At 60.1% G+C, this 114,904-nt stretch carries 105 protein-coding genes, 1 tRNA gene and 1 pseudogene (2 of these 107 only partly in view); 22 read left to right on the forward strand and 85 right to left on the reverse strand.

Features of this window, described 5'->3' with window-relative positions:
* From HDE75_RS22165 to HDE75_RS22190, 6 genes are all read right to left on the reverse strand, one after another.
* Window positions 1-714: the 5' portion of a DUF4424 family protein gene (locus HDE75_RS22165; protein WP_183680568.1), read on the reverse strand. It extends 303 nt beyond the left edge of the window; 714 of the gene's 1,017 nt are visible here — the first part of the coding sequence; it begins with the start codon at window positions 712-714; the stop codon falls past the left edge of the window.
* Window positions 651-3,482, reverse strand: a complete 2,832-nt coding sequence (locus tag HDE75_RS22170; protein WP_183680570.1) for an ATP-binding protein — start codon at window positions 3,480-3,482, stop codon at window positions 651-653. The genes HDE75_RS22165 and HDE75_RS22170 overlap by 64 nt, the downstream gene beginning before the upstream one ends.
* A gap of 8 nt (window positions 3,483-3,490) precedes the next feature.
* Window positions 3,491-4,210, reverse strand: coding sequence for a hypothetical protein (locus HDE75_RS22175; protein WP_183680572.1), 720 nt, complete (start codon window positions 4,208-4,210; stop codon window positions 3,491-3,493).
* Window positions 4,203-5,573, reverse strand: a complete 1,371-nt coding sequence (locus HDE75_RS22180; protein WP_183680813.1) for a hypothetical protein — start codon at window positions 5,571-5,573, stop codon at window positions 4,203-4,205. The genes HDE75_RS22175 and HDE75_RS22180 overlap by 8 nt, the downstream gene beginning before the upstream one ends.
* Window positions 5,574-5,797: 224 nt before the next feature.
* On the reverse strand, window positions 5,798-6,559 hold the full coding sequence (locus HDE75_RS22185; RefSeq protein ID WP_183680574.1) for a DUF3108 domain-containing protein: 762 nt from the start codon (window positions 6,557-6,559) through the stop codon (window positions 5,798-5,800).
* Window positions 6,556-7,695 (reverse strand): DUF3108 domain-containing protein, encoded by a 1,140-nt coding sequence (locus HDE75_RS22190; RefSeq protein WP_183680576.1) that lies wholly within the window; start codon window positions 7,693-7,695, stop codon window positions 6,556-6,558. Before HDE75_RS22190 ends, HDE75_RS22185 begins: the two co-directional genes overlap by 4 nt.
* Before the next feature lie 163 nt (window positions 7,696-7,858).
* On the opposite strand from HDE75_RS22190, the gene HDE75_RS22195 reads away from it, so the two are divergent.
* On the forward strand, window positions 7,859-8,596 hold the full coding sequence (locus HDE75_RS22195; RefSeq protein WP_183680578.1) for a PhaM family polyhydroxyalkanoate granule multifunctional regulatory protein: 738 nt from the start codon (window positions 7,859-7,861) through the stop codon (window positions 8,594-8,596).
* 45 nt (window positions 8,597-8,641) lie between these two features.
* Here the strand turns inward: HDE75_RS22195 and HDE75_RS22200 are convergent, their stop codons facing one another.
* The 11 genes from HDE75_RS22200 to pdxR form a co-directional block, all read right to left on the reverse strand.
* Window positions 8,642-8,857, reverse strand: a complete 216-nt coding sequence (locus HDE75_RS22200) for a hypothetical protein (protein ID WP_183680580.1) — start codon at window positions 8,855-8,857, stop codon at window positions 8,642-8,644.
* Window positions 8,858-8,921: 64 nt separating this feature from the next.
* On the reverse strand, window positions 8,922-10,652 hold the full coding sequence (locus HDE75_RS22205) for a tetratricopeptide repeat-containing response regulator (RefSeq protein ID WP_183680582.1): 1,731 nt from the start codon (window positions 10,650-10,652) through the stop codon (window positions 8,922-8,924).
* A gap of 13 nt (window positions 10,653-10,665) precedes the next feature.
* Window positions 10,666-11,394 carry a sensor histidine kinase gene (locus HDE75_RS22210; RefSeq protein ID WP_311735151.1) on the reverse strand — a complete coding sequence of 243 codons (729 nt, stop codon included), beginning with the start codon at window positions 11,392-11,394 and terminating at the stop codon, window positions 10,666-10,668.
* Between the two features lie 185 nt (window positions 11,395-11,579).
* Window positions 11,580-13,400 (reverse strand): family 2A encapsulin nanocompartment cargo protein cysteine desulfurase, encoded by a 1,821-nt coding sequence (locus HDE75_RS22215; RefSeq protein ID WP_183680584.1) that lies wholly within the window; start codon window positions 13,398-13,400, stop codon window positions 11,580-11,582.
* Window positions 13,375-14,304: a family 2A encapsulin nanocompartment shell protein gene (locus HDE75_RS22220; RefSeq protein WP_183680586.1), complete on the reverse strand. Its 930-nt coding sequence runs from the start codon at window positions 14,302-14,304 to the stop codon at window positions 13,375-13,377. The genes HDE75_RS22215 and HDE75_RS22220 overlap by 26 nt, the downstream gene beginning before the upstream one ends.
* 250 nt (window positions 14,305-14,554) lie before the next feature.
* Window positions 14,555-14,779 (reverse strand): helix-turn-helix domain-containing protein, encoded by a 225-nt coding sequence (locus tag HDE75_RS22225; RefSeq protein ID WP_260174260.1) that lies wholly within the window; start codon window positions 14,777-14,779, stop codon window positions 14,555-14,557.
* Between the two features lie 7 nt (window positions 14,780-14,786).
* On the reverse strand, window positions 14,787-15,782 hold the full coding sequence (gene epsC, locus HDE75_RS22230) for a serine O-acetyltransferase EpsC (protein ID WP_183680591.1): 996 nt from the start codon (window positions 15,780-15,782) through the stop codon (window positions 14,787-14,789).
* A gap of 39 nt (window positions 15,783-15,821) precedes the next feature.
* Window positions 15,822-16,331, reverse strand: coding sequence for a rhodanese-like domain-containing protein (locus HDE75_RS22235; RefSeq protein ID WP_183680593.1), 510 nt, complete (start codon window positions 16,329-16,331; stop codon window positions 15,822-15,824).
* Window positions 16,332-16,441: 110 nt separating this feature from the next.
* Entirely contained in the window at window positions 16,442-18,082 is a 1,641-nt protein-coding gene (mnmC1, locus tag HDE75_RS22240; protein WP_183680595.1) for an FAD-dependent 5-carboxymethylaminomethyl-2-thiouridine(34) oxidoreductase MnmC1, read from the reverse strand.
* Entirely contained in the window at window positions 18,082-18,645 is a 564-nt protein-coding gene (locus HDE75_RS22245) for a DNA-3-methyladenine glycosylase I (protein WP_183680597.1), read from the reverse strand. Before HDE75_RS22245 ends, mnmC1 begins: the two co-directional genes overlap by 1 nt.
* A gap of 37 nt (window positions 18,646-18,682) precedes the next feature.
* The gene (gene pdxR, locus HDE75_RS22250; protein WP_183680599.1) at window positions 18,683-20,167 is read right to left on the reverse strand and encodes a MocR-like pyridoxine biosynthesis transcription factor PdxR; all 1,485 of its coding nucleotides are present in this window, start codon (window positions 20,165-20,167) and stop codon (window positions 18,683-18,685) included.
* 107 nt (window positions 20,168-20,274) lie between these two features.
* Here pdxR and HDE75_RS22255 point away from each other — a divergent pair, with 107 nt between their 5' ends.
* Both HDE75_RS22255 and HDE75_RS22260 read left to right on the forward strand, forming a co-directional pair.
* On the forward strand, window positions 20,275-20,736 hold the full coding sequence (locus HDE75_RS22255; RefSeq protein ID WP_183680601.1) for an OsmC family protein: 462 nt from the start codon (window positions 20,275-20,277) through the stop codon (window positions 20,734-20,736).
* Window positions 20,737-21,390: an FMN-binding negative transcriptional regulator gene (locus HDE75_RS22260; RefSeq protein ID WP_183680603.1), complete on the forward strand. Its 654-nt coding sequence runs from the start codon at window positions 20,737-20,739 to the stop codon at window positions 21,388-21,390.
* Between the two features lie 73 nt (window positions 21,391-21,463).
* On the opposite strand, the gene HDE75_RS22265 is transcribed toward HDE75_RS22260, so the two are convergent.
* On the reverse strand, window positions 21,464-22,021 hold the full coding sequence (locus tag HDE75_RS22265) for a winged helix-turn-helix transcriptional regulator (RefSeq protein WP_183680605.1): 558 nt from the start codon (window positions 22,019-22,021) through the stop codon (window positions 21,464-21,466).
* Between HDE75_RS22265 and HDE75_RS22270 the strand changes: the two genes are divergently transcribed.
* Window positions 22,020-22,523: a Csu type fimbrial protein gene (locus HDE75_RS22270; RefSeq protein ID WP_183680607.1), complete on the forward strand. Its 504-nt coding sequence runs from the start codon at window positions 22,020-22,022 to the stop codon at window positions 22,521-22,523. The two genes, HDE75_RS22265 and HDE75_RS22270, sit on opposite strands and share 2 nt — an antisense overlap.
* On the opposite strand, the gene HDE75_RS22275 is transcribed toward HDE75_RS22270, so the two are convergent.
* The 4 genes from HDE75_RS22275 to HDE75_RS22290 all read right to left on the reverse strand — a co-directional run bounded on the left by HDE75_RS22275 (window position 22,520) and on the right by HDE75_RS22290 (window position 27,245).
* Window positions 22,520-23,518 carry a Csu type fimbrial protein gene (locus HDE75_RS22275; protein ID WP_183680609.1) on the reverse strand — a complete coding sequence of 333 codons (999 nt, stop codon included), beginning with the start codon at window positions 23,516-23,518 and terminating at the stop codon, window positions 22,520-22,522. The genes HDE75_RS22270 and HDE75_RS22275 overlap by 4 nt on opposite strands.
* Window positions 23,518-25,899 (reverse strand): fimbria/pilus outer membrane usher protein, encoded by a 2,382-nt coding sequence (locus HDE75_RS22280; protein ID WP_183680612.1) that lies wholly within the window; start codon window positions 25,897-25,899, stop codon window positions 23,518-23,520. Before HDE75_RS22280 ends, HDE75_RS22275 begins: the two co-directional genes overlap by 1 nt.
* Window positions 25,900-25,962: 63 nt before the next feature.
* Window positions 25,963-26,652, reverse strand: coding sequence for a fimbrial biogenesis chaperone (locus HDE75_RS22285; RefSeq protein ID WP_183680818.1), 690 nt, complete (start codon window positions 26,650-26,652; stop codon window positions 25,963-25,965).
* A 65-nt stretch (window positions 26,653-26,717) separates the two neighbouring features.
* Window positions 26,718-27,245, reverse strand: coding sequence for a Csu type fimbrial protein (locus HDE75_RS22290; RefSeq protein ID WP_183680614.1), 528 nt, complete (start codon window positions 27,243-27,245; stop codon window positions 26,718-26,720).
* A gap of 357 nt (window positions 27,246-27,602) precedes the next feature.
* Here HDE75_RS22290 and HDE75_RS22295 point away from each other — a divergent pair, with 357 nt between their 5' ends.
* A complete protein-coding gene (locus tag HDE75_RS22295) occupies window positions 27,603-28,394 on the forward strand; it encodes a response regulator transcription factor (protein ID WP_183680622.1) in 792 nt (263 codons plus the stop codon).
* Window positions 28,395-28,408: 14 nt separating this feature from the next.
* On the opposite strand, the gene HDE75_RS22300 is transcribed toward HDE75_RS22295, so the two are convergent.
* The 3 genes from HDE75_RS22300 to HDE75_RS22310 form a co-directional block, all read right to left on the reverse strand.
* Complete coding sequence (locus HDE75_RS22300) at window positions 28,409-30,967, reverse strand: TonB-dependent receptor (protein WP_183680624.1); 2,559 nt, start codon at window positions 30,965-30,967, stop codon at window positions 28,409-28,411.
* 334 nt (window positions 30,968-31,301) lie between these two features.
* Window positions 31,302-31,904: a nicotinamide riboside transporter PnuC gene (gene pnuC, locus HDE75_RS22305; RefSeq protein ID WP_183680626.1), complete on the reverse strand. Its 603-nt coding sequence runs from the start codon at window positions 31,902-31,904 to the stop codon at window positions 31,302-31,304.
* Window positions 31,905-32,003: 99 nt separating this feature from the next.
* Complete coding sequence (locus HDE75_RS22310) at window positions 32,004-32,870, reverse strand: pirin family protein (protein ID WP_183680628.1); 867 nt, start codon at window positions 32,868-32,870, stop codon at window positions 32,004-32,006.
* Window positions 32,871-32,989: 119 nt separating this feature from the next.
* Between HDE75_RS22310 and HDE75_RS22315 the strand changes: the two genes are divergently transcribed.
* Window positions 32,990-33,895, forward strand: coding sequence for a LysR family transcriptional regulator (locus tag HDE75_RS22315; protein WP_183680630.1), 906 nt, complete (start codon window positions 32,990-32,992; stop codon window positions 33,893-33,895).
* Between the two features lie 4 nt (window positions 33,896-33,899).
* On the opposite strand, the gene HDE75_RS22320 is transcribed toward HDE75_RS22315, so the two are convergent.
* The 3 genes from HDE75_RS22320 to HDE75_RS22330 all read right to left on the reverse strand — a co-directional run bounded on the left by HDE75_RS22320 (window position 33,900) and on the right by HDE75_RS22330 (window position 36,098).
* Window positions 33,900-34,070 carry a hypothetical protein gene (locus HDE75_RS22320; protein ID WP_183680632.1) on the reverse strand — a complete coding sequence of 57 codons (171 nt, stop codon included), beginning with the start codon at window positions 34,068-34,070 and terminating at the stop codon, window positions 33,900-33,902.
* Between the two features lie 256 nt (window positions 34,071-34,326).
* The gene (gene bla / locus HDE75_RS22325; protein ID WP_183680634.1) at window positions 34,327-35,292 is read right to left on the reverse strand and encodes a subclass B3 metallo-beta-lactamase; all 966 of its coding nucleotides are present in this window, start codon (window positions 35,290-35,292) and stop codon (window positions 34,327-34,329) included.
* Between the two features lie 62 nt (window positions 35,293-35,354).
* On the reverse strand, window positions 35,355-36,098 hold the full coding sequence (locus tag HDE75_RS22330) for an SDR family oxidoreductase (protein WP_183680636.1): 744 nt from the start codon (window positions 36,096-36,098) through the stop codon (window positions 35,355-35,357).
* A gap of 109 nt (window positions 36,099-36,207) precedes the next feature.
* Between HDE75_RS22330 and HDE75_RS22335 the strand changes: the two genes are divergently transcribed.
* Both HDE75_RS22335 and HDE75_RS22340 read left to right on the forward strand, forming a co-directional pair.
* The gene (locus tag HDE75_RS22335) at window positions 36,208-37,047 is read left to right on the forward strand and encodes a LysR family transcriptional regulator (RefSeq protein ID WP_183680638.1); all 840 of its coding nucleotides are present in this window, start codon (window positions 36,208-36,210) and stop codon (window positions 37,045-37,047) included.
* Between the two features lie 44 nt (window positions 37,048-37,091).
* Window positions 37,092-37,910, forward strand: a complete 819-nt coding sequence (locus HDE75_RS22340; protein WP_183680640.1) for a metallophosphoesterase family protein — start codon at window positions 37,092-37,094, stop codon at window positions 37,908-37,910.
* Here the strand turns inward: HDE75_RS22340 and HDE75_RS22345 are convergent.
* From HDE75_RS22345 to HDE75_RS22360, 4 genes are all read right to left on the reverse strand, one after another.
* A complete protein-coding gene (locus HDE75_RS22345) occupies window positions 37,893-38,570 on the reverse strand; it encodes a type 1 glutamine amidotransferase domain-containing protein (RefSeq protein WP_183680642.1) in 678 nt (225 codons plus the stop codon). The genes HDE75_RS22340 and HDE75_RS22345 overlap by 18 nt on opposite strands.
* Before the next feature lie 22 nt (window positions 38,571-38,592).
* The gene (locus tag HDE75_RS22350) at window positions 38,593-39,750 is read right to left on the reverse strand and encodes an iron-containing alcohol dehydrogenase (protein ID WP_183680644.1); all 1,158 of its coding nucleotides are present in this window, start codon (window positions 39,748-39,750) and stop codon (window positions 38,593-38,595) included.
* An 88-nt stretch (window positions 39,751-39,838) separates the two neighbouring features.
* Entirely contained in the window at window positions 39,839-40,465 is a 627-nt protein-coding gene (locus tag HDE75_RS22355; RefSeq protein WP_183680646.1) for a TetR/AcrR family transcriptional regulator, read from the reverse strand.
* Between the two features lie 32 nt (window positions 40,466-40,497).
* Window positions 40,498-41,037, reverse strand: coding sequence for a dihydrofolate reductase family protein (locus tag HDE75_RS22360; protein WP_183680649.1), 540 nt, complete (start codon window positions 41,035-41,037; stop codon window positions 40,498-40,500).
* Between the two features lie 47 nt (window positions 41,038-41,084).
* On the opposite strand from HDE75_RS22360, the gene HDE75_RS22365 reads away from it, so the two are divergent.
* A complete protein-coding gene (locus HDE75_RS22365) occupies window positions 41,085-41,666 on the forward strand; it encodes a TetR/AcrR family transcriptional regulator (protein WP_183680651.1) in 582 nt (193 codons plus the stop codon).
* 3 nt (window positions 41,667-41,669) lie between these two features.
* On the opposite strand, the gene HDE75_RS22370 is transcribed toward HDE75_RS22365, so the two are convergent.
* The 23 genes from HDE75_RS22370 to HDE75_RS22480 form a co-directional block, all read right to left on the reverse strand.
* On the reverse strand, window positions 41,670-43,148 hold the full coding sequence (locus tag HDE75_RS22370; protein WP_183680653.1) for a serine hydrolase domain-containing protein: 1,479 nt from the start codon (window positions 43,146-43,148) through the stop codon (window positions 41,670-41,672).
* Window positions 43,149-43,320: 172 nt separating this feature from the next.
* The gene (locus HDE75_RS22375; protein WP_183680655.1) at window positions 43,321-44,100 is read right to left on the reverse strand and encodes an enoyl-CoA hydratase; all 780 of its coding nucleotides are present in this window, start codon (window positions 44,098-44,100) and stop codon (window positions 43,321-43,323) included.
* A 72-nt stretch (window positions 44,101-44,172) separates the two neighbouring features.
* Window positions 44,173-45,369 (reverse strand): acetyl-CoA C-acyltransferase, encoded by a 1,197-nt coding sequence (locus HDE75_RS22380; protein ID WP_183680657.1) that lies wholly within the window; start codon window positions 45,367-45,369, stop codon window positions 44,173-44,175.
* 13 nt (window positions 45,370-45,382) lie between these two features.
* Window positions 45,383-47,782, reverse strand: coding sequence for a 3-hydroxyacyl-CoA dehydrogenase/enoyl-CoA hydratase family protein (locus HDE75_RS22385; protein ID WP_183680659.1), 2,400 nt, complete (start codon window positions 47,780-47,782; stop codon window positions 45,383-45,385).
* Between the two features lie 14 nt (window positions 47,783-47,796).
* Entirely contained in the window at window positions 47,797-49,587 is a 1,791-nt protein-coding gene (locus HDE75_RS22390) for an acyl-CoA dehydrogenase C-terminal domain-containing protein (protein ID WP_183680661.1), read from the reverse strand.
* 62 nt (window positions 49,588-49,649) lie between these two features.
* The gene (locus HDE75_RS22395) at window positions 49,650-50,258 is read right to left on the reverse strand and encodes a TetR/AcrR family transcriptional regulator (RefSeq protein ID WP_183680819.1); all 609 of its coding nucleotides are present in this window, start codon (window positions 50,256-50,258) and stop codon (window positions 49,650-49,652) included.
* Window positions 50,259-50,486: 228 nt separating this feature from the next.
* Window positions 50,487-50,876 carry an RNA-binding S4 domain-containing protein gene (locus tag HDE75_RS22400; protein ID WP_183680662.1) on the reverse strand — a complete coding sequence of 130 codons (390 nt, stop codon included), beginning with the start codon at window positions 50,874-50,876 and terminating at the stop codon, window positions 50,487-50,489.
* Window positions 50,873-52,036 carry a cardiolipin synthase ClsB gene (gene clsB / locus HDE75_RS22405; RefSeq protein WP_183680664.1) on the reverse strand — a complete coding sequence of 388 codons (1,164 nt, stop codon included), beginning with the start codon at window positions 52,034-52,036 and terminating at the stop codon, window positions 50,873-50,875. Before clsB ends, HDE75_RS22400 begins: the two co-directional genes overlap by 4 nt.
* A 9-nt stretch (window positions 52,037-52,045) precedes the next feature.
* Window positions 52,046-52,861: an endonuclease/exonuclease/phosphatase family protein gene (locus tag HDE75_RS22410; RefSeq protein WP_183680666.1), complete on the reverse strand. Its 816-nt coding sequence runs from the start codon at window positions 52,859-52,861 to the stop codon at window positions 52,046-52,048.
* A gap of 83 nt (window positions 52,862-52,944) precedes the next feature.
* Entirely contained in the window at window positions 52,945-53,220 is a 276-nt protein-coding gene (locus tag HDE75_RS22415; protein ID WP_183680668.1) for a hypothetical protein, read from the reverse strand.
* A gap of 37 nt (window positions 53,221-53,257) precedes the next feature.
* The gene (nudB, locus tag HDE75_RS22420; protein ID WP_183680670.1) at window positions 53,258-53,722 is read right to left on the reverse strand and encodes a dihydroneopterin triphosphate diphosphatase; all 465 of its coding nucleotides are present in this window, start codon (window positions 53,720-53,722) and stop codon (window positions 53,258-53,260) included.
* A gap of 63 nt (window positions 53,723-53,785) precedes the next feature.
* Entirely contained in the window at window positions 53,786-55,591 is a 1,806-nt protein-coding gene (aspS, locus tag HDE75_RS22425; RefSeq protein WP_183680672.1) for an aspartate--tRNA ligase, read from the reverse strand.
* A gap of 63 nt (window positions 55,592-55,654) precedes the next feature.
* Window positions 55,655-56,281: a DUF502 domain-containing protein gene (locus HDE75_RS22430; RefSeq protein WP_183680674.1), complete on the reverse strand. Its 627-nt coding sequence runs from the start codon at window positions 56,279-56,281 to the stop codon at window positions 55,655-55,657.
* Between the two features lie 54 nt (window positions 56,282-56,335).
* Window positions 56,336-56,638: an FmdB family zinc ribbon protein gene (locus HDE75_RS22435; RefSeq protein ID WP_183680676.1), complete on the reverse strand. Its 303-nt coding sequence runs from the start codon at window positions 56,636-56,638 to the stop codon at window positions 56,336-56,338.
* A gap of 80 nt (window positions 56,639-56,718) precedes the next feature.
* On the reverse strand, window positions 56,719-57,324 hold the full coding sequence (locus HDE75_RS22440) for a methyltransferase (RefSeq protein ID WP_183680678.1): 606 nt from the start codon (window positions 57,322-57,324) through the stop codon (window positions 56,719-56,721).
* A gap of 17 nt (window positions 57,325-57,341) precedes the next feature.
* Window positions 57,342-58,913, reverse strand: coding sequence for a ubiquinone biosynthesis regulatory protein kinase UbiB (gene ubiB, locus HDE75_RS22445; protein WP_183680680.1), 1,572 nt, complete (start codon window positions 58,911-58,913; stop codon window positions 57,342-57,344).
* The gene (locus tag HDE75_RS22450) at window positions 58,910-59,542 is read right to left on the reverse strand and encodes a ubiquinone biosynthesis accessory factor UbiJ (RefSeq protein WP_260174262.1); all 633 of its coding nucleotides are present in this window, start codon (window positions 59,540-59,542) and stop codon (window positions 58,910-58,912) included. The genes ubiB and HDE75_RS22450 overlap by 4 nt, the downstream gene beginning before the upstream one ends.
* A gap of 147 nt (window positions 59,543-59,689) precedes the next feature.
* Window positions 59,690-60,661 (reverse strand): Tim44 domain-containing protein, encoded by a 972-nt coding sequence (locus HDE75_RS22455; RefSeq protein WP_183680682.1) that lies wholly within the window; start codon window positions 60,659-60,661, stop codon window positions 59,690-59,692.
* Between the two features lie 25 nt (window positions 60,662-60,686).
* A complete protein-coding gene (ubiE, locus tag HDE75_RS22460; RefSeq protein ID WP_034753359.1) occupies window positions 60,687-61,421 on the reverse strand; it encodes a bifunctional demethylmenaquinone methyltransferase/2-methoxy-6-polyprenyl-1,4-benzoquinol methylase UbiE in 735 nt (244 codons plus the stop codon).
* A gap of 150 nt (window positions 61,422-61,571) precedes the next feature.
* Window positions 61,572-62,018, reverse strand: coding sequence for a gamma-butyrobetaine hydroxylase family protein (locus HDE75_RS22465; protein ID WP_183680684.1), 447 nt, complete (start codon window positions 62,016-62,018; stop codon window positions 61,572-61,574).
* A gap of 8 nt (window positions 62,019-62,026) precedes the next feature.
* A complete protein-coding gene (locus tag HDE75_RS22470) occupies window positions 62,027-62,470 on the reverse strand; it encodes an HIT family protein (RefSeq protein ID WP_311735153.1) in 444 nt (147 codons plus the stop codon).
* 5 nt (window positions 62,471-62,475) lie between these two features.
* Complete coding sequence (locus tag HDE75_RS22475) at window positions 62,476-66,507, reverse strand: DUF3683 domain-containing protein (protein ID WP_183680687.1); 4,032 nt, start codon at window positions 66,505-66,507, stop codon at window positions 62,476-62,478.
* Window positions 66,508-66,762: 255 nt separating this feature from the next.
* Window positions 66,763-67,254, reverse strand: a complete 492-nt coding sequence (locus tag HDE75_RS22480) for a YqaA family protein (RefSeq protein WP_183680689.1) — start codon at window positions 67,252-67,254, stop codon at window positions 66,763-66,765.
* Window positions 67,255-67,454: 200 nt separating this feature from the next.
* On the opposite strand from HDE75_RS22480, the gene ilvA reads away from it, so the two are divergent.
* From ilvA to rapZ, 5 genes are all read left to right on the forward strand, one after another.
* The gene (ilvA, locus tag HDE75_RS22485; RefSeq protein WP_183680691.1) at window positions 67,455-68,990 is read left to right on the forward strand and encodes a threonine ammonia-lyase, biosynthetic; all 1,536 of its coding nucleotides are present in this window, start codon (window positions 67,455-67,457) and stop codon (window positions 68,988-68,990) included.
* A gap of 133 nt (window positions 68,991-69,123) precedes the next feature.
* Entirely contained in the window at window positions 69,124-69,966 is an 843-nt protein-coding gene (gene queF / locus HDE75_RS22490) for an NADPH-dependent 7-cyano-7-deazaguanine reductase QueF (RefSeq protein ID WP_183680693.1), read from the forward strand.
* A gap of 345 nt (window positions 69,967-70,311) precedes the next feature.
* Entirely contained in the window at window positions 70,312-70,794 is a 483-nt protein-coding gene (locus tag HDE75_RS22495) for a PTS sugar transporter subunit IIA (protein ID WP_183680695.1), read from the forward strand.
* A gap of 36 nt (window positions 70,795-70,830) precedes the next feature.
* Window positions 70,831-71,766 carry an HPr(Ser) kinase/phosphatase gene (gene hprK / locus HDE75_RS22500; protein ID WP_183680697.1) on the forward strand — a complete coding sequence of 312 codons (936 nt, stop codon included), beginning with the start codon at window positions 70,831-70,833 and terminating at the stop codon, window positions 71,764-71,766.
* 427 nt (window positions 71,767-72,193) lie between these two features.
* Window positions 72,194-73,057, forward strand: coding sequence for an RNase adapter RapZ (gene rapZ, locus HDE75_RS22505; protein WP_183680698.1), 864 nt, complete (start codon window positions 72,194-72,196; stop codon window positions 73,055-73,057).
* Between the two features lie 76 nt (window positions 73,058-73,133).
* Here the strand turns inward: rapZ and hpf are convergent, their stop codons facing one another.
* The 7 genes from hpf to HDE75_RS22540 all read right to left on the reverse strand — a co-directional run bounded on the left by hpf (window position 73,134) and on the right by HDE75_RS22540 (window position 78,633).
* Window positions 73,134-73,493: a ribosome hibernation-promoting factor, HPF/YfiA family gene (gene hpf / locus HDE75_RS22510; RefSeq protein WP_183680700.1), complete on the reverse strand. Its 360-nt coding sequence runs from the start codon at window positions 73,491-73,493 to the stop codon at window positions 73,134-73,136.
* 69 nt (window positions 73,494-73,562) lie between these two features.
* Window positions 73,563-75,041, reverse strand: a complete 1,479-nt coding sequence (locus HDE75_RS22515) for an RNA polymerase factor sigma-54 (protein WP_183680702.1) — start codon at window positions 75,039-75,041, stop codon at window positions 73,563-73,565.
* A 4-nt stretch (window positions 75,042-75,045) separates the two neighbouring features.
* A complete protein-coding gene (lptB, locus tag HDE75_RS22520; RefSeq protein ID WP_183680704.1) occupies window positions 75,046-75,801 on the reverse strand; it encodes an LPS export ABC transporter ATP-binding protein in 756 nt (251 codons plus the stop codon).
* The gene (gene lptA / locus HDE75_RS22525; RefSeq protein ID WP_183680706.1) at window positions 75,801-76,406 is read right to left on the reverse strand and encodes a lipopolysaccharide transport periplasmic protein LptA; all 606 of its coding nucleotides are present in this window, start codon (window positions 76,404-76,406) and stop codon (window positions 75,801-75,803) included. Before lptA ends, lptB begins: the two co-directional genes overlap by 1 nt.
* A 26-nt stretch (window positions 76,407-76,432) precedes the next feature.
* Window positions 76,433-77,044, reverse strand: coding sequence for an LPS export ABC transporter periplasmic protein LptC (gene lptC / locus HDE75_RS22530; RefSeq protein WP_260174263.1), 612 nt, complete (start codon window positions 77,042-77,044; stop codon window positions 76,433-76,435).
* Between the two features lie 45 nt (window positions 77,045-77,089).
* Complete coding sequence (locus tag HDE75_RS22535; protein WP_183680708.1) at window positions 77,090-77,623, reverse strand: KdsC family phosphatase; 534 nt, start codon at window positions 77,621-77,623, stop codon at window positions 77,090-77,092.
* Entirely contained in the window at window positions 77,623-78,633 is a 1,011-nt protein-coding gene (locus HDE75_RS22540) for a KpsF/GutQ family sugar-phosphate isomerase (protein ID WP_183680711.1), read from the reverse strand. The genes HDE75_RS22535 and HDE75_RS22540 overlap by 1 nt, the downstream gene beginning before the upstream one ends.
* 109 nt (window positions 78,634-78,742) lie before the next feature.
* On the opposite strand from HDE75_RS22540, the gene HDE75_RS22545 reads away from it, so the two are divergent.
* A complete protein-coding gene (locus HDE75_RS22545; RefSeq protein WP_183680713.1) occupies window positions 78,743-80,722 on the forward strand; it encodes a monovalent cation:proton antiporter family protein in 1,980 nt (659 codons plus the stop codon).
* 5 nt (window positions 80,723-80,727) lie between these two features.
* Here the strand turns inward: HDE75_RS22545 and HDE75_RS22550 are convergent, their stop codons facing one another.
* The 11 genes from HDE75_RS22550 to HDE75_RS22600 form a co-directional block, all read right to left on the reverse strand.
* Complete coding sequence (locus tag HDE75_RS22550; RefSeq protein WP_260174272.1) at window positions 80,728-81,816, reverse strand: GGDEF domain-containing protein; 1,089 nt, start codon at window positions 81,814-81,816, stop codon at window positions 80,728-80,730.
* A gap of 162 nt (window positions 81,817-81,978) precedes the next feature.
* Window positions 81,979-82,830, reverse strand: coding sequence for an MOSC domain-containing protein (locus HDE75_RS22555; RefSeq protein ID WP_183680716.1), 852 nt, complete (start codon window positions 82,828-82,830; stop codon window positions 81,979-81,981).
* A gap of 121 nt (window positions 82,831-82,951) precedes the next feature.
* Window positions 82,952-84,046 (reverse strand): type II asparaginase, encoded by a 1,095-nt coding sequence (locus tag HDE75_RS22560; protein WP_183680718.1) that lies wholly within the window; start codon window positions 84,044-84,046, stop codon window positions 82,952-82,954.
* 236 nt (window positions 84,047-84,282) lie between these two features.
* Window positions 84,283-85,374 (reverse strand): redox-regulated ATPase YchF, encoded by a 1,092-nt coding sequence (gene ychF, locus HDE75_RS22565; protein WP_183680720.1) that lies wholly within the window; start codon window positions 85,372-85,374, stop codon window positions 84,283-84,285.
* Window positions 85,375-85,586: 212 nt separating this feature from the next.
* Window positions 85,587-86,171: an aminoacyl-tRNA hydrolase gene (pth, locus tag HDE75_RS22570; protein WP_183680722.1), complete on the reverse strand. Its 585-nt coding sequence runs from the start codon at window positions 86,169-86,171 to the stop codon at window positions 85,587-85,589.
* A gap of 125 nt (window positions 86,172-86,296) precedes the next feature.
* On the reverse strand, window positions 86,297-86,902 hold the full coding sequence (locus tag HDE75_RS22575; RefSeq protein ID WP_183680724.1) for a 50S ribosomal protein L25/general stress protein Ctc: 606 nt from the start codon (window positions 86,900-86,902) through the stop codon (window positions 86,297-86,299).
* A gap of 164 nt (window positions 86,903-87,066) precedes the next feature.
* Window positions 87,067-88,017 carry a ribose-phosphate pyrophosphokinase gene (locus HDE75_RS22580; RefSeq protein ID WP_183680727.1) on the reverse strand — a complete coding sequence of 317 codons (951 nt, stop codon included), beginning with the start codon at window positions 88,015-88,017 and terminating at the stop codon, window positions 87,067-87,069.
* Window positions 88,018-88,168: 151 nt separating this feature from the next.
* A tRNA-Gln gene (locus HDE75_RS22585) sits at window positions 88,169-88,245 on the reverse strand.
* A 78-nt stretch (window positions 88,246-88,323) separates the two neighbouring features.
* Window positions 88,324-89,220 (reverse strand): 4-(cytidine 5'-diphospho)-2-C-methyl-D-erythritol kinase, encoded by an 897-nt coding sequence (ispE, locus tag HDE75_RS22590; RefSeq protein WP_183680729.1) that lies wholly within the window; start codon window positions 89,218-89,220, stop codon window positions 88,324-88,326.
* On the reverse strand, window positions 89,217-89,855 hold the full coding sequence (locus tag HDE75_RS22595) for an outer membrane lipoprotein LolB (protein WP_183680731.1): 639 nt from the start codon (window positions 89,853-89,855) through the stop codon (window positions 89,217-89,219). Before HDE75_RS22595 ends, ispE begins: the two co-directional genes overlap by 4 nt.
* A 93-nt stretch (window positions 89,856-89,948) precedes the next feature.
* Window positions 89,949-91,688 (reverse strand): tetratricopeptide repeat protein, encoded by a 1,740-nt coding sequence (locus tag HDE75_RS22600; protein ID WP_260174265.1) that lies wholly within the window; start codon window positions 91,686-91,688, stop codon window positions 89,949-89,951.
* Window positions 91,689-91,918: 230 nt separating this feature from the next.
* Between HDE75_RS22600 and mutM the strand changes: the two genes are divergently transcribed.
* From mutM to HDE75_RS22625, 5 genes are read left to right on the forward strand one after another with little or no spacing between them, the layout of a single operon-like run.
* Window positions 91,919-92,755, forward strand: a complete 837-nt coding sequence (gene mutM, locus HDE75_RS22605) for a bifunctional DNA-formamidopyrimidine glycosylase/DNA-(apurinic or apyrimidinic site) lyase (RefSeq protein WP_183680735.1) — start codon at window positions 91,919-91,921, stop codon at window positions 92,753-92,755.
* 20 nt (window positions 92,756-92,775) lie between these two features.
* Window positions 92,776-94,677, forward strand: a complete 1,902-nt coding sequence (locus tag HDE75_RS22610) for a dynamin family protein (protein WP_183680737.1) — start codon at window positions 92,776-92,778, stop codon at window positions 94,675-94,677.
* Window positions 94,678-94,704: 27 nt separating this feature from the next.
* The gene (gene mutY, locus HDE75_RS22615) at window positions 94,705-95,868 is read left to right on the forward strand and encodes an A/G-specific adenine glycosylase (protein WP_183680739.1); all 1,164 of its coding nucleotides are present in this window, start codon (window positions 94,705-94,707) and stop codon (window positions 95,866-95,868) included.
* Entirely contained in the window at window positions 95,868-97,634 is a 1,767-nt protein-coding gene (locus tag HDE75_RS22620; RefSeq protein ID WP_183680741.1) for a sensor histidine kinase, read from the forward strand. The genes mutY and HDE75_RS22620 overlap by 1 nt, the downstream gene beginning before the upstream one ends.
* Window positions 97,624-98,241, forward strand: a complete 618-nt coding sequence (locus tag HDE75_RS22625) for a response regulator transcription factor (protein WP_183680743.1) — start codon at window positions 97,624-97,626, stop codon at window positions 98,239-98,241. The genes HDE75_RS22620 and HDE75_RS22625 overlap by 11 nt, the downstream gene beginning before the upstream one ends.
* Window positions 98,242-98,244: 3 nt before the next feature.
* Here HDE75_RS22625 and HDE75_RS22630 read toward each other — a convergent pair whose 3' ends face one another.
* The 7 genes and pseudogenes from HDE75_RS22630 to pilM form a co-directional block, all read right to left on the reverse strand.
* Window positions 98,245-99,381 carry a deoxyguanosinetriphosphate triphosphohydrolase gene (locus HDE75_RS22630; RefSeq protein ID WP_183680745.1) on the reverse strand — a complete coding sequence of 379 codons (1,137 nt, stop codon included), beginning with the start codon at window positions 99,379-99,381 and terminating at the stop codon, window positions 98,245-98,247.
* Complete coding sequence (gene aroKB / locus HDE75_RS22635) at window positions 99,382-101,001, reverse strand: bifunctional shikimate kinase/3-dehydroquinate synthase AroKB (RefSeq protein ID WP_183680825.1); 1,620 nt, start codon at window positions 100,999-101,001, stop codon at window positions 99,382-99,384. It lies immediately after the preceding gene.
* A gap of 98 nt (window positions 101,002-101,099) precedes the next feature.
* Window positions 101,100-103,355, reverse strand: a complete 2,256-nt coding sequence (locus HDE75_RS22640; protein ID WP_183680747.1) for an Ig-like domain-containing protein — start codon at window positions 103,353-103,355, stop codon at window positions 101,100-101,102.
* A gap of 60 nt (window positions 103,356-103,415) precedes the next feature.
* Window positions 103,416-104,741, reverse strand: a pseudogene (locus tag HDE75_RS22645) (type IV pilus secretin PilQ); the annotation flags it as partial.
* A gap of 92 nt (window positions 104,742-104,833) precedes the next feature.
* On the reverse strand, window positions 104,834-105,862 hold the full coding sequence (locus tag HDE75_RS22650; protein WP_183680750.1) for a pilus assembly protein PilP: 1,029 nt from the start codon (window positions 105,860-105,862) through the stop codon (window positions 104,834-104,836).
* Between the two features lie 19 nt (window positions 105,863-105,881).
* A complete protein-coding gene (locus tag HDE75_RS22655) occupies window positions 105,882-106,454 on the reverse strand; it encodes a PilN domain-containing protein (RefSeq protein ID WP_183680752.1) in 573 nt (190 codons plus the stop codon).
* Entirely contained in the window at window positions 106,451-107,059 is a 609-nt protein-coding gene (gene pilM, locus HDE75_RS22660) for a type IV pilus biogenesis protein PilM (protein ID WP_183680754.1), read from the reverse strand. The genes HDE75_RS22655 and pilM overlap by 4 nt, the downstream gene beginning before the upstream one ends.
* A 351-nt stretch (window positions 107,060-107,410) precedes the next feature.
* Between pilM and HDE75_RS22665 the strand changes: the two genes are divergently transcribed.
* Window positions 107,411-109,756: a penicillin-binding protein 1A gene (locus HDE75_RS22665; protein ID WP_183680756.1), complete on the forward strand. Its 2,346-nt coding sequence runs from the start codon at window positions 107,411-107,413 to the stop codon at window positions 109,754-109,756.
* Between the two features lie 190 nt (window positions 109,757-109,946).
* Here HDE75_RS22665 and cyaY read toward each other — a convergent pair whose 3' ends face one another.
* Window positions 109,947-110,276, reverse strand: a complete 330-nt coding sequence (cyaY, locus tag HDE75_RS22670) for an iron donor protein CyaY (protein WP_183680758.1) — start codon at window positions 110,274-110,276, stop codon at window positions 109,947-109,949.
* A gap of 40 nt (window positions 110,277-110,316) precedes the next feature.
* Here cyaY and lptM point away from each other — a divergent pair, with 40 nt between their 5' ends.
* Complete coding sequence (gene lptM, locus HDE75_RS26610; RefSeq protein ID WP_300760036.1) at window positions 110,317-110,493, forward strand: LPS translocon maturation chaperone LptM; 177 nt, start codon at window positions 110,317-110,319, stop codon at window positions 110,491-110,493.
* On the opposite strand, the gene HDE75_RS22680 is transcribed toward lptM, so the two are convergent.
* From HDE75_RS22680 to HDE75_RS22695, 4 genes are all read right to left on the reverse strand, one after another.
* Entirely contained in the window at window positions 110,490-111,149 is a 660-nt protein-coding gene (locus tag HDE75_RS22680; RefSeq protein WP_183680760.1) for a protein-methionine-sulfoxide reductase heme-binding subunit MsrQ, read from the reverse strand. The genes lptM and HDE75_RS22680 overlap by 4 nt on opposite strands.
* An 8-nt stretch (window positions 111,150-111,157) precedes the next feature.
* Window positions 111,158-112,135, reverse strand: coding sequence for a protein-methionine-sulfoxide reductase catalytic subunit MsrP (msrP, locus tag HDE75_RS22685; RefSeq protein WP_183680763.1), 978 nt, complete (start codon window positions 112,133-112,135; stop codon window positions 111,158-111,160).
* Window positions 112,136-112,335: 200 nt separating this feature from the next.
* Window positions 112,336-113,487 (reverse strand): c-type cytochrome biogenesis protein CcsB, encoded by a 1,152-nt coding sequence (ccsB, locus tag HDE75_RS22690; RefSeq protein WP_183680764.1) that lies wholly within the window; start codon window positions 113,485-113,487, stop codon window positions 112,336-112,338.
* Window positions 113,488-113,542: 55 nt separating this feature from the next.
* Window positions 113,543-114,904 carry the 3' portion of a cytochrome c biogenesis protein ResB gene (locus tag HDE75_RS22695; RefSeq protein ID WP_183680766.1) on the reverse strand. Its footprint extends 753 nt past the window's final position, so 1,362 of the gene's 2,115 nt are visible here — the last part of the coding sequence; its start codon lies beyond the right edge, outside the window — the gene reads right to left on this strand; its stop codon occupies window positions 113,543-113,545.

Below are 114,904 nucleotides of genomic sequence, written 5' to 3' on the forward strand. Positions count from 1 at the left end.
GGTTTTCTGGAAGCCCTGATCGGTGCAGTATTTCTTTTCAAACTCTTTGTCATCGCCCAGGTAAGTAGCGGCGCTACCAGCCGCGACAAACGGCGCATATTGGTGGCGCACCCATACGACTTTACCGGCGGGGAATTTCTGCTGCCACAGGTAAATGACTTTCACCGTCCAGGCTGGCACCCATTCTTCGTCGTAGAGCTGGCCCAGCAGGCCCTCCTTGATCATGGCCGCGCGCTGGGACTCGCTCAAGGGCGCGATCTTTTTATCGAATGGCGTGTGCGAGGGGAAGTAGGCAATTTGCGGGTCCGTCAAGCCCAGTGCACGCAAACGCGCCGTCACATCCTTGCCATCGACCTCGACGGAGAACTGCTGCGGCTGGCCATAATACGTGGGTGAGCCGTGGTAGCCGGCCGCGTATTCGGGCAAGGGGAAGAAGATGGTTTCTTCCACATCCTTGCCTGACTCGTTCAGGAACTCGTAGTCCACCTTGATCAAATCGGCGCTCACGCTGAGCACTTCCTTTTTCATGGCCACGGCGTCCGTCTTGCCAAACACGATGCCGCCCGCGCTTTGGGCGGCGATACCGTCGTTGGCCAAGGCTGGCGCGGCAAACAGCAACGCCAGTGTGGCCACCAAGGTGCGCACGCCCATCAGGCGGCCTTGCCCGATGCCGGCTCCTGGCGGCGCTGCAAGACGAAAATCGGCTGCGCCCATTGCGTATCCTTTTTCTTCTTGCTGGTGATCAGGGTCAGCTCCGACGGGTCATACACATCCGTATTGTGCGTCAGCGGCGTGGTCATCAGATACTGCGCTTCCGTATTTTTCAGGAACTCGCCCACCAGCTGGATGTTGCGGATGTCGAGGTGGGCAAACGGTTCGTCGATAAAGACAAAGCCGCCGGAACCATCTTCCGACTTCAGCAAACCGATCAGCAGCACCAAGGATTTCATGACTTGCTGGCCGCCCGATGCCTCGCCATCGTTCATGCCGATCACGCCCTTGCCATCGAACTTGAAGCGCACGTGCAAGCCTGCCTGCGACAGCTGCACATCGTCGTTTTCCAGGCGTACGGGGTCGGCATGCACTTCGATACCGGCCAGTTCGCCCAGCTCCTTGATGTTCTTGCTGTAAGTCTTGATGGTGTAGCGCAAGCGCTCCATATAAGCGCCACGGGCATTGCCGGTCGCTTCGATGGCGCGGTTGTTCTGGTAGCGGCGCTCATCGGTTTCCGACTGGCGGCCATGCAATTGGTCCGACAGGCGGTGATGCTGGTCGATCACGGTGGCGTCCAGCTCCCAGTCGTCGCGCGCCAGGCTGCTTTGCAGGCTGGCCACGCGCAGGTCGACTTGGTGCGAGTTTTGATGCTCGGCCACCAGCGCGGCGCGGCGCGACGGCCGGCGCCAGCTTTTCGGCAAGTGGCGCCAGGTGCGGCGCAAGGCCAGCAAGGCGCGTGCGTGTTCGGCGCGCTGCTCGATCTGCTTCTTGTAGCCCAGGCGCGAACCGGCTTCCGCTTCCGACAGGGCCAGGCGCGCGTTTTGCCACACGGTATCGGCACGCGTGCGCACCACGGTGGCGTTCTTGGTGAGATTTTGCAACTCACCCAGGCGGCTGCCCACCTCCAGGCGCTCTTCTTTCAAGGGCTTGGAATTGCGCAGCGCTTCGGCGAATTCTTCCTGGCGTGCGCTCAGTTCCTTGGCTGCGTCGACGCCGGCGATACGCGCCTTCAAGGCGCCCACTTCGGCTGCCAGTTTCGAAATCGCCAGGGTCAAGGTATCTTCCTGCGCTTCCAGGCCAGGCAGGGAGCGCAGCAGCGCTTCCAGGCGGCCGGTGCGGCCAGCCTGGCCAAACCGATAGCGCGAGGCTTCCACGAACAGCGAGCGCCCGCCGCGGCGTTCGCGGTGATACGCCTCGGGCGTAATCCACTCTTCATGGTTGCCCAGCTTGAAACCGGCTTCCACGGAATCGACGCGGGCGATGCGCGACAATTGTTCGATCAGCCAGCTAGGCACGGGCGCGGAAAATTTGACGACCGCCAGCAGGCTTTCGTCTTTCGCCGTCGGCGCCGTGACCAGCTCGGGCACGATGAAGTGGCGATAGCGTTCTTTCTCGGCCAGACGATAGGCGGCGGCCGCATCCTTGGCCTTGTCCAGCAAGACGACCGAAGCGTAACCACCGAGTACGCCTTCGACGGCGCCCTGCCAGCGGCTGTCCGTCACTTCGACGATATCGGACAGCATGGCGTGGGCGATGCCCGCGTCGCGCAGCGCACGGCGCATGCCGCGCACATTGTCCGGTTCCGGCATGGCCGTCTTGCCCTGCAGCGCGGCGATGGTCGCCTGCTCGCCGGCGATACGCGCCGACAAGGCATCGCGCTGCTGGCGTTGACGCAGCAAGTCCGCTTCCTTCTGTTCCAGCTGGGCCGCCACTTCGGCGATATCGCTGCCGGAGTCCGCCGCCAGCTTTTGCAGGCGTTCTTTTTGTTCCAGCAGGCTGTCGAGCGGCTTCAGTTTCGCATTGATCAGGGACAAACGGCTTTGCAGGCCGATCGATTCCTGTTCCAGCAGGGTTTCATTCATTTGCGCATCCGACAGCGCCTTCGCTTGCGCGGCCAGCGCATTGCGCTTTTCCGTCAGCTGCTGGTCGGCCTGGGCCATCGGCTTGCGCGTTTCACGCAACTGGCGGCTGGCGGTGGCGGCTTTTTCGCGCGCCTCGTGGTACTGCAAGCTGGGCAGCACTTCTTCGAGCAGGTTACGGCGCTCCTTGTGCAAGCCTTCCCATTGATGGTAATTGGCCACGCGCAGGCGCAAGCCTTCCAGATTGGTTTTCGACGCTTCCAGTTCCGTTTCGAAACGTTTCAGCTCTTCTTCCGTATCGCGCTGGTGGCGCTTGGCTTCATCGTAGGCGTCCAGCACTTCCTTGTCGCCAAACACCTGGAACACCAGGTCGAGCAGCTGGCGCGGCGCGTATTCGCACAATTTGTCCGTCTCGCCCTGCTCCAGCGCCAGCACTTTCGACATGGCCGGCGACAGACCGGCATTGGCCAGGCGCTTGCGGTAGTTTTCCACGCCCAGCCAGTCGTTGGCATCAGTGATGTCTTCGATCTGCACATTGCCCGGACGCATCAGATACTGGCGCTTCCAGTCGCCGCCATTCTTCTGGATCTGGCAAAACAAGGTCACTTCATCATCGCTGAAGAAGCCGGAGCTGCGGAACGGACGGTTCGACAGCTGCTTGCCCATATTCTTGTTGTCGACCACGGCGCGCAGCCAGGCCGTCTGCTGGCCCGAATGGCGCGCATAGTGCTTGTACGTGCGGCCCATCGAGCAGTCGAGGCCGAACAGGGTGCGCAGCGCGTCGAGCAAGGTGGTCTTGCCTGAACCGTTCTGGCCCGCGATGGTAATGATCTTCGCGTCGAGCGGAATATTCTTGATGCGCTGCCAGTAATCCCAGTGCACCAGTTCAAGTGATTTGATATGAAACATGGGCGCTTTCAGTGAGGGATGTCGGACGAGGTGTCATCGTCGGTATCGACGGCGAGGTCGGCGTCCGCGTCGAGCAGCGGATCGCCGACTGCCACCAGGCGGGCCGGCGCGCGCTTGAACACGTCGGCCAGCGCGCCATTGATGATGCGTTCCTTGAGCACGTCGGTATCCATCATCAGGTCCAGCAGCGGGCCTTCGAGCAGCACGTCGCCGCGCCGTTCGATAAAGCCCAGCTTGGCCAGCGTGCCCAGGTTCATGTCCATGCGCGTCTTCTTGCCCAGCTTGTCGCCGAAGTCCGACAGCAGCGCCTTGTAGGAAATGCCGATCGAGGTATCTTCCGCGCGCGGCAGCGGCTTTTCGGTGCCGAACATATCGTTCTGGTCATCGTCTGCATGCTGGTGCGTTTCCTGGCGTTCGCGCTTGGGCAGGATGATCTGCGCCCACAGCACCACCAGCAAGGCCACGCCATCGCGGGCCAGGCCAAAATTATTGTTTTGCCAGACATCGCGCGCGCCGAAAATCTTCGGTTCGATGGTGCGCGTCAGGGCCAGGGTCACATGGTCGGCGTAGACGTTGTCGAGCAGTTTCAGGCCGCAGGCGAGCAGGCGCGCATCGACTTCGGCGCGGAACAACTCGTCGGACAGCACGCGCTTGACCAGCTTCTCGTCGCGGCGCAGGGTTTGATGCGTGAGCAGGCGCGCAATCAGGATTTGGGAATCGTCATTCATCGGCTGGGCCGCTATCTAAATCAAGTGAAACATTCAGTGAAAGCGAGGCGATCGACATGGCTGCCACATGGGGGTCGGCCAGTTGGACCATCTCGTCGGTCGGTGTAAAGGTGATCGGCAAACGGGCCAGTTCGGCCGTCGCGCCCTGCAAGCTCGCTTCGGATACATCGCCCAAGAGCGGCAGCATCGAGGCGCGGTACGAGGCCACGGCAAAGCTGGCTGGCAGCAGCGAATCCTGCACCGGCACCGACTTCGGTCCCTCTTCGCCGATGCTGGGGAAATTGCCCAGGCTGGCGAAGTTCGACAGGCGTTCGAGCAAATCGTCGAGTTCGAGCTGCATGGCCGGGCCATCGCTGATGGTGGTCGGCGCATCTTCGCCGCTGGGCAAGCCCGTATTGGCCACGCCGGCCGCGCGCTCGGCCAACAATTCTGTTTCCGCCACGTCGATCATTTCGGCTGGTGTCGAGAACAGCGGCACCACCGGCTGGTCGATGGCGCCTTCGGCCAGGCTCGCCAGGTCTTCATGCAACAGCAGCCAGCGCTTGATATCGGTAGTCGACAAGCCCGACTGGCCCAGGTGCACGCGCTGGCGTTCGATCTGGTTCAGCGCGCGCGAGAACATGCCTTGCATATTAAGCAATTTACTTTGCGCGCGGCCGATCGCTTGCGCTGCCTTGTGGGTGGCGCCATCCGCGTTTTCATCCGACGTAATCGCCAGCAAGATTTCGGACCCTTTCTCTACCCAGTCGCACGCCATATTCCACTTCGCCTGCGCCGTGCGCAAGCGGAATTCGGAACCGGAAGCGATGGCGTCGGAAAATTCTTCCGTCAAATCCACCAGGCGCCCCAGCAAGTGCTGCAATTGCTCCACCGACACGCCGCCCACGGCTTGCGCGCCGGCCACCTGCGACAGCAAAAAGCCCATTTCAGCTTCATCTTCCGTCTGGCCCAGGCCCAGCAAGCTGTCGATGGCAGACAAGACATTGCGCGCCATCGGCGTCACGCGGTACACGCCCTGCTGTGCATCCCAGGCCAGCAACTGGTTGGAACGCAAGCGCAGCAAGACCGTTTCCAGGCTTTCTGGCAACAGATACGCGAGTTTCTGGTTGATGTCGGCGCGCGTGTAAGCGGACGTGGCAACGTCGGCCGCCAGCTCGCGCAACACCAGCAAGCGCACCAGCACGCCGTCGAAACCGCCATGAAACAGGGCCGTAAACACTTGCAGCAGCGGCTGCGCCCGTTTCAAATGGAATACCTGCTCGATTTCATCAGCTGAAATATTCGGCTGGAAATGCGCCTGCAAAGAATCGTGATGCTCTTGCTCTGTCTGATTTGCATCCGCAGCCACGGCTGCACTTGCCATTATATCAATCATTCTATTCCGGATGAGTGTTCAGCGGGCGGCGCAGCGGGCGAAAGCGGCGCTGCGGGGCGGGGGCGTCAGTATATCAGTTCTGACATGCAATTCGACGCATGGGAGGGGCTAGCGCGGACAAGACGCAACGCCGTAGACATACAGCCTCACGCAGAGAGAACTCAATCTGTGGCCAGAACTGCCGAGTCTGACCTCAGATTGATAGCAAGCACTTACTTTTTAACGATCTTTTGCAAGGTCTGCTCGACATAATCGCCATCGACGTCGGCAAACGTCACTTTCACGGGGTACCATTCCAGCGATGGCGCCAGCCACAGGTCTACCTGCTGGCCCTGCTTGTTCGGCGGCGGCGCCTTGATTAGATGCAAAGCCGTGACGTCGCCCTGGCCGGTAGCCACGGTTTCTTCCTTGATCACCTTGAAAGTCCATGGCTCGGCGTCGCGGCGGCCAGCCACAAAGAAGGTCCATTCGGAACCGGGCACGAATTTTTCCGGTGCGGCGCGGGCCACGCTGACCAGTTGCCAGACGGTGCTGTTGCGGTCTTGCTCGCCGCCCTTGAGCGGGTAGCTGTCATCGCCTTCGCTAAAGACGATGGTCTTGCTGTCGCGCTTGAAGGTGGTGGTCGCCGCATCCTGACGGAAACGCTTTTCCACGAATTGCGACGGCGCCAGGCCAAAATCATCGACCGCGCCATCGCTGCGCTGTTCCAGGATCTTGCCAAACAGGGCCACCTTGGTTTCCGCCAGCAGTGAATACTTGCCATCGCCGGCACGCCAGGCGCTGACCGACTCGCCTGCCAGGGCAATGCCGCGCTGCTTGGCCTTGATCGTGTAGCTCAGGTCGGCCGATGGCGCCAGCTTGAAGGCGCGCTTGATCACGGGGTGGTCGACTGGTGCATCCGCCATGGCGGGCGCCATGGTCGCAGCCAGCAAACCGGCTGCCAGCAAATGTTTAAAAGGGGTCAAAGGTTTCATTTATTTTCCTGTTGCATAGTTGTCGAGGGCGCAGCGACGGTAATTTTGGAGACGGTTTGCGTGGTCAGCGCGCCGCTCGCTTCAGTATTGCGTATTTGTACCGGATACCATTGCAAGGACGGCGCCAGCCAGATATCGAGCTGCGACGAATACGAACCCGGTTTCGGTGGCCGGCTCAGATGCCAGGTCACCAGGCGGCCCATCTTCGTTTCAATCTCTTCCTCACCTACCAGCTTGAAGCGGAACACGGTTGCATCAGCCTCTTCGCCGACCAGGATATCGATATTGCCGGCCAGCTGATTGACGTCGCCGCGGCCGATGGCGGCCAGCTGGAACGGCACGCTGGCCTTGTCCTGGGCCCCTGGCAGCCAGGGCACGGAAGCGGTGCTGGCCGAAAACGTGATGGTTTTCTGTGCTGCATTGAAATGCGTGGCCGTCTGCGAACGGCCCTTGCGTTTTTCCGTCGCCGTGACGGGCACGATACCGCTGTCGTCAATGATACCTGTACTGGTCAACACCAGCAGATTGATGCGTGTAATGAGCATGCTCAAGCCCACTTCCAGCTTCAATTGGTAGTTGTCCCCCTTATTTTGCCATGACATGGCTGCCACGCCTGTCCATTTGGTGCCATCGGCGTCACGCCGGTCCACCTGCATGTCAAATTCGGCCGACGCGGGCACGTTGATCTTGTAGTGCAGCGGCGCAGCCGGTGGTGGTAGTGCCGGCGCGGGCGCCGGCTCAGGCGCAGCCGCCGCTTGTGGCGGCGCTGCCGGAATGACCGCTGCAGCTGGCGGCGCCACGGGGCCTTCGGGCACATCGCTGGGCGGCGCCGTCAATTCAGCCGCCACGCTCGATGGCAGCGGTACTTCCAGCGGCGGCGGTGGTGGTGGCGGCCTTCGCTCGGCTTGCGGCTTGCGCCTCGGCGGCGGCGGCGGCGGTGCAGGCGCGACGGGCAAGGGCTTGGGTGGTGCGGCGATCAATTCCATGTCCACCACACGCGTAACGTCCTGCGCTGGACGTGTCATGCCAGCGTGCGAATTGAGCCAGTCGAGCGCCAGCACGTGCAGCAGCACGATCACGACGATAAAAACAACGGTGCGGCGGCGCGGCGGCGAAAAGAAAGGGGCGGGCGTCATGGCTGCTAGTGTAACGCCTCTTGCACTAATTCTGCCGCAGAGCGCCACGCTACAGATCAGCTTTTATGTAAGAAAATGTAGATGAAAAATGTACGCCAGATTGTGTCAGTTGCAAGCTGATATCTGCTAGGCTAAGGGTATAAACCTACCAGGAGACTACCGCATGGACTACCCGCAAATGCCCCAGATGCCCGGTGCAGCAGTTGTGAGCGATACACTCGACTTCGTCAAAAACTTGTGGGGCAGCATGAGCGTGCCTGGCATGGGGGTGCCCGGCATCACCGCGCCCACCCTGTCGGTGGAGGAACTGGACAAGAAAATCAATGACTTGAAGGCGGTCGAAGCCTGGCTGAACTTGAATACCAGCATGCTGCGCGGCAGTATTCAGGCGCTGGAAGTGCAGCGCGGCACCATCGCCACCTTGAAATCGATGGGCGCTTCGCTGGCGGCAGCCATGAGCCAGCCTGACGCCAGCGAAAAGTCGCTGTTTGAATCGGCGCCCTACGCATCCGCCTTCTTCCAGCAGCCTGCGCCACCGGCGAGCGCCCCTGCAGCGGCGCCTGTACCAGCGCCAGCGCCCGAAGCAGCCCCGGCAGCTAGCGAGGCCAGCAGCCATGCAGCGGCCCAGCTGGCTAATCCAAATGCTTGGTGGAATTTATTGCAGGATCAATTCAAACAGGCCGTCTCGACCGCCATGTCGCCCGAAACACCCAGTAGTGCGGCGGGTTCGGGAGATAACGCCAAAGCACCGGCCAGCAAACGGGCCAAACCGGCAGAGTCAGGTACGGGCGCGAACATAGGAAGAAGCGCAGGGAAAAGCACCGTCAAGGCCAAGGCACCAGCCCGCAAGGCAACCGTGAAGCGCGCTGCGGCCAAGCCTGCGGCGACAAGCAAAAAGTAAATAGCAAACAGCTAGTCAGCAGGCAGTGCTGCCGTCAGCACATGGTCAGGCGATGCGGTGAATGCGGATCGCCTCGATCAAATTGTCTGCCTGGCGTTTGACGTCACCGATGGTGATCAGGCCTTCGTCGGCCAGCGCCTTGGCATGCTCGTACGAGCTCTGGAATGTTTCCAGCGTGTCACCCTTGGCGGCTACCGGGCGTACCCAGGCGATGCTGCCGACTTTCATTTTTTTGTAGACTTCATTGACCACATCACGCATATTTTCATCCTTATTGTTATAAAGCAACTCCAGCGCGGGCAAGCCGACGCTGGCCCCTAGTTTATCATCCGACACGGCCACGCACAGGTTTTGCGGATTTTTCCGCCACAGCCACGGCTTTTTCAAGCACCACGGCCTCCCCTTCTGGCGCGGGCGGCGGAGTCAGTTGCAACAGTTGCTCCATCAATTGGGCGAAACGTTGCTGTCCCGGTGCAATTTTGTCTACATATAACAACACTTCCATCGCCTCTTCGGAAAGCGCCTGCTGGTAGCCCCGCTGCTGCAAAAAGGACACGATGATTTGCGCCGAGTTGAACAGGATGCGCAGATTATTCGGCAGTTTTTCACGCGCCGCGCGCATCCATTCGACCGCCTCGTTGAGCTTATCGGTTTTCCATAGCAGCACACCCTTGTTCATCAGATCCGACGCTTCCTTGCGTGCCGCATTGATCAGGCTAGCGCCCTCATCACCCATCTTCGCCTTGTCGAAGATCTTTTGTACTTCATCCTGCACCACCTGGTTGTCATGGTTATTTTTGACCACATAGCACAGCAGGCCGGCCGGCGCATCCTTGACGCCGACGGCAAACAGCAAGGTGGCCAGCTCCATGCAGATGCTTTTTTCGGGCCGCACGGGGTCCTCGGCCAGCATCGCTTCAAGTTCATCACCGCACTTGCGCGCGCGCCGGTAGTCCCCGGTTTCGTGATGCACCATGCCTTCCGTGATCTTGGCCCGCAAGCCGATCTGCTCGGGCGGAAATTCGCGCTGCGCCAGCAACAGCCATTGCAGCGCTTCCTTGGCGACGTTTTTCATGCCGCAGACGCGCGCCAGGCCCAGATAGGCATCGGGCGTCTTCATGACAGAAAACTCGCCGATGGACACGCATTTGCGGAAGGCCTTTTCCGCCATCGGAACATTACCGATCTTCAGCGCCGCCAGTCCCAGGTTGCGCTGGCGCGGCACGGAATTGGGCGACAACCGGGCGGCTTTTTCCAGCACGCCGCAGGCTTCTTCATGCTGTCCCATCAACTGGTAGGCGACCGCCATCTGGTCGTAGGCGTCGATGTAATACTTGTTTTCAACGATCACGCCCTGGAAGATCTGCCGCGCCGCCTCATGTTCGCCGTTGTTCATGCGGATCTTGCCCAGACCCGCCTTGGCCCAGCTGTAATCACGCTCGGCCAACACTTTTTCATACACGGCACGGGCCTTTTCCGGCTCGCCGCTTTTCAGCAGCAAACTGGCCTTCATGCGCAGCAATTCCAGCTCGTGCAGCTTGTTCAATTCGATCTGCGCGTCGCACAGCCTGGCCGCCCGCAGATAATCCTTTTCCAGGCAAGCCTGGTCGATTTCGCGGAACACCTGCTTCTTGTGCCACACGCGGTTCAAACGCGTCAGCAGCACGCCTTCCGTGATCGGCTTGATCAAATAAGCATCGGGCTGGTGTTCGGCCGCGCCCATCACCGATTCCACGCTTTTTTCGGCCGACACCATCAGCCACACGCTGGACGGCGCCGTCAGGTTGCGCACGCGCGTCTCTTCCAGCACTTGCTGGCCGTTCTTGCCCTCGCCCAGATTGTAATCGCACAGCACCACGTCGTAGCGCGTCTTGGCCAGCAGCTTCATGGCTTCGCCGCCGCTGGCCGCCTGGTCGATATGGCGCGCACCCAGGTTGCGCAGCGATTCACGCAGCAGGATGCGGATGCCGATGAAGTCGTCGACCAGCAGATAATGCTTGTCGGCCCAATCAGTGGACCCGGCCTCGATGGCGCTGCCCTTGTTTTCCGTCGTCATGGTGATAGCTCGCTCAGGGCAAACGCAGGATGAAGCAACCGCCGCCCAGGGCGCCGCCATTGGCCAGCGCGATGCTGCCGCTCTGGCCCCGGTACTTATGCATCTTGGCGACCTCGCTGGAAAAATACAGGCCCAGCCCGGTGCTATTGGTAGAAAAATCCACGCCTGCCTGCATGCCGTTCATGGCGGCGCTGCCTGCCTCGATCAGCGCCTGCGAATAGCCTTCGCCATTGTCTTCCACGCGCAATTCGAGCACCGCGTCCACCTCCCGCGCAGACAGGCGTATCGTGTCTTTGGTATAGCGGATGGCGTTGTTGATGGCGTGCGCCAGCACGCCGATCACCAAATCTTCATCGAGCGTCCAGATCAGCTCAAGAGGGAAATCGGTTTCCAGCCGTATGCCCTTGGAGGCGAGCAGGATTTTTTCCTGGTCCACCACCTGCTCGACCACTTGCGCCACCAGTTGCGGCTGCACATCGAAGGGGTAGCCGGGCTTGCCTACTTCCTTGTACAGGGCCAGTAGCTGGATCAGGTTATCGTTGAGGCGCTTGGTCTGGTACAGCATCTGCGCCATCTGCAGGTAGGCCGGAGCATTCTGCGCCGCGTCGATATCCGCCCTGGCCTGTTCGGCTGCCAGCAGGGATTCCAGCGTGCCACTCAAGACGCTGATTGAATTTTTCATGTCGTGCACGGTCGACGCCAGGAACAGGAAAAGCTCGGGCGAGCTGTGTTGATCTTCCACCGGATATCTCCTTGGGCGCCAGCGGCACCGCGCCGCGGCTCAAATGTTGCCACAAGCAAATTATACCGCCCGTGATAGCGCATCAGCCAGCATAGCGCAGAAGTCGGTGAGATAGCACAAACACCATAAAAAATGCCGCCCCGCGTACAACACGGGACGGCATCAAGTAATGCATGCTGGCGGTATCAGCGCCGTGCGCCAGCCAGGCGCCGCACCACCGTGATCAAGCGGTCGATTTCCTCGTAGGTGTTATAAAACGCGAACGAGGGGCGCACCGTCGCTTCCACGCCGAAGCGGCGCAGAATCGGCTGGGCGCAATGGTGGCCAGAACGCACGGCAATGCCTTCTTCATTGAGCGCGTGGCCCACTTCCGACGGCTCGTAACCGGCCAGCACGAAGGACGCCACGCTGGCCTTGTCCAGCGCCGTGCCGATCAGGCGCACGCCCGGTATCGCTTGCAGGTGGTGCGTGGCATATTCGAGCAGGGCGTGTTCGTAGGCGGCGATGTTTTCCAGGCCGATGCGCTGCACATAATCGATCGCTGCGCCCAGGCCCACGGCGTCGGCGATATTACCGGTGCCCGCCTCGAAACGGTTCGGTACGCCCTGGTAGACCGTGCGCTCGAACGTCACGTCGGCGATCATGTTGCCGCCGCCCTGCCATGGCGGCAATTGCTCCAGCAAATCGGCCTTGCCGTACACGGCGCCTATGCCCGTCGGGCCGAATACCTTGTGGCCCGAAAACACATAAAAGTCGGCATCGAGCGCCTGCACATCGACCCGCAAATGCGAGACCGCCTGCGCGCCATCGACTACCACGCGCACACCAGCCGCATGCGCCAGCGCAATGATCTGCGCTATCGGCGTGACGGTGCCCAGCGCATTCGACACCTGTGTCACGGACACCAGTTTGGTGCGGCCGTTAAGCAGTTTGCGGAATTCATCGAGGATGATCTGGCCGCTGTCGTCGACGGGAATGACGCGCAGGGTGGCGCCCTTTTCCGCCGCCAGCTGCTGCCACGGCACGATATTGGCGTGGTGTTCCAGCTGCGAGACGATGATCTCGTCGCCGGCGCCGATGAACTTGCGCCCGAAGGTATTGGCGATCAGGTTGATGCCTTCGGTAGCGCCGCGCACGAAGATGATTTCATTGGGCGAGCCAGCGCCCAGGAAGTTGGCCACCTTGGCGCGCGCCGCTTCATACGCATCGCTGGCGCGGGCCGCCAGTTCATGCGCGGCGCGGTGAATGTTCGAATTTTCGTGCGCGTAAAAATACGCGATACGGTCGATCACCGATTGCGGCTTGTGCGTGGTGGCGGCATTGTCGAACCAGGCCAGCTGCTTGCCCTTGACCCGCTCGGACAGCACGGGAAAATCGCGGCGCACGGCATGCACGTCGAAAGCAGCCGGTGTCTGGTGATGCGCCCTGGCTTCCTGCCTTGCCGGCAGCACGGTCTGGAAATAAAACTCGGGCTGGCCCCCCGCTGGCGTGAGCGGCAACTGGCGCGCGGGCGCACGCTCGGGAGCAGAAAACAGGCCGCGTAAATCATGGTCGCCAGTGTTCCCCTGCCCCTGTCTTGCCAGTCCATCGAGATTGCCGTTCGACGCAGGATAGCCATGCGCGCCACCGAGAAAATAATACGGTGACGGCGCAGCAATCGCAGAAGCGCGCGGCGTCGGCACGGAAGCCGGCGCAGGCGCTACCGGCACTTCCAGCGGCGGCGTGACGGGTGGCACTTGCGCCGTCGCCACGCCAGGGGCGATAGCCGCAAACGATGGTCCCGGCTGCGGCGGCGGACGGTTGGCATAACGGGGCGCAGCATCGAGCACGCTGCCCGAGCCGCCCAGGCTGGGCGACTTGTCCAAGGCAGTGGGCAGCCCTGGCAGGCGCGCGAAAAACTCGCCTGCCAGGCGGTTCAGGGTCGCTTCGTCGGGCAGCAGGGATGCAGGCGGTGAAGACGGCGCCAGCGCCGCCACACCATTACTTGTAGGTGTCTGGGTAGTCATGGTATTTACCGATCTCCACGTCTTCCAGTACGGCCACCGCATCGTCGGTCAGCACGGCCAGCGAGCAATACAGCGAAATCAGGTAGGACGAAATCGCATGGCGGTTGATGCCCATGAAACGTACCGACAGGCCAGGGCTTTGCTCGCCCGCCAGGCCAGGCTGGAACAGGCCGATCACGCCCTGGCGCTGTTCGCCCACGCGCAGCAGGATGATCTTGGTCTTGCCGTCTTCGATCGGCAGTTTATCGGACGGCACCAGCGGCACGCCTCGCCAGGTCAGGAACTGCGAACCGAACAGGCTGACGGTCGGCGGCGGCACGCCACGGCGCGTGCATTCGCGGCCAAAGGCGGCAATCGCCAGCGGGTGGGCCAGGAAGAAGCCAGGCTCTTTCCATACCTTGGTCAGCAATTCGTCGAGGTCGTCCGGCGTCGGCGCGCCCGTCAGGGTGAAGATGCGCTGGTCGTCGTGCACGCTGGCCAGCAGGCCGTAATCGGGGTTGTTAATCAGTTCGCTTTCCTGGCGTTCCTTGATCGTCTCGATCGTCAGGCGCAGCTGTTCCTTGATCTGGTCGTGCGGGCTGCTGTACAGGTCCGACACGCGGGTGTGAACGTCGAGCACGGTGCTGACGGCGTTGAGGAAGTATTCGCGCGGCTGTTCTTCGTAGTCGACAAAGGTTTGCGGCAGTTCCGACTCGTCGCGCTGAGAGCAGGCGACGCGCACGTCTTTCGGATTCTTGACACGGTTCAGGCGATAGATACCTGCTTCCACGGGCAGCCACTGCAGCAAATGCACGAGCCAGCGCGGCGTGATGGTGGATAACTGGGGAACGCTCTTGCTTGCATTGGCCAACTGGCGCGCTGCGTTATCGCCAAGCGCAAATTGACTCTCGGGTGCTTCTGCCATGAATACTCCTAATGAGGAAAATGAATATGCTTATCTGAAAAACAAATAAAGTATCGACGGCCTCCCCATTTCTCTCAACATGCTATCGCCACCAAGTCTGGCCTTACACCAAACAAAACCTACTGCGCGTCACGATTTGCAGTCTCCGATGCTCACTGCCTCGGCGGCCCCGTGCGACGCACAGCTCCGCTTCTCGACCACAACTCGCTTCCGCTCGCTACGGTTTTGTTAGGTGTCGTTACGTCTCGTATTAATCCACCAGCTCCGGTTCGCAACGCTCCATCAGGCTGGCCAGGCCGATGCCCAGGGCGCTAGCCAGTTTTTCCACCGTCAGCAGCGATGGCGTGGCGGCGCCCCGTTCGATTTCGCCGATAAAGGAGCGGTTCAAGTCGGCCGCTTCAGCCAGCCGCTCCTGCGACCAGCCATGTCCTTCGCGTAACTGGCGCACGGCCAGTCCAAACTGTTTGATCAGCATCGTGTCCTCAAGGTTGATGGGTATAGGAAGCGGCCACGGCATCGGTTTCGCGTGGTACTTCCTGGTGGTTCTGCGCCTGTGTCACATGGCTGTGCGGCGCCACGTTACGCGTCAGCCAGACATTGCCGCCGATGACGGAACCCTGGCCTATGGTCACCCGGCCCAGGATGGTGGCGCCCGCATAAATCACGACATCGTCCTGCACGATAGGGTGGCGCGCCAGGCCTTTTTTCAGCACGCCGTCGCTACCTGCAGGGAAGCGTTTGGCGCCCAATGTCACGGCTTGGTAGATGCGTACGCGCTCGCCGATGATGGCCGTCTCGCCGATCACCACGCCAGTGCCGTGGTCGATGAAAAAACTGGACCCGATGACGGCGCCCGGATGGATATCGATGCCCGTCTGCGAATGCGCCACTTCGGCGATGATGCGCGCCACCAGCGGCGCACCCAGCACGTGCAGGCTGTGCGCCAGCCGGTAATGGATGATGGCCAAAATACCGGGATAGCACAGCAGCACTTCATCGACACTGTGCGCGGCCGGGTCGCCATGGAAGGCGGCCTGCACGTCGGTGTCGAGCTGGGCGCGGATGCGCGGCAAGGCTCGGGCGAAGCGCTGCACGATGGCCAGCGCCTGCTGTTCGATGGGCACAGTCTGCTGCAAGCCATGCTGGCGCGCGTGGTAACTGAGCTCGCGCCGCACCTGTTCATGCAGATTGGTCAAGGTCGTGTCGAGCGTGTGGCCGACAAAAAAATCTTCGCTTTCCTGCTGCAGGTCGAGCGGTCCCAAACGCATCGGGAACAGCGCCGCGCACAGGGCAGCGACGATATCGCGCAAGTGCTGGCGCGAAGGGAATTCGCGCGCGCCGCATTCCTGATGCCGTAGCAAACCTTCGCGCCAGCGCTCGCGCACCGTGCGCAATTCATCGACAATCTGGCGCAATTCCCACTGCGGCTGCGCAGGGAGGGAGGCGGTGGCGCCCGTAGGCAAGGCACGCTGGTTCATGATGGTCCTGGGTGGAGGGGGAAAGAACGGAGGGAGCGATTAATCCTGTAACCAGGGTAAGGCATGCCAGCGCCAGCCACCGCTGTGGCCACGCTGCTGCTGGTCGTCGAGGTCGCCCTCGAAGCCTTGCGCGATATTGAAGACGTTCGTAAAGCCGGCCTTGGCCGCGGCTTCGGCAGCCAGCGCCGAACGCTTGCCGCTGCGGCAAAGCAGCAGCACCACGGCCGCCTTGTCGCGCACCTTGGCTTCCAGTTCACGCGTGAAACGGGGGTTGCGGTTCATGGACGTGCCGGTGGCCCATGCCACGTGCAAGGACTCGGGTACATGACCGACAAAGATGCGCTCTTCATTCGTTCGCACATCAACCAGCAGCGCCTTGTTGGCCTGTACCAGCTGCCAGGCGTCTTGCGCGCTGACGATGCCGGCATACGGCAGGTTTTGCGCTTGCGCCTGGGCGCGCGCAGCATTGAGCACTGCCTCAAACGCCCCGTCGCCATGGATGGCGCGGGGATCGAAATTCAATTCTGTTGCTGCCACTGTTACGGCCATGATTCCACCTCTTTACGTCATCAAAAAACCAGCACGAGCCCACTGTAGCGAACTTGCCTTGTTCAGAAAACAAATAAAAAAGAGAATGGAAAGATGAAAAACGTATATGACTAGGCTGCGCCGCTGCGCCGCCGTTCGCGTAACAAGAATCTACCCGGGTCTAACGCTTCAGCCAGTTGGACTTCGACCGGCAGCGGTTCACCTTCCAGCTGGCAGGCCAGTAATTCGGCCGCCAGCGGCGCCCAGATCAAACCGCGCGAGGCATAGCCCAGCAAACCGAACAGGCCCGGCCAGCGCGGCACGTCGCGCAGGCGTTCACAGCGGCCCGGCACGGAAGGATTAGGCAAGGCACCCGCCAGCGGCAAGCGGTCCGGCGCCACGCAGCGAAAACCGGTGCGCCCGGCCAGCGGGGCATCGAACGATGGCACGCCCAGGATATCGGCGACCTTGCCGATATTTTCCTGCTGGCTGGTGGCGCGCAAGGAAGCGTCACCGTCCGCATCGTAGGTGGCGCCCACGCAGACGATGCCTTGGTGGGCCGGCGTCATATAGGCTTCACGGCACAGCACAAACGGCAGCTCGGGCAAGCTGCCTTGCGCCAGATGCGTGACTTGTCCACGCACCGCATCGAGCGGCAGGCTGGCCGCCTGTGCCAAATGTATGGCGCCATTGCCGGCCGCCAGAATTACGGTGGGCGCCTGGGCGATCAAGCTGCCATCGCCATCGCGCACCAGCCATTCATCCTGTTCTCTTTGCAGAGTGACGGCGCTGCGTGAAAAACGCCGCGTCAGCAAGCTACCACAGGCGTCCAGCATGGCTGCGCATACGCTGGACGGGCGCGCCCAGCCGCCTTGGGCAAACCACCAGGCGCCGTGTGGCGCCGGTGAGCCTAGCATGGTGGACGCTTCAGGTGCTTCCAGCCAGCGGGCAAATTCGGGGGGTGGCAAGGCGGTGGCGGCGATCTGCCGCTGTACCTGCGCGTGCTGCGCGTCGCGCGCCAATTGCAGCACGCCGCATTGCTCACCTTCGTATCCCGTGCCCACGCCTCCCAGGGTTTGCCAGTGGCGCAGCGCATACAGGTAGGCGGCGCGCACCAGGCGCGTGGCCACGTTATCGTCTTTCGACAGTTGCGGCATGAAGATGCCGGCCAGGTTGCCCGACGCCTCGCTGGCCGGCTGGCCATGGCGTTCAATCAAGGTCAGTCGCCAGCCGCGCGCCGCCAGCCGCTCGCAGGCGGCGGCGCCGGCCAGACCCGCGCCAATCACGATGGCGCGCCGCTCCGGTTTGACAGCAAGCGCCGGCCCTGCCCCACGACGTTGAAACACGGCGCGCAAACGGCTGTCGTCAAACACAAAACCGGCCTTTTGCAAGGCCGCGCGCTGCCCATCGCCCAGCTGCGCGGCGTACAAATGGGCGCCATCGGCCATCAACCGCGCCAGCACCGTCAAGGATGACGGCACAGCCGCCAGCCAGATTTCATCGATGCGCGCAGACAGTTGCGCCAGGCCGGCATCCACGTCGCCGATCAGCAAGTCGAGCGTGACCAGGCCATCGGGCGACAGCATGCGGTGCAGGCCTGGCACAAAGGGCGGCCACTGCTTGCGCCACGGTTCCGGCAACTGGCCGGCATCGACGGGACGGGGCGCCAGCGCAATGAAATGCAGCCGCTGCCCGCCATGGCGGATGCAAACGGCGCCAAACCGCGCGCTGTCGAAATCCGTATCGAGCGCGACGATGGTGTCGAACGACATCAGGCAGCCGTGCGGCAAAAACAGCTAGGCGCGTGGTCATTGACCATGCCGATGCCCTGCATATAGGCGTAGATGATGGTCGAGCCGACGAACTTGAAGCCGCGTTTGGCCAAGTCTTTCGAGAGGCGGTCCGACAAGGCCGTCTTGGCGGGAAACTCACCGGGCTGCCAGGCATTGACGATGGGCTGGCCATCGACGTAGCTCCACAAGAAGCTGTCGAGCGTCAGTCCTTCCGCGCGCAGGCGCAGGTACGCTTGCGCATTCGTGATGGCGGCCGCAACTTTGAGGCGGTTGCGCACGATGCCCGGGTCGGCCAGCAATTGCGCCACCTTGTCCGGGCCATAGGCGGCGATCTTTTCCGCATCCCAGCCATCAAAGGCGGTACGGTAGGTTTCGCGTTTATTGAGGATGGTTTCCCAGCTCAGGCCCGCCTGCGCGCCTTCCAGGTTCAGCATCTCGAACAGCCGCCGCTCATCGTGGCAGGGCACGCCCCATTCTGTGTCGTGGTACTCGACATAGCGTGGATTGGCCGGATTGGCCCAGGAGCAGCGGGTGATGGTCATGGTATTTTTTCCTGATTAGGCAGGCCGTCAGTATAGATTATCGGCCGCGCAGTATGCGCCCCAGCTCGCGCAAGCCATGTTCGATCTCGGCCGGTGGAATGGCCGCAAATCCCAGCAGCAGTCCGGGCGGCGTGGCGCATGCAGGGCCGGCAGCAGGATCGGCGTAGTGGCCCAGCGGACGCAGTTCGACGCCGCGTTCCAGGCCCGCGCGCGCGACGGCTTCTTCCTCGTGGTGCGCATGGCGAAAGTAGGCGCACAGTTCCAGGCCGCTGTCGGCCGGGCCGCACGCCAGCTGGTCGCCTAGTTCGCGGGCGATGCCGCGCAACAGCAGGTCGCGCCGCTCGGCATTGCTGTCGCGCGTGCGCCGGATATGGCGGCCGAAATGGCCTTCGGCGATAAAGTCCGCCAGCGCCATCTGCGGCACGATGGCTGTGTGGCGGTCAGCCACGGCCTTGGCCTGCACCAGCGCCTCGGCCAGCGCGGGCGGCGCCACCATGTAGCCGAGACGCAAGCCAGGAAACAGCACTTTCGACAAGGTGCCCACGTACACCACGCAGCCAGCCCGGTCCAGGCTTTGCAATGACGCCAGCGGCGCACCCGTGTAGCGGTATTCGCTGTCGTAATCGTCTTCCACCACCCACGCTTTCTGCTGCGCGGCCCAGGCCAGCAAAGCCAGGCGGCGCGGTAAACTCATGCTCACGCCCAGCGGCAGCTGGTGCGACGGCGTCACATATAGCAGTTTGGCTTGCGGACAATGCATCGCGCCATAGGCCACGTCCAGTCCCTGTGCATCGACGGGTACGGGAAACACCTGCGCACCAGACGCCCGCAGCGGCCCGCTGGCGCCACGATAGCCGGGCGACTCCATCCAGGCGCTATCGCCAGGCGCCAATAAAATCGTCGACAGCAAAAACAGCGCCTGCTGCGAGCCCGAAGTGATGACGATCTGCTGCGGCGTGCACTGGACGCCGCGCGACGCTTGCAGGTACACGCACAGCAGCTCGCGCAGCGGCAGATAGCCGGCCGGATCGCTGTAGCCAAAATGATGATCGGGATGGCGCCAGCGGCGCGCTTCCAGCCGGTTCCACACATCGAATGGAAAATGGTCGATGCGCGGCATGCCGACGCGGAAAGCCCGCAATGGCCCCCGGTGAAACGCCACCTGGTCCATGGCCCTCACCACGCGCTGCCCCCGTTCGGACAGGGGCCGCAGCAAGTCCGGCGCCGCCGCTGCGGGTGCAATGGATACGCGTACATCGCGGCTGACAAAAGTGCCCCTGCCTACCGCGCCATCGAGATAGCCTTCAGCCGTCAACAGCGCATAGGCGTTGAGCACGGTCTGGCGCGATACCGCCAGCAACTGGCAAAAGTCGCGCGTGGGCGGCAGCTGCATGCCGGGACCGATGCTGCCATCGAGAATGGCGGCCTTGAGGCCCGCATACAGCTGGCGGAATAGCGGCTCAGGTAGTGCGCGGTCCAGCGGCAGCGCGGCGATCATGGTGTGTAAATGGGAGGCTTGCATCAGCGCGATATCAAATTGGTAGCTTCAAGATAGCATTTATTGGTTATTTTAAATAGCCAAAACTGGGGCTAAGATATGTCCTCTCTCCTTACACCGTGGAGTTATCCATGCAAGAGTTTTTCGCCACCGTCAGTTGGCAGCGTGCCGGCCAGGATTTCGCCAGCCAGCGCTACAGCCGTGGCCATGAATGGCAATTCGATGGCGGCCTGCGCGTGCCCGCCTCCTCGTCGCCCCTGTCCGTGCCGCTGCCGATGTCGGTGGCCGCCAACGTCGATCCGGAAGAAGCGCTGGTGGCGGCAGCCTCGAGCTGCCACATGCTGTTCTTCTTGTCGCTGGCTGCCCAGCGCGGCTACACCATCGACGATTACCGCGACGACGCGGTGGGTGAAATGGGTAAACAAGCTGATGGCCGCACCGGTTTTACGCGCATCGTGCTGCGTCCCCGCATCATCTTTGCCGGTACGCCGCCCACGGCCGAGGCATTGGCGGCGCTGCACCACGACGCGCACACGCGCTGCTACATCGCCAATTCCCTGAAGGCCGAGATCGTCGTCGAGGAGCCCAACTGAATGTACACGCCCGCCAGTTTTCGCGAAGAGCGCCTGGACGTGCTGCATGGGCTGGTCACTGCGCACCCACTGGGCGCGCTGGTGCACCAGGATGCAGATGGCTTGACGGCCGACCACCTGCCGTTCGAGATCGCCGCCCCCACGCCCGAGGCGCCGTTCGGCACCTTGCGCGCCCATGTGGCGCGCGCCAATCCGCTATGGCATGCAGCCGCGGCAGACCCTGCGCAGGAAGTGCTGGTGGTTTTCCAGGGTCCGCACAGCTACATCACACCGGCCTGGTATGCAGAAAAACAAGCGAGCGGCAAGGTCGTCCCTACCTATAATTATGCGGTAGTGCATGGACACGGCCCGCTGCGGACCATCGACGATCCTGTCTGGCTGCTGGCCCTGGTCAAACGCCTGACAACCCGGCATGAAGCGCAGCAGGCCACGCCATGGGCCGTGGCCGATGCGCCAGCCGGCTATATCGACAAGCTGTTAGCAGCCATCGTCGGCATCGAGATTCCCCTCACGCGCCTGACGGGAAAATGGAAGCTGGGACAAAACCGCACGGCAGAAGACCAGTCGCGCATGGCGGCCGGATTAACCGCCAGCCACATGCCGGATGCTGCGCAGGCATTGGGAGCGCTGATGACAAGCCAGGTGAATATCTAAAAAAAAAGGCCGCTTGCGCGGCCCCAAGGAGGTTCACAGGAGACACCATGACGCCGCGAGGCGACACTCTTGCTTAAGCCAGATGCCCTTCCGCCACCCAGCCGCGGTTGGCGGCAGGCGCTTTCGGCTTGGGCACGAAACCGCTGCCCTTTTCCGCTTCCAGGATGATGTTGCGCATGCTGTCGCTGGCGGCAGGTCCCGGCGCAAATGCATAATACTCGTCGTTGATGGGCAAGCCGGTGGTAGCGTCGACCAGCACCGGATCGGCGGCTAGGCCTGTGTCGCGGCTGGCGATCACCAGGCTGGGGCCCTCGGGGGCGAAGTTTTCATTGCCCCAGGCGATAAAGGCCAGCAGCACCGGCTTGAAGGCACGGCCGGACTTGGTCAAGACATAATCGTAGCGTGGCGGCTTGGCGCAATACAGGCGACGCGTCATCAAGCCGCCCTCCACCAGGTCGGCCAGGCGCCGCGTCAAGATGGTGGGCGCAATCTTCAGGCTTTTTTCGAACTCGTCGAAGCGCGTCTTGCCATAAAATGCTTCGCGCAGAATGAGGATGCTCCACCACTCGCCTACCTTGCCCAGACTGCGTGCGATCGGGCAAGGCAAGTTGTTAAAGTTGGTATGTTTCATGATCATCTCCTCGCGTAAATTCCAACACAACAATCGAAAAAAGTTTTTTACCGGCAACATCAAACTTCAGTTACTATCAAATAAAGAGTCATCGCTGCGCCATGGCGACTGCTTGAAAATACACACAAAATCACACTTTTCTGGTTTCCGTACAATGACGGCTGTTACAGATACTTCTCTCTTACAGACCCCAATCCCGCTACGAAAGACGGTGCCAGCGAAGCTGCATTACGCTGCCCACGCCCGTTTTTCACACGATGTGTACACAATGAATGCTTTAAAGTTTGCTTTTCTACCTGCCCTGCTCGCTCTCTCCGTCTGCCAGACCACCAACGCCGGTACCGCCACCGCCTCGTTCCAGACCAGCCTGGTGATCCAGGAATCCTGCACCATCGTCTCGCAGCGCAATAGTCACCAGGTACAATGCCGCCACAACACGCCTTATCTGATCCATCAGCAAGCTATGCCTTCCGGCAATGGCCTGACTGTGATTACCTTTTAAAAATAAATCGTCGCCATCACGGTATCCTTGTAATCACCCGGGCTGGGCGAAGCCTGCGCCGGCACCAGGCCATACACGGTCAGCGGCACGGTGGCGCCCGTGCCCGTGCCCGTGACCATGCTGGTACCGGCCGTGCCATCGCCCCATAAAGTGGCGCCATCGAGCGTCGCCGCCAGGCGATAGCCGATCGTTTCCCCGGTGGCCGTATTGCGCATTTGCCGGTTGGCCACGTTGCCCGTCACGCTGCCACCGTTCAAGGCAATCTGGTAGGAGCTGGCATTGGCGCAGCGCACCGATAAACTGCTCGTGCTACGCACATTGCTGCTTAACACGGAGGTACTGACGAATGCCATCGGGCTGGCAAGGATGGTGCAATTGTTGATCACCGTCGCAGTGACGTTAAAACTGGCGCTGCCAGTGCTCACGGGACAACCGATAATACTCAGCAGCCCGCAGGCGGCGGCGGAATAGGTAGCGACCAGGGTCGACGTATAGACGGTGTTGTTATTGTTCCCCACCACGGGCACGGATGGCAGGGTAGTTCCGGCCGGAATCTTCGCGTACACGGTAAACGGCGTGCTGAAGGTACCGATACCCAGCAAGCTCGAAAAGGTCGGGCTGATCGTCGACGGTGCGCCCGGCACGCTGGCGCCGCCCCAGATCTTGGGGGTCGCATAACTACCGTCCACATACAGGTTGTATTCGATACGGTTGCTGCCATTGCCCAGATTGCGCGGCAGGGCCGAGGTCGAATTCGTGCCCAGGCCCAGGGAAACGACCGTCGTCACCGTTGGAATAAGCAATGGTCCCAGATCGAGCAAAAAAAACTGGCAGGTCAGGGTACCTGTCCCCGTGGTCGTATAGTCTGTGGTGGAAATCGGACTGATATTGCCGAAATCGATATTGTTGATGCTGACCGAACAGTTCCATGCGGACGCCGTAGCGCTCCAGCTGCAGCCGATTATCGTCAGCAACACCATCAGCAGGCGGCGCATCACTGGCCTCCTTGCGTGACAGGCATGCAGCGCAAGGGGCCGATCACCGGCAGGCCGGTCGCCGGGCGCTGGTAGGCAAAGTGTACCGTGCACAGGCTGTCGCCCTCACCGATGCGCAAATCGTTCTCGGCCTGCAAGTCATCGACAAAGGTCACGCCGTCAAAACCCACCAGGGTTTTCTTGCCGCTTTGCACATGCAATACAGGCAGCCCGGTTCCCATGAAATGGCCGGTGCTGTCTTGCACAATGATGGTGGCGGCGCTATAGCGTTCGATGGGGAAAGACGCCAGCACGCCGGACAGCGACCTGGGCACCACATTGATATTGGAGACCGGCACGCGCGCATCGACATTGAGGTCATCCGTGTTGATGCTGATCTGGTTATTACCGTAAGCATTCAGATTCGGCACCAGCAGATAACCACTGCCGCCCGTCACGCCAATCTGCCGGTTTTCACTGAGCACAGGCACATCCGCCACGCCGCCGGTGGACACCAGCGCAAAGCCGTTGCCCACCTGCCGCGTCATCGCTACGTGGCCATCCATCAGCACCAGTGCGCCAGAGGCGCCCACGGAACTCGCGTTGCCCGCATCACCGCCTTGGACGCGCGCCGTCAGGCGGCCATCGTTGCCCAGGTAATCGACCTGGGCCTGCCGATAATTCACGCTGCCCGTCGCTCCCGACTGCACGGCCCACCCCACACCGCCGCCGAAGTCTGCAGCGCGCTGCGCACCGATGCTGCGGCTGTTCACACCGTTCTGCCGGCTGGTATTCGCGTTGACCGAAGCATTATTGTCAAACGCCATGCTCAGACCAAAATAAAAGCCCCGTTTTTCACGCTCGCGCAAGTCCTGGAACAGGCTGGCATTGAGGAACAGACCGTGCAACAGCGTAGCCGAATAACCGAGCGTGGCAATCTTCGATGCAGGCTGGCCTTCTGTCGTATAAGCGATATAGCTGAGACTGACACTTTGTCCCGTCAGCACCGGCAGATTCAGCGAAACGCGGTCGGCCGTACGCACGATGGGACTGCCGTCGCGCGACGCCAGGTCGCCGAAGCCGGAGGTGGCGCGCGTGGTTTGCGCATCGATGCTGAAGCGGGAACTCAGGTACTGGTAGCCGGCGCTGAGCTGCAGGCCGCTGCTGCTGCCCGTGCTGGCCGACAGCGAACCATTGAGTACACCCTTCTGCCCCATGCGCCACAAGGCGCCCGCGCCCGCGTGGTACAGGCCCGCCGACAATTCCGTATGTCCTTCGACGGTCAGGTCGTCGCTGACGCCATAACGCCCCGTGGCGCTGGCCACCGGCCTGCTTTCATAGCCGAACATACGCTGTCCATAGTCGCGCCGCAAGACGCCCGCCTCGACCGAATAATCGCTCAATCCCTTGGCCAGCATGCGCGTGTCCACATACAGGGGCAAGGTGGTCGACACGCTGCGCCCCAGCGCATCATGCGTGATGATAGTGGCTTGGCCAGCGCCGTTGATGCCGGTGACTTGATTGAGCACGAAGGGACCGCTGGGCACGCTGGCCGTATATTGCTGTATCCCATTGACATACAGGCTCAGGGACGAAGGCACGAGCGCCGTGCCATCGACCGAGGCGACCGGAAAGGTCAATAAGTCAGGGCGCAGCTGAAAATTCTTGCGCCATTGAAAGCCACCGATGCGCACCGAGCGGCTCCAGGCCAGCGACGACGAAATCAGGTCGCCCAGCTGCCACATTTCCAGGGTGTCGGGATTGGCGTGATTCCAGAAAGTGTCAAAGCGCATGTATTTTGACGCGCTGCTGCCCAGATTGATCGTCCCGGTATTGCTGAACACGCCGCTGTCATTGAAATAGCGCAAGTCGTTGAAAATGGCCGTGCGGCGGGTCTGGCCCAGTTCGGAATACAGTTCGTAATTGAGCACGGCGCCGGGCGTGACCTGGGATGGCGGGATCCGCCCCGTATTGCGTGCATTGACCAGATTAGGGGCCCGCACCGCATCGCTGACGGTCAGGGACAGGCTCTGGCGAGCGGCATCATACTCATAGCTGAGACCGGGAATCGCGTCGAGCTCCACCTCGGCCTGGCCCGGTGCGCCAAGGCGCGCGGCATCCAGTCCCAGCTGACGCAAATCGTCCACATTGCCGCGCAAGCGCTTACCCACTTGGGTAAAGCGCAAGATCAGCCCGGTTGACTCAGCATTCACACTCACCTCCAGATACAATTCATTCGATACAGCCGGATTACCCGGCAGGCTGGCCGGGCCGGGGTCAGCTCCCGATACCGCCCCAGAAACGATTCCTGATGCCGCCGCCGCGTCATCGGCCCTGGCCACTGGCGCCCCCATGAGCAGCAGCGCAGTCCAGCAGGCCCGCCATGTCAGTGACCGTTTCATGGTTTAACCAGGTAAAGCCTATGGTGATGGCGCACAAGAAAACCGCAGGCCATGACCGCAATGTTATAGAGTCGAATTCTTGGCAATGATCGCCTTTGCATTCACGTTGACCGTAATGGCCAGCACGCCATCGAGCGCGGCGTCATTGTCCACAGGCAAGCGCCACTCGCGCATGCGTCCCGCCAGCACATAGCCAAACAAGCCCTTGCTGATCAGATAGTCCGTACCGGCCGCATTCTTGAACGTCATGGCGCCTATCTGCGCATGGAAATTGCCGCTATTTTTAATTCGCAACATCCATTCGCCGTCCTTGCGAAATACTTGCCACTCCAATACCTCCTTGCCTGCGCCGGCAGCCGGCAGCACGAACACGGGTACCGAATAACGCAAGCGGATATCGACGCCACTGCGCTCAGGATCGACTTCGCGCGCCACCTCGTCGATCAGCACGCGGAAGGTACGTTCCTGGGCCAGCGGACCGGACGCCTGGCGCACCAGGCGGATGATCTGGCGGCCATTGGGGGCGACCTCAACGATAGGCGGGCTGGCGATCAGTTCCTGCGTGGGCGACAGCGCTTCTTCACCATTCGCCTGGTCCCAGGAAAACACGCGTACCTGGCCATACAGGGGCTTGTCACCCATATTTTGCAAGGTAATACCAGCCGAATTCTGCTCGGCCCGCATTGTGATGGTGACGGGAGAAATCTGCAGATTGGCTGCTGTCGCCGGCATGGCGCCGAGCATGTTGAGCATCGGCGCCAGAGCCAGGAGTAGCCAAAAGTTATTCAATGAGCGGCGTACCGTCATATGCACCCTGCCTAGAAATACACGGTTGCGGTAATGGTCGATTTATAGGCGTCGGGAGCCGGTGTCGCCTGCGCAGGCACTTGTCCATACACGGTCAGCGGCTGCAGCGACCCTGAACCAATGCCACCCAGGGTATTGGTCCCCTGCGTATTGCCCCACAGGGTAGCGCCGGAAGTCTGGAACAGGTTGAACGCCACCGTGCCCGTATTCACACCGGTACCGCTCATGAAGCGCGCGGTGCCAGACGAGCCGGTACCCGTGCCTGCGTTCAGGCCCACGTTATAGGGCGTGGTATTGGTGCAGGTCACGTTGACGGTGGTATTGACGTTCACGGCAGTACTCAGTACGCCCTGAACTGAACCGAAGTTCAAAGGAGTCGCTGCGATGATGCAGTTGGCCACGATGGTCAGCGTGACATCGAAATTGGCGGTGGCGCTGCCGTTCAGATAAGTGGCGGCGTTGACAGGAATGGCCAGCGAAGTAGCGCCGAGGCAAAGACCGGCGGCGATGGCAAGGCGGGAAAATTGAGCGCGTAACATAAAACCTCCTGATGATGAAACATCATGAAATGGCCCTTGTTATCAAGGGCGCTGAGGATAGTCACGGTATTGCCGGCGTTTTCTAGGGCACGCAAACCAAGACAGCATTACTACTTTTAAGATGGCAGACGAGTTGGGTAGCCAGCATGTTTACATCGAAGGCAAGGCAGATTTTTTTGCAATCGACATTGCTCTAAATCAATGTATGGCCCGATTATTAGCTATCTAAAAAAAAGTCGCTTCTGCTGGCGGTGAAACGACTTTTGAAATACGCGAAAACCAGAAAAAAAAATAAAAGCAGGGCATAATAAACCACAGCTTGCCTTTTGATTAAGCCAACCATGCCATGCCAGGGCCATGCCATTAACCAGCGAAACTGTCAAAAAGAACATCTTGATCGTGGACGATTCCGCGTTTGAGCAGCGCATGCTGACCGAGCTTTTAAGCGAGCAGCCCTACCGTTTCAGCGTTGCCTTCAATGGCTACCAGGGCTACCAGCTAGCGCTGGCCACGCATCCCGACCTGATACTGCTCGATGTGCGCATGCCTGAAATGGATGGCTATACGGCTTGCCGTTTGCTCAAGGCCAACCCCGAGACGGAACCGATACCGGTGATTTTTCTCAGTGGCGCCGATGCCGCCAAAGAACGTGTAATGGGACTGCAGGTGGGCGCGGTCGACTATATCGCCAAGCCATTCACGCCGGAAGAACTGGCCGCGCGCATCCATATTCACCTGGGATTGATGCGCAGAAACAACACCGTGCCTGCTTCAGGGATGGAGCCGTCCGACAGGCAGCAGCATCCAGACCTGGTGTTCGTCAACGCCGTCAAACAGCTGATCCTCGACAATCTGGGCGACTTGCCCAACCTGTCGGAGATTGCCCGCAGCGTGGGCACTTACCGCGAAAAGCTGACCTTGATGTTCCGCGAACAGACGGGCATGACGGTGTTTGCCTTTATCCGGGAAGCGCGCATCGCCCGCGGCGTGGACCTGCTGCAGCAGACCGATATCGATGTACAGGATATCGCCCTGCTGATCGGTTTTCACAATGCGGGTAATTTCGCCACCGCCTTCCGCGAACGCATGGGCATGACGCCCAGCGCCTACCGGCAGCGTCTGCAGGAGCAGGCGTCGGCGCCGCACTGACGCCTGGCTCCCCTTTAGAACTTGTAGTTCAGCTTCAAGGAAGCAAAACGTCCGCGCGGGTCGGCCTGTGTGTAGTCAAAGCCGGTGGCCGAGTAATCCCATGGCGCGCGCTTGTCGGCCAGGTTTTGCACGATCAAGCTGACGCTCGCCGCTGGCGTCACCTGCCAGCTGGTGCTGATGTCAAACGTGCTGAAGGCAGCCACGGATTCGTCGAGGTGCGTGCTTTGCGCATAGCTGCCCACATAGGTCCAGGTCAGCGTCGACGACCACTTGCCCTGCTCCCAGGTGGCCGACGACACGCCGCGCCATTTCGGTATCGAACCAAAGTAATTGGTACCGGCGCCATCGGTCAGCGGTGCGCCGTCAGACAGCGGTTCGGCAAAGCGCAGCACGCGGCTCAACTGGCCCGCCAGGGTCAGCTTGCCCCAGTCGGCGCTGGTGAAACGCTGGCGCAGGTCCAGGTCGATACCGGACACTTCACGCTGGCCCTGATTGCGGTACTGGCGGTACAAGGTGGTGATACGGCCAGCGGCGTCGCGCGTGATGTTTTGCGGTCTGATCGCTTCATTGTCCAGCGTGGTGACCGAGCTTTCCGTGCCGATCACGCCATCTTGCTTGATACGGTAGTAATCGATACCGATGCTGGAACTGGCAGTCGGCGAAATGACCAGACCAAGGTTCAGGTTTTTCGAGCGCTCAGGACGCAATTCCGGATTGGCGGCCGTGATGACCGTCACGCCGCGCGCCTGGGTCGGCGTCAGCGGATCCTTGGCATCGATCACGTTGCCATAGCTGACCGCCGTACTGTTGGTGATTTCCGGCAGCGATGGGGCGCGGAAGGCGCGCGACACGGTACCGCGCAGCAGCAGCCATGACGCCGCCTGATAGCGGGCGCTGGCTTTCGGAGAAAACGCATTGCCAAAATCGCTGTAATGGTCGGCGCGGCTGGCCAGGTTCAGAGACAGATCTTTCACCACCGGCACATTGAATTCGGCGAACAGGGCCGATACATCGCGCGAACCGTCGATAATGTTGATCGCCGGGCGCAGCTCGGTGCCCGACAGCACGGCGGTCGAGGTTTGCGAATCCATTTTTTCGCGGCGCCACTGGGCGCCGGCGGCAAAGCCCAGCGGGCCGGCCGGCAATTGCCACAGCTCGCGCGAAGCGGAGAAGTCCAGCGTATCGAGCGTCGAGACGGCCGGGCGCAGGGTCGACAGGCGCAAGCTGTTGCGCACTGCATCGCTGTTTTGCGCAGTGTCGAAGAAGTTGTAGCTGCCATTGGCCAGCACCGTCTGGAAGGCATAGCGGTTGACGAAGTTCTGCACGGTTTCTTCCAGCTTGCTGCTGGAGTGGCCTACCGACGCATCCCAGTCCCAGCCTGCCTTCGTCCCCTTCAAACCGGCCAGGGTGCGGTAAAACGTGACCTTGTCCTGCTTCATGCGCGGGCCCAGGTCAAATAAAGTCGACGTGAATGGCAGCGGGGTGGCGCCCGTGTTGTAGGGATTACCGACTGGCAGCGCGACGTTGATCGTGTCGAGCGACTGGGTGCCATTGTTCCAGGCGCGCGTGGCGTTGTTGACGGTTAGTGGCGCGCTGAAAGTCTGGTCGGCACGCGAATAGCTGTACAGCAGGTCGACATACGCTTCCGTGTCTTCGTTCACCTTGATGGTGGCGCGTGCCGACGAATGGATGCGCTGGATGCCAGGTATCAGGGTTTTGTAGGGGGCAGGATTGTAGGCCAGCACCTTGCCTGTCTTGTTTGGCGAGATATCGCCGTAATTCACCCATTGCAGCGGACCGTTGGCAGTACCCAGCGTCTGGGTAGGATCGATGCCCGCATAATTTGTGGGTACCCAGGCCAGGGCGCCGCGCTGCTGGTTGCGGTAATCGGAATCGCGCATCCATGCCACATCGCTTTGCTGCAGCTTGTCGCGCTGCTGCGCGTCGACCGAAAAGACCACGCTGTAGCCATCGTCCTGCAGCTTGCCAAAACCCGTTTGCAGCGCCGCGCTCTTTTCATGCTGGCCCGTGCCTTCGGTCGAACCGCCCCATTGCGCCGTCAATTCAGTGCCCGTGAATTCCTGGTACAGAATGATGTTGACCACGCCGGCCACGGCGTCGGAACCGTAGATGGACGAAGCGCCATCCTTGAGCACCTCGATGCGCTGCACCGCCGCCATCGGAAGGCTATTCAGGTCGACAAAGGTTTCTTGCAGGTTTTGCGCAGTGGCATAGCTGGCCACGCGCTTGCCGTTGACCAGGATCAGGGTATTTTTCTGGCCGATGCCGCGCAAGGACAGGCCGGCCGTGCCAGCCGAAAAACTGCCGGTAAATTGTTCGTTGTAGCTGTTGCCGCTGTTGGCTGAAATGGAGCGCAGCACATCGGCGATACTGGTCTTGCCGCTGGCCTTCATCTCTTTGGCGGTGATGACCTGGACGGCGCTGGCGCCCTCCTTTTCGCTGACGCGGATATTCGATCCGGTGACGTTGACGCGGGCCATTTCCTCCTGGGCGTGAGCGAGGACGGGAAAGGCGGCGGCTATGGCAAGACTGATGGCGAGTGGTTTAAACATGGTTTCCTCTTGATGGGATTGCAGCCTTTTACATTCGAAAGGCCGAGCAGCAGCACGCTGACCGGGGCGGTCAACGGATACAGGCAGCGTGGGGAGTTACTGAATTACTGAATTACGAATGATCTGGACGCGCCTGCATCGGCATGCACATACACATGCAAGACATGTTTATGTGCAGCCGAGTGGCGGAAAAAATGGCAGAATTCGTAAAATACAACATAAAAAACACCGGTGAGCGGAGAAATTCCACTATATCGCGGTGTTAACATGATGTGAACGAATTAAAAATTGGTTACATATATGATTTGAATCTAAGGCTAACCTCGACGGCGCTTCAAGCCTCAGCGCTTGTTCCCGATAACACCTCAGGCGCCTGCGCCATACGGCGGGCCTGGATGCGCCACCAGTACCACGACACCAGCGCATTGATCCAGTACGCCGCATACAGCACGGCCGTCAGGGTCAGGCCACGGCTGTAGTACAGCGGCACGGCCACGGTATTGACCATCAGCCAGAAGGCCCAGGTTTCCAGGCGCCGGCTCATCAGCAAGAATTGCGCGATGACGCTGAACACCAGCACGGCCGAATCGATGAAAGGCGCATACGCATTCGTGAAACGGTGCAGCAGCAAACCATAGATGACGACGGCGGCCACGCCGGCCGGCACGATCCAGGCCAGGCTGGACCATCCCGCCCGGCTGATCGGCAAAGGTTCGCCGCCAGCGCCGCGCCGCCATTGCAGCCAGCCGATGATGCAGGTAACGATGAAGAACAATTGCAGCAGCACGTCGGCGTACAGGTTGACTTGATAGAACAGCACGGCAAACAGCACGCAGCCGACGATGCCGATCCACCAGGAATGAATGTTATTGCGGCCAGCCAGGATGATGGAAGCGGTCATCAGCACGTTGGCGGCGATCTCGAGCGGGGGAGTCAAGCGGTCTTCCTTTGCGGTGGGGGTGCCGCAACTATAGCCGATTTGAGGCGCTGGCGAGCGGCTGCCGCAGCGCGCTGGAACACACGCTGCGGCAAAACATCATGGTGCGATGGCGGCGAAACGGCCTTGCCGGAAATCGTCAAACGCCTGCACGATCTGCTGCTCGGTGTTCATCACGAACGGGCCATGGCCGACGATGGGTTCGTCGAGCGGCTGACCACTGAGCAGCAACAGCACGGCATCGTTATTGGCCTCGATGCGGATGCCATCGCCATCGCGGCCCAGCAGCGCCATCTGCGCTTCGCGCACCACGCTCTCGCCATTGACCAGAACAGTGCCGTGCAGGACGATCAGCGCGCCACCCCAGCCTGGCGTGAGCGGCAAGTGCGTCACCGAGCCCTGCGCCAGACGCATGTCCCATACCTGCATCGGCGAAAAGGTGCTGGCTGGCCCCTGCTGACCAGCGAATTCACCGGCGATCACGCGCAGCGAACCGGCGCCGTCCGGCAGCGCCAGCGTCGGTATCGTGGCGCTGGTGATGGCCTGATAGCCGGGCGCCGTCAGCTTGTCCTTGGCCGGCAGGTTCACCCACAGCTGCACCATTTCCAGGGTGCCACCCGATTGCGTAAAGGCGGGCGAATGAAACTCTTCATGCAGGATACCGGCGCCGGCCGTCATCCATTGCACGTCGCCGGGACCGATCACGCCGCCCTGCCCCGTCGAATCGCGGTGCGCCACCTCGCCCTGATACACGATGGTGACCGTTTCAAAACCACGGTGCGGATGCGAGCCCACGCCCGGTGGACGCGTGCCAGGCGCAAATAGCGCGGGGCCGGCATAGTCGAGCAGCAAAAAGGGGCTCAGCTGCTTGCCGTGGCCCTGATACGAAAACATCGAGCGCACGGGAAAACCATCGCCGACCCAGTGCTGACGCGGTGCGCTGTAAATTCCTGTAACGGTGTTCATGATTCTCTCCTCGTGTATGTTCAAACTGCATAGACACAGCATATCCCTGCAACGATGATCACGGTAGACGGTAAAATTGACCATCAGCGTTCTTTAAATAGAACAGTCAAGGAGTCAATATGCAGGATTTGAACGACTTGTATTACTTTGTGCAGGTGGTCGAACATGGCGGTTTCGCACCGGCCGGACGGGCGCTGGGCATGCCGAAATCAAAGCTGAGCCGGCGCATCGCCGTGCTGGAAGAACGCCTGGGCGTACGCCTGCTGCAGCGCACGACACGACATTTTTCCATCACCGACGTGGGCCAGTCCTACTACGAGCATTGCAAGGCGATGCTGGTGGAAGCGGAGGCGGCGCAAGAGGCGATCGAGCTGACGCGGGCCACGCCGCGCGGCACCGTACGGGTGTCCTGTCCGATCGCCATGCTGCATACCCTGGTCGGCCCCATGCTGGCCAGCTTCATGCGCGACCATCCACAAGTGACCCTGGAACTGGACGCCACCAACCGCCGCGTGGACCTGGTGGCCGAAGGCATCGACGTGGCGATCAGGGTGCGCCCGCCACCGCTGGCCGACAGCGACCTGGTGCTGCGCGTGCTGGCCGAACGCAGCCAGTGCATGGTGGCCAGCCCACTGCTGTTCGCCGGTGCAGCTGCCCCCATCTCACCGGCGGACCTGGCCGACTGGCCCAGCCTGGCCTTGGGATCGCCGCAGCAACACCACCAATGGGATTTGCACGGGCCCGACGGCGCGCGCGCCCAGCTGCGCCATACACCGCGCTTCATCACGGGCGACATGCTGACCCTGCGCGACGCGGCCGTGGCCGGCGTCGGCCTGGTGCAACTGCCAACCATGATGATCGTCGACCAGCTGGCCGACGGCAGCCTGTTGCCTTTGACTCCGCAATGGCGGCCGCAGCCCGAAATCATCCACGCCGTCTTCCCCTCGCGGCGCGGCCTGCTGCCGGCGGTGCGCGCGCTGATCGATCACCTGGCGCACAGTTTTGCCGCGCTCGACGAGGAATAAAGCCTCAGCTTTCCTCTTTCAGGCGTCCCGCCAGCAGCTGGTGCAAGCGCTGCTTGCCGGCCCGGCGCGCCACGCGTGGCGACAGTTCGGACTGGTGCGCACCGGCACCACTGCGCAGTTTGGTCGCCGCCACCAGCACATTGCGTGGTTTGACGGCTTTGATCTTGAGTTTCATCTTGCTTCCTTTCAGCCTGTGATACCGGGGCTAAAAAGTAAAAACCCCGGCGAGTTTCCTCACCGGGGTTTTCCTTGGACACCGGCTCGGGATCGGCAACGTTGCCGATGGCCCCGAGCGCATGCACGGGGCTAGAAAAATTGTGCTGTCAAACTAGCCTGCTGGTACATCTGGTGTCCTTTCGTAAAGTGGGTTGATCTGTCGTGCGGACAGCCATTCTGCGCCGTCTGCCGGGATGCGTCAATCTTCCGCGTTGTTATTTGGCCGCGGCCTTTTCCTTGGCAATGCGCTTCTCCAGCCGCGCCTCGAACGTGGCGGCCGCCTTGCGGCACGCTTGCGGATCAATGAAGGGATTCGGTTTGGCGCCCGCCAGCAATTGGACCAGCTTCTGGTCGGCGCCCGAATGGTCGGGGTGGGAGGTGATCAGGATATCGCAAGGCAGGCTGGAAAACTTGTTGATGACGCGGCGAAAATCCGGCGTCAAATCACCGTGGTTCGCATCGGCCAGGAAGTGAAAGTCATCGGCCGCGACGGCATTCAGGCTGGCGCCAAACACCACGTTCAGACAGGTATTCGGGTTGCCGGTGCTGCTGCCGCCCGCTTCGCACGAGACCCAGGTCCAGCTGGTGCTGCCCGGCGTGTGGCCGGGCATATGGTGGGCCGTGATGGTGATCGCGCCCAGTTTCACCGTGCCGCCATCGATGATCTCGCTGACCTTCGCCACTGCCGGCATGGGCTCGATATCGCCCGCCTGCGGGTCTTGCTCGAGTACCCGGCCCGCACGCAGCGCCTGTGCACCCAGCGGGCTGGCGACCACCACGGCGCCGCTGTCGCGGGCCAGTGCGGCGATACCGCCGGAATGGTCGAAATGCGCTTCCGTATTCAGGATGTACTTGATGTCTTCCACCCGAAAACCCAGCTGACGGATGCTCGCTTCTATCATCGCCACCGACTGCGGCAGCGCGCCATCAATCAGGATCAAACCCGCTTCGGTATGGATCAGCACCACGCTCAAGCCACCCACGCCCACGTAATACGTGTTGCCATAAATACGCGCCGGCTGCTGCGGGCGGTTCCATTGCGCCTCGTATGGCGAGGCAATGGGCTTGGTCAGCGGATCGGGCGGCGTCAACGGCGTAACCGGGACGGCAGTGGTGGCGGCATGCGCCGGCGCCAGCGACAAGCCGAACAAAATGGAAAAAAAGATGGTGCGAGCTTGCATGGGCTTCCCGTGTGGATGAAGGAATTTCAAACACACAGGGTAGCGTTATCAAGCCGCCAAGGTCAAGCCTGCTGGCGCGTGGCGGCCAGCACGATTTCGCGGATGCATACGCCCTGCGGCTGCTGGTAAGCGTAGCAGATGGCGGCGGCCACATCGTCGGCCGACAGCACCACGCCGCCCATGCCTTCTTTCCAGGCTTGATAACCGGTCTTGATGCTTTCATCGGTGGTGTGGCCCAAGAGTTCCGTTTCCACCGCGCCCGGCGCAATCGTTACCACGCGCACGTTGTGCGCCGACAGTTCCTCGCGCAGGTTTTCCGTCAGGCCGTGCACGGCAAATTTGCTGCCCACGTAAGCGACGTGGTTGGGGAACGTCTTGTGGCCGGCGACGGAACCGACGTTGATGATGGTACCCGAGCGGCGCGCCACCATGCCGGCGCTGACGGCGTGCACGCCATTGAGCAAGCCTTTCACGTTGACGTCGAACATGCGGTCCCATTGCTCCGGGTCTTGCGTGCTGAGCTCGCCCAGCAGCATCACACCGGCGTTATTGATGATGGCGTCGACCGGGCCGAACTGCGCCTCGGCGCTGGCCACGGCGGCAACGAAGGCGGCGCGGTCGCAGATATCGAGCTGCACGCACAGCGCATTGGGCAGGTTCAGCGCTTGCATGCGGTCCAGGCGGCGCGCCAGCAACAGCAGCGGATGGCCCAGCGCGGACAGTTTCTGCGCCGTCGCCAGGCCGATGCCGGAACTGGCGCCGGTAATCACGATCAGGCGCGGCGAGGAAGAAGTGGTGCTGGACATGAGGCTTTCCTTATTAAAAAATATGATGAATCCTGTTAAAAATCCAGTATATTCATGGGAAGCCACGGTGAAAAATCGTGTTTTCTTTTCACAGCCATCAAAAAAAACTATGGATTCCCGCCAGCTCAACGCCTTCCTGTGCGTCTTTGAAGAACGCAACATCACTGCCGCCGCGCGCCGCCTGCACCTGACGCAGCCCGCCCTGTCGGCCACCATCAAGGCCCTGGAAGATGCGCTGGGCACGCAGCTGTTCCTGCGCCTGCCGCGCGGCGTGGAAGTGACCGGCGATGCGCGCACCCTGTATCCGCAGGCGCAGCGCATGCTGGCAGAAGCCCAGGCTTTGACGCAGCAATTTCGCCATCATCGCGACCGGCTGCCCCTGTCGATCGGCATTGCACACGATATCGCCGAGGTAGATATCGCCGCGCTGGCTGCGCGTTTGCAGGCACTGGAACCGCGCTTGCTGCTGACCCTGGAGCCGGGCTGCAGCGGCCATGCGCGCCTGGCGCCTGAAGAGGACCGCTGCGAAGATGAACTGTTCTTGCCGCTGCGCGAAGAAGCCTATGCGCTGGCCGTGCCACTCACGCATGCGCTGGCCGGTGACGCGCCGCCTCGCCCGGATGACCTGGCCAGCGCCAGATGGATCACTTGCCCCGGCGATTATTCGCACCAGCGCCTGCTGCCGCTATACGGCGCCATGGCCGCCTTCCCCGCCGCGCAGGCCGGCACCTTGCATTTGGTCCTGAGCATGGCGGCGGCCGGCATGGGCCTGGCCATCGCGCCGCGCTCGCTGATACTGCAGCATCCCGCATTGCGCGCCTGCGCCCTGCCCGGCGGACAACTGACACGCCGCCTGGGGCTATGTTATTCCGTGCCAGCGCTGGCCCACCCGGTGCTGGCGCGGCTGGCGCAAGAAGCTGCCGAGGCGCCAATGCTTGCGTTAGGATAGAGGTCCATCCACTCTTGCGCGCCTTGCCGGCGCCACGTCAAGCTATGCGCTTGCTGATACTGTCCGACCTGCACCTGGAAGTCTGGCGCGACGATGCGCCCGCCATCGACCTCACCATCTGCCGTCCCGACGCCGTGATCCTGGCCGGCGACATCGACACAGGCAGCAAGGCCATCGCCTGGGCGGCGCGCACCTTTGGCGCCCTGCCCGTGCTGTACGTGCATGGCAACCACGAAGGCTATGGCCATCAACTGGAACAGATGCAGGATGCCGTGCGTGACGCCTGCGCCAGCGCCAATGCGTACGGCGCCAATATCCGCCTGCTCGATGGCGACACGGTGGTGGTGAATGGCGTGCGTTTTTTGGGTGCCACCCTGTGGACAGACTTTTTGCTGTTCGGCGCGCAGCGTCTTGAAGAAGCGATGACTGCGGCGCAAAGCTATATGCCCGACTACAAACATATCAGCACGGGTGGTACTGAACCTCGCCTGCTGTGCGCCAGCGATACGGCGCAACTGCATGCGCAGCACAAGGCCTGGCTGGCGCAGCAACTGGCGCAGCCCTACGCTGGCCAGACCGTGGTGATCACCCATATGGCGCCGTCGATGCTATCGGTGGCCGAAGAGTATGCGGACAACCTCGGCTCGCCCGCTTTTGCCTCGCAGCTCGACGAGCTGGTAGCCCAGGCCGACCTGTGGGTGCACGGCCACATGCATGCTTCGCTCGATTACCGCATCGGCGGTTGCCGGGTCGTCTGCAACCCTTGCGGCTACAAACGGCCCGACGGCACGCCGGAAAATGAGCAATTCAATCCCGGCTTGATTGTCGAACTCGATGGCCCCGTATCAGGCCAGCAGCTTTAGCAGCGCCTGGGCGGCCGCTTCCGACGAAGCAGGATTCTGCCCGGTGACCAGCAAGCCATCGGTGATGGCGTAAGGCTGCCAGTCGCCCAGCTTGGAGTAGATACCACCGTTTTGCTTGAGCATATCCTCGACCAGGAAAGGCACGATGGCCGTCAGGCCTACCGCCTCTTCTTCGGTATTGGTAAAGCCCGTCACTTTTTTGCCGCGTACCAGTGGCGTGCCATCTGCCGCTTTTACGTGACGCAGCACGCCCGGTGCATGGCAGACAGCGGCGACCGGTTTGCCGGCGGCGATCATCTGTTCGATCAGGGTGATCGAGTGGCGGTCTTCCGCCAGGTCCCACAGGGGTCCGTGGCCGCCCGGATAAAACATGGCGTCAAAGTCTTGTGCCTTGACCTCGGACAGCTTGCCCGTGTTGGCCAGCACGGCTTGCGCCGCAGGGTCAGCCTTGAAGCGGCGGGTGGCATCCGTTTGTGAGTCCGCTTCATCGCTTTTCGGATCCAGCGGCGGCTGGCCACCCTGCGGTGAGACCACCGTCAATCTGGCGCCCGCTTCCTGCAGCGCGTAGTAGGGAGCGGCGAATTCTTCCAGCCAGAAGCCGGTCTTGCGGCCGGTATTACCGAGTTGATCGTGCGAGGTCAGTACCATCAGGATGTTCATTGTGTGTCCTTTACGGTGAGGTTCAGAGTGCTGCTTCGAGGATGCGGCGGCTGCGCGCGAGATCGATATCGCGGTGTTCTCCCAGGGCGGTCATGCCATGGGCTTCCAGTTGCTTCAATACGGCTTCTACTGCGTCCTGGCCCAGCTGGTATGCCGACAAGCGGGTCGGGATGCCCAGGCCTTCAAAAAAGGCGCGGGTATGGGCGATGGCGGCGTCGATGCGCTCTTCGTCGCTACCACTGCGGATATTCCAGACGCGCTCGCCATACTGTAGCAACTTGCCGCGTTTCTGCTCGCGCTGTACGTCCAGCAGGGCTGGCAGTACCAGTGCCAGGGTGCGCGCATGGTCGATGTCGTACAGGGCCGTCAGCTCATGGCCGATCATGTGGGTGGCCCAGTCTTGCGGCACGCCGGCCCCAATCAAGCCATTCAAGGCCAGGGTGGCGGTCCACATCAGGTTGGCGCGGGTTTCATAATCGTCAGGCGAAGCGACCGCCTGCGGCGCGATCTCGACCAGGGTTTGCAATAAGCCTTCGGCGAAGCGGTCCTGCACCCGTGCCTGCACCGGATAGGTCAGATATTGTTCGGTGGTGTGGACGAAAGCATCGACCAGGCCATTGGCGACCTGCCTGGCCGGCAAGGTAAAGGTTTTGCTTGGGTCGAGGATGGAGAATTGCGGATAGACCAGCGGGCTGCGGAAGCTCAATTTGGCTTGCGTGGCTTTTTTGGTGACCACGCCGCCGCTATTCATTTCCGAACCGGTGGCTGGCAAGGTCAGCACCGATCCAAACGGCAGCGCCTGGGTGATATTGGTGCCGCCGCGTTCAGCGATCTCCCACGCCACGCCATCATACAGCGCGGCGGCCGCGACGAACTTGGTGCCGTCGATCACCGAACCACCACCGACCGCCAGCAGGAAGTCCAGCCTTTCACTGCGTACCTGTTCCACCGCACGCATCAGGGTTTCATAGCTGGGATTAGGCTCGATGCCGCCAAATTCCTGCACGCTGCGCTGGCCCAGGGCAGCCCGCACTTCGGCCAGCGTCCCCGTTTTTTCCGCACTGGCGCCACCGTACAGTATCAGCACGCGCGCGCTCTCGGGCACCAGGGCAGACAGTTTGGCAATGGTATCGCTACCGAAAACTATTTTGGTCGGATTGTGAAATTCGAAATTCTTCATGCTCTTGCTCCATATTATTAGACTGGTCGTCTAGTGAGTCATTCAAAAAAAGCGGATGGTTATCATCCGCATGTGTCTGTGCGCCTGCTCAGCGCGCCGCCACGCTATCTGCCGGTAATTGCAATATGCCCAGGGTTGCGTGCCAGGCCGCCTGTAAGGCGCTGGCGTCGCGCCGCAGCTTGGTCAGCATGGCCGCGCCCAGCCACAGCTGGTACAGGGTCAGCGCCGTATGGGCCGGGTCGCTAATCGCGGACAGGGAACCGTCAGCCTGCGCCCGCCCGATACTCACAGCTAACCTGGCGACGATACGGTTGGTGCCACCCAGCAGGGTGACGCGCATGGCTTCCGACATGTCCGCCACTTCACTACTCAGTTTCACGACCAGGCAGCGGCAGTCACACGTGCTGCCATCCGGCTCATAACTGCTCCAGCTGGCCCAGTAATCCATCAGCGACTGGACCGCGCTCTGGCCAGGCTGGCTCAGCACCGTATCCATCTCAGCCAGATAACGCGTCATGTAATCGGCCAGCATCGCCTCGCCAAACAATTCCTTGGACTTGAAGTAATGATAAAACGATCCCTTGGGCACATCGGCCGCCGTCAATATCTCGTTCAGGCCCACGCCGGCAAAGCCTTTGCGCGTGATGATGGCCTTCCCCGTATCGAGGATATGCTGACGAATGTCGGTGTACTGAGCGGTCTGTTGAGCTTTCATGGAAGGTATTCTAGCACAATTAGACCAGTCGTCTACAATTCATTTAGCGGCCTGTGGTAACGCAGTTGCACCACACCGCTGGGCAGGCTATGTGTTGATGCCAGCCGCCAGTCGCTGCGCGGCAGCTCGCCATCGAACAGGCGCACGCCCTTGCCCAGCACCACCGGCAAGATGGACAAGGTCAGACTATCGACCACGCCTTCACGCAGCCCCGCGCGGATCACGGCGCCGCCATCGAGATACACATGGCGGCAGCCTTCCTCGGCCAGCTGCGCCAGCACCGTCTTCACACTGCCCTCGCAACGCTGTTCGCCATGGCGTGGCGCAAAGTCGCGATGGCTGAGCACCACCACCCGCTTGCCCGTATACGGCCACGGTTCAAAATCCAATACCGAGTCATACGTGGTGCGGCCGACCAGCATGGTATCGACCTGCTCCATCAGCGCCGTATAACCCGTGGCTTCCGGCGAGTCTGGCGCCAGTTCGGCCAGCCAGGACAAATCGCCCTCCTCACCGGCGATACAGCCATCGATACTGATACCCAGAAAAACACTGACGTGTACTTGCTGCATGAAATCTCCATCTATTAATTCTACGGTGTAGAATTATGCCCATGAAAATGAAAAAACTTCAAGCCGAAGAAAAGCCCGTACGCCGTGCCGGACGCCCACGCCGCATCGCCCCCGCCCTGGATAGCGGCACCATCCTGCAAGCCGCCCTGCCCCTGCTGGAAGAAAAAGGCGAAGCATTCTCCATGCGCGCGCTGGCGCACAGCCTGGGCGTGGACGCCATGGCCCTGTATCACTACTACGCGGGGAAAGAAGAATTATTACAGGCCCTGATGCTCCAGCGCTTCGCCGCGCTCAACCCGCAGCAACCGCCATTTACAGCGCGCCAGAAGGCGCCACGGCGCTTGCTGGCCTTGTGTGCGCTCTACCTGGAACTGATCAGCGCCACGCCGTATTTCGTGCGCCTGATGGCGCGCGGACTGGTCAGCCAGTCCAATATCGCCGAACGTTTTACGGCCTTGTTCGAGATGGCGCTGGAGGGACTCGCTCTGCCGAAAAAAAACCGGCTGCGTGGCCGGGATGCGATCGTCGATTTCCTGCACGGTTATGCGCTGGCGGGGCGGCCCGCCAGCGAAACGGCATGGCATGCATCGGTGCAGTTGATACTGGCGGGGATGCAAATCACACGCTGAGCTTCATTGCGCTTGCAATACCTGCAGACGTTCGCTGGCATGGGGATTGCTACGACTGAGCGCCAGCGAGCGCGTGTAGTTGGCGATGGCGCCCGGCTTGTCGCCCGCCTGTTCGAGGATTTCAGCCAGGCTGTCGTACGCATTCCAGCTATCTGGGTGCAGGCTGGCGTTCAGGCGCAGGATGGCCAGGGCCTGCGGCAACTGCTGCTGGCTGCTCAATTTATAGCCCCAGATATTGAGCGCCTCTTCACCGGGCAAGGCCGCCGCATCGCGCGTCTTTAATTCTTCCCACGCCTGCTTCGCCTGCCCGAAGCCGCGCTGCAATAGCACCTTACGCAAGGGCAGTACTTCCGGCGGCAAGCCGAAACCCGTCGACGGATGCATGGCCGGCACATAGAAACCGGCGATGTCATCAATGAACAACTCGGGATTGACGCCCTGCAAATTGGTCAGCACCACCACCGACAGATCGTCGTCGGGATACACAAAAAAGGCCGAGCGCATGCCGCCGATGGGACCAGCCGCGCGGTGCCCGCTGCGCACCGTCACGGGCCAGCCCAGCGCCGAACCATTGAGCAAGTCATTCGGCCCCTGCGTCTTGCCGTTATTGAGCACATACGGACTCCACATCGCTTGCAGGCTGGCCTTGTCCTTCAACAGCGTGCCATTTTGCAGGGCGATCAGCCATTGCGCGATATCGCCGGCATTCGAGACAATCCCGGCAGCGGTACGAAAGTAGCCGGGAAAGGTGACGTAGGCGGTCGACAGGCGCGTGCCAGTGAGCCATTTGCCGCCCTCGTTATGCAAATACGTGTACGCGCCCGCCGAGTGGCGAATCACGTCGGAGGAATCGCCGAAGCGCGTATGCGTCAGACCGGCAGGCTTGAACTGGTGGTTTTCCACGAAATGCACGAAACTCTCGCCGCTGAGCTTTTCGATGATCTTGCCGATGAGGACATAACCGGTCTGGTTATAGCGGTAGCGCTCTCCCGGCGCGAACTCGAATGGCAGGGCCTTGACCCTGCTCCAGGACAGCGCCTCATTATCGCCGCCCAACAGGTTTTCCTGTTCGTCGATGATGTTGGGCAGGCCAGACGTGTGCGTCATCAACTGGCGTATGGTCAGCGCGCGCCAGGATGGCGGTAAGTCGTCCAGGTATAGCGAGATGGGATCGCTGAGCTTGAGCTTGCCCGCTTCCACCAGCTGCATCACGGCCACGCCCGTAAACGCCTTGGTGCAGGAATTGATCGAGAACATGCTCTCATTGGTGGCAGGCACGCCGTTTTCCACGTTGGCGATGCCAGCTGCGGCCAGCTCGACGACCTTGCCATGCTGGATCACAGCCACTTGCAGCGCAGGGATCTGCTGCTGCACCATCTTTTGCTTGAGGAAGGCCATCACGTCCTCGGACGTGCTTTGCACACCCTGCGCCCACACGGGAAAAGCCAGGCACAGGCCACTGATCAACGCCAGCACTTTCATTTTGCATCCGTTCACATAGGCGGGCGCCAGGTACAGGAAAGCGAACGTGAAACGCCACGGCAGTAACGTTACCGGATTACTGCACTTTATGAAACAACAATATTATTCTGCTCCCCATACAAAACAGGCGCCCGCAGGACGCCTGTTTCATATGCAAGGACAAAGATCGTGTTTATGCAAACTTAGAAAAATCCGGCTTGCGCTTTTCAAAGAACGCGGTAAACGCTTCCTTCGCTTCCGGCGCGCCCAGCATGGCGCTGAACTGCTGATTTTCTTCGGCGATGGCAGCCTTTATCGGCGCTGTGCGGCTTTGCTTCATCAGGCGCTTGGTGGCGCGGATGGAGGCGGCTGGCAGGGCGACCAGCTTGGCGGCCTGGCCGCGGGCAAACGGGATCAGTTCTTCCAGCGGCAAGACCTTCGAGATCAAGCCCATTTGCAGCGCTTCCTGGGCCGGGAAGGATTCGCCCAGCATCAGTTTTTCAGCGGCGCGCGGGTGGCCGGCGATTTGCGCCAGCAGCAGGCTGGAGGCGAATTCCGGGCACAGGCCCAGTTGCGCGAACGGCATCGAGAACTTGGCGTTGTCGGCTGCGTAGATCAAATCACAGTGCATCAGCAAGGTGGTGCCGATACCGATCGCCGGACCGGCTACCGCAGCCACTACCGGCTTGCTGCTGCCGTACAGGGCGCGCATGAACTGGAACACGGGGCGCTGCTCATCGAGCGATCCGTCTTTCGGGCGCGCCGTTTTCATGAAGTCATCGAGGTCATTGCCGGCCGTGAAAATCTCGGGTTTGCCCGTGATCAGAATGGCGCGTACGGCGTCATCGGTTTCAGCGGCCACCAGCGCATCGGCCAGGGTTTGGTACATCGCGCCCGTGATGGCGTTCTTGCGTTCCAAACGGTTGAATTCAAGCGTAAGGATGCCCTCGCTCTTGCTGCACAAAATATCCATATCGTCTCCAAAAATAAAGGGCGCCGAGGAAGATCCTGAAGCGCCCTTGGTTTTAATTTTTATCGTTGAACGTTATACGCGTTCGAAAATGCCTGCCGCGCCCATGCCTGCACCGACGCACATGGTGACCATGCCGTACTTTTGCTTGGTGCGCTGCAGCGCGTGGATCACGGTGGCGGCGCGGATGGCACCGGTCGCGCCCAGCGGATGGCCCAGCGCAATCGCGCCGCCCATCGGGTTCACTTTCGCCGGGTCCAGGCCCAGGTCGCCGATCACGGCCAGCGCTTGCGCGGCGAACGCTTCGTTTAGTTCGATCCAGTCCAGCTGGTCTTGCGTGATGCCGGCGGCGGCGCAAGCGGCAGGAATCGCGAACTTCGGACCGATGCCCATGATTTCAGGCGGCACGCCGCGCACCGCGAACGACGAGAATTTCGCCAGCGGGGTCAGGTTGTGCTCGCGCAGGATTTTTTCGCTGACGATCAAGAGCGCACCGGCGCCGTCCGACATTTGCGAGCTGTTCGCAGCCGTGACAGTACCTTTGGCGGCAAATACCGGTTTCAGCTTGCCCAGGGATTCCAGCGTCGAATCGGCGCGCGCGCCTTCGTCGGTATCGACGGTGCGGCGTTTTACGTCGACCTGGCCGGTCGCCAGGTTAGGCGTGCGGGTGATGATCTCGACGGGCGTGGTTTCCGCCTTGAAGAAACCGGCTTGCTGCGCAGCGATGGCGCGGCGGTGCGATTCAACCGAGAACGCGTCTTGCTGTTCGCGCGACACTTTCCATTGCTGCGCCACTTTTTCAGCGGTCAAGCCCATGCCGTAAGCCATGCCGATGTTTTCGTCGCTGAACATGTCCAGGTTCATCGATGGGTGGTGGCCCATCATCGGCACCATCGACATCGATTCGATACCGCCAGCGATCATCACGTCGGCTTCGCCCACGCGAATGCGGTCAGCCGCCATGGCGATCGCGGTGATACCCGAAGCGCAGTAGCGGTTGACGGTCACGCCGCCCACGGTTTTTGGCAAGCCGGCCAGCAGCACCGAGTTACGGGCGATATTGAAACCTTGTTCCGCTTCCGGGAACGAGCAGCCGATGATGGCGTCGGTGATCAGCGCCGGGTCCAGGCCAGGCGCTTGCGCCAATGCCGATTGCAGTACGCGCACCAGCAGATCGTCCGGGCGGGTGTTCTTGAACATGCCGCGCGGCGCCTTGCCGATCGGCGTGCGGGTTGCGGAGACGATGTATGCGTCTTGAAGTTGTTTGCTCATTATGTTCTTTCGATTAGTTGCGCACTGGCTTGCCGGTTTGCATCATGCCCATGATGCGTTCCTGGGTTTTTGGATGGTTCAGCAATTCCAAAAAGGCCTTGCGTTCCATATCCAGCAACCACTGCTCGCTCACAAAACTGCCTTGGTCCACATCGCCGCCCGATACGATCTCGGCGATCATTTCGCCCAGTTTGAAATCGTGCGCGGAGATGAAGCCGCCGTCGCGCATATTGACCAGTTGCGCCTTGATCGTACCCCAGCCGTAACGGCCCGTAACCTGGATCAGCGACGGCAGTTGCGGACGGAAGCCGGCATCGAACAGTGCTCGCGCTTCGACCTTGGCCACGTGCAGCAGCTCGTAGGCGTTGAACACGATCACGTCGTCTTCTTTCAGGTAGCCCATCTTCTTCGCTTCCAGCGCCGATTTCGACACGTTGGCGGTAGCTGCATTGGTGAAGCCGACTTTCAGGAATTGCAGAATGTCGTTGCCCTTGGCTTCCTTATAGGCGCGCTGCGCTGCTTCTTTCAAGCCGCCACCCGCAGGAATCAGGCCCACGCCCACTTCTACCAGGCCGATGTAGGATTCGATCGAAGCCACGCGTTTCGATGCATGCAGCGCCAGCTCGCAGCCGCCGCCCAGCGCCAGGCCCGCCACTGCGGCGATCACCGGCACGTTCGCGTATTTCAGCGACATGAAGGTTTTTTGCAGTTCGGCGATGATAGGGTCAACCGCTTTCACGCCGCCTTGCATGAACGCTGGCAGGGCCGATTGCAAGTCTGCACCAGCCGAGAAGGCGCCGCCTTCGGCTGCATCGGCGTGCCAGATCACCAGGCCCTTGAAGTTCTTTTCAGCTTCGGCCAAGGCCAGTTTCAGGCCATTGATGACACCTTCGCCGATCACGTGCATCTTGGTCTTGAACGAGATGATCAGGACGTCGTCGCCCGTATGCCATACGCGCACGGAGTCGTCTTCGAATACGGTGGTGCCAGCGGTCTTGCCGTCGATGGCGCCGCTGCCCAGTACGGGTGCGCGGAATGGCTGGCGGTCGTAGACGGACAGGGTCGAGCGTGGCACGAAGCTGTTCGAAATGGCCGAATAGGAACCTTCCGGCGTATGCACGCCGCCTTTTTCAGCGACTGGACCTTCGAAGACCCAGGCTGGCAACGGTGCATTGCAGAGAGCTTGGCCCGCATCGATATCTTCCTTGACCCAGTTCGCCACTTGCAGCCAGTTCGATGCCTGCCACGTTTCAAACGGGCCCACGTTCCAGCCGAAGCCCCAGCGCATGGCGAAGTCGATGTCGCGCGCATTGTCGGCCACGGTGTCGAGGTGAATCGCGATGTAATGGAAAGCGTCGCGGAAGATCGCCCACAGGAACTGGCCTTGTGGATTGGTCGATTCGCGCAGCGCCTTCATCTTCTTCACCGGATCCTTTTCTTTCAGGATGCGGGCGATGATGTCGGCAGCCTTGCCGCCGCCGGTCACGTATTCGCCGGTGGCAAAATCGAGGCGCTGGATCTCCTTGCCGACTTTTTTGTAGAAGCCTGCGCCGCTCTTCTGGCCCAGCGTGCCTTTTTCTACCAAGGAGGCCAGCACGGCCGGGGTCTTGTAGACGCCGAAGAACGGGTCGTCCGCCAGGTTGTCCTGCATGGTCTTGATCACATGGCCCATGGTGTCCAGGCCAACCACGTCTGCAGTGCGGAAAGTGCCGGACTTGGCGCGGCCCAGCTTGGCGCCGGTCAGGTCATCGACCACGTCTACCGACAGGCCGAATTTTTCCGCTTCATGCATCGTCGCCAGCATGCCGAAGATGCCGACGCGGTTGGCGATGAAGTTAGGCGTATCCTTGGCGCGCACGACGCCCTTGCCCAGGGTGGTGGTCAAAAAGGCTTCGAGCTGGTCGAGGATTTCCGGCTTGGTCGAGGTGGTCGGGATCAATTCCACCAGGTGCATATAGCGTGGTGGATTAAAGAAGTGCACGCCGCAGAAATGCGCTTTCAGGGTGGCGTCAAAGCCGTCAGCCAGCTTGTTGATCGACAGGCCCGAGGTGTTCGAAGCGAAGATCGCGTTCGGTGCGATATGCGGTGCGACCTTTTGGTACAGGTCGTGTTTCCAGTCCATGCGCTCGGCGATGGCTTCGATGATCAGGTCGCAACCGGCCAGCAGGTCCAGGTTGTCTTCGTAGTTGGCGACCTGGATCAGCGATGCATCATCCTTGTTGCCCAGCGGCGCAGGCGACAGCTTTTTCAGGTTCTCGATGGCGCGCAGCACGATGCCATTCTTCGGCCCCTCCTTGGCTGGCAGGTCGAACAGCACGACCGGCACTTTCGCGTTGATGCAATGGGCCGCGATTTGCGCGCCCATCACGCCGGCGCCGAGGACGGCTACTTTTTTAACGATGAAATTGGTCATATTTTCCTCAAGTCTTAGAACAGGTCTGCGTCGAGTGCCATCAGGTTGGCCGAACCGGAACGCGCCTGACGGATCAGGGTTGCCGTCTCAGGTTGCAGGCGGGCGAAATAGAAACGTGCGGTAGCCAGTTTGGCGGTGTAGAACTTGTCGCCGCTGGATTCTTTTTCGAGGGCGATCTTGGCCATCTGTGCGAACAGGTAGCTGTAGATCATGTGACCGACGACGCGCAGGTAAGGCACGCAGGCCGCGCCCACTTCGTCCGGATTCTGGAATGCCTTCATGCCGATTTCCATGGTCAGCTTGGTGACTTTGTCGCCCAGGTCGCCCAATGGGGTGACGAATTCGCTCATCGCTTCATCGGTGCCATTGTCTTCGACGAAGGCCTTGATCTTTTCACCGAACTTGCGCAGCTTGGCGCCGTTATCGCCGAGGATTTTGCGGCCCAGCAGGTCCAGCGACTGGATGGTGTTGGTGCCTTCGTAAATCATGTTGATGCGCGCGTCGCGCACATATTGTTCCATGCCCCACTCGGCGATGTAGCCGTGGCCGCCGAACACTTGCATCGCGTCCGAGGTGGCGATCCAGGCGTTGTCGGTGATGAAGGCCTTGATGACTGGGGTCAGCAGCGCCACCTCATCGGCGGCTTCCTTGCGCACGTCGGCGTCAGGGTGGTGCAGTTCGCGGTCGATCTGCAGCGCCACGTAGGAAGTGAAAGCGCGCGCGCCTTCGGCGTAGGCTTTGCCGGTCAACAGCATGCGGCGCACGTCAGGGTGGACGATGATGCGGTCGGCTGGCAGTTCAGGATTCTTGATGCCGGACAGCGAGCGCATTTGCGTGCGGTCCTTGGCGTAGATCAGCGCGTTCTGGTAAGCGATTTCGGTCAGGCCCAGCGACTGCATACCCACACCCAGGCGGGCTGCGTTCATGAACACGAACATGGCGTTCAAGCCCTTGTTCGGCTGGCCGATGATCCAGCCCTTCGCGCCGTCCAGGTTCATCTGGCAGGTCGAGTTACCGTGGATGCCCATCTTTTCTTCGATGGCGCCGCAGGTGATCGGGTTGCGCGCACCAACGGAACCGTCTGCGTTTGGCAGGAATTTCGGCACCAGGAACAGCGAAATGCCTTTCGAGCCTTCCGGTGCGTCTGGCACGCGGGCCAGCACCAAGTGCAGGATGTTTTCCGACATATCGTGCTCGCCGGCCGAGATGAAAATCTTGTTGCCGGTGATGGTCCAGGAACCGTCCGCCTCAGGCAGCGCTTTCGAGCGCAGCAGGCCCAGGTCGGTGCCGCAATGCGGTTCGGTCAGGCACATGGTGCCGGTCCATTCGCCCGATACCAGTTTCGGCAGATAGGTCGATTTCTGTTCTGGCGTGCCGTGCTCTTTCAGGCACTCGTAAGCGCCGTGCGACAGGCCAGGGTACATGGACCAGGCCTGGTTCGACGAGTTCAGCATTTCATAGAACGAGTTGTTCAGTACCACTGGCAAGCCCTGGCCGCCGTATTCGGTATCGCAAGCCAATGCCGCCCAGCCGCCTTCGACGTACTGTTTGTAGGCTTCTTTAAAACCTTTAGGCGTGGTCACGGTTTTCGTGACAGGATCATGGTGGCAGCCTTCGCGGTCGCCGGAGTGATTCAGCGGGAACAATACTTCGGAAGTGAATTTGCCGCCCTCTTCCAGCACCTGGTTGATGATGTCGGCGTCGACGTCACCGTAATGCGGCATTTGCTTCAATTCTTCTTCCACTTGCAGGAATTCATGCAGGACGAATTGCATATCCCGGATTGGCGCGACGTATTGACCCATAATTTTCTCCTGAAGACGTTTAGCTAAAGTGTTGTACTTGTGAACTGCTTGTTCTGTTGCTGCTATTCTTGACTGACGGCTGCCGGATTCTGGTAAGAATCGAGCAGGCGGACAAAGCCCGCTTGCGCCCGTTCTATGCTGCCTGGCACGCGCAGGAAACGCGCATCGTGGTGCAGCGCCAGGATCAGACCATACATTTCATAGACCAATTGCGGCGCATCGGTGCCGGGTTTCAAATCACCCGTGGTGATCGATTGCTGTACGCAGCGCAGCAAGGCGCCTTGCCAGGCTTGCACCATGGCCACCAGTGCTTCGCGGATCGGGCCCGGACGGTCGTCATACTCGACGGCGCCGCTGATATAGATGCAGCCGGAAGCGATTTCCACGCTGACCCGCTTGACCCAGCGCGCAAACATCGATTGCAGGCGCTGGATACCGCGTGGTTCTTTCATGCTGGGGAAAAAGACTTCTTGCTCGAAACGGTGGTGATAAAGCTTCAACACCTCCATCTGCAAGTCTTCGCGCGAGCCGAAGTGGGCAAACACGCCCGACTTGCTCATGTTCATTTTGTCTGCGAGCAGCCCGATGGTCAGGCCTTCCAGGCCGTCGCGGCTGGACAGGTCCAGTGCCACGTCGAGGATGGCTGCACGGGTCAGTTCGCCTTTGCGCATGAATTTGACTGAGGTATTCAAAAGTACCGTTCCATGTTGATGTTGCCGATCTGGCGGAACTTGCATGGAGAGCAAAAAAAAGCACGCCATGAAAAAATCCGAACGCTCGTACTATTATCCAGTACAACATAAAAGTCAAACGGGAACTTTAGAGTCGCTCTTCTATTGGTGCGGCGCAGCATTGCGGGCAGGTGTATTCCTGCCCCACAACACCAAGTCATGGCGGCCTCAGGAGAGGTCGCCCGCCTTGCTCAGTTGACGGCGGTCGCGCTTGGTCGGCCGCCCTTTGATGGTCTCGCCCGGTTCACGGAAGAGCTTTCTATCTTCAGCCACCTGCTCGCGGCGGGCGATGCTGGCCGGCGTTTCTGCATACAGCAAGCGGGCAACTGGTGCGGCGCCGCGTTTGTCGGACAAGCCCAGCACGGCCACTTCCCAGGTCTCTGCGCCATTGTCGATGGATAATTCATCGCCCACCTTCAAGCCGCGCGCCGGCTTGACCCGCTCGCCACCCACTTTCACCTTGCCGTTATCGACGGCGTCGCTGGCCAGGGTGCGCGTCTTGAAGAAACGCGCCGCCCACAACCATTTATCGATACGGAGATTACTCATTTCACTCATGCATACTTCCCTACTGAAAAAATGCGCATCACCAGCCGGTACGCAAAAAAAGCCACTTCGTAGCCGAGGCGGCGGAAACGGCCGATGTGCTTGAAATCATCCTGATGGATCACGGTGCCGTCGGCAATACCCTGTTCTATATGTTTGCGCAAGCTTTGCGCGAAGGCCACATCCTTGATCACTACGTTCGCTTCCTGATTCAGGAACAGGCTCAGCGCATCAATATTGCTGGAACCCACCGTCGCCCAGTCATCATCGACCACCGCCACCTTGGCGTGCAACTGTGTCTTGCGGTATTCGACGATTTTCACGCCGGCCGCCAGCAGTTTTGGGTAAAAAGAGTGCGCCACGGCATCTTGCATGCGGAACTCGCCCACGCCAATCAAGAGCACCACATCCACGCCCCGCTGGGCAGCCTGTGCCAGCGCCCGGCGCAGCTTGTGGCCTGGCGCAAAATACGGGTTGGCCAGCAGCACGCTCTTGCGGGCCTGCCCCAGCGCCTGCAGATAGGCGCGCTGTATCGTGCGCCGGTTGCGCAAGTTGTCGCGCACCACGAAACCAGCCACCACAGGGTGTTTCGCCAATTCCTTGCTGACCCGGCGCATCTTGCTGTACAGCTTGATACGGCGCACCAGATTCATCTTGCCCAGGCGCGCCCACTGCGCATGCGCTTCTTCATGGATGGCGGCCACCAGCGGTCCCTTCACTTGCACGGCGAAGTCCCAGCGCGGCGCGACCAGGCTGATGCTGTGGTCGTAGTCGCAAAACATGTCATCGTTGATATTGATGCCGCCCACCAGCGCGACCTCGCCATCGGCCACGCAGATTTTGCGGTGCGTGCGTGTAATACCGCGCCGAAACCAGGCGTTGAAGATACGGTGGTGTACACCCGCCGCTTCCAGCTCGGCATGCATGGCGTTGACACGGCGGTTGCCCGTGCCGAACCAGTCGGTAATCATGCACACCAGCACACCGCGCGCAGCCGCCCGCTTGAGGGCGTCCAGCACCAAAGCGCCGGTCTCATCATCGGCAAAGATATAGGTTTCGAAAAAGACTTCGATGCGGGCGCCATCGATGGCGGCAATCAATGCGGGGAAATAATCGGCGCCGCAGTGCAGCAGGGTAATGTCGTTATGGGCAGTGAAATTGACTGATCGCATGCGGGCAGTCTACGCCAGTTTCAGTACGGAGACGATGGGCGCGTGATCCGACAATTTCGCCCACAAAGTGCCGTGCATCACTTGCGCGCCTTCCACCTGAAAACCGCGCACATAGATGCGGTCCAGGCGGAACCAGGGCAAGGCGGCAGGAAAAGTACGCGCCGGCACCGGCGCTTTCGCCTGCCGCCGCGCCAGGGTGCGCACCAGGTCGCCTAGCGCCGAATTCGACGCGCGCTGGTCGAATACTTCCACCACGCCCAGCGCATTGCGCAGCTTGTCGCTGAGCGTGTTGCGCCAATCGTTGAAGTCGCCAGCGATGATGACCGGTTCACCATTTGGCGCCGAGGCCAACACCGCTTCGATCAAGGCCTGCGTCTGCCGTCCCCGCCCCGCTTCGAACAAACCCAGGTGCACTACATAACAATGCACATCGGCTTTCGGCGTGTTCAGCACGCAATGCAAGATGCCGCGTTGCTCGTAAGCGTGGTCGGAAACATCGTGATTGGTTTGTGAGGCGATGGGGTATTTGCTGAGCAAGGCGTTGCCGTGGTGGCCATGGTCATACACGGCATTCATGCCGTAGGCCGTATGGTGTTCCGGGCCGGCAAAAAATTCATGCTGCGATGCCTCCGGCCAATGCTTGTGGCCATGCTCCTCGGCGCCAAAGCGGGCCGCCTTGTGGTCATGCTTGCCCTGCACTTCTTGCAGGAAGACTACATCGGCATCGAACAGGGTAATAGCCTGCTTGAGGGCATGCACCCTGGGCAGGCCCCGCACGGAAGAGACACCCTTGTGGATGTTATAAGTTGCTACGCGGATTTTCATGCACCGATTCTACTCCCACACCTAGCTTGCACGGCGCCATGCTAGGTGCGCGTGCGCACCTACGCGGGCAAAAAACTTGCACATCACGCCATCATGCGCGCCACGCCAGCCGAGACGCTGATGCACAGGGCCGCGATACCGCCCGCCCACACCACCTTGACCAGCAAGGGCGCGCCGCGCCAGGCCACCGTGCGCTTGCCTGGGACAAACGCGCCCGGATGCAGCAACCAGCCTATCGCCATCAGCGGCAAGCCGATCGAGGGCGTGCGGCCGGGAGTGGCAAAGCTAAACAGGGCCAGTATCAGACACAGGCAAAAAATAATGCCCGCGACACCGCCCAGTTTTTGTTGGGGGGTCAATTTAATCCAGTTCAACATGAGATGCTTTCTTGAAAATTCAGGGATGGCGTGCCAGACCTGTCATGGCCGGCAATTGCAAAACGGCTTCCGCATTGGAAGAGGAAAAACAGCGGTCGGCCGCCTCCAGGCAAGGCAGCCACGCGTATTGCAAGTGTTCGCGGGGACTCAAGGTAATCACCGTATCGCGCGGCACTTGCACGCTGAATACATGTTCCGTGTTGCGCGTCACGCCAGGAGCATAACGGTGGCGCCAGATCGGGTAGATCTCGTACACATTCGACAGTTGCCAGTCTCGCAGCACAATGTTGTGGCCATCGGCAACGATACCGGTTTCCTCGAACAGTTCGCGCGCAGCCGTCTGCAGCAGCGGCTCGTCGATGGCGTCGACGGAACCAGTCACCGACTGCCAAAAGCCGGGCTGGCCCGCGCGCTCGATCAGCAGCACTTCGAGGTCGGCCGTATGAATGACGACCAGCACGGAAACGGGAATTTTATGGCTCATATCAAGAATGAAAAAGGCGCCTCTTCAGCGCCTTTTTTGCATAGCTTCAGCTTGGGCTAGTGCTTAGCCTGCTACTTTAGGCTCGGCGCCGCGCAAACGGATGTGCAATTCGCGCAGTTGCTTCTCGTCCACTTCCGACGGCGCTTGTGTCAGCAGACACTGGGCGCGCTGGGTTTTCGGGAAGGCGATCACGTCGCGGATCGATTCGGAACCGGTCATCATGGTCACGATACGGTCCAGGCCGAATGCCAGGCCGCCATGCGGTGGCGCGCCGTATTGCAGTGCGTCCAGCAGGAAGCCGAATTTCAGCTGCGCTTCTTCGGCATCGATCTTCAGTGCACGGAAGACCTTGCTTTGCACTTCTTCACGGTGGATACGGATAGAACCGCCGCCCAGTTCCCAGCCGTTCAAGACCATGTCGTAGGCCTTGGCGATGCAGGCGCCTGGATTGGTTTCCAGCATGTCTTCATGGCCGTCTTTAGGCGCCGTGAATGGATGGTGGGTCGCGGTCCAGCGGTCCGACTCTTCGTCGTAGTCGAACATCGGGAAGTCGACTACCCACAATGGTTTCCACACGTCGTCGAACAAACCCGACTTCTTGCCGAATTCGCTGTGGCCGATTTTCACGCGCAGCGCACCGATGGCGTCGTTGACGACTTTTTCCTTGTCCGCGCCGAAGAAGATCAGGTCGCCGTCTTCTGCACCGGTTTGCTCAAGGATCGTGGCCAGCACGTCGGCAGGCAGGAACTTGACGATAGGCGATTGCAAGCCTTCAGGACCCTTGGCTTTTTCATTGACCTTGATATAAGCCAGGCCCTTGGCGCCGTAGATGGCGACGAACTGGGTGTAGGCGTCGATTTCCGAACGCGGCATGCTGCCGCCTTGCGGTACGCGCAGGGCAACCACACGGCCACCCTTCATGTTGGCGGCACCGTTGAATACCTTGAACTCGACCGACTTCATGACTTCGGTCAAGTCGGTAAAGGCCAGCTTGACTCGCATGTCTGGCTTGTCGGAACCATACAGGCCCATTGCCGTGGCGTAATCCATCACCGGGAATGGGTTAGGCAGGTCGATATCGAGGGTGTTTTTGAATACAACACGGATCATGTCTTCGAACAGGTCGCGGATTTCCTGTTCCGTCAGGAACGAGGTTTCGCAATCGATCTGGGTGAATTCTGGCTGGCGGTCAGCGCGCAAATCTTCGTCGCGGAAGCACTTGGTGATTTGGTAGTAACGGTCGAAGTTAGCAACCATCAACAGTTGCTTGAACAACTGTGGCGACTGCGGCAAGGCGAAGAAGTTGCCGGCGTTCACACGCGACGGCACCAGGTAATCGCGCGCGCCTTCTGGCGTCGACTTGGTCAACATCGGCGTTTCGATATCGATGAAACCCAGGTTGTCCAGGTACTTGCGCACTTCCATCGTCACTTTATAACGCAGGCGCAGGTTGTTTTGCATTTGCGGGCGGCGCAGGTCCAGCACGCGGTGCGTCAAACGCGTGGTTTCGGACAGATTGTCGTCATCCAGCTGGAATGGCACAGGCACGGAGGCGTTCAACACTTCCAGCTCGGAGCAGACCACTTCGATCTTGCCCGATTTCAGGTTGTTGTTGATGGTACCGTCGATACGTGCGGTGACCACACCGGTCACGCGCAGGCAGAATTCATTGCGCACTGCTTCGGCGACCTTGAACATTTCCGCTTGTTCAGGATTGCAGACGATTTGCACCAAGCCTTCGCGGTCGCGCAAGTCGATGAAAATCAGGCTGCCGTGGTCGCGGCGGCGATGCACCCAGCCGCACAGGCTGACGGTTTGACCAAGCATGGCTTCGGTGACGAGGCCGCAGTATTGAGTACGCATAGACATAAGATTCTCAGTTCAGGTTAATGAGTGTTCGATCCGGCCACGTCCCCCATGGGACGCCTGCCTTTATTCTTTGGCTGCCGGGGCCGCCGTTACAGCGATAACTTCCGCAGGCGCTACCACGCCCATCGAGACGATGTACTTGAGCGCAGCATCCACGCTCATGTCGAGTTCAACCACATCGCTGCGCTTCATCATCAGGAAGAAGCCAGACGTCGGATTCGGCGTCGTCGGCACATACACGCTGACATAGTCACCAACAAGGTGGTTCGCCGCATCGCCGCCCGGTACGCCGGTCAGGAAAGCGATGGTCCAGGAATTCTGGTGCGGATATGGCACCAGCACTGCCTTGCGGAAAGCATTACCGGACGAGGAAAACAAGGTATCCGACACTTGCTTGACGCTCGAATACAGGGAATTGACGATGGGTATGCGCTGCAGCAGCTTTTCCCATAGTTTCACCACGTAATTGCCGACCAGGTTATTGGTTAACAAGCCCGTCAAAAACACGATGACTATCGTCAGTATCGTGCCCAGGCCGGGAATGTCAAAGCCGAACAGCTCTTTCGGACGATACTGTTCCGGCACCAGCAATAGCGACTGGTCCAGGGTACCCACCACCAGATTCAATACCCACAGGGTAATGGCCAGCGGCACCAGGATCAGCAAGCCGGTAATAAAATATTTACGCATCGGTCTCTCGGTAATGGAAGTGCGCCACGGCGGCTACGCCCGCTCCGCCTTGTTTCAGTCCGCCTTGGGGGCTGCAGCCGGCGCCGCTACAGGAGCAGCAGGAGCGCTCTCTGCTGCAGGCGCTGGCTTGGCCGCATCGGCCGGGCCCGTCGGGATGGCCGTCGTGGGCGCCGTGCCGCCACGGAAATCGGTTGCATACCAGCCGGTGCCCTTCAATTGGAAACCGGCGGCGGTCAATTGTTTCTTGAAGCTGGGTTTGCCGCAAGACAGGCAGACCGTCAACACAGGGTCGGAGATCTTTTGCAAGACATCCTTGGCAAAACCACACTCTTCACAGCGGTAAGCGTAAATCGGCATCACAACTCCGCAAAAATCATCAAAAACCCTGAATTATAAAGCTTTTCCGTTACGCTCAACGGAAATTGACCCGCCCGCCATCAGCCAGCCCGGCGGGACCAGGCCATCCAGCGCTCCTTGCCAGCAAACACGGCGATGGAATCGGTAACGGCCTCATCTTCCAGGCAGTCGAAATACGGCGATAGCAGTTCTTGTAGTTGCTCACGAGAAACGCCAAATGGCGGCCCCTTAGCATTGTCGTCAAAGAAAAAGTAGCCTGCCAGCACAGCGCCCGGCGGCAGCAGCTGCGCCCAGCGGGCCGCCACTTGCGGCCACATGGCACGCGGCATGGCGCATAAAAAGGCCCGCTCATAGATCAGGTCCAGCGGCGCGGTGGGCTGCCAGGCAAAGAAATCGGCTTCGACCACCTGCCCTGCCCGACGTTCGCCGACCACAAGGCGGGCCGCTGCCACGGCAGCCGGTGAAAAATCGATGGCGGTGGCGTCCCAGCCGGAGTCAAACATGAAGACCAGTTCGTAGGCGGAACCGCAGCCGGGGATCAGACAGCGCAGTGGCGCCGGGCTGTCCTGCACAAACTGGCGCAGCCGGGCCGGAACGCCACCGTGGTCCCACGGCATAAATTGCTTGTCAAAACGCTCATCCCAAAAGGCGGGCGAGCGTGGATCGCGCGTTTGAAAATCAGCCATCAGTCGCTCCCCGACACTTAAAACGGCAGCTGGTGCCAGCGCATGAACACCTGGAAACCCAGCGCACCCAGGGCGAAGGCACCGACGAAGTAGACGATAAAGCTCAGCAATCGATTCGTTTGCTGCTGTTCCGCCAGCAAGGTTTTCATCAGCTCCACCTCGTTTTCACGCGGCTCGCCATGCACCGTCAAGGCTTGATGCAGCAAGCGCGGCAGTTGCGGGAAGATATGCGCATAGCGTGGCGCTTCGGCGCGCAGCTTATCTATAAAACCTTGCGGGCCCACTTGCTGGCTCATCCACTTTTCCAGGTAGGGCTTGGCCGTTTGCCACAGGTCCAGGTCCGGATCCAGCTGGCGGCCCAGGCCTTCGATATTGAGCAGGGTCTTTTGCAGCAGCACCAGTTGCGGCTGCACTTCCACGTTGAAACGGCGCGACGTCTGGAACAGACGCAAGAGCACCTGGCCAAACGAAATATCTTTCAGCGGACGGTCAAAGATCGGTTCGCAGCAAGCGCGCACAGCCGCTTCCAGTTCATCGACACGGGTTTCCTTGGGCGCCCAGCCCGATTCGATATGCGCTTCGGCCACGCGCTTGTAGTCGCGGCGGAAGAAGGCCAGGAAGTTTTGCGACAGATAATCCTTGTCGTAATCGTTCAGGGTGCCGACGATGCCGAAGTCGAGCGCGATATAGCGGCCAAACGATTCGGGCGCGATGGAGACGAGAATATTGCCTGGATGCATGTCAGCATGGAAAAAACCATCGCGGAACACTTGCGTGAAGAAAATTTCCACGCCATCGCTGGACAGCTTGCGCAAGTCCACGCCGGCCGCTGCCAGGCGGTCGATCTGCGACACGGGAATGCCATACATGCGTTCCATCACGATCACGCTGCTGGAACAATAGTCCCAGTGCATTTCGGGCACCAGCAGCAAGTTTGAATTGGCAAAGTTGCGGCGCAGCTGGCTGGCGTTGGCCGCCTCACGCATCAGGTCCAGCTCGTCGTGCAAATACTTGTCAAATTCGCCGACGACCTCTTTCGGCTTCAGACGCTTGCTGTCAGCCCACAAACGGCTGGTCCAGTCGGCGGCGATATGCATCAGCGCCACGTCTTCATCGATCAGCTTTTTCATGCCTGGGCGCAAGACTTTGACCGCCACTTCCTTGCCATTTTTCAAGGTGGCGAAATGCACCTGGGCAATCGAAGCGGACGCCACCGGCTCGCGCTCGAAGCGCGCGAACAGTTCATCCGGGTGGGCGCCCAGCGACTTGGTGATTTGCGCGATGGCCAGGTCGGAATCGAACGGTGGCACCCGGTCTTGCAGGCGCGCCAGTTCGTCGGCGATATCGGGCGGCATCAGGTCGCGCCGGGTCGACAGCACCTGGCCAAACTTGACGAAGATGGGGCCCAGCTCTTCCAGCGCCAGCCGCAGGCGCAAGCCGCGCGGCGAGGACAGGTCGCGCCAGAAAATCAAGGTATCGATCAACTTGGCCGTGCGGGGAACTTTCAGGCCGGAAATGGCAATTTCATCGAGACCGTACTTGATGGAAACCCGAATAATTTTGAACAGGCGCAGGAATTTCAAGATCATGTAGAGACATCCGGTGTAGTTTGCGGCGGCAGCGCCTTTTCCAGCCTGGCGATGCGCTTGGCCAGGCGTTCGACATCATCGCGCATGCGCGTCACGCCGGCCGAGTAGTCGTGCAAGGTGGTGGGACGGATCAGCATCGGCTGTTCGTCCAGGAAATATTCGGCCACATTTTCGGCCAATTTTTGATGCCCCGCGCGGACGGCGGCAACAGCCGACTTCGCGCCCGCCACCAGGCGTGTGGCAAAGATCGGGCCCAGCACTTTTTCCAGGTCGTGCTCGGCTTCCCAGCGCAAGCCCTTGCTCAATTGCGAAATCGCATTGGCAAACTCGGCATCGCCTTCAATCTTCACATAGGAAAATGCCCGCTCGCGGTTTTGCGCAATCAGCGGCAAGTCTGACAGTTTGACGCGGATGGTGACATTGGCCGGCACATCGCTAGCGGCCGACGTCAGCATGCCGGCGCTGTCGACTTGCAGACGCAAGGCCACGGCGCCCGTATCGATGCAGGCGATCTTGCCGGCGTGCACAGCCAACTGCTGGCGCGCCCATGGCTCTTGCGCCAGCAGATGATTGATGGCGGCGACGGCAGGCGCCATCAGCAGGGATTGGTCTGGAATCGGAGAAATCATTACCTTGCGCCTTGTGGCGCCCTTAAAAAGAAAAAACCGCCCGTTAATCATACGGGCGGTTTCGATCTTACCAGTTCAGCAGGAAATATCCCTCAAGCAGCATGAATTCATTCTGTGCTTAAGCTGCCGCTCAGGAAAAAATTGCCATTAATTCAATTGCTGTATGCCAGCCAAGACCCAGCCGCCATTGCCATTAAGCGGTTTGGACATATTCCACACTTCCGCGAACGGCTCGGCCGCCGCATTTGGCGCCGAACGGATCAGACCGGTGAATTTCACGCTGGCCAGGTAATCATTGGCCGCCGTTTCTATGCCCAGCAATTCGCCATCGATGGTGACCACGTCGGTGAAGTCCGCCTGGCCGCCACGTTCCTGGATTTGCATGCGCAGTTCTGCATACACTTCCGGCGAGGTGAATTCACGGATGTCATTGACGTCCGACTTATCCCAGGCTGCTTGCAGGCGAATAAAATTGCTTTTCGCATGGCGCAGGAAATTATCCTTGTCGAAATCGGCAGGCACACCCCATGGCGCTGCAGCGGCAGGCGCTGGTTTATCCAGGCCTACGCCGGACGAGACTGGCTGCAGCGGCGGCAGCGGTGGAATGCGCGAGCCGATGTCCGGCACATTGCCAGCCGGCGCAGGCGTGTTATTGAAATTGCCACCAAAATTGGCAAACGGATTGTTGCCGCCGTTGTTGGCATTCGCCGTACCGCCGTCGCGCTTGCTGCGCACCATGCGGTAGATGAAGAAAATCACGCCAGCGATCAAGGCCACCATCAGCAAGGAGCTGATCATGCTGGCCAAAGCACCGCCCAGGCCAAAATGCGACAGCAGCGCGCCCAGGCCCAGACCCAGCAAGGCGCCGCCCAGGATGCCTTTCCAGCGGCTAGGCGGTTTCGCTGCAGCAGCCGGAGCAGGCGCTGGCGTTGGTTGAGCTTGACGTGGCGCCTGGCTAGGCGCAGGTGTCGGAGCCGGAGCGGGTGCCTGACGACCTACGTTTTGCGACTGGCGGCCAATGGAACGGCCACCTCCCATGGGACGCGCCAGGGCTTCGCCCAGCATCGATACCGTGGTCGCGGCCAACATCATGCCAACCAAAAATTTCTTCATCTTCATTCCATCTCCTAAAGTGCCGGCACCACTACATCTTGATGCCGGTATGCAAAGCGGCAATACCTGCCGTCAAATTGTAATATTGCACACGCTCCAGGCCCGCCGTTTCCATCATGGTCTTCAGCGTTTCCTGGTCAGGGTGCATGCGGATCGATTCCGCCAGGTAACGATAGCTTTCCGCGTCGCCCGCGATTTTCTGTCCAAACCACGGCAGCACCGAGAACGAATACAGATCGTAGGGTTTTTGCAGCGGCGCCGCCACCTTGGAAAATTCCAGGACCAGCAGCTTGCCGCCCGGTTTCAGCACGCGGCGCATTTCTGCCAGCGCCACATCCTTGTGTGTCATATTACGCAAGCCGAAAGCCACGCTGACACGGTCAAAATAGTTGTCAGGAAAAGGTAGCTTTTCAGCATCGCACAGCAGAGTTGGGGTCAATAAGCCACGATTCAAGAGGCGATCGCGGCCTACGCGCAACATCGACTCATTAATATCGGTCAGCCACACTTCACCGGTCGGGCCAGCCTGCTTGGCAAAGGCCTTCGACAGGTCGCCCGTGCCGCCGGCTATATCAAGCACCTTGAAGCCGGGGCGCACGCCCGCGTTGGCAATCGTAAACGTCTTCCACAGACGGTGCAGCCCGCCCGACATCAAGTCATTCATCACATCATATTTGGCAGCGACGGAATGGAACACCTTGGCGACTTCGCGCACTTTGTCGTCTTCTGCAACTGTTTTATATCCGAAATGGGTGGTATTGGTCATGGTAGGCAGCCTGTTTGAACTAAGTGCATTATACAAGCGCAAGCTGATTTCACCCTGCTTGCCATAGGGACAAAAAAACGGACAAAAAAAACGGGCTGCGCCGGAGCGGTGTCAACCGTCCGGCGCAGCCCGTTTCTGCAGCGGAAACGTTTAGTGCTTGTGGCCGCAGCTGGGGCCGTGAACGTGACCGGAAGATTGCTTGATCGTCATGTCGGCCAGCGCATCGCGGCCGCTGTCGCCCGGGTAGCCGGCTGCCGTCAGGCGGTCCAGGTAGTCTTGCCACAGCTTGGCCTGCTCGGCGCCCAGCTTGTACAGATAGCTCCAGGTATACAAACCCGTGTTGTGGCCATCGCTGAAGGTCGGTTGCAAAGCGTAGTTGCCGACTGGTTCCAGATTCGTCAAGCCCACCAGACGTTTGCCCAGTTGCAAGACTTCCTGGCCCTTGCCATGGCCCTGCACTTCGGCCGAAGGCGAATACACGCGCAGGTATTCAAACGGCAGCGCGAACTGGCTGCCATCGTCGAAAGCGATGTCGAGCACGCGCGACTGGTTGTGGACGGTAATGCCGGTCGGTTGCGGAGTGGCGATTTGGTTCATGAGTAACTTTATGCAGATAAGCGTTGAATAATGGCGGTGCGCAATGCCGGCAACAGGGCGCGGCGCGCCGCCAGCACCTCGGCCGGCGTTTCGCGCTGCACCACGGCCCAGCTCGGATGCGGAAAATGCGCATCGTCACGGTAGCGGGGGATCACATGCCAGTGCACATGCGGCGTCATATTGCCGAAACTGGCGACATTGACCTTTTCCGGCTGCATCACTTCGCGTACGGCCAGCTCGACTTGCCAGACCACTTCCATCACGTAATTGCGCTCGCCTGGAGTCAAATCCGTCATTTCCTTGACGTGCTTGTTCCAGATCACGCGGCAAAAGCCGGGATAGGCAGCGTCATCGACGGCCACCACGGCCAGCCGATCGCTGCGCCACAGCAAGGTTTCCAGACCCTGCTTGTTGGCGTAGCCATCAAGCAAGGTGCACAGATCGCAGTGCACGGAACTCACACCAGCACCCGTTCGATGCCGCCGTCATTGGCGCGTTTCACATAGTCTGGCATCCAGTTTTCTCCCAGCAAATGTTTGGCGATCTCGACGACGATATAGTCGGCGGTGGTGCCTGAATCGTCATTGTAGCGCGACAAGCCTTGCAGGCACGATGGGCAGCTGGTGAGGATTTTCACGTCGCCCGTAAAACCGTCGCCGCGCAGCTTGTCGGCGCCCTTGACCATTTCTTCTTCCTTGCGGAAACGCACTTGCGTGGAAATATCAGGACGCGTCACGGCCAGCGAACCCGATTCGCCGCAACAACGGTCATTCTTTTCGATCTTAACATTATCTACCGTGCTGATCAGGGAATTGATGGTCTTGCCCGACTCTTGCAGCTTCATCGGATTGTGGCAAGGCTCGTGGTACATATAACGCGTGCCGTTCACGCCTTCCAGCTTGACCTGTTTTTCCAGCAGGTATTCATGGATATCCATGATGCGGCAGCCGGGGAAAATCTTTTCAAACTGGTAGGTTGCCAGCTGGTCATAGCAGGTACCACACGATACCAGCACCGTCTTGATATCGAGGTAATTGAGCGTGTTGGCCATGCGATGGAACAGGACGCGATTATCCGTCATCATCTTTTCAGCCTTGTCGAACTCGCCGGCGCCGCGCTGCGGATAACCGCAGCACAGGTAGCCTGGCGGCAAGACGGTCTGCACGCCCACTTCCCACAGCATCGCTTGCGTTGCCAGTCCCACTTGCGAGAACAAACGCTCCGACCCGCAACCGGGGAAGTAAAACACGGCTTCCGTATCGGCCGTGGTGGTCTTCGGATTACGGATGATCGGGATCACCTTGTCGTCTTCGATATCAAGCAAGGCGCGTGCCGATTTCTTCGGCAAGTTGCCCGGCATCTTCTTGTTGATGAAGTGGATCACCTGCGCCTTGACCGGCGGCTTGCCCGTCGATGGCGGCGGCGCCTTGGTCTGCTTCTTGGCAAATTTCTTCAGCAAATCATGGCCCAGGCGCTGCGCCTTGTAACCCCAGCCTATCATGACCTTGCGCGTCGCATTGATCGTCACGGGATCGGTGGCGTTGAGGAACATCATGGTGGCCTTGGTGCCCGGATTAAAGCTTTTCTTGTCCATCTTGCGCAGCAGGTTGCGCATATTCATCGACACGTCACCGAAATCGATATTCACGGGGCAAGGCGTGACGCATTTATGGCAGACCGTGCAGTGGTCGGCCACGTCTTCGAACTCTTCCCAGTGCTTGATGGAAATGCCGCGCCGCGTCTGCTCTTCATACAAAAACGCTTCGATCAGCGAGGAAGTGGCGAGGATCTTGTCGCGCGGCGAGTACAGCAAGTTGGCGCGCGGCACGTGGGTCGAGCACACGGGTTTGCACTTGCCGCAGCGTAAGCAATCCTTGACGCTGTCGGCAATCGCGCCGATATCGCTTTGCTGCATGATCAGGGACTCGTGCCCCATCAGGCCGAACGATGGCGTGTAGGCATTGCGCAAGTCGGCGCCCATACCCGGCAGGTTCAGCAGCTTGCCCTTGTTGAAGCGGCCTTCCGGATCGATGCGCAGCTTGTAGCTGCGGAAGTCGCCAATCTCTTCTTCCGTCAAAAATTCCAGCTTGGTAATGCCGATACCATGCTCGCCGGAAATCACGCCATTCAGCGAACGGGCCAGCACCATGATGCGGCCCACTGCTTCGTGGGCGTCTTGCAGCATTTCGTAATTGTCCGAGTTGACGGGCAAGTTGGTATGCACATTGCCGTCGCCCGCATGCATGTGCAGCGCCACGAAGACGCGCGAACGCAAGATGCGCGCGTGGATCGCCGTTGCCTCGTCAAGAATGAGCTTGAAGGCGGCGCCATTGAAAATCTGGCGCAGCTGGGCGCGGATTTCCTGCTTCCAGCTAATGCGCACGGTACGGTCTTGCACTACATCGAACAAGGTCGCTTCAGGCTGCGTCTGCAGGCGCGCTACGAACACGGGCAGCAAGCGCTCCAGGCCCAGTTCGGCCAGCTCGCCTTGCACGTCCTTCAGCGGACGGTCCAGCTGGCCCAGCAGATAGGTCCAACGGGCGGTCACATCAGCCAACAGCTGCTGCGCCTGCTCGGCGCGGTCGCCCAGCATTTCCGCGTCATCGACCCGGTCATCCAAAGCGTCGTCGCTCTTACCGATAGGCAGGTTGCCCTTGCCAAAGAATGCGCTCAGCGCTACGGCCAGTTGCAGCTTGTTCTTGATCGACAGTTCGATATTGATGCGCTCGATGCCATCCGTGTATTCGCCCATACGATTGAGCGGAATCACTACGTCTTCATTGATCTTGAACGCATTGGTATGCTTGGCAATCGCCGCCGTGCGGGCACGGTCCAGCCAGAATTTCTTGCGCGCTTCCGGGCTGACGGCAACAAAGCCTTCGCCCACACGCGTGTTGGCGATGCGCACCACTTCCGAGGCCGCTTGCGCGACGGCATTTTCATCGTCGCCGACGATATCGCCAAACAGGGCCATCTTCGGCAACACGCCGCGCTTGGACTTGGTGGCGTAACCAACGGCGCGCAGGTAGCGCTCGTCCAGATGTTCCAGGCCAGCCAGGCGCAGGGTCGTGTATTGCTCGCCCTTGGCCGGCAAACCGTCCAGGTAATCCTTGATTTCCACGATCGATGGAATCGCATCGCGCGCCTGGCCAAAAAATTCCAGGCAGACGGTGCGGGTAAATTTCGGCATCTTGTGCAAGATCCAGCGCGCCGACGTGATGAGGCCGTCGCAACCTTCTTTCTGGATGCCCGGCAAGCCGGCCAGGAATTTGTCGGTCACGTCCTTGCCCAGGCCTTCCTTGCGGAATTTGCGGCCAGGAATTTCCAGGATTTCCGTCTTGAATGGGGTGTTCGGTTTCGTCGCATCGCGCGTGCCCGGATGACGCCATTCCAGCTGGAAACGCGCCAGCGCAATATCGTGGATCTTGCCCAGGTTGTGGTCCAGACGGGTGACGTCCAGCCAGTCGCCATTCGGGTCGACCATGCGCCACGAGGCCAGGTTATCCAGCGCCGTACCCCACAGCACGGCTTTCTTGCCGCCCGCATTCATGGCGACGTTGCCGCCGATGCACGATGCATGGGCCGAGGTCGGGTCGACGGCAAACACGAAACCGGCTTTTTCCGCCGCTTCCGAAACCTTGTTGGTGATCACGCCGGCGCCCGAATTGATCGTTGCGTATTCATGCGTCAAGCCGGGCAAGACTTGCATTTCCACCGCACCCAAGGTGATCAGCTTTTCTGTGTTGATCACGGCCGACATCGGCGTCAAGGGTATCGCACCGCCCGTGTAACCGGTGCCGCCGCCGCGCGGGATGATGGTCAGCCCCAGCTCGATACAGCCCTTGACCAGGCCCGCCATTTCTTCTTCCGTATCGGGTGTCAGCACGACGAAAGGATATTCGACCCGCCAATCGGTGGCGTCCGTCACGTGGGCCACGCGGGTCATGCCGTCAAAGCGGATATTGTGTTTTTCCGTGTAGCGGCCCAGTACCTTGACGGTGCGCTTGCGCAAGTCATAGGTCTTGCGGAACTCGTCGCCAAAATCGGCCACGGCCTTGCCGGCCGCTTTCAGCAGGGATTCGACATTGGCGCTGCGCTGCTGGGTGTCTGCCGCCGTATCGGCGGCAGCATCGGCTGCGCTATCGACCGTCAGGCGGCGCTTGTCAACTTCGGTCAAGCGGTGATGCAAGGCGTCGATCAAGCCCTGGCGGCGCTTGGGATTGTCGAGCAAATCATCTTGCAGATAGGGATTGCGGCGCACCACCCAGATATCGCCGAGCACTTCGTACAGCATGCGCGCGGAACGGCCTGTCTGACGCACGCCGCGCAGCTCATCGAGCAGACGCCAGGAGTCCTCCCCCAACAGCCGTATGACGATCTCGCGATCGGAAAACGACGTGTAGTTATACGGGATTTCGCGCAGTCGGCTGGCTGCTGGACCATTCGGTGTTTCTGCCAATAAAGCTTGAATTTGTGCGGGAGCGTTCATGGAATATGGTGGCGTGTAGACTTACCCTAAACGTCCATTCTAGCTTATTGCGCCGCACCATGCCCTAACAGCCTTAGCCCGCCCAAGGTTTATGCAGGGTCTGGCAAGCCATATCAAATATGGCCAAGCCAATTTTTATGTGAATAAAAAATGATTCATACGCCATTTTTTAAAGAAAAATGCCAAGAATCTGTTCTAGCCACGAATTATCAAACTGTTAAAAATGGATGGAAATGGGCTTGCATTTGATCTCACTCAAGACAGCAAGGTGCCTATCCAATGCCAGGTACCATCGGGTACATACAGCAGTAATATCGTCATGGTTAGGTAGCGTGCGCACTTGCCGATGGCCATATACACAACGCAAGGCCAGAACGGCAATTTGAGCCAGCCGGCCAGGGTGCACAGGGGGTCGCCGATACCGGGCAGCCAGGCCAGCAGCATGGTTTTGGCGCCATAGCGGGCCAGCCAGCCGAACCAGCGTGTTTCACGCTCCTTGGCAAATGCCTGTTTGGCGCGATAGCCCATCCAGTAGTCGACCATGCCACCCAGGGTATTGCCCACGGTGGCCACCACGATCACGGCGCCGAACAGCGAGGGATTGGCCTTGATCACGGCAAAGACGGCCGGCTCTGAGCCGAGCGGCAACAAGGTGGCGGAGATAAAGCTGATCAGAAAGACCGATGTCAGCCCGACCTCCGGCGCTGCAATCAGGTGCAGCAACCAGGCGATTGCAGATTCGATCATTGAACACTATTCGATGCTATAAAGCTCTACATTATAATGAAGCGCAGACTTCGCCGGGCATCAACCGTGCGCAGCCACAAAGGCCTACCGGCCTGCTGCTTCAAGGCATCGATCTATCCTGGCTTACCCGCTACGGCAAGACCGCTATCGACGTACACGTTCCAGTAAGTTCCTGGCCCAGAATCACTCGCTTGTAGACTATGAACATCGACTACCTCAAGAAAATCCTGACCGCCCGCGTCTATGACGTCGCCTCTGAAACACCGCTGGAACTGGCCCCTGCCCTGTCGCAACGCCTGGGCAACCAGATTTATTTCAAGCGCGAAGACATGCAAAGCGTATTCAGCTTCAAGATACGCGGCGCCTACAACAAGATGGCTAAGCTCAGCGATGCGGAACGCAAACGGGGCGTCATTTGCGCTTCGGCTGGCAACCACGCCCAGGGCGTGGCCCTGTCGGCGGCGCGCATGGGCTGCCGCGCCGTCATCGTCATGCCGACCACCACGCCGATGGTCAAAATCGAGGCGGTCAAGCAACGCGGTGGCACGCAGGTGGAAGTGGTACTGCACGGCGAGTCCTACACGGATGCGTTCAACCATGCCAAGACGCTGGAGCAGGAACAGAAGCTGACCTTTGTACACCCGTTCGACGATCCCGACGTGATCGCCGGCCAGGGCACCATCGGCATGGAAATCCTGCGCCAGCACGCCGGCCCGATCCACGCGATTTTCGCACCCATCGGCGGCGGCGGCTTGATCGCCGGCATCGCTGCTTACGTGAAACAGATTCGCCCGGACATCAAGATCATCGGCGTGCAAAGCGTCGATTCGAACGCCATGGCCCGCTCGCTCAAGGCCGGTGAGCGCGTCACCCTGAATGACGTGGGCTTGTTTGCCGATGGCACGGCCGTACGCCTGGCCGGCGAAGAAACTTTCCGCCTGGTGCAAGCGTATGTCGATGAAATCATCACCGTCGATACCGACGCCATCTGCGCCGCCATCAAGGATGTGTTTACGGATACGCGCAGCATTCTGGAGCCCTCGGGCGCACTGGCCATTGCCGGCGCCAAGGCCTATGTGGAACGGGCCAGCCTGTCGCGCCACCCGGTCAACAATGAAACCCTGGTGACGATCGCCAGCGGCGCCAATATGAACTTCGACCGCCTGCGTTTCGTGGCCGAACGGGCGGAGCTTGGTGAATTCCGCGAAGCTGTATTTGCCGTCACCATGCGCGAGCAACGTGGCAGCTTCAAGCGCTTCTGCTCGCTGGTCGGCGCGCGCAACGTGACGGAATTTAACTACCGTATCAGCGATGAAAAACAGGCCCACGTGTTTGTCGGCATCCAGATCGCCAACCGCGACGAGTCTGCCCAGGTGGCGAGTATTTTCGAAGAACACGAATTCAAGACCCTGGACCTGACGCACGATGAATTGGCCAAGACCCATTTGCGCCATTTAGTGGGCGGCAAAAGCCAGCTGGCGCAGGACGAATTGCTGTACCGCTTCGAGTTTCCCGAGCGCCCGGGCGCGCTGATGCGCTTCCTCGACAGCATGGCGCCAAACTGGAACATTTCACTGTGCCATTACCGCAGCCAGGGTGGCGACGTGGGCCGCATCCTGATCGGCTTGCAGGTGCCGCCCGAGGAAATGCCGGAATTCGCCCGGTTCCTCGATACCCTCGGCTATCGTTATTGGGATGAGACCAGCAATCCGGTGTACAAATTATTTCTTGGCTAAATTATGGGGTCAGACCCGCCGGGGGCATGCGGACCAATGGGACGCATGCCGATTCCGAAAGAACTGACCCCAGCCTTGCCGTTCGGTTAATTTAGGCTACCATGCGTGCTTGACTGAACTATGCGACACGACCATGACCACCACCAACGACCTTGCCGGCCTGTCTCCACTGGGCAAAAACTCCGCTTACCGCACCGATTACGCGCCGGAATTGCTGTTTCCGATTCCGCGCCAGGGCAAGCGCGATGAATTGGCGCTGCACGGCACCCTGCCCTTTTTCGGCCTCGATATCTGGAATGCCTACGAATTGTCGTGGCTCAACCTGCGCGGCAAGCCGCAAGTGGCTATCGCCAAGGTCAGCGCCCCGGCCGATTCGCCCAACATCATCGAATCGAAATCGTTCAAGCTGTATCTGAACTCGTTCAACCAGACCCGGCTGGCCAGCGCCGACGCCCTGCGCGCCTTGCTGGTACAGGATTTATCGAACGGTTTTGGCGCTCCGGTGCAGGTGGAACTGACCTTGCAGGAAGATTTCGGCAAGCTGAAGATGGGCGAATTCGATGGTCTGCTGCTGGACCGCCTCGATATCGAGATCACGCAATACACGCCCTCGCCCCTGCTGCTGAAAGCGGCCAGGGACGAAGCGCCGGTGGAAGAAGTGCTGGTCTCGCATTTGCTCAAATCGAATTGCCTGGTGACGGGACAGCCGGACTGGGGCAGCGTGCAGATCGAATACGCGGGACCGCAAATCGACCAGGAAAGCCTGTTGCGCTACCTGATCGGTTTCCGTGAACATAATGAATTCCACGAACAATGCGTGGAACGCATCTTTGTCGACATCCTGCGCCAGTGCGCACCGCAAAAACTGTCCGTCTACGCGCGCTACACACGCCGCGGCGGACTCGATATCAACCCGTGGCGCAGTAACTTCAGCACGGGCAAGATGCCGGGCAATTTGCGGAATGCCCGCCAATAAGGCACGTCAATAAAGCATATAAAACGCAAAAAACATGCCGGCAGGAATGTCGGCTGTGTTTTAAAACAACGTGGCAGCGATACCGGGTGGTACGAAAAAAGCACGGAAAAATCGGAAATTTGCTTTTCTGCGACGGAAAAACCGGCAAGATATTCGTTTTCAATCAAGAAATAGCTAATTCACCTTGATATTGTTTTTTTATTAAAATGAAGATGACTCGTACACGAGCGCCCACTGCGCTGCAAGCGGGCGTATACTGTCGAGAATTGACGTTACAGGCCACCAAAACAGGCCTATAATTCGGCTCGCAAGCCCTCTGCGCATTGCACCATTTCACTGAGTGTCATGACTAATCTTAGCAAAATATTATCCATCGAAAACGTCCTGCTCGATCTGGAAGTCTCCAGCAAAAAGCGCGCTTTCGAACAAGCCGGCCTGATCTTCGAAAACAACTACGGCATCGCCCGCTCCACCGTGTCGGACAATCTGTTTGCCCGCGAACGGCTGGGCTCTACAGGTCTGGGACATGGCGTGGCCGTACCGCATGGCAGGGTCAAGGGCAGCAAGACCCTGAAAGCGCCACTGGGCGCCTTCGTGCGCCTGGCCGAACCGATCCCATTCGAATCGCCGGACGGCAAGCCCGTCAACCTGTTGTTTTTCCTGCTGATTCCAGATCATGTAACGCAGCAACACTTGGAAATCCTGTCGGAAATTGCTGAAATGTTTTCGGACGATGCGTTCCGCACGGCCCTGGCCACCGATCCCGATCCGAAATCGGTGCATAACCGCATCATCAATTGGCAACCCAGCTTGCAGGCGGCGGGTTAAACTTCAGGTATTCCTCCACTCCTGAAGAAGACCGCCATGTTGCAAACGCCGCTGACGATACAACGCCTGTACGACGATAATCGTGAAAGCCTGCAACTGGGCTGGTTCGCCGGCTTCCCCGGCGGCGAACGCCTGATCTCTGGCGATGTCTCTTCCGCAGCCGACCAGGTCGGCCACTTGAACCTGATCCATCCGGGCCGCATCCAGGTGTTCGGCCACCAGGAAATCAATTATTACCAGCGCCTCAAGGTCAACACGCGCACCCACGTGATCGGCGAACTGATCGCTGGCGGCCCGCCGGCGCTGATCATCGCGCAAGGCCTGGAAACGCCGCCCGACATCCTCGCCATTTGCGACGAGCAAAATATACCCTTGTTCTCGACCCCGCTGCCGGCCGCACAGGTGATCGACTTCCTGCGCGTCTACCTGTCGAAAAAACTGGCGCAACGCATCATCATGCATGGCGTATTCATGGACGTGCTGGGCGTGGGTGTGCTGATCACGGGCGACTCGGGGCTGGGCAAGAGCGAGCTGGGCCTGGAACTGATCTCGCGCAGCCACGGCCTGGTAGCCGACGACGCCGTCGAGTTTTCGCGCATCGCGCCGAACATGATCGAAGGACGCTGCCCGCCGCTGCTGCAAAACCTGCTCGAAGTACGGGGACTGGGTTTGCTCGACATCAAGGCTATCTTTGGCGAAACGGCCGTGCGCCGCAAGATGCGCTTGAAACTGATCGTGCACCTGGTGCGCCGCAATGCGCTCGAAGAAGAGGTCGAGCGCCTGCCCTTTTTGTTCCCCACCGAAGACGTGCTGGGCCTGCCCATCCGCAAGGTCGTGATCCCCGTCGCCGCCGGCCGCAACATCGCCGTACTGCTGGAAGCAGCCGTACGCAACACCATCCTGCAATTGCGGGGGATCGATACCTTGCAGGAATTTATGGAGCGGCAACGCCTCGCCATGAGTGGCGATTAACGTTGCAAGGAGTCCTCGCTCGTAGGCGAGGACCGTTACGCAGGCGGAGAGCGATGCACTCCGAAATCCCTGCTACACCAGAGATTAGCAATGAGCGGGGATTAGTCTGCAGTGGAGTTCGCCCTTACATGGGCGAACCGTTACGCAGGCGCGAAGCGCCGCTTCGCGAATTCCCTGCTACACCAACGCCTCGCCATGAGTGTCGATTAAATACTGAAATCCTGTTTGCTTAACGACGCGTAACACAACCGTAGCGAGCGACAGTGAGTTGTGGCTGAGAAGCGCAACCGTACTTTAGTACGGTGAGCATCGCCAGCCGCAAATCGCGACGCGCAGTAGGTTACGTTAGACGTCATCAAGTTGCAAGAATTTGTAAAGATAGTGGCTGACGGGGCAGAGCAACGATCTTTATTGTATGATCGCCCCTATGCATATCGTCCTTATCACCGGAATATCCGGCTCCGGTAAATCTGTCGCACTCAATGTGCTGGAAGATGCTGGCTACTATTGCGTCGACAACTTGCCGCCTGCCCTGCTGCCCAGCCTGGTACAAACCCTGCTCGATGAAGGCACGCCGCAGCTGGCCGTGGCCGTCGATGCGCGCAGTGCCGAATCGCTGGTCAGCCTGCCGCACAATGTGGCCTTGCTGCGCGACCAGGGGCATGACGTCAAGGTCATGTTCCTGACGGCCACCACGCACGCGCTGGTGGCGCGTTTTTCTGAAACGCGGCGCAGCCATCCGCTGTCGCACGAATTGCGTCCCAACCAGAATCCGGCCAGCCGCCGCACATTGATCGAATGCATTACCGAAGAGCGCGAACGCCTGTCGGCCATCGAACAGCTCGGTCACCTGATCGACACCTCCGAATTGAGCGCGAACAAGCTGCGCGCCTGGATCAAGGATATCGTCGCCTCCGAGCGCGCACCGCTGACCCTGTTTTTCGAATCGTTTGCCTTCAAGCTGGGCGTGCCGCTCGACGCCGATTTCGTCTTCGATGTGCGCGCCCTGCCTAACCCCTATTACGACCTGACCTTGCGCCCCCTCGATGGCCGCGATGGACCCGTGATCGCCTTTCTCGACGCCCAGCCCAGTGCGCTTGAATTGCTGGGCGACATACGTGCCTTCATCGAAAAATGGCTGCCATCCTTCAAGTCCGACAACCGCAGCTACCTGACCGTGGCCCTGGGCTGCACGGGTGGACAACACCGTTCGGTCTATATGGCGGAACGACTGGCGCAGTATTTCGGCGAGAAAGAACGGGTCGTATTGCGTCATCGCGAACGCACATGATGAGGTAAAAGACGCGCGCAAAAAAGGGCGCGATATGCGCCCTTAGTTTGATCACAACGGTAGGAAGCGGCTGGCCTTAGACGGCGATGGCGGCTTCTTCTGTGTTGTCTGGCAGATGCTTGATCGCCGCTTTACCGTGCCCTTGCACTTTGGTTTTGTATTTCATTACCTGCCGGTCCAGCTTGTCGATCAGGGTATCGATGGCGGCGTACAGGTCTTGCGCCAGGCTTTCCACATACACGGTCTTGCCGCTCAGGCGCAGATTGACTTCAGCCTTTTGGCGTTTTGCTTTCTCTTTGAGGTTGTCGACAGTCAGAATCACGGCAATATCGATGACTTGATCGAAATGACGTTTCACACGCTCCAGTTTCGTTTGTACATATTCACGGATGGCCGGTGTCACTTCAAGATGATGTCCGCTGATGGTGAGATTCATACACACTCCTAAAGATGATCGGGTTCGTGCGGAGTTCATCGTATCTGCCCCGTAGAGGAACCGAAAAAACTACAAAGACTTACGCAGGCTCACTGGCGGAATTTTCAACGCTTCCCGGTATTTGGCAACAGTACGTCGCGCAATCACCATGCCTTGTTCCCCCAGCATGTCCGCAATCTTACTGTCGGATAAAGGATTTTTAGTGTCTTCTGCTCCTGTCAGTTGCACGATCAGCGCCCGTATTGCCGTTGACGATGCCTCGCCCCCCGCTTCGGTGGCAACATGGCTACCAAAGAAATATTTCAACTCAAACATGCCATGCGGGGTCAGCATGTACTTTTGGGTTGTTACCCGCGAGATAGTACTCTCGTGTAAACCCAGTGTATCAGCTATTTCACGGAGCACAAGGGGGCGCATGGCGACGGCGCCATGCGAGAAAAAATTCTTTTGCCGTTCCACTATCGCCTGGGCCACGCGCAGTATCGTGTCGAAGCGCTGGCGCATATTCTTGATCAGCCATTTGGCTTCCTGCAACTGCACGCCCATCGCGCCCTCACCCTTGCCCTGCTTGAGCAGGTTGGCATACATGGCGTTGACCCGCAGGCGCGGCATGACGTCATTGTTCAAGGTGACTTGCCAGCCATTGCGGCCACGCTTGACCACCACGTCCGGCACCACATAGTCAGACACGTCGGAAGCAAATACGGCGCCCGGATGCGGATTGCACTGGCGAATCACTGCTTGTGCTTCACGCAAGTCTTCCTCATCGCAATTGAGGGCTTTTTTCAGCTTGTTGAAGTCGCGCTGGGCAAACCAGGCCAGGTGTTTTTCCACGATGGCCAGCGCCATGCGCCTTGTTACCAAAGCAATATTTGGCAGGCGGCGGATTTGCAGGGCCAGACATTCGGCGGCATTGCGCGCGCCCACGCCGGGCGGATCGAAACTCTGCAGCAGCACCAGCGCCGTGCGCAGCTCGTCGGCATCGATATCGAGCTCTTCAGGCAGGCGCGCCAGGATATCGTCGAGCGGCTCATCCAGGTAACCATTGTCGTCGAGCGCGTCGATGATCAGTTCCACCAGCGCACGGTCGCGCAATTCCAGCACCGTCACGCGCATCTGTTCCATCAGATGTTCGCGCAAGGTGCAGTGATGGGCTTCGAGTTGCGGGCGCGCATCGTCATCCTCGGGCGCCTTGCCCCGGCTCGCTTCGCTCCAGTCGTTGTCCCCGCTGTCCGGCGCAGCCGTGCCTTCGCCCGCATCGCCATCGTAGCCATCGGTCTCGGCAGGCGCTGCCGGTGTTTCCTGGCTCGGTGGCTGGGGCGGCGCTTCGGCCGGCGTGGCCGTCGAACTCAAGGCGCCATCGGACAGCAGGCGCAGCGAACGGTCGAGCGGATCGTCGAGGCGCTCGAGCAGCGGGTTGTCCGTCAGCAGTTGTTCCAGCTCTTGATGCAATTCCAGTGTGGACAGTTGCAACAGGCGTATCGATTGTTGCAACTGCGGCGTCAATGCCAAGTGCTGCGAAGTGCGCAGCTGCAATGATTGTTTCATTCGCTCACATACGGAAGTGTTCGCCCAGATAGACCCGGCGTACCGACTCGTTGGCGATGATGTCATCGGGACGTCCCGACGCCAGCACAGAGCCCTGGTTGATGATGTAGGCGCGGTCGCAAATACCCAGCGTTTCGCGCACATTATGATCGGTGATCAGCACGCCGATATTGCGCTCCTTCAAGAAACGCACGATGCGCTGGATCTCGATCACGGCGATCGGGTCGACGCCGGCAAACGGTTCATCGAGCAGCACGAAACGGGGATCGGTCGCCAGCGCGCGGGCAATTTCCACCCGACGGCGTTCGCCACCCGACAGTGACAGCGCCTGGTTCTCGCGCAGTTTCTCAATCTGCAAGTCGGCCAGCAAGGTATTCAGGCGCTCTTCGATTTCCGCCTTTTTCAGGGGACGCCCTTCGACGGTCTGGATTTCCAGCACGGCGCGGATATTGTCTTCCACCGTCAGCTTGCGGAAGACTGACGCTTCCTGCGGCAGGTAAGACAAGCCCATCTGCGCGCGACGATGGATCGGCAGGCTGGAAATGTCCACGCCGCTGATATCGATGGTGCCGCCATCGGACGGCACCAGGCCGACGATCATGTAGAACGAGGTAGTCTTGCCAGCGCCGTTGGGGCCCAGCAAACCGACCACTTCGCCGCATTCGACTTGCAGTGAAACATCATGCACGACCTGGCGCTTGCCATAGGTTTTTTGCAGCCCTTTCACGATCAGGGTGCTGCCGCAACGTATATTTTCCATTATTTCTTTCCTGGCGCAGGCGTAGCCGGGGCCGATGCTGCCGGCGCAGACGCGGCTGGCGCCTTGTTCTTCGGCTGGATCACCATGCGCACGCTGCCACCGCCCGGGGTGGTATTGCCGCTATCCGTATTTTCCATGTTGAAGAGTTCATTGCGGCTGTCGTAGGAAATGAAGGCGCCATTGGCCACATCGGTCGGCTTGGTGCCTTCCAGGCGCGTCAGCTTGGCTTTCGAGAACAGCTTCACCACTTCCGTCTTGTTATTGTATTCCACGCGTTCGGCTTCGCCCTCTACCCACAGGTCGCCTTCGCCATCGCGCTTCTGGCGGAAGGTGGCCAGCTTGCCGGTTTCAGCCCAGAAAGTGATGAACTGGTAGCCCTGCGGGTCTTCCGTGATCACGGCGCGGCCTGCTTTCATGGTCAGCGTGCCCTTCACCAGCACCACATTGCCCGTCAGGGTACGCACCTGCTTGACATCATCGACCTGGCCGCGCTCGGCGGTAATCACGGCTTCTTTCTCCGAGTCAGCCTTCTCGGCGCGCGCCGCACCGATTACAGCTAGCGAACATACGGTCGACAACAAGGTCAACAGCAAGATTTTTTTCATTTTATGATTTCCTTATTTGCATTCTGTCATTTTGCTGCCGCAGGCTTGCGCGGCGCTGGCGGGTAGACGATACGCAGATTCTGCTGCACGTCCACCACGCCGGTCGCGTTATTGGCCTTCATGCCCACGCCCGTCACATGCGAAGTCCCCAGCAGCATATCGACCGGCACCGCCGTTTCCATGCGTTCTTCATCGGGAAAGACCGTCAAGGCCTCCGTCTTGAGCGTCATGTTCTGCGCCTTGGGACTGGCCACACGGTCGATCACCACATTGCGGTACAACTGCAGCCGCGTATTGCCCTGGTCGATATGGGCCAGTTCGGCATTCATATTCAAGGGCGGCAGGTCAGGACTGATCTTGCGCACGAAAGGATGGTCGATATCGGACGAATCATCGGCCGGGTAATGCGTGAGCTTGGTGCCAGACACGATATAGCTGGGTTTCCCCTGCAAATCCATGCGTACCACACTGAAATTGGTAACGAAATAGTCTGGATCATTCACCTGCTTGCTGGCATTGATCTCTTCAGCACTCTTGTTCGCCAGCTCCAGCAGCCAAAAGCTGCCGAGCGCAAACACGATCGCCCCCAGCACGGTCCACGCCATGCGCCAGCGATGGGCGCCTCCCGACTTGCTCATAGTGCGATACTTTCCATGATGATGCTGCTTGCCCAGGCCATGGCCTTACTCCAGGAACGGCGCCATGACGCGCTCGTAATTATCCTGGGCACGCAGCAGGAATTCGCAAATCTCGCGCACCGCGCCCTTGCCACCACCCGCCTGCGTCACGAGATGCGACAGCGCCTGCGCTTCCGGGCGACCGTTCGGCACGCTGACGGCAAAGCCGACGCGCTTGAGCAGCGGTGCATCGACGACATCATCGCCGATATAGCCGCACTGTTCTTCGGTCAAGCCCGTCAGCGCCAGCAGTTCGCGAAATGGCGTCAGCTTGTCGTGGCCGCCCTGATGCACATGGGTAAAACCCAGGTCTTGCGCGCGGCGCGCCGTGATCGCCGAGCGGCGCGCGCTGATGATGGCCGTCTGCACGCCCGATTCCTGCAGCAGCTTGATGCCCAGGCCATCGTGCACATTAAACGTTTTCATCATTTCACCGTCCGGGCCGAAATGCAGGCTGCCGTCGGTGAGCACGCCATCGACGTCAAAAATCATCAGTCTGACCTTGGCGGCCCGCGCCAGGTTGTCTGCCACGCTATCCATCAAATCACCTTCGCTTGCGTCAAGTCATGAATATGCAGGGCGCCGACCAGCTTGCCGCCGGCATCGACCACCAGCATCTGGTTAATGCGGTACTGCTCCATCACGGCCACGGCATCGACCGCCAGGCGTTCCGGCGCGATGCTGCGCGGCTGCGCATGCATCACGTCGCGGATAGCCACTTGCGTAAAATCCTGTACGCGCTCAAACATGCGGCGCAAATCGCCATCGGTAAATACGCCGACCGGGCGGTTGTCGCCATCGACGATGGCCGTCATGCCCATGCCTTTCTTCGTCATTTCTTCCAGCGCCTGCAGCAGCGATGCTTCGACCGCCACCTTGGGCACCCGCTCGCCGCTGCGCATCACGTCATGCACATGGGTCAGCAAACGGCGTCCCAGGGCGCCGCCCGGATGCGAACGGGCAAAATCTTCTTCCTTGAAACCGCGCAAATCAAGCAAAGCGACGGCGATCGCATCGCCCAGGGCCAGGGTCACCGTAGTGCTGGCCGTCGGCGCCAGGTTCAGCGGGCAAGCTTCTTTCTCAACCGAAATATCGAGATGTACGTCGGCCAATTGCGCCAGGCTGGAATGGGGTTTGCCCGTCATGGCGATCAGTACGCCACCCATGCGCTTGACGACCGGCATGATGGCCATCAGTTCTGCCGATTCGCCCGAATACGAAATCGCGATAAACGCGTCTTCCGAAGTGACCATGCCCAGGTCGCCATGGGCCGCTTCTGCAGGATGCACGAACATGGCCGGCGTGCCCGTCGAGGACAAGGTGGCGGCAATCTTGCGCGCAATATGGCCCGATTTGCCGATACCGGAAACGACCACGCGGCCTTTGCATTCCAGCAACAGCGCCACGGCACGGCCCACGCTATCGTCCGTGGCCAGGCGCGCATCGAGCGCAACGATGGCGTCGGACTCGATCTGCAAGGTCGTACGCGCCAGGGCCACGGCACGCTCGGTTGTGGCTTTCATGTCAATTCGATCAAAAGCTTTCAGCATTGTTTTTTCATGGGTTACACTCATGCGCAAAGTATAAACGAATTAGGAAAGCAAAAAACTTGCCAGTCGTAACAAACAACGATTTCCACTGACCATCCAGGGCAACCTCATGTTTTCCTCGCTAGAACTGACCCTGATGCTACTCGGCAGCGCCGTACTGGGCGTGGTCGCTTTCAGAATGTTGCATTTGCCACCCATGCTGGGCTACCTGGCCGTCGGCATCGTGATCGGCCCCCACGCGCTGGGCCTGGCGGCCGAAAACGAGGCCAGCCATACTTTGGCAGAGTTCGGCGTCGTCTTCCTGATGTTTTCCATCGGACTCGAATTCTCGCTCCCCAAGTTTCTCGCCATGCGGCGCATCGTGTTTGGCCTGGGGATGGCGCAGGTGGTCACCACCATAGTCGCCACCGTCATCTTCGGCTGGATCGTGGAACGTACCCTGTCGGCCTATATCCAGATGAGCTGGCAAGCGGCGTTTGCCCTGGGCGGCGCGCTGGCCATGTCGTCGACCGCCATTGTCTCGAAAATGCTGACGGAACGGCTGGAACTGGAAAGCGAACACGGGCGCAAGATCATCGGCATCCTGCTGTTCCAGGATCTGGCCGTGGTGCCGCTGCTGATCCTGATTCCCGCCCTGACCCGCGATTCCGAAACCCTGGCCGAAACCCTGCTGTGGGCAGGCGGCAAGGCGCTGATCGTGCTGATCATGCTGCTGTTCATCGGCCAGAAACTGGTGCGTGGCTGGCTGACCATCGTGGCCAAGCGCCGCTCGCAAGAGCTGTTCATGCTCAACCTGCTATTGATCACCCTGGGCGCAGCCTGGATCACCGAGCGGGCCGGCCTGTCGCTGGCCCTGGGCGCTTTTGTGGCTGGCATGTTGATTTCCGAGACGGAATTCAAGCACCAGGTGGAAGAAGACATCAAACCGTTCCGCGACGTGCTGCTGGGGCTATTCTTCATTACCGTCGGCATGCTGCTCAATATCCGCGTGGTGGTGGACAATTGGGCGCTGGTCTTGCTGCTACTGTGCGTCCCCGTGCTATTGAAATTCGCCCTGATCACGGGCCTGGCCAAGCTGTTCGGCTCATCGACCGGTGTATCGATGCGTACAGGCCTGGCGCTGGCCCAGGCCGGCGAATTCGGTTTTGTACTGCTGAACCTGGCCGGCGGCATCAAACTGATGGACCCGTTCGTGGTGCAAGTGGTGCTGGCGGCGATGGTGCTGTCGATGCTGGTGGCGCCATTGATTATCGCCAAATCGGACGCGATCGTCATGAAACTGGCCGCCAACGACTGGATGATGCAATCGCTGGCCCTGACCAAGATCGCCACGCGCACGATGGCGGCGCAGCAGCACGTGCTGATCGCCGGCTTTGGGCGCAGCGGGCAAAGCCTGGCGACCTTGCTGACGGAAGAACACATCGAATACCACGCGCTGGACCTGGACCCGGAACGGGTGCAGGAAGCGCAGCTGGCCGGCGCCCATGTGTCCTATGGCGATGCGGGCCGGCGCGAAAGCCTGGTGGCGGCCGGTATTTACCGGGCCAGTGCAGTCGTGATTACCTATGCCAATACGCCGGCCGCTTTGAAACTGCTGCACCTGCTCAATGACATGGCGCCCACCGTGCCCGTGATTGTGCGCAGCTATGATGATAGCGACCTCGACCAGTTACGCGATGCGGGCGCGGCCGAAGTGGTGCCGGAATTGATGGAAGGCAGTCTGATGCTGGCCTCGCATGCGCTGATCATGATGGGCGTGCCGTTGCGGCGCGTGGTGCACCGCGTGCAGGCGGCGCGCGAAGAGCGCTACGCCTCCCTGCGCGGCTATTTCCATGGCACCAGCGACGCAGGCGACGATGCCGACTTGGAACGTTTGCATACGGTAACGGTCAACGATGGCGCGCAGTGCGTGGGATTGCCGCTCAGCACAGTGGACGTGGCTGCCTGCGGCGCTGCGGTGACAGCCATCCGCCGCGGACGGGGCCGGCTCGACATCACGCCCGAGACACAGTTGGCCGTCGGCGACGTAGTGGTGCTGCGCGGCAGCGCCGATGCGGTGGCGAAGGCGGAAAACCTGTTGCTACGCTGAGGCCATCATGAAATCGGCGCCTGCCAGCTGACCACCTGGTTGCGGCCCTTGGCCTTGGCCTGGTACAGGGCCAGGTCGGCATTGGCTACCAGTTGCTGGGCAACCGTTTCCATCGGCTGCAAGATCGCTTCCCCATCGAGACTGGCCACGCCGATCGAGACACTGACCCAGGTTTCCGTACCACCGGGCAAGTCGAACATGGTGTCGGCAATGCTGGCGCGGATGCGTTCGGCCACGAAGGTGGCGCTATCGAGGTCCGCATCGATCAGCAGCACGACGAATTCCTCGCCACCAAAACGCCCCAGCGCATCGGAACGCCGCAATTCGTGACGGATACGCGCCGCTACCTCGCGCAATACTTCATCGCCGCCCTGGTGGCCATGCGTGTCATTGACCAGCTTGAAGTGGTCAATATCGATATACATACAGGAAATAAAATAATTCTGGCGGCGCGCGCGCGCAATCTCTTCCAGCAGGCGCCGGTCGATATAGCGGCGGTTGTAGACGCCCGTCAGCGAATCGGTCAAGCCGATGTATTTCAGCATTTCATTGCTGATCACGTTTTCCAGGCAGATGGCGATAATCGAGGCCATGTGCTTGATGAAATCCGTGCCCAGCGCGGGCGTAAAACGCGTCACGTCGCTGCTGGCCAGGTTCAGGCTGCCGATCAATCGCTTGTTGCGCAGCAAGGGTACCAGCGCCACGCTGCACAAAGGCACCCCTGCGCCAGGAAAGCGCTTGCCGTGCAGCTCGGTATCGAAAGCCCCCAGCAACGGTAGCGGCGGCAAGGCAGGCTCTCCTTCCAGCGTGGGCGCTGGCGGTGCAAAACCCAGTTCAGCCGGTTCATGCACAAACAGCAATTGCGGAAAGATGCTGAAATCGACGCCCAGCTTTTCCATCACCAGCAAGATATCGTCTTCCTCGTCGAGCAGGCTCAGGGTCACGCCATCGAGGTCGGAAATCTCGGGCAAGGTGCGGAAAATCGTGCCGATCAGTTCGGGAAAGGTGGACGCGCCCACAATTTCCAGGTCAAACGCCTGGTGCCGGCACATGATGTCGTGGTTGCGCTCGACCTGTTCCAGCAGCAAGGCCATGCGTGCGCGTAAAGTCTGGTTTTCGGCTTCGAGGCTGCTCAGCTGTTGCTGCAATGATTGCTGCAATTGTTGCGGCTCAGCATCATCTGCAGCCTGGCCTGGCACTGGCGAACTCGGTTGATTCATCTCAAACACCTCAAACCCTTCTGTGCAGGCGCGGCACTAAAATGCCAGTTCGAAACCGACTTCCTGGCCCACGACGATGCGCTCATCGCCGCCCTCGGTGACGATGGCGTTCATGCCGAAGCAGACCGCACCATCGAGCTCAGGCTTGGCTCGGTAACCCTGCATGACATCGAGCGGATCGGGGCCCGGCACACCCGTGGCCTGGTCGACAGAAGGTATCGGGCAGCGCGAGCACGGTTTGACGGGTTTCAGTACGGTGGCGCCAAATTGCAGGAAGTCTGCATAATCTTCCTCGAAGGCGCCGATATCGCCGATCACCAGGTTAGGCCGGAAACGGTCCATCGGCAGCGGCGTACGGCCGGCGGCGCGCAATTTTTCATTGACGTCGTCGAGTGAAGCGGCGCCCGCGATCAGCACCGGGTAGCCATCGGCAAACATGGTCGAAGCGGCAACACCAGCTGTCCACTTGGTGCTGGTGGCGCGCACCACGTCCGGGTGGAAGCGCACCAGCCGGCACGGCACGCCGATAGCGTTTGAAAACCAGGTGGCCGTCACTTCATCGCAATCATAGGCGCGTAGCGTATCGTCCCACACTTGCACTTCCAGGGTGGGCGCCAGTTGCGGGTGGGGCAAGCCCAGTTCCACTTCCAGGCACAACATGCCCGGCGCGCGCAGTTCCAGGGTCGTCGCCTTGATGCGCGGCACGATCAGCGCCATGCGCGGATGTTCGCGCTGGGTCAGGAAATGGCCCTGTGTATCGACCACCATCCATTCCCGGTCATACACGTGCTCGCTCATCAGGCCTGAACGCGTCAGGACCGCCTCGCGCAAGCTGATGCCGGCGCAGGACTTGATCGGATAGAGGGTGATGTCGGACAGGAAGGCCATGTGACACGGGGCAGTGCCGCAGCGTCTGCCAATGAATTGTTCAAGGGCGAAGTATGGCAGCAAAGCAGGCCAGCGTAAATCTGCCTGATGAGGCAGAGGGGCCGCTGGCCTGACAAATACGTCAATATGTGTAGAAAATACGCTGGATCTCTTGCGTACTGTTGGTTTTTGTCAAAGCCAGCATCAGCAGGATGCGGGCTTTTTGCGGGTTCAGGGTATCGGACACCACACTATCGAGCTCATCATCATTGGCTTCGCCATTGCGCGCCACGATGCCCTGGCCGACGCGGCTGGCGCGCACGATCAGCACGCCTTTTTGACGCGCTTCGATCAAGGCTGGCTTGATTTGTGCAGCCACGCTGCCATCGCCCACGCCCGCGTGGATAATGCCCTTGGCGCCGGCGGCGATAAAGGCGTCGATGGCCACGCGGTTCATATTGGCATAGCCATACACGATGTCCACTTGCGGCAGGGAATCAAGTTTGCTGATATCGAATTCGCTATCCGCCGTATGCTTGCGCGTGGACTGGCGATAGAAAAACGGTTTGCTGCCCTGGATATAGCCCAGCATGCCCAGTTCGGTCGACTTGAAAGTGTCCGTGGTCGAGGTATTCGTTTTCGTCACTTCGCGCGCTGCATTGATCTGGTCATTCAAAGCTACCAGCACGCCCTTGCCCACGGCTTCCTTGCTGCCAGCCAACAACACGGCGTTGTACAGATTGATGGGGCCGTCAGCCGAAATGGCCGTCGATGGACGCATGGCGCCCACCACCACTACCGGTTTGTTGCTTTTTACGGTCAGGTCCAGGAAATAGGCGGTTTCTTCGATGGTGTCGGTGCCGTGCGTCACGACCACGCCATCGACGTCTGGCGAGGCCAGCAGTACATTGATGCGCTTGGCCAACACCAGCCAGTGTTCATTGCCCATGCTTTCGCTGGCGATCTGGAATACTTGCTCGCCTTTCACATTGGCAACCTTCTTCAATTCCGGCACGGCTGCGATCAAGCGGTCGACTCCCACCGTGGCCGAGGTATAACCCACCGTGGTGGTGCTGTCGGCGCCGCTACCGGCGATGGTGCCGCCCGTGGCCAGGATCACCACATTGGGCAATTTGGCGGCGACCGCTTCGGCGCGCGCAGGCGCCGTGGCGACAAAACTGATCAGCACAGTGGCCAGCATCAGCTGCGCGCACGATTGGAATTTGCGTAAAAACATGGTGCTCCTGTTGATTGATATGGCAAAGATAACAAAGTCGTGGGCAAATTATATGTCATCCATGGCAAGGCAAATCCTAATTTGCCCGTACTGTGCAAACGTGTGCCTGTGACACTCGGCTGCAGTTGCGCATGGCGGCAGAGCAAGTATGAAGTACTCCCGGAGCAAGCTTACAGGCAATAAAAAACCCGCCGTAGCGGGTTTTTCTTGAAGCGGATAATCGCTGGCGATCAGACTTAGACGTTAAACAGGAAGTTCAGCACGTCGCCATCCTTGACGATGTATTCCTTGCCTTCAGCGCGCATCTTGCCCACTTCCTTGGCGCCGGCTTCGCCCTTGAAGGCGATGTAGTCGTCATAAGCGATGGTTTGGGCGCGGATGAAGCCGCGTTCGAAGTCGGTGTGGATCACGCCGGCTGCTTGTGGCGCGGTTGCGCCGACCGGCACGGTCCAGGCGCGCACTTCCTTCACGCCTGCGGTGAAGTAAGTTTGCAGGCCCAGCAGTTTGTAGCCGGCGCGGATCAAGCGGTCCAGGCCTGGCTCTTCCATGCCCATGTCGGCCAGGAAAGCTTCCTTGTCCGCATCGTCCAGGTCGGCGATTTCCGCTTCCAATGCCGCGCAGATGGCGACGATAGGGGCGTTTTGCGATTTCGCGTATTCGGTCAGCTGGTCCAGCAGCGGGTTGTTGGTGAAACCCGTGTCCGATACGTTGGCCACGAACATGGCTGGCTTGGCCGTGATCAGGCACAAAGGCTTGATCAGTTCCATTTCGTCGGCATCCAGGCCCATGGCGCGCACTGGCTTGGCGTCGTTCAGGTAAGGCATCATGCGTTCCATGATGGCAACCAGCTTGGCAGCGTCCTTGTCGCCCGAACGGGCTTTCTTGTTTTCGCGGTGAATGGCTTTTTCCACGGTGCCCATGTCGGCCAGGGCCAGTTCGGTCTGGATGACTTCGATATCGTCGAGCGGGCTGATCTTGCCAGCCACGTGGATCACATTGTCATCTTCGAAGCAGCGCACCACGTTGACGATGGCGTCCGTTTCGCGGATGTGCGACAGGAACTGGTTGCCCAGGCCCTCGCCTTTCGACGCGCCAGCTACCAGGCCGGCGATGTCGACGAATTCAACGATGGCGTTGACCATGCGTTCCGGTTTGACGATGGCAGCGAGCGCATCCATGCGTGGATCCGGCACTTCAACCACGCCGACGTTAGGCTCGATGGTGCAGAACGGATAGTTTTCAGCCGGGATGCCGGCTTTCGTCAGTGCATTGAACAGGGTGGACTTGCCGACGTTCGGCAAGCCGACGATACCGCATTGGAGACTCATGAAAAACCTTTAATAATCAAAGCACATGGCGCCGTTGATCGGCGTGCTTGCCGTGCTGTTAGGGAAAACGGGGCGTACGCTCATCGTTTTCCGGGGATGGTGCATAGGATGCATATCAGGCGTCCATTGTACCCTTGCTATGCGTGCGACAAAAGCCTGATGATAGGCAAGTAGCGCCAACGCAGGCGCATCTTGCTGGTATCAGACCGGTATCAGGCCGTATGCAGCTTCATCGTCGCTGCTTCAAACTTGCCTTCAACAATCTGCGGCATGACTTGCAAGGACTTCTCGATAGCCTGGTCGATCAGGTCCTGGTCTTCGCGGCGCGGACGGTGCAGTACGAAATCGGCCACTTGTTGCTGCAGGCTCAGGCTGCGCGGATGGCCAATGCCCAGGCGCAAGCGCCAGTAATCCTGCGTGCCCAGCGCGGCCGTGATGTCTTTCAGACCATTATGGCCACCGGCCGAACCGCCTTTTTTCAGGCGCGCGATGCCGGGCATCAAGTCCAGTTCATCATGCACCACCAGCACCTCGTCGGCGGCAATCTTGAAGAAGCGCGCCAGGGCGCCCACGGACTGGCCCGAACGGTTCATGAAAGTCAGTGGTTCAAGCAGCCAGACTTCGTTGCCGCCGATGGAGGTCTTGGCCAGCATGGCGTTGTAGCGCGAATCGCGCTGCAAGCGGGTGCCGGGCAAGCTGTTGGCAAGATTGTCCACCAGCCAGAAGCCGGCGTTATGGCGGGTTTGTTCGTATTCGGGGCCGGGATTACCGAGACCGACGATCAGGCGTATGGGCATGATGTTGTCTGCAATGAAAATTTATCGATGAAAACATTATCGGTGATAACAGGCAGAAAAAAACCCGTCCGGTGTGAACCTGACGGGTTTTTCCTTACCACAACCGCATTGCTGCGGCGGCGATATTACTTCTTGTCGGCTTCAGCAGCAGCTTCGGCTTCAGCAGCAACGTGGCCAGCTGGTACCGATGCGGTAGCGATGGTCAGGTTGTTGCCGTGGGTAACTGCGGTCACGCCAGCTGGCAGAACCAGGTCGCCGACGTGCAGCGAGTGACCAACGTCGATGTTCGACAGGTCAACGGTGATGAATTCTGGCAGCTGGCCTGGCAGGCAAGCTACTTCGATTTCGTTGGCAACGTGGCTGATGGTTGCGCCGTGCAGTTTGACTGCTGGGGAAACGTCAGCGTTTGCGAAGTGCAGAGCAACTTTCACGTGGATAGGTTGCGATGCGTCAACGCGTTGGAAGTCAGCGTGCAGAACCAGTTGTTTGTATGCGTGGACTTGGAAGTCGCGCAGCAGAACTTGTTGCGAAACGCCGTCGATTTCCAGATCCAGGATCGACGAGTGGAAAACTTCTTTTTTCAGCGCGTGGTACAGGGCGTTGTGATCCAGCGAGATCAGCACTGGGGCTTCAGCGCCGCCGTAAACGATACCAGGGGTTTGGCCGGAAGTGCGCAGGCGGCGGCTCGCTCCGGAACCTTGCAATTCGCGTTTAAATGCGATAACTTTCATGTGAAACTCCAAAAAGAACAAGACTTGCGTCTTGTGTTATGAAGACTCCCGCGACCAGGAATCTTCGAAAATGGGCGCGGATGCGCCCCGAAAACTAAAACACTGCGGCGCAACAGGCAAAAAGCCGGTCGCGCCGCAGGTGACGTTTGTTACGGTCTATCGTATCAGTCGATAAACAGGGAGATCACTGAATCACCCTTGATGATGCGTTTGAACGTCTCGGCCAGCAGTGGCGCGCACGTCAATTGACGGATCTTGCCGCAAGCCAGGGCCGCTTCGGACAGCGGGATCGTATCGGTCACGACCAGCTCATCGAGTGGCGAAGCGATAATACGGTCAATCGCCGGGCCCGACAGCACTGGGTGGGTGCAATACGCCACCACGGTCTTGGCGCCGCGCTCCTTGAGCACTTCGGCAGCCTTGGTCAGGGTGCCTGCGGTATCGACCATGTCATCCATGATCACGCAGTTACGGCCTTCGACTTCACCGATAATGTTCATGACTTCCGACACGTTCGCTTTTGGACGACGCTTGTCGATGATGGCCAGGTCGCAGCCCAGGCGTTTTGCCAGGGCGCGCGCACGTACCACACCGCCGACGTCCGGCGACACTACCAGCAGATCCTGATAGTTTTTCTTTTGCAAGTCGCCCAGCAAGATAGGCGATGCGTAAATGTTGTCGACTGGAATATCGAAGAAACCTTGAATCTGGTCAGCGTGCAAGTCCATGATCAGGACGCGCTCGACACCAGCTTCTTCCAGCATGTTCGCCACTACCTTGGCCGAAATCGCAACACGCGCGGAGCGTGGACGGCGGTCTTGGCGGGCATAGCCGAAATAAGGAATGGCGGCGGTAATGCGGCCAGCGGAAGCGCGTTTCAGGGCATCAACCATCAGCATGATTTCCATCAAGCTGTCATTGGTTGGAGCACAGGTGGATTGCAAAACAAAAACATCCTTGCCGCGCACGTTTTCGTTAATCTCGACCATTACTTCGCCGTCGGAGAATTTCGAAACGTTTGCCTTACCGAGAGGGATGCCGAGATTTTTTGCGACCCCCTCTGCTAACGCTGGATTCGCGTTGCCGGTAAAAACCATCAGGTTTTCGTAAGCCATGGGAGTCCCAAGAGGTGATAGAGTAGTCTTGAAAGCACTAACCGGGCAGTAGCCCGGTCAGTCTGTGTTTAGCATGGACCGCGTAGCGGATCATGTTTTTGCTTCCCGTACTGGACGCCAACTTCGCATCGACAGACTACGGTGAAACGGGTGGCAGGGGAAGAAGGATTCGAACCTTCGCATGCTGGAATCAAAATCCAGTGCCTTAACCAGCTTGGCGATTCCCCTACGCAACTGACTGCTTGCCGTCATGTTGGCCAGTATTATACCGACTATTTTGAAGCTAAGCAAAATCTTTTTTACTCTCTACAACACGGCGAGCATCGGGTGGCGGCTCAGCGCTTTTGCTTTCCAGGCTATCCAGATATCAGGCACATTACTGAGCACTGCATCCGCTTCTTCGCTACTGGAAAACGCGCTAAACACACAAGCACCGGAACCAGTCATCCTGGCCTCTCCGTAAGCATTCAGCCATTCTACCGCATCTGCTACCGGCTTGAAAAGACTGCTTGCTACTTGCTGTAAATCGTTTTTACCAAACCCGCTCACGCTGTTACTTTTTGTGAGGTGCCTGGAAAAGTCCGCTATTGTGACGGGTTCGCTATCCCTCGTCAAGCCTTCTGCAGAAAAAATTGCAGCAGTAGGAACTTGCACGCCCGGCTCGATCACCACATACCAGCAATCAGGCGTGGTGACGGGCTGCAAGGCTTCCCCCACGCCTTCGGCAAAAGCGTTTTCGCCAAAGATGAAAAACGGGATATCGGCGCCCAGCGGCAAGCCCAGCGCCATCAATTCTTCGCGCGTCAACCCGGCTTGCCACAGGCGGTTCAAGGCCATCAGGGCCGTGGCCGCGTCGGAGGAACCGCCACCGAGGCCGCCGCCCATGGGCAAGACCTTGTCGATGGCGATATCGACGCCGCGCGGCAAGGCGCCCGTGCGGTGCAGCACTTCGGCCTGCAACAGCTTGGCGGCGCGGATGATCAAGTCCTGCTCTTCGGGCACGCCAGGCAAGATGGTGGTGCGGCGGATCAGCTGATCGCCGCGCAGGGCAAAGTGCAAGGTATCGCCATGATCGACCAGCTGGAATACCGTTTGCAGCAAATGGTAGCCATCATCGCGGCGGCCGTTGATGTGCAAAAAGAGATTCAGCTTGGCGGGAGCCGGGCAATTATTCAAAGAAGTGAGCAGGGAAGTGGGTGTCATTGTGCTTGGGACGATGGAACGGGATCGAGCACGATGCGCAGCGACACGGCATCGGCCTGGGCGCTGGTAGTGCGTTCGGCATCGATACGCCGCGGTTGGGGCAATGCGCCAGTAGTATTTTGCCCAACATCTTGCCACGACACATAACGCAAGCGCCAGCCATCCTTCGTCGTCACACTGTCATTACCGGGCGAAGCGACGAAACGCTGGCCATCGGCGCCGTCCGCATAACCCTGCAGCCAGTCGCGCAAGCCCGACACGGGCAAGGACCAGCCCAGCAGCTGTGCGCTGAGCGTATCGATATCGGGTGCACGGCGCGGCGCCTTGTCGCTTTGCGTCAGTACCGCTTCCTGCGGCGTGACGGCGATCGTGGCCAGGGTGCTGCCCAATGGCGTGTACAGGGTCACGTCCGTGCGCTGCGCCGTTTGCTGCCAGTTGAAATTGACGGTGGCCGATTCGGGCTTGTCATTCTTTTGATACGTCACGTTCAGCCGGCCCGTCAGTTCCACCTGGTCGCGGTACGGCGCCACCGTCTGGGCCGATGGCGGCGCGCTGGACGAAAACGGGGATGGCAAGGTGGAACAGGCCGAGAGGGCCAGGCAGACGATGGTCAGGGGGAGGAGGTGTTTGGGCATAGAGGACCAATCAACGTGACAAAACCCAAGAGCGAAATCTGGGGTCAGACCCGGCGGGTCTGACCCCGGCAGTATGCCGTTGGGTTTCAAAAACTACAAACTGACATTCAAGCGTGTCAGCGTGCTTTTCAGCGCTTCGTTTTTCGGGTCCTTGCCTTGCGCATCGCGCCACAGTTTTTGCGCTTCTGTCTTTTCGCCTTTTTGCCACAGCACTTCGCCCAGGTGGACGGCGATTTCAGGATCGGCGCGCAGGGCGTAGGCACGGCGCAGCGCTTCTTCGGCAGCGGGCAGATTACCCATGCGGAACTGCACCCAGCCCATGCTATCCATGATGAAAGGATCATCGGGCGCCATCTGCAAGGCTTTTTCGATCAGGGCATACGCTTCGGGCAGGCGCACGCCGCGTTCGGCAAACGAATAACCGAGCGCGTTATAGGCGTGCTGGTTATCAGGCGCCAGCGCCATCACGCGGCGCAAGCTCGTTTCCATCACATCGGTATGATCGAGGCGCTCGGCCAGCAAGGCATAGTCATACAGCAGTTCCGGATTGTCGGGGAAGCGCACGATGGCATTACCCAGCACGGTGAACGCGCTTTGCGCATAACCGGCATCGCGCAGCAGCTGCGCATCGACCAGCAGCACCTGCGCCTGGCTGGCGGGATCGTCGACTTCGATTTCCGTCAGCGCCTTGCGGGCCGCATCGAGGTCGCCATTGCGGGCAATCAGTTGCGCGCGGCGCAAGCGGGCATCGAAGTAGCCGGGCGAATCGCGGTTATCGACCTTGTCCAGCCAGGCGATGGCGCCAGCCGTGTCGTTACGCGTCTCGGCGATCTGCGACAGTATCATCAGGGCCTTCGATGGGTCGCGCGTATCGCCAGGCGCTTTATCGAGCACGGCCAGGAAGCGCTTGAAATACTGCTCGGCGCCCTTGGTGTCGTCCAGCTGCAATGTAATGATGCCCAGCGCATACAGGGCGGCCGCGTTGTCAGGCTGGGTTTTCAGCAGTAGCAGGAATTGATCGCGCCCCGCTGCCAGCTGCTTTTGCTCGACGAGCAGGCGTGCGTAGGCGGAGCGCACTTCGATGCTGTCCGGGTTCTTGTCCAGGAAAGCTGCCAGCACCTTGCCGGCCGCATCAGGCTCGCCACTCACCTGCGCCAGGGTCAGCGCCGCCAGGTCGGACGCGGGCTTCATCTGCAGGGCCTTGCTGGCTTCGTCGATGGCGCGCGGACGCTCGCCGATAGACAAGGCGCCCTGCGCCAGCACCAGGTGTGCTTCAAACATGTCCAGGTAAGGCTGGGTCAGGCGCACCACCATGGAATAGGCATACAGCTTGTCATTTGCGCGCGCCAGGATTTGCTGCATCTGGAACAGCGCTACGCCGCGCGAGCCAGGTGGCGCACTGGCCAGGCGCTGGGCGAAGATCGGTTCGGCTTCTTCGATGCGGTCCGTCAGCACCACAAAACCAAGGAAGAATTGAGTCGCCTCGTCGGAATCAGGCGCCAGTTCGCGCCACAAACGGATACCCGCCAGTGCTTCGTTGCCCTGCTTAGCCGCCAGCGCCATTTCGGAAGCACGGCGCGCCAGGCGCGGATCGCGCGTCTGCTGCGCCGCCATCATCATGGTCACATACGGTCCCTGCCACTGGCCATTCTTGAATTCCAGCTCCGCCTTGGTCAGCTTGTACAGCAAGTCGCTGCTCAGATTGACATTCGGCAGCGCTGCGCCCGCAGCAGCGTCTGGCTTGGCGTCTGGTTTGGCGTCTGCTGCACCGGCCGGCTTGGCCACAGGAGCGCCTGCCGGTATATCGGCAGGCGCAGTTTGTGTCTGTGCCATGGCATGCGTAGCCATCAGGGCGGACAAGGTTACAATGGCGAAAGCGTTTTTCAAAGGCGGATCCTGGCTGAACGGCAAAGTTTGATTCTACGCCCAACGCGTAGATCGCGTACTTCACGTATGTAACGAAATATATACGAGAATAACCGAGTTAACGATACGCGATATCGCCATCACGGGCCGCAGCCGGCCATACGCCCGCAACCCTGCTGTTTTCATTGTCGAGTCCTATGCCAGAATTGCCAGAAGTCGAAGTCACACGGCGCGGTGTCGCGCCCCATATCGAAGGGCGCACCGTGCGCTCCGTCGTGCTGCGCCGCGATGGCCTGCGCTGGCCCTTCCCCCCTGCCCTGGGCGAACAGTTATCGGGCCAGACCATCGGCTTGACGGGGCGGCGCGGCAAATACCTGCTGATCCACTTCCAGCATGGCAGCCTGATCATTCACCTGGGCATGTCGGGCCACCTGCGCGTGCTGCCTTCCGGTACCGAAGCGCAAAAGCACGACCATATCGACCTGGTGGTGGAAGACGCCGAAGGCACGTTACAGGTACTGCGCATGACAGACCCGCGCCGCTTTGGCGCCGTGCTGTGGCACGACCAGGCCGACGGCCCGCTGGACGGCCACGCGCTGCTGCGCGGCCTGGGCGTGGAACCGCTGGAAGGCGGCTTCACAGGACAACTTCTGTTCGAAAAAACGCGCAACCGCAATACCAATATCAAGCAGGTGCTGCTGGCCGGCGATATCGTCGTCGGCGTGGGCAATATCTATTGTTCCGAAAGCCTGTTCCGCGCCGGGATCAATCCGAAGACGCCAGCCAGGCGCATCGGCCTGGCGCGCTACGAAAAACTGGCGCAGGCGATCCGCGACGTGCTGGCCGAAGCCATCGTTCAGGGCGGCAGTACCTTGCGCGACTTCATCGGCGTCAATGGCCAGTCTGGCTATTTCCAGCAAACGTATTTCACGTACAACCGCACGGGCAAGCCATGCCGCGTGTGCGGCGCGCCGATACGCCAGATCGTGCAGGGGCAGCGCTCGACGTTTTATTGTGTGAACTGTCAAAAGTAGCTCACTCACAAAGGATGCAGATGGTCAGGGACTTGGAACAATACAGCGCTTGGCGCCAGGATGTACTGGCTGCCCTGCAGGCTTACCAGCAAGCCGCCCAGGGCGCCGGCCTGGTCGATGGCGCTTCTGCGCTGCGCCTGGCACGCTGTCTGTCGCGCCTTGCTGACGACCGCCTGTCCGTGGCCTTCGTGGCGGAATTCTCGCGCGGCAAATCCGAACTGATCAACGCGATTTTTTTTGCCGATTATGGCCAGCGTATCCTGCCGTCGGGCGCGGGGCGCACCACCATGTGCCCGACCGAACTGCTATACCACGCGGCATGGCCGCCGTGCATACGCTTGCTGCCGATCGAGACGCGCGCGCACAATCTGTCGACCAGCGATTACCGCGACATGGAGTCGGCGTGGACGGTGCTGCCCCTGAATATCGAGGCGGGCGGCGACATGCAGGAAGCCATACGCCAGGTCAGCCTGACCCGCCGCGTAAGCGTGGAAGACGCGGCCCGTTACGGTCTGTTCGACGCCGACGATGCCGACGCGCCAGCCATCGTCGGCGAAGACGGCCTGGTGGAAATCTCCATGTGGCGCCACGCCATCATCAACTTTCCTCATCCGCTGCTGAAACAGGGCCTGGTCATCCTCGACACGCCCGGCCTGAACGCCATCGGCACGGAACCGGAACTGACCCTGAACCTGATCCCGAATGCGCACGCCGTGCTGTTCATCCTGGCGGCCGACACGGGCGTGACGCGCAGCGATATCGAGGTCTGGCGCAACCATATCGGCGCCGGACCGGGGCGCCTGGTGGTGCTCAACAAGATCGACAGCATGTGGGATGAATTGCGCGGCGATGCGCAAGTGGCCGAGGCAATCGAACGCCAGCAAGCCAGCGTGGCGCAGCTGCTGACCCTGGACCCTGGCCAGGTGTTTCCCGTCTCGGCGCAAAAAGCCCTGGTGGGCAAGATCAACCACGATGCGGCGCTGCTGGAAAAAAGCCGTTTGCAGGCGCTGGAAACGGCGCTGTTCGACGAATTGATACCGGCCCGCAAGCAGATCATCGGGCGCCAGCTGGTGTTCGACCTGGACGCCATCGTCGCGGCGCAGCAGACGCAGACCACGGCGCGCGCGCGCGGCATCGCCGAGCAATTACACGAACTGCATAGCCTGCGCGGCAAGAACCAGGGCGTGATCGCCCACATGATGCGCCGCATCGATATCGAAAAAAAGGAATTCGATAGCAGCCTGTTCAAGCTGCAGGCGACGCGTTCCGTGTTTACGCGGCTGTCGACGGAGCTGTACACCAGCCTGGGCATGGAAATCGTGCGTGACGATATCGACGCCGTACGTGCCGCCATGCAGCGCAGCCGCTTTTTTACGGGGCTGCGCGACGCCATGCGCCAGTATTTCGAGCGCATCGGCCAAAACCTGGACCGCTCGGAACGCAAGACCGCCGAGATCACTGAAATGATGGGCGTGATGTACCGCAAATTCGCTGCCGAACATGGTTTGGCGCTGGCTATGCCGATGCCATTTTCGCTGGAGCGCTACCGCGAAGAGATCGAGACCATCGAAGCCATTTATCATAAACAGTTCGGCACGGCGACCCTGCTCACCACCAGCCGCGTGGTGCTGATGGAAAAATTCTTCGACACCATCGCCTCGCGCGTGCGCCGCAGTTTTACGCAAGCCAATGACGACGCCAGCGCGTGGCTGAAGGTCATCATGGCGCCGCTCGAAGCGCAAATCGCCGAGTACAAGGAACAGCTGAAACTGCGCTTCGCCTCGATCCAGCGCATCCACGATGCGACGGGCAGCCTGGAACAGAAAATCGCCGCCTTCGATGCGAACCTGGCCGCGCTGGAACGCGACAAGGCGCAACTGGCGCAGCTGGCTGACGCCTTACGCGCAGCCATCGCTAACTAAACACATTGGAATACACTGGAAACCTGCATGAAACGCTTGCTGCATCCGCTATCGCCCGCACCGGGCATGGCATCGTCTGAAAATTATAGTGACCCCAGCTTTTCCGCTACCGTCATCGCCTGGCAAAAACAGCATGGCCGCCACGCGCTGCCATGGCAAAACACGCGCGACGCCTACCTGATCTGGCTCTCCGAAATCATGCTGCAGCAAACCCAGGTGACGGCGGTGCTGGGCTATTACGCGCGCTTCCTGGAACGCTTCCCTACCCTGCGCGACCTGGCGGCAGCGCCCGTCGAAGACGTGATGGCGCAATGGAGCGGCCTTGGCTACTACACGCGGGCGCGCAACCTGCACAAGTGCGCGCAGCGCGTGGTGGCCGAATACGATGGCGTGTTCCCCAGCGACCCGCTGCTGCTGGCCGAGCTGCCCGGCATAGGCCGCTCGACGGCCGCCGCCATTTCCGCTTTTTCCAGCGGCACGCGGGCGGCCATCATGGATGGCAACGTCAAGCGCGTGTTTGCGCGCACCTTCGGCATCGATGCGTATCCCGGCGAAAAAAAGGTCGAGGAAGCGATGTGGCGGCGCGCTGAGGCGCTATTACCAGAAACCGGCATCGAAGCTTATACGCAGGGCTTGATGGATTTCGGCGCCACCCTGTGCACGCGCAGCAGCCCCGATTGCGGCCGCTGCCCCTTGCAGCCGCGCTGCGTAGCCTACGCCACGAACCGGGTCAAGGACCTGCCCGTGCGCAAACCCAAAAAGACCAGCCCGGAAAAACACGCCGTGATGCTGGTAGTGATCGACAACGGCCAGGTATTGCTGGAACAGCGCCCCGCGACCGGCATCTGGGGCGGCCTGCTGTCGCTGCCCGAACTCGATGGCCATGTGCTGCGCGATGGCAGCGCCTTACCCAGCGTCGACGATGAACAATTGGCGCGCGCCATACTGCCGTTTGGCGAGATCGAATCGCGTACAACGCTGCTGCCCATCGTGCACGTCTTCACCCACTACAAGCTGCATATCATTCCCTGTCGGATCACCCTGGCACGGCGTTTGTCGCTGGCCGGGGAAGCGACCCACGTCTGGTATGACGGTAGCAAGATCGCCGACGCGCCGCTGCCCGCCCCCATCAAGAAACTGCTGCTCGAGCTGTTCGGCGATGCGCAGGCGGCGCAGCGCAGCATGTTCTAGTGCGGCTGCGGCGGCTTTTCTTCCTGCCTGCCTTTGCGCTGGCGGCGTCATTCGCCAGTGCGGCCGACCTGCCCGAGATCCGCATCGGCGTGCTGGCCTACAAGGGTGCGGACGCCGTGCGGCAAGACTGGTCGTATGTCACGCGCCATCTGCAGGCCAGCATCCCCGGCGTGCGCTTCGTACTGGCCGATTACGACCAGGCGGGCTTGACGCGCGCCGTGCATGGCCTGGCCATCGATTTCGCCATCACCAGCAGCGGCCATTACGTGGCGCTTGAGCACAGCGATGGCGCCAGCCGCATCGCCACGCTGGAGTCGCCCTGGACAGACTCGCCACGGTTCGGCATCGGTTCGGCCATCGTCGTGCGCCAGTCGGCGCCGCTGCATGACCTGGCCGACCTGAAGGGTAAAAACGTAATGGCGGTGGCGTCCGATGCGTTTGGTGGCTACCAGATCGCGGCGCGTGAATTGAAGGAGGCGGGCATCGATCCTGCCCGCGATTTCGCCAGTCTGCGTTACAGCGGTTTTCCCTCGCAGCAGATCATCGCAGCGATCCGCTCAGGCACTGCGGACGCGGGCATCGTGCGCACCTGCCTGCTCGAACAGATGATGGCGCAGGGCCAGGTAGCGGCGAACGAACTGCGCGTGATCACCACGCGTCCCATCGCGGGATTCCGCTGCGCGACCTCGTCGCGTTTGTATCCGGACTGGCCCTTCGTCACCTTGCGCCAAACATCGCCGGCGCTGGCAAAACAGGTGGCGCTAGCCTTGCTTGCCATGCCGCGCACTGAACAAGGCTACAGCTGGACGGTGCCCAGCGATTACCAGAGCGTCGATGAACTGTTCCACGAACTGCGCATCGGTCCCTACGCCTATCTGAACAAGCTGACGTTTGATGCAGCGCTGGAGCGCTACTGGGGCTGGATGCTGCTGCTTCTGGCCCTGCTGGTGGCCTGGGCCGTGCACACGGTGCGCGTGGAATACCTGGTCAGCCGGCGCACGCAGCAATTACGCACCCTGCAAGAACAGGCGCGCCAGCACCAGGCAAGACAAGACCATACGGCGCGCCTGGCCATCCTGGGCGAGATGGCCAGCGCCATCGCGCATGAGCTGAACCAGCCGCTGGCGGCCATCGGCAATTTCGCACGCGGCATGGTGCGCCGTATCGACGCGGGCCGGCTCGAACCAGCGCCGCTGTTTGAGGGCGCGCAGGAAATCGCCACGCAAAGCGAACGCGCGGGCGCCATCATCCGGCATATACGGGCGATGGCGCAAAAGCGCCCCGCGCAAAGCACGAAGTTCGCCTTATCGGACACCGTGGAGCAAGCCGTGGCCCTGTTCCGTGCCGCCCATCCGCATGCACAGATAGTCGCCGAAATGAACGCCGGCCAGGCGCAGGTGCTGGCCGACCCGCAGCAAGTGCAGCAAGTACTGCTCAACCTGCTCAAGAACGCGCTCGATGCGCAGACAGAAAACGGCAATCCCAATCACCGTGTCAGCGTGCTGCTGCAGCGCGACGATGGCGCTTGCAGCGTGACGGTGCGCGACGCTGGCTGCGGCCTGGACGAGGCACATTTTGCCCGCCTGTTCGAACCCTTTTTTACCACCAAGGCCGAAGGCCTGGGGCTGGGCATGTCGCTCAGCAAAAGCATCATCGAATCGTTCGGCGGCACCCTGTCGGCGCGCGCGAACGATGACACTCCCGGCTTGACGGTCTGCTTCCGCCTGCCGGAAGCCACCCACGTGGAGACACCCCATGATCAATGAAACCGACGCCGTGATTTTTATCGTCGACGACGATGATGCGATGCGCCGTTCGCTGGCCTATCTGTTCGATTCAGCTGGCTGGAAAGTGCAGGTATTTGGATCAGCACGCGATTTTTTGGATAGCTATGACGGTCATGTACCGGGCTGTTTTCTGCTCGACGTACGCATGCCGCTGATGAGTGGACTGGAACTGCAACAAGAATTAGGACGCCACGCCATCACCCTGCCTGTGATTTTTCTCAGTGGCCACGGCGACCTGGCCATGGCCGTGCAAACCATGAAGGCAGGCGCTTGCGACTTCCTGGAAAAGCCGTGCAAGGATCAAGTCTTGCTGGACGCCGTCACGCGGGCAGTGGCCCGCAGCGTAGAGGACAGCCGGCGTGCCAGGCAGTCCAGCGCCGCAGCATCGGCATTGGCCGCCTTGACGGCGCGCGAACGTGAAGTGGCGCTGTTGATGGCGGAAGGAAAAGCGTCGAAGATCATCGCCCGTGAACTGGGCATCAGCGAAAAAACCGTGCAGGTACACCGTCACAATACGATGGCAAAACTGGGCCTGCATTCGGCGGCGGAAGTGACGCGCTTGCTGATGGCCAGCGGCGCCTTATAGGCGCTACAGCTCGTCGAGCGAATACAGGCGGCGATGTTCACGGATCGCATAACGGTCCGTCATGCCGGCGATATAGTCAGCGATCTTGCGCGCCTGTTTGCTGGCATCCCCTTCTTTCAGTTGGTAGTCGGGGGGGAGCAGGGCCGGATCGCCCATGAAAACGTCATACAGCTCGCGCACGATGCGGCTGGCCTTTACGCGCATGCGGTTGACCTGGTAGTGGCGGTACAGATTGGCCCGTAAAAGGCGTTTCAGCTCGGTGGCGTCGCGGCGCATGGCGTCTGAAAAACGAATCAATGGCGGGCTGGTGCGCACTTCGTCCACACTGCGCGGCGCCGCATCTTCCAGCAATGACGTCGAAGTGACGATCAAATCGTCAGCCAGTGCCGTAATCAATCGGCGCAAGGTTTCATAGATAGCGCGCCGGCCCGACAAGCCTGGGAATGCGGTCTGCACGTCGCGCCACAGACGGCCAAAGAATTCCACTTCTTCCAGCTGTGCGATGGTGATCAGGCCGGAACGCAAGCCATCGTCGATATCGTGGCTGTTGTAGGCAATTTCATCGGCCAGGTTGGTCAACTGCGCCTCCAGCGTCGGCTGGGTGCGGTCGATAAAACGCTGGGCCACCGGCCCCAGTTCGCGCGCATGGGCCAGCGAGCAGTGTTTCAAGATGCCTTCGCGCGTCTCGAACATCAGGTTCAAGCCGTCGAAGGCGCCGTAGTGCTCTTCCAGCGTATCGACCACGCGCAGGCTTTGCAGGTTATGCTCGAAGCCGCCATGGTCCTTCATGCATTCATTGAGCACGTCCTGGCCCACGTGGCCGAATGGCGTGTGGCCCAGGTCGTGCGCCAGCGCGATGGCTTCCACCAGATCTTCATTCAGCCGCAGGTTGCGCGCGATCGAACGGCCGATCTGCGCCACTTCCAGGCTGTGCGTCAGACGCGTGCGGAACAGATCGCCTTCGTGGTTGAGAAAAACCTGGGTCTTGTATTCCAGGCGGCGAAACGCCGAGGAATGGATGATGCGGTCGCGATCGCGCTGGAACTGGCTGCGCGAGGCATGCGGCGCCTCGGCAAAACGACGTCCCTGCCCCTGTGCCGAATGGGCGGCATAGGGAGAGAGGAAGTCTTCGGGTAGCATTTACGCCACTCCGGCGGCCAGGGTGGCCAATACCAGTTCGTGCGGCGCCGACGTAATCTGCGGGCTGCCCAGCGGTTTGAGCAAGATGAACTTGATGGCGCCGCCTTCGTTCTTCTTGTCCACTTCCATCAGTTCCAGCCAGCGCTCCACGCCCAGGTCCGGCGCCTTGACCGGCAGGCCGGCCGCAGCGACCAGATTGCGCACGCGATCGACAGCCGCCTGGTCGATATAACCCATGCGGCACGACAGGTCGGCCGCCATCACCATGCCGCAGCCGACGGCTTCGCCGTGCAGCCAGTGGCCGTAGCCCAGGCCCGCTTCAATGGCGTGGCCGAAAGTGTGGCCAAAGTTCAGGATGGCGCGCAGGCCGCCTTCACGTTCATCCTGGCGCACCACGTCGGCCTTGATTTCGCACGAACGGGCGATCGCGTACGCCAGCGCGCCCTTGTCGCGCGCCATCAGCTTGGCGATATTGGCTTCGATCCAGTCGAAGAAGGCGCTGTCGATGATGGCGCCATGCTTGATCACTTCAGCCAGGCCAGCCGACAGTTCGCGCGCCGGCAGGGTTTCCAGGGTCGAGGTATCGGCGATCACGGCGCGCGGCTGATAAAACGCGCCGATCATGTTCTTGCCCAGCGGGTGGTTGATGCCCGTCTTGCCGCCGACGGAGGAATCGACCTGCGCCAGCAAGGTGGTCGGCACTTGCACGAAACCGATGCCGCGCATATAGCTGGCCGCCGCATAACCGGTCAGGTCGCCGATCACGCCGCCGCCCAGCGCCACCAGGGTGGTCTTGCGGTCGCATTTGTTGGCCAGCAGCGCATCGAAGATCTGCATCAGGCTAGCCCAGTTTTTATATTCTTCACCGTCAGGCAGGACGATGCTGATCACTTCGCGGCCATCGCCGGCCAGGGCTTTTTCCAGCCGCTCCAGGTATAGCGGAGCGACCGTGGTATTGGTGACGATGGCCACCTTGTGGCCATTGATATGGCGTACCAGTGCATCGGCGTCGGCCAGCAGGCCGGGGCCGATAGCGATCGGATAACTGCGTTCGTCGAGATCTACGCTCAACAACATTTTGGATTGCTCGTTCATCGAAGGCTCTGCATGAATGACGCAGTTGGGCGAAGCCTCGCATTCAAGGCTGGCCAGCTGCATCAGGATAGTCTGAACCATCGATTGTACGTTAGGACGGCCGGTGTCGATCACGATGTCGGCCACTTCCATGTAATACGGTTCGCGTTCAGCCGTCAATTCTTCCAGTTTTTTGCGCGGGTCGGCCGTTTGCAACAGGGGACGGTTCTTGTCATGGCTGGTGCGGACCAGGATGTTGTTGACGCTGGCCCGCAGGTAGACCACAGTGCCCCGCTCCTTCAAAAAGGCGCGGCTCTCGGCATTGAGGATGGCGCCGCCGCCCGTGGCCATGACAATACCCTCCTGCCCGCTCAGGTCGCGTATCACCTCCGCTTCGCGGCGGCGAAAGCAGGGTTCACCCTCGATTTCAAAGATCCACGGTATCGAGGCCCCGGTACGGGCTTCGATCTCGTGGTCGGAATCGACAAAGCGCAAGCCCAGCTTGCGGGCCAGGATGCGCCCGATCGTGGTCTTGCCTGCGCCCATGAGGCCGACAAGGAAAATATTGCTGTTAGAAATTTCGGACACTATTTGTATTCACTCAGGCGATAACCCTGTCTTTCCGCTATCGCCCTGTGGCTCCATTATTGGCATGTGAACGTCAGTTTAAACGGATAGCTGGTAGTTAGTAAATGCGGGGTTGTTACATTCACATTGAATGTAGCCACTCCCGGGGTACATGGCTGGCCTGCCGGACTGGTGATGGTCACGAGGTGACTCGTTCCCTGATAAGTAGCCGGTGGCACAGACCTATCCGGGAACGCTTTCTGCACGGTTGCAGGCGAGACCCCGCCACTGGCTGCGCGCACGATATTGGCGACCTCAACAATAGTTCCACTCGGCATGGGATTATTGTTGACATCATTGATCTGCAAGCTAAATACCAGCGGCACGTTCCAGTTCACGGGGCCCAGGTCATTCACAACGCTCCCCGACGTCAATACCGTGCCGCCATTGAGGAAAATCGTTCCCGGAGAGCTACCGCTGATAAAGAAATTCGTTTTGGCAAAGATGGGCGTGGCCGTGCCGTCGCTGGTACTGGCGCAAATCGTGGCAACCCCAGTACGCGGATTGTCATCGCTACCCAGGGGTCCATTGCAGACCGTGGCTGGCGTGTTCTTCGTGGGGTTACGCGGCGCCTGTGCACGGAAATCCACCGTACATGAACCATTGATAGAATTACAGCCGCCTCTGCTTGCGCTACCCACAACACCGATATTGCTTTGGAATACCACAGGCGTGCCATCGGCAACGGGATTGCCGAACTTGTCGCCCATCGCAACGGTCACCAAAGCGGACGGAGTGGCGCCATTCGCATCGATAGTCCAACCCTCCACATTGCTGTCGCTGATGGATATCGAAAACGCTTTCTGCACGGGCGTACCCGTCGAGACGACAATAGAGTCCGACAAGGTGGAGACGTTCGTATTATCTATCTTGGCCTGGATACGGAAAGATAAAGGCGTAGAACCCGACATGACGCTGGTAGTCACTTCGCCATTCGCATCGGTGGTGCCATAGAGAGGACTCAAGCCGATATCTGCATTCTCATCTGTCTTGGCAAAGCGCACCGTCAAACCAGGCAAGGGATTGTTGAAGGTATCGAAAACACGGAATTTCAAGGTCGCGCTTTCACTGCGCAACAAGCCGCCCTGGCCTTTGATGACGATGGATTTATCGGTTGGCACAGCCGAATAGAACTGGATGGACGCTAGCTGCGGTGCGGCAATCTGCAGGGTCGCGCTACGGCTGCCTGCCACGCCGCTGGCGGTGGCTGAAATCACATCGCTTACGCCGCAGCCCTGGTCGCGATAGACGGCGCGGGCACTGCCATTGGCCGTTTGCACGACGGCAGCAAAAGTGGCTTTGCCAGCGGTCACACAAGACGAGCTGAAATTGACGGCCAGGCTTTGATCCGTATATTTCGCGCTGCCGGATAATACGTCCAGGGAAACCTGGGTCGAACCATAGGCATCCAGCGATGGCGTATCGAAGACGATATTGCCGAACGTCAGCGTCGTGGCGCCCACGACAAAGTTGATTGTGCTGGTCGAGGTCGTTCCATTCAAGACGACGGCCGCTGTCAGGCTACCTGCACCACCCACAGCCAGGCTGACGGGGCGCAATATCACGCGCGCTTCGCCGTTAGCATCACTTAATGCAGAACCGGCGGAAGGCGACAAGGTCGCCAGATTATTATCTGCGGCAAACACAACCAGGGCATTTGGCAATAATTTGCCATCCTGATCCTTGACGGTAGCTACCGCCGTCAAGGGCGTGGCACTCGACAGCGCGTTACTGGTACCACCCGCTGCATTCAACAAGGCGACGCTGATGCTGGCTTTGGAAGCGACCGTGGCAGCAATTTGATAATTGGCTTCGGCACTCACCGCCACGCCTGCAGTGGTCACGCTGGCCGTCACTTTACCGGCGCCGCTAGCCGTATTGCTGGCAGGACGCATGGTGACCGTAGCGATACCCTTGGCATCCGTCAAAGCCGTACCGCTGCTGGGCGCCAACACGACCAGGCTGGCATCGGCGACAAAGGTCACCAGCGCATTGGACACGCCCGCTCCGTTCTTGTCCAACACCGCTACCCTGGCGGTCAATGGCGCACTGCTGCTGATGGTATTACTGCTTTGCCCTGTTGCATTGAGCAAGCTGATAGCCATTGTTGCCGGAACACCAGCCGCCGTACCACCACCACCACCACCACCGCTGCCACCATCGAGGGACGGATCACCGCCGCCACCACCACAGGCGGCAAGAAAAGCGCTCAGGGCCAGCAAGGCCAGCCAATGTATTGCCTGATTCCAGTATTTATTCCGCATGATCAACATCAGTCCGCTTTCGTCTGTATTGTTACTTACTGCTTATTAACTAAACGCAAAGACGAAACATTAACGCTTTGGTGGCCGATCTGCTACTATTTTCGGCGTAATAAACACCATCAGCTCGGTTTTTTCCTGGCTACGGCCCGTACTGCGAAAAAAAACACCGAGCAGCGGGATGTCGCCCAGCAGCGGCACCTTGGTTTCCGTGCTCCGTTCGGACTGCTGATAAATGCCGCCCAGCACAACCGTGCCGCCATCTTCCACCATCACCTGCGTCTTCACGTGCTTGGTGTCGATGGCGAAGCCGGAACGCGTTTCCTGACCTACGCTATCCTTGTTGACATCCACTTCCAGCACCACATTGCCATCTGGCGTGATGTGCGGCGTCACTTCCAGGCGCAGATTGGCCTTGCGGAACGTGATCGAGGTAGCGCCGCTGCTGGTGGCCACCTGATACGGCAATTCGATGCCTTGCTCGATCAGCGCCAGCACTTTGTCGGCCGTCACCACGCGGGGGCTGGAAATGATCTTGCCCTTGCCATCGGCTTCCAGCGCCGACAATTCCAGGTTCAGGAAACGGTTGGCGCCGGCTGAAAACAGGCTCAGGGCAAAACTGGAGGCCGGCAAGCCGTTGATGCTGGCTGCAGGCAAATTGACAAATTGCGTGTTGGGCACAAATACACCATTGCCCGCCACCGTTTGCCCGGTCGCCTCGCCCACGCCCACATAGTTGCCGCCCACCACCACGCGGCGTCCGTTGGAACCGATTGGAAAACCAGCTAACCCTCCCTGCGCCAGGCTCTGGTCGGAAAACCCCAGGCGGGCACCGAGGTTACGGCTGAAACTATCGTTCGCCTCGACGATGCGCGCCTCGATCAGCACTTGGCGCGTAGGGATATCGGTCTTGCTGATCAAGAGGCGTATCTGTTCCAGACGCGCCGGTACGTCGGTGACGAACAGCTGGTTGGTGCGCGGCTCGATCAGCACGCTGCCACGGCGCGACAGTATGCGGCTGCGGCCCTCGCCCGCATCGAGATTGAACACGCTGCGGAACGCCTCGGCCTTCTGGTAATTGAGCTGGAAGATGGCCGATTCCAGGGGTTCCAGTTCCGCGATCTGCGCGCGCTGTTCCAGTTCCAGTTTTTCACGCGCCAATATCTCTTCACGCGGTGCAATCCACAACACATTACCGCTGCGCCGCACATCCAGTCCCTTCGCTTGCAACACTACATCGAGCGCCTGGTCCCAGGGGAGGTTGCGCAAACGCAAGGTGATATTGCCGGCCACGCTATCGCTGGCGACGATGTTTTGCCCGGACACATCGGCCAGCACATGCAGGGCCGACCTGACGGCGATGTTCTGGAAATCGACGGAAATGTTTTCTCCCACATACAGCCGCGGCGCCGTGACATGCACCACGCCTTCTTGCGCAGCGGGAACCACGCCATGCAGCGCCAGCAGCAACATGAGCAGACAGCGCGGCGTCATGGCTGCGCCTCCGCGATGATCGGCTTGATCACCTTGCCAGCTTGCACCTCGATGCCGCCGCGCCGCTCGCGCCAGGCGCCGTTTGCTTCCTGCAACACTTCACGATAGCGCAGGCCCTGCTCGCTGATCTCCGTCACCAGGCCATGGTCGTGGCCCAGGTGCTGGCCAACAACGACCACATGCACGCGCCCACCCGCTTGCAGCAGCGCACTCAGGCGGCCTTCGTGGCGCACGCTGCCTACCATGGTCATCTCCGATAACGCCACGCTTTCCAGTGCTTCGCGCGGGCGCTTCAAATCGGGCGCCGCAACGGCATTCTGCGTAGCGGCCACCGCCTGCACGGCGGCACCGAAGGGGTCTGGCAAGTCGGCAGCATCGTAATCGAGCGCAGGCGCCACTACGTGCGGCACTGGCATGGACTGCGTCTTTACCGGAAGCAATTTAGCCTGCGCCGCCAGCTCAGTTGCATCGGGCAGGCGGTAGGCGTGCAGCACCGCATCCAGGGTCAATACGCCGTCATTTCCTGCGACCAAGGCCAGCTCGTGCACCGTGACGATGCGGGGCAGCCGCGCCAGATCCGCTGTAAAAGCGCCAATGGCGTGGTAGCCCCCGCGCAACTGCACGGCGATGGGCAAAGCTACATAATGGCTTGGCAGCGTTGCCGGTATCGCTGGCCCCGGTTTGAACAGCGCAAAATGCAAGCCCCTCGCCAGGCCCGCCTGATTGATGCTCGATAGCAAGTCGGCCATCTCTTGCTGGCGCGGCAGTTGCTGCTCCAGCCTGGCCAGCGTGGCAGCGGCCTGCCGCTGCCCGGCGCGCAGTGCTGGCAGCCGGCCTGCCTTCACTTGCGCCAGCTGATGCGCCACGCGCAAACGTGCCTCCTCTGCCTGCGCCGCCTGCAAGGTCTCGGCCAGGCGGCCGAGCCAGGCCACATACACGACTACAGCCATCAAGGCGCCCAGCAAACCGGCGCACACCAGGCGACTCGACAACGGCCAGCTAGCCGCTACTTTCAGGCTCAACATATCGTTCCTCCTGTTAGTGCTACGGGCCGGCCAGTTTCAGCTGCACCGTCAGCTCCACGGCGCCCTCGCCCATGCCTTGTTTCGCATGCGCCGGCACGCGCACTTCCAGCAACTCGGGGGCAGAGTGCGGCGCCGCCTTCCCCAGCGCCAGCAGCAGGGCCGAGACTTTTTCCTGCGATACGGCTTGGCCCTGCAAACGCAAACGGCTTCCATCCTGATGCAGGCTGTGCAGGACCACGCCCTCGGGCAGTACACGCGCCAGCATGGCAAACATGGCGACCCAGGCATTGCGCTCTTCTTGTAGCTGTGCAATCGCCGCCTGGCGCGCCGCCAGCGCTTGCGTTTCGCGCTGCACGGCTTGCCCGGTGGCGATGGCCTTGTCCGACTGCTGCATGGCTTGCCGCCACCCTTCCTGGCGCTGGGTCATGCGCTCCAGGCTGAACTGCATCCACGCGCCCGTGCCCAGCGCCAGCAGCAGGCCCAGCAAGGCACCACCGCCCAGCAGGCGCAAGCAAGCCTGCTCGCGCCGCTTGCGTGCCATGGCCCGGTGCGGCAAGAGATTGATATGCGCGCCCTGCGTCGCCGCCTTCATCCTGCATACCTGTGCATGGCCAGCCCCCAGGCCAGCTGATAGGCTGCACCATCGGGCAGATCGCGCCATCCTCCCTGGGCCACGGCCGCCTGCAGCGCCAGCACTTCGCTATCCATGATGACCGCATGCAAGCCTGCTACCTTGACCGCGTCGAGGCGGCGTTGCACATTGGCACGCCGCGCAATCACCAGCAGCACATCGATTTCCTCGCCGCTGCCAGCAGGCCCCAGTATGCAAAAATCCAGGCTCGCGTCTTCGAGGGCAAACGGCATGTATTGCGCCGCTTCCAGTTCCACCAGGATTTCCAGCTGCTCGTCCGGCAAGCCGGCCGGCAGGCGCACCGTCTGCGTGATCAGGGCCGCGCCCGGCATGGCCAGCGCCACCCGTACGCAGGCGCTGCCGCTGCTGGACCAGGCCTGGCGCACGGCGGCAGCCATGCCATCGATATCTTCCACGCTGCCCTCATACATCACGCCTGGGTCTACCTGCGCCACGCCGCGATGAGGGCAAGTCCAGCGCCCGCGCCGTCTATGCAACTCAACCACGCGCACGGCTTGCTCTCCCATGTCCATGCCCAGCAAGCTTCCCCCCATGAGGGCACGCATCGTTCGCCACAGCCGTCTGTAATTGCTGCTTTCTGGAATGATTTTCATAGGAGAAATCACCACACAATAGTCGTCAACGTCAGAAATCCTAGTCTCTGTGGCCCGCGGCTGTAAATGGAATTTGCGCCTGCGGCTGCGGCACGTGACGGCTATCTGGCTCAGCCGTGATCTGGCGCAGATGAATTGTTACCAAATCCTTGTTGCCAGCGGGCGCAGACCAGCTTATATAGAGTAACGACAACATTGCACGCACCCTGCCAGGCGCCCAAGGTGCGCCGTGGCGCTGGCTAGCTCGCTTATAATTGCCCCGCACAAATTGGCGCGCAAAATCAAACGAAAGACATGACACGCATGACATCTTCAACCTCCGCTGGCAACGCTGGCTCGAAACCGCCCCCGAAAGGCAGCAAAACCAAACGCTTTTTCCTGATGGCCCTGTTCTCCGTGCTGGGCCTCGGGGTAGTCGGCGTTTTGCTGGTGGTGTTTGGCCTGGCGATGGCGTACCCGAACCTGCCTGCGCTCGATACCCTGACCGACTATCGGCCAAAGATGCCGCTGCGTATCTTCACGTCCGATGGCGTGCTGATCGGTGAGTTTGGCGAGGAGCGCCGCAATATGGTGCACATCAAGAATGTTCCTGACGTGATGAAGAAAGCCGTGCTGGCCATCGAGGATGACCGTTTCTATGAACATGGCGGCGTCGATTACCTGGGCATTACCCGCGCAGCCCTGCACAACCTGACGGGCGGCGCCAAGCAAGGCGCCTCGACCATCACGCAGCAGGTGGCGCGCAATTTCTTCCTGTCCAGCGAACAGACCTTGAAGCGCAAGGCCTATGAAGTCTTGCTGGCATGGAAGATCGAGCAAAATCTCAGCAAGGACCAGATCCTGGAAGTCTATATGAACCAGATTTATCTGGGGCAGCGCGCCTATGGCTTCGCCTCGGCCGCGCAAATCTATTTTGGTAAGGATATCAAGGACATCACCGTGGCGGAAGCTGCCATGCTGGCCGGCTTGCCGAAAGCGCCGTCGGCCTACAACCCGGTGGTCAATCCGAAACGCGCGCGGATGCGCCAGCAATACATCCTGCAACGTATGGCGCAGCTGGGCTACATCACGCCAGCCCAGTACGAGACGGCAAAAAATGAAGAGCTGAAGGTCAAGACCGACAGCAGCTCATTTGGCGTGCACGCCGAATATGTGTCGGAAATGGCGCGCCAGCTGGTCTACGAGCAATTCAAGGAAGACACCTATACGCGCGGCCTGAACGTCTACACCACCATCACCAAGGCTGACCAGGATGCCGCCTATCTGTCCTTGCGCAAGGGCGTGATGGATTACGAAAAGCGCCACGGCTACCGCGGCCCGGAATCGTATATCGAGATTCCAAAAACCAAGGCTGAGGCGGACGATGCGATTGAAACGGAACTGGCCGACCACCCTGACAGCGACGACATCATCGCCGCCATGGTGCTGCAGGCATCGCCCAAGTCGATCCAGGCCGTCACCTCGGCCGGTGAAGAGATCAGCATCACCGGCCCCGGCCTGACCTTCGGTGCCGCCTGGCTGTCGGACAAGGCTGCGCCTAACCGCCGCATCAAGCGCGGCGCCGTGATCCGCGTCTCGCAGGAAGGCAGCAACTGGGTCTTGACGCAAATGCCTGAAGTGCAATCGGCCTTCATCTCGGCCAGCACCAGCGACGGCGCCATCCGCGCCATGGTGGGCGGCTTCGATTACAACCGCAACAAGTTCAACCACGTGACGCAGGCATGGCGCCAGCCGGGCTCGTCCTTTAAACCCTTCATTTATTCCGCTTCGCTGGAACGCGGTTTGTCGCCATCGACCATCATCAACGATGCGCCTATTTCGTTTGACGCAGGCCAGACGGGCGGCCAGGCGTGGGAGCCGAAGAACTACGACAGCAAATACGAAGGTCCGATGACCATGCGCAAGGGCTTGATGAAATCGAAGAACATGATTTCCATCCGTATCCTGCACAAGATCGGCGCCAAGTATGGCCAGGAATACGCCACCCGCTTCGGCTTTGATGCAGACAAGAATCCGCCCTACCTGACCCTGGCCTTGGGCGCCGGCAACGTGACGCCGCTGCAGATGGCGGGCGCGTATGCCGTGTTCGCCAACGGCGGCTACAAGATCAATCCCTACCTGATCGCCAAGGTGACCGATAGCGATGGCAAGATCTTGTCGCAAGCCAACCCGGACAAGGCTGGCGATGAAGCCCACCGCGTGATCGACGAACGCAATGCCTTCCTGATGAACAGCATGCTCAACGACGTGGTGCGCCACGGCACGGCCATCAAGGCGATGTCATTGAAACGCACTGACCTGGCCGGCAAGACGGGCACCACCAACGATTCCATCGATGCCTGGTTCGCCGGTTATCAAGCCAAGCTGGTGGGCATCGCCTGGATCGGCTACGACCAGCCGCGCAACCTGGGCAACCGAGAAACGGGCGGCGGCCTGGCCTTGCCGATCTGGGTCAATTACATGGCCACGGCGCTGAAGAATATTCCAATCGAGGAACGCGCCGTGCCCGATGGGCTGATCCTCGTGGGCGACGAGTACTACTATGCGGAAAACCCGCCGGGCACGGGCGTGGGCAGCCTGGAAGGCGCAGCGCGGGGCACGCCGGAGGAAGAGAAAGCAAAAGAGGCCGTGAAGAACGAGCTCTTCTAAAAACACCCAACAGTACCTACTGCGCGTCGTGCTTTGCAGCCTGCGATGCTCACCGTACTAAAGTACGGTTGCGCTTCTTAGCCACAAAGCACTGCCGCTCGCTACGGTTCTGTTGGGCGTTTTAACATAAAAAAGGCAGACTTTTTCAGTCTGCCTTTTTATTGTCTCTGCAAAAACCTAGGCACAGAGTTTATTTCAACACCACCTTGGTACCCGCCTGCTCGCTGGCCATGGTCGACAAGGCGGCGAACAGTTCGCTGTCGTCGCGCGTATTGCGCCATTCGTCGCCGACGCGTTTGTAATGGAAGCCACCGGAACGGGCGGCGATCCACATTTCGCGCATGGGGGCCTGGCTGTTGACGATGATTTTCGTGCCGTTATCGATGAACTCGATTTCCAGCACATTGCCGCTGCGGCTGCATTCGACGTCGAGCACGTCCTCATCGTTCAGCCGGTCCAGCGCCGCCTCGATGTCTGTCAGGGTGGCTTCGGCCAGGGCCAGGAATTCCGATTCGCTCATGCTACACTCCAAAGATCTTAATCAAACCGTGATTCTAATCGTGAAGTCATCCTCAGCGTTTTATATCGGCACCGCCATTGTGGTTACTAGCCTGCTGGCAGGCTGCGGCCAGCCCGGCCCCCTGTACCTGCCCAAGCCACCGGCCGCCAAACCGGCGCCAGCCAAGGGCCCGATCCAGCCGGCCGCCGTGCCGCCGCCACCGGAAATCGTTCCTTAAATCGAACGCGCCGGGGTGCTTGCCGCCCTGGCGCTTTTCGCCCGCTTGCTCCAGGCGTAATACACGCGAATTAACAGCAGTAACAAGACGATGCCACCAAACAGCGTCGGTTGCGCAAAATTATGCTTGCCTGCCTTCATCCACCAGAAGTGCAGGATGCCCAGCGGCGCGATCACATAAATTAGCCGATGCAACCACTGCCAGCGCTTGCCCCCCAGGCGCTTGACCATGCCGTTCGTGCTGGTCAGGGCCAGCGGTATCAGCAAGACAAAGGCAATAAACCCCACCGTGATGAACGGGCGCTTGAGCACATCAGCCCACATTTCCTGGACATCAAAGAAATGATCGAACCATAAAAAGGTCATGAAGTGCAGGAAGGCGTAAAAAAACGCAAACAGGCCCAGCATGCGACGCAGCTTGATCAGCCAATTCCACTGCGTGAGGCGCCGCAAGGGCGTCACGGCCAGGCTGATGCACAGCAAATACAGGGTCCAGTCGCCGGTGCCGCGCGTAATGAATTCCAGCGGCTCGACCAGCTGCCCTGAATACGTCAGCCAGACCATGCGTGCAAACGGCAGCAGCGCCAGCACGAAGATCAGGCTTTTCAGCCAGCTCAGCTGCCTGGGCGTAGGGTTAAGGTTGAAACTGAGGGCCATCGGCGTCCTTAAAAGAATTTCTTCAGATCCATGCCCGCATACAGTGGCGCGACCTCGTTATAGCCGTTGAACATCAGGGTCTTGCGCTTGCGTGCGAAGAAACCGTCTTCGCCGATGCGCCGTTCGCTCGCTTGCGACCAGCGCGGATGATCGACGTCCGGGTTTACATTCGAGTAAAAGCCGTATTCGGCGGGGGCCGTCAGATTCCAGGCCGTGCGCGGCTGGTCCTTGACGAAACGGATCTTGACGATGGACTTGGCCGATTTAAAACCATACTTCCACGGCAATACCATGCGCACGGGCGCTCCATTCTGGTTCGGCAAGGTTTCGCCATACATGCCCAGGGTTAGCATTGCCAGCGGGTGGTTCGCCTCGTCGATGCGCAAGCCTTCCACATACGGCCATTGCAGCACGCGGCTGCCCACGCCCGGCATCTGCTTCTTGTCGGCCAGGCTGATGAATTCCACATACTTGGCGTTGCCGGTCGGCTCGACTTTCTTGATGATTTCCGAAAAGGAATAACCGATCCAAGGGATCACCATCGACCAGCCTTCCACGCAGCGCAAGCGGTACACGCGCTCTTCCAGCGGCGCCAGTTTCAACAGCGCATCGAGGTCCAGCGTCATCGGCTTTTTCACTTCGCCTTCGATACTGACCGTCCACGGACGCGTGCGCAAAGTGCCCGCATTTTGCGCCGGATCGCTTTTATCGGTGCCGAATTCGTAGAAATTATTGTAGGTGGTGGCGTCTTTGTAGGCGGTCTGCTTGTCCTGCACCGAATACGCGGGATTGAGCTTGGCGGCCAGCTTGGGATTGCTGCCTTGCGCGTAGGCGTCGCGGCTGAGCATCTCCAGCAGCGCGGCGCTGGAGATAGAGCCGAGCGCAGCTTGTTTGATGAAACTGCGGCGCGCTTCAAACACGGCGCGCGGCGTAATTTCAGAAGAAAAAGGCAAATTGATGCCGTTGGGACTGCGTTTGATCAACATGGAAACTCCGGAAAAAGTGCAGGTCTCTTGGTCTACAACCGATGAGACTACCTTACACCAATTCCGAAATGCCGTTTATAAAGCTTCCGTGATACTTCTAATGTGAGCAAAAAAAGTTCAGGGCAAGGCGCCTTGCCGCAGGCAGTACGAATAGTACGACCAGGCAAGGCAACGCCGCCATGGGCTTTTTATCGGACACATTACAGCTTGCCGTAGGAGTGCAGACCGGAGAGGAACATATTTACGCCCAGGAAAGCAAACGTCGTCACCAGCAAGCCGACCAGCGCCCACCAGGCAGCCACGCGGCCGCGCAAGCCCGTCACCAAGCGCATGTGCAGCCAGGCGGCATAATTGAGCCAGACGATCAGCGCCCAGGTTTCTTTCGGATCCCACGACCAGTAGCCACCCCAGGCTTCAGCCGCCCACAGCGCGCCCAGGATGGTGGCCACAGTGAAGAACGCGAAACCGATGGAAATCGCCTTGTACATGACGTCGTCCAGCACTTCCAGCGATGGCAAACGGTCGACCAGGTAGCCACTCGATTTCAGCAGATAGGCGGACGCCACCATGGCCGACAGCGAGAACGTGCCGTAGCCGATGAAGTTGGCCGGTACGTGGATCTTCATCCACCAGCTTTGCAGGGCCGGCACCAGCGGCTGGATATCGGCCGCATCGCGCGTGACCGTGTACCACAGCAGGAACACCACGGCGGCCGTTATCACCAGCATGACGAAGGCGCCCAGCTGGCGCGTGGCGTAATGCTGTTCGTAGTACAGGTAAAACATGGCCGTGATCAGAGAAAACAGGATGAACACTTCATACAGGTTCGACACCGGGATGTGGCCTACGTCAGCACCGATCAGGTAAGACTCGTACCAGCGCACCAGCATGCCCGTCAGGCCCAGCACCACACCGGCCCAGCACAGCACGGAACCGATGGACGAACCGAAGTCCGTGCGTGTAATCAGGCTGATCCAGTAAAACAGGGTAGCCAGCACGAACAAGGTGCCCATCCACAGGATGGCCGATTGGCTCGACAACATGTATTTCAGGAAAAACTTCTGGTTTGCCATGTCCAGCTGGCCACCGTACAGGCTGATGGCAAACAAGGACAGCAAGGCAGCGGCAGGAATCAGCCAGCGCACGGGTTTCCAGTACCAGCCCAGCCAGGCAAAGGTGGGCGCGGCCGCCAGCAAGATGGCTTTTTCATAGATATCCATGAATTCGCCATAGCGCGCCAGGCCGAACAGGGCCGCCGCCAGCAAGCCAGCACCGTACACCCAGTCAACCAGGCTCAGGCGTTTAAAGAAACCCGGCTCCTGGGTATATGTTTGCTTATCTGCCAATTCCATCATTTCTCTCCATGTCAGGCAAAGTTGCCCTTAGGCAATTATCTCTGTGCGCAGCTTACGCCGATTGTGGCAGTTTGCGCTTTAATATCTCAAATTCTTTTTCAAAGTCCAGGGTCTTGCGTTGCGTGCTCATGGCCATTACTGCCTCGCTGCCGCCCTTGCCCTCTTCATCGCCTGCCACATCGCGTATCCAGACCCACAGGCGGCGCTCACGGATATAGAACATGGAAAACACGCCGATCACCAGGAACAGGCAACCGAGGTAGACCACGCTCTTGCCCGGCGAACGCGTCACCTGCAGCACCGATGCCTTGATTTCCGTGAAGTCTTCCAGTTGCAGATACACGGGCGCGCCATAGAAGAAGCTGTCGGACAGCGCATTGGTGGCCAGTTGCAAAAAGCGGCCATGGGCTTCATCCGCCTCGACGCTCTTCAAGCCATCCTTGACCCGTGCCACCTGCCACAAGTCCCACAGGCTGCCGTTCAGGATCTTCATGAAGATATCGGCAGCCTTTTCCTGCTCAGCGGGTGGAACTTTTTCCAGGAAATGCGAAATAGCCAGGAAGCCGCCCTCCTTTCCATTGCCGGCAAAGATGGCCAGGCTCTTGGCGGCCGATTCCTGCAGCTGGACACGCAAGGCTGCCGCGTCCGCCTGCGGCATGGCCCGCTGCGCATATTGTCCGGCCGCCTGCTCGCGCAATGCCGGATCTTGCAGCGCGGCGCGCAAGCGCATCCATTCGCTCACGCCATGATTGTCATCGGCGGGAATACGCAGATAGCTGAACGGATCGCCAGGATTGACGCGCATGCCGGCCAAAAAGACGGTAGCGCCGTCGACTGTGACGGGCTGCATATAATTCTGGTACTCGCGCGCCTGGCCCGTCTTGTCGCGCAGAATGTATTGCACGCTGGGGCCCACATTCTTCAAGTCCTTGTTATGCGCATTCTTGGCAGCCGAACCCAGGCGCTTGTCCAGGCCCACGGCGAATTTCTCGTTGAAACTTTCCGACTTGTTGACCGCGCGCACATCCTGGCCCGCGCTGACGTTTTCCACGTTGAAAGGACGGAAACCGGTCCACTCCACCGTGTAGGCATTGTCGTCGCCACCGGCCAGCGGCGTCTTGCCGCCCACCGCGCCATTGATGTCGAAACGCTGGTCCATCTTGCCCGTCATGGGAAAGCCTGTCAGCTTGAGCTTGCTGCCGCCATCTTCAAAGCTGGACTGGTACAGCGCCAGGCCCTTGTAGATCAGCGGTTCATTGACCTTGATGGTGGCCGGGAAAGACTTGCCCGTTTCATGGTCGGTGATCACCACATCGCTGGCGAACAGCTTGGGCATGCCGGTGCTGTAAAAATCGATATGGAATTTTTTCAGCAAAATGGTGATGGGCAAATCCTGGATCAGCACGCCATCGGC

Source organism: Janthinobacterium silvisoli (assembly GCF_014200725.1).
Classification (GTDB): Bacteria; Pseudomonadota; Gammaproteobacteria; order Burkholderiales; family Burkholderiaceae_D; genus Janthinobacterium.

Coding starts and splice junctions, on each gene's coding strand:
- HDE75_RS22170 (WP_183680570.1), bottom strand. CDS start 3,482: ATGTTTCATATCAAATCACTTGAACTGGTGCACTGGGATTACTGGCAG.
- HDE75_RS22175 (WP_183680572.1), bottom strand. CDS start 4,210: ATGAATGACGATTCCCAAATCCTGATTGCGCGCCTGCTCACGCATCAA.
- HDE75_RS22180 (WP_183680813.1), bottom strand. CDS start 5,573: ATGGCAAGTGCAGCCGTGGCTGCGGATGCAAATCAGACAGAGCAAGAG.
- HDE75_RS22185 (WP_183680574.1), bottom strand. CDS start 6,559: ATGAAACCTTTGACCCCTTTTAAACATTTGCTGGCAGCCGGTTTGCTG.
- HDE75_RS22190 (WP_183680576.1), bottom strand. CDS start 7,695: ATGACGCCCGCCCCTTTCTTTTCGCCGCCGCGCCGCCGCACCGTTGTT.
- HDE75_RS22195 (WP_183680578.1), top strand. CDS start 7,859: ATGGACTACCCGCAAATGCCCCAGATGCCCGGTGCAGCAGTTGTGAGC.
- HDE75_RS22200 (WP_183680580.1), bottom strand. CDS start 8,857: ATGCGTGATGTGGTCAATGAAGTCTACAAAAAAATGAAAGTCGGCAGC.
- HDE75_RS22205 (WP_183680582.1), bottom strand. CDS start 10,652: ATGACGACGGAAAACAAGGGCAGCGCCATCGAGGCCGGGTCCACTGAT.
- HDE75_RS22215 (WP_183680584.1), bottom strand. CDS start 13,400: ATGACTACCCAGACACCTACAAGTAATGGTGTGGCGGCGCTGGCGCCG.
- HDE75_RS22220 (WP_183680586.1), bottom strand. CDS start 14,304: ATGGCAGAAGCACCCGAGAGTCAATTTGCGCTTGGCGATAACGCAGCG.
- HDE75_RS22225 (WP_260174260.1), bottom strand. CDS start 14,779: ATGCTGATCAAACAGTTTGGACTGGCCGTGCGCCAGTTACGCGAAGGA.
- epsC (WP_183680591.1), bottom strand. CDS start 15,782: ATGAACCAGCGTGCCTTGCCTACGGGCGCCACCGCCTCCCTCCCTGCG.
- HDE75_RS22235 (WP_183680593.1), bottom strand. CDS start 16,331: ATGGCCGTAACAGTGGCAGCAACAGAATTGAATTTCGATCCCCGCGCC.
- mnmC1 (WP_183680595.1), bottom strand. CDS start 18,082: ATGTCGTTCGACACCATCGTCGCGCTCGATACGGATTTCGACAGCGCG.
- HDE75_RS22245 (WP_183680597.1), bottom strand. CDS start 18,645: ATGACCATCACCCGCTGCTCCTGGGCCAATCCGGCCAATCCACGCTAT.
- pdxR (WP_183680599.1), bottom strand. CDS start 20,167: ATGCAAGCCTCCCATTTACACACCATGATCGCCGCGCTGCCGCTGGAC.
- HDE75_RS22255 (WP_183680601.1), top strand. CDS start 20,275: ATGCAAGAGTTTTTCGCCACCGTCAGTTGGCAGCGTGCCGGCCAGGAT.
- HDE75_RS22260 (WP_183680603.1), top strand. CDS start 20,737: ATGTACACGCCCGCCAGTTTTCGCGAAGAGCGCCTGGACGTGCTGCAT.
- HDE75_RS22270 (WP_183680607.1), top strand. CDS start 22,020: ATGATCATCTCCTCGCGTAAATTCCAACACAACAATCGAAAAAAGTTT.
- HDE75_RS22265 (WP_183680605.1), bottom strand. CDS start 22,021: ATGAAACATACCAACTTTAACAACTTGCCTTGCCCGATCGCACGCAGT.
- HDE75_RS22275 (WP_183680609.1), bottom strand. CDS start 23,518: ATGCGCCGCCTGCTGATGGTGTTGCTGACGATAATCGGCTGCAGCTGG.
- HDE75_RS22280 (WP_183680612.1), bottom strand. CDS start 25,899: ATGAAACGGTCACTGACATGGCGGGCCTGCTGGACTGCGCTGCTGCTC.
- HDE75_RS22285 (WP_183680818.1), bottom strand. CDS start 26,652: ATGCTCAACATGCTCGGCGCCATGCCGGCGACAGCAGCCAATCTGCAG.
- HDE75_RS22290 (WP_183680614.1), bottom strand. CDS start 27,245: ATGTTACGCGCTCAATTTTCCCGCCTTGCCATCGCCGCCGGTCTTTGC.
- HDE75_RS22295 (WP_183680622.1), top strand. CDS start 27,603: ATGCCATTAACCAGCGAAACTGTCAAAAAGAACATCTTGATCGTGGAC.
- HDE75_RS22300 (WP_183680624.1), bottom strand. CDS start 30,967: ATGTTTAAACCACTCGCCATCAGTCTTGCCATAGCCGCCGCCTTTCCC.
- HDE75_RS22310 (WP_183680628.1), bottom strand. CDS start 32,870: ATGAACACCGTTACAGGAATTTACAGCGCACCGCGTCAGCACTGGGTC.
- HDE75_RS22315 (WP_183680630.1), top strand. CDS start 32,990: ATGCAGGATTTGAACGACTTGTATTACTTTGTGCAGGTGGTCGAACAT.
- HDE75_RS22320 (WP_183680632.1), bottom strand. CDS start 34,070: ATGAAACTCAAGATCAAAGCCGTCAAACCACGCAATGTGCTGGTGGCG.
- bla (WP_183680634.1), bottom strand. CDS start 35,292: ATGCAAGCTCGCACCATCTTTTTTTCCATTTTGTTCGGCTTGTCGCTG.
- HDE75_RS22330 (WP_183680636.1), bottom strand. CDS start 36,098: ATGTCCAGCACCACTTCTTCCTCGCCGCGCCTGATCGTGATTACCGGC.
- HDE75_RS22335 (WP_183680638.1), top strand. CDS start 36,208: ATGGATTCCCGCCAGCTCAACGCCTTCCTGTGCGTCTTTGAAGAACGC.
- HDE75_RS22340 (WP_183680640.1), top strand. CDS start 37,092: ATGCGCTTGCTGATACTGTCCGACCTGCACCTGGAAGTCTGGCGCGAC.
- HDE75_RS22345 (WP_183680642.1), bottom strand. CDS start 38,570: ATGAACATCCTGATGGTACTGACCTCGCACGATCAACTCGGTAATACC.
- HDE75_RS22350 (WP_183680644.1), bottom strand. CDS start 39,750: ATGAAGAATTTCGAATTTCACAATCCGACCAAAATAGTTTTCGGTAGC.
- HDE75_RS22355 (WP_183680646.1), bottom strand. CDS start 40,465: ATGAAAGCTCAACAGACCGCTCAGTACACCGACATTCGTCAGCATATC.
- HDE75_RS22360 (WP_183680649.1), bottom strand. CDS start 41,037: ATGCAGCAAGTACACGTCAGTGTTTTTCTGGGTATCAGTATCGATGGC.
- HDE75_RS22365 (WP_183680651.1), top strand. CDS start 41,085: ATGAAAAAACTTCAAGCCGAAGAAAAGCCCGTACGCCGTGCCGGACGC.
- HDE75_RS22370 (WP_183680653.1), bottom strand. CDS start 43,148: ATGAAAGTGCTGGCGTTGATCAGTGGCCTGTGCCTGGCTTTTCCCGTG.
- HDE75_RS22375 (WP_183680655.1), bottom strand. CDS start 44,100: ATGGATATTTTGTGCAGCAAGAGCGAGGGCATCCTTACGCTTGAATTC.
- HDE75_RS22380 (WP_183680657.1), bottom strand. CDS start 45,369: ATGAGCAAACAACTTCAAGACGCATACATCGTCTCCGCAACCCGCACG.
- HDE75_RS22385 (WP_183680659.1), bottom strand. CDS start 47,782: ATGACCAATTTCATCGTTAAAAAAGTAGCCGTCCTCGGCGCCGGCGTG.
- HDE75_RS22390 (WP_183680661.1), bottom strand. CDS start 49,587: ATGGGTCAATACGTCGCGCCAATCCGGGATATGCAATTCGTCCTGCAT.
- HDE75_RS22395 (WP_183680819.1), bottom strand. CDS start 50,258: ATGCGCAAAGGCGAACTGACCCGTGCAGCCATCCTCGACGTGGCACTG.
- HDE75_RS22400 (WP_183680662.1), bottom strand. CDS start 50,876: ATGAGTGAAATGAGTAATCTCCGTATCGATAAATGGTTGTGGGCGGCG.
- clsB (WP_183680664.1), bottom strand. CDS start 52,036: ATGCGATCAGTCAATTTCACTGCCCATAACGACATTACCCTGCTGCAC.
- HDE75_RS22410 (WP_183680666.1), bottom strand. CDS start 52,861: ATGAAAATCCGCGTAGCAACTTATAACATCCACAAGGGTGTCTCTTCC.
- nudB (WP_183680670.1), bottom strand. CDS start 53,722: ATGAGCCATAAAATTCCCGTTTCCGTGCTGGTCGTCATTCATACGGCC.
- aspS (WP_183680672.1), bottom strand. CDS start 55,591: ATGTCTATGCGTACTCAATACTGCGGCCTCGTCACCGAAGCCATGCTT.
- HDE75_RS22430 (WP_183680674.1), bottom strand. CDS start 56,281: ATGCGTAAATATTTTATTACCGGCTTGCTGATCCTGGTGCCGCTGGCC.
- HDE75_RS22435 (WP_183680676.1), bottom strand. CDS start 56,638: ATGCCGATTTACGCTTACCGCTGTGAAGAGTGTGGTTTTGCCAAGGAT.
- HDE75_RS22440 (WP_183680678.1), bottom strand. CDS start 57,324: ATGGCTGATTTTCAAACGCGCGATCCACGCTCGCCCGCCTTTTGGGAT.
- ubiB (WP_183680680.1), bottom strand. CDS start 58,913: ATGATCTTGAAATTCCTGCGCCTGTTCAAAATTATTCGGGTTTCCATC.
- HDE75_RS22450 (WP_260174262.1), bottom strand. CDS start 59,542: ATGATTTCTCCGATTCCAGACCAATCCCTGCTGATGGCGCCTGCCGTC.
- HDE75_RS22455 (WP_183680682.1), bottom strand. CDS start 60,661: ATGAAGATGAAGAAATTTTTGGTTGGCATGATGTTGGCCGCGACCACG.
- ubiE (WP_034753359.1), bottom strand. CDS start 61,421: ATGACCAATACCACCCATTTCGGATATAAAACAGTTGCAGAAGACGAC.
- HDE75_RS22465 (WP_183680684.1), bottom strand. CDS start 62,018: ATGAACCAAATCGCCACTCCGCAACCGACCGGCATTACCGTCCACAAC.
- HDE75_RS22475 (WP_183680687.1), bottom strand. CDS start 66,507: ATGAACGCTCCCGCACAAATTCAAGCTTTATTGGCAGAAACACCGAAT.
- HDE75_RS22480 (WP_183680689.1), bottom strand. CDS start 67,254: ATGATCGAATCTGCAATCGCCTGGTTGCTGCACCTGATTGCAGCGCCG.
- ilvA (WP_183680691.1), top strand. CDS start 67,455: ATGAACATCGACTACCTCAAGAAAATCCTGACCGCCCGCGTCTATGAC.
- queF (WP_183680693.1), top strand. CDS start 69,124: ATGACCACCACCAACGACCTTGCCGGCCTGTCTCCACTGGGCAAAAAC.
- HDE75_RS22495 (WP_183680695.1), top strand. CDS start 70,312: ATGACTAATCTTAGCAAAATATTATCCATCGAAAACGTCCTGCTCGAT.
- hprK (WP_183680697.1), top strand. CDS start 70,831: ATGTTGCAAACGCCGCTGACGATACAACGCCTGTACGACGATAATCGT.
- rapZ (WP_183680698.1), top strand. CDS start 72,194: ATGCATATCGTCCTTATCACCGGAATATCCGGCTCCGGTAAATCTGTC.
- hpf (WP_183680700.1), bottom strand. CDS start 73,493: ATGAATCTCACCATCAGCGGACATCATCTTGAAGTGACACCGGCCATC.
- HDE75_RS22515 (WP_183680702.1), bottom strand. CDS start 75,041: ATGAAACAATCATTGCAGCTGCGCACTTCGCAGCACTTGGCATTGACG.
- lptB (WP_183680704.1), bottom strand. CDS start 75,801: ATGGAAAATATACGTTGCGGCAGCACCCTGATCGTGAAAGGGCTGCAA.
- lptA (WP_183680706.1), bottom strand. CDS start 76,406: ATGAAAAAAATCTTGCTGTTGACCTTGTTGTCGACCGTATGTTCGCTA.
- lptC (WP_260174263.1), bottom strand. CDS start 77,044: ATGAGCAAGTCGGGAGGCGCCCATCGCTGGCGCATGGCGTGGACCGTG.
- HDE75_RS22535 (WP_183680708.1), bottom strand. CDS start 77,623: ATGGATAGCGTGGCAGACAACCTGGCGCGGGCCGCCAAGGTCAGACTG.
- HDE75_RS22540 (WP_183680711.1), bottom strand. CDS start 78,633: ATGCTGAAAGCTTTTGATCGAATTGACATGAAAGCCACAACCGAGCGT.
- HDE75_RS22545 (WP_183680713.1), top strand. CDS start 78,743: ATGTTTTCCTCGCTAGAACTGACCCTGATGCTACTCGGCAGCGCCGTA.
- HDE75_RS22550 (WP_260174272.1), bottom strand. CDS start 81,816: ATGGCCTTGCTGCTGGAACAGGTCGAGCGCAACCACGACATCATGTGC.
- HDE75_RS22555 (WP_183680716.1), bottom strand. CDS start 82,830: ATGGCCTTCCTGTCCGACATCACCCTCTATCCGATCAAGTCCTGCGCC.
- HDE75_RS22560 (WP_183680718.1), bottom strand. CDS start 84,046: ATGTTTTTACGCAAATTCCAATCGTGCGCGCAGCTGATGCTGGCCACT.
- ychF (WP_183680720.1), bottom strand. CDS start 85,374: ATGAGTCTCCAATGCGGTATCGTCGGCTTGCCGAACGTCGGCAAGTCC.
- pth (WP_183680722.1), bottom strand. CDS start 86,171: ATGCCCATACGCCTGATCGTCGGTCTCGGTAATCCCGGCCCCGAATAC.
- HDE75_RS22575 (WP_183680724.1), bottom strand. CDS start 86,902: ATGAAAGTTATCGCATTTAAACGCGAATTGCAAGGTTCCGGAGCGAGC.
- HDE75_RS22580 (WP_183680727.1), bottom strand. CDS start 88,017: ATGGCTTACGAAAACCTGATGGTTTTTACCGGCAACGCGAATCCAGCG.
- ispE (WP_183680729.1), bottom strand. CDS start 89,220: ATGACACCCACTTCCCTGCTCACTTCTTTGAATAATTGCCCGGCTCCC.
- HDE75_RS22595 (WP_183680731.1), bottom strand. CDS start 89,855: ATGCCCAAACACCTCCTCCCCCTGACCATCGTCTGCCTGGCCCTCTCG.
- HDE75_RS22600 (WP_260174265.1), bottom strand. CDS start 91,688: ATGGCACAGACACAAACTGCGCCTGCCGATATACCGGCAGGCGCTCCT.
- mutM (WP_183680735.1), top strand. CDS start 91,919: ATGCCAGAATTGCCAGAAGTCGAAGTCACACGGCGCGGTGTCGCGCCC.
- HDE75_RS22610 (WP_183680737.1), top strand. CDS start 92,776: ATGGTCAGGGACTTGGAACAATACAGCGCTTGGCGCCAGGATGTACTG.
- mutY (WP_183680739.1), top strand. CDS start 94,705: ATGAAACGCTTGCTGCATCCGCTATCGCCCGCACCGGGCATGGCATCG.
- HDE75_RS22625 (WP_183680743.1), top strand. CDS start 97,624: ATGATCAATGAAACCGACGCCGTGATTTTTATCGTCGACGACGATGAT.
- HDE75_RS22630 (WP_183680745.1), bottom strand. CDS start 99,381: ATGCTACCCGAAGACTTCCTCTCTCCCTATGCCGCCCATTCGGCACAG.
- aroKB (WP_183680825.1), bottom strand. CDS start 101,001: ATGGGCGCAGGCAAGACCACGATCGGGCGCATCCTGGCCCGCAAGCTG.
- HDE75_RS22640 (WP_183680747.1), bottom strand. CDS start 103,355: ATGTTGATCATGCGGAATAAATACTGGAATCAGGCAATACATTGGCTG.
- HDE75_RS22650 (WP_183680750.1), bottom strand. CDS start 105,862: ATGTTGAGCCTGAAAGTAGCGGCTAGCTGGCCGTTGTCGAGTCGCCTG.
- HDE75_RS22655 (WP_183680752.1), bottom strand. CDS start 106,454: ATGAAGGCGGCGACGCAGGGCGCGCATATCAATCTCTTGCCGCACCGG.
- pilM (WP_183680754.1), bottom strand. CDS start 107,059: ATGCGTGCCCTCATGGGGGGAAGCTTGCTGGGCATGGACATGGGAGAG.
- HDE75_RS22665 (WP_183680756.1), top strand. CDS start 107,411: ATGACATCTTCAACCTCCGCTGGCAACGCTGGCTCGAAACCGCCCCCG.
- cyaY (WP_183680758.1), bottom strand. CDS start 110,276: ATGAGCGAATCGGAATTCCTGGCCCTGGCCGAAGCCACCCTGACAGAC.
- HDE75_RS22680 (WP_183680760.1), bottom strand. CDS start 111,149: ATGGCCCTCAGTTTCAACCTTAACCCTACGCCCAGGCAGCTGAGCTGG.
- msrP (WP_183680763.1), bottom strand. CDS start 112,135: ATGTTGATCAAACGCAGTCCCAACGGCATCAATTTGCCTTTTTCTTCT.
- ccsB (WP_183680764.1), bottom strand. CDS start 113,487: ATGGAATTGGCAGATAAGCAAACATATACCCAGGAGCCGGGTTTCTTT.